The organism is Gemmiger gallinarum, from assembly GCF_014982805.1.
Classification (GTDB): Bacteria; Bacillota; Clostridia; order Oscillospirales; family Ruminococcaceae; genus Gemmiger; species Gemmiger gallinarum.
The window spans coordinates 514,709-630,051 of the sequence record NZ_JADCKC010000002.1 but is presented as its reverse complement, the minus strand read 5'-3'; the positions used below and the strand labels follow the sequence as shown (position 1 = coordinate 630,051).

The 115,343-nt window shown below is 62.0% G+C and carries 101 protein-coding genes and 2 pseudogenes (2 of these 103 running past the window's edge); 66 read left to right on the top strand and 37 right to left on the bottom strand.

Features of this window, described 5'->3' with window-relative positions; all coding sequences use genetic code 11:
* The 5 genes from INF35_RS08505 to INF35_RS08485 all read left to right on the top strand — a co-directional run.
* Window positions 1-209, top strand: the 3' end of a protein-coding gene (locus INF35_RS08505; RefSeq protein ID WP_193501482.1) for a hypothetical protein. Its footprint begins 223 nt before the window's first position; 209 of the gene's 432 nt are visible here — the last part of the coding sequence; the start codon falls outside the window, past its left edge; the stop codon is at window positions 207-209.
* Window positions 210-418: 209 nt separating this feature from the next.
* A complete protein-coding gene (locus tag INF35_RS08500; RefSeq protein ID WP_193501480.1) occupies window positions 419-2,044 on the top strand; it encodes an MFS transporter in 1,626 nt (541 codons plus the stop codon).
* A 296-nt stretch (window positions 2,045-2,340) separates the two neighbouring features.
* Window positions 2,341-2,796, top strand: a complete 456-nt coding sequence (locus tag INF35_RS08495) for a MarR family winged helix-turn-helix transcriptional regulator (RefSeq protein ID WP_193501478.1) — start codon at window positions 2,341-2,343, stop codon at window positions 2,794-2,796.
* A 101-nt stretch (window positions 2,797-2,897) separates the two neighbouring features.
* Window positions 2,898-4,649, top strand: coding sequence for an ABC transporter ATP-binding protein (locus INF35_RS08490; protein WP_193501475.1), 1,752 nt, complete (start codon window positions 2,898-2,900; stop codon window positions 4,647-4,649).
* Window positions 4,639-6,549, top strand: a complete 1,911-nt coding sequence (locus INF35_RS08485; protein WP_193501473.1) for an ABC transporter ATP-binding protein — start codon at window positions 4,639-4,641, stop codon at window positions 6,547-6,549. Before INF35_RS08490 ends, INF35_RS08485 begins: the two co-directional genes overlap by 11 nt.
* Window positions 6,550-6,635: 86 nt before the next feature.
* On the opposite strand, the gene INF35_RS08480 is transcribed toward INF35_RS08485, so the two are convergent.
* From INF35_RS08480 to INF35_RS08455, 6 genes are all read right to left on the bottom strand, one after another.
* Window positions 6,636-7,925 carry an ATP-binding protein gene (locus tag INF35_RS08480; RefSeq protein WP_193501471.1) on the bottom strand — a complete coding sequence of 430 codons (1,290 nt, stop codon included), beginning with the start codon at window positions 7,923-7,925 and terminating at the stop codon, window positions 6,636-6,638.
* Complete coding sequence (locus tag INF35_RS08475; RefSeq protein WP_235983165.1) at window positions 7,922-8,626, bottom strand: LytR/AlgR family response regulator transcription factor; 705 nt, start codon at window positions 8,624-8,626, stop codon at window positions 7,922-7,924. Before INF35_RS08475 ends, INF35_RS08480 begins: the two co-directional genes overlap by 4 nt.
* Before the next feature lie 195 nt (window positions 8,627-8,821).
* The gene (locus tag INF35_RS08470; protein WP_193501469.1) at window positions 8,822-11,398 is read right to left on the bottom strand and encodes an ABC transporter permease; all 2,577 of its coding nucleotides are present in this window, start codon (window positions 11,396-11,398) and stop codon (window positions 8,822-8,824) included.
* A complete protein-coding gene (locus tag INF35_RS08465; RefSeq protein ID WP_193501467.1) occupies window positions 11,395-12,084 on the bottom strand; it encodes an ABC transporter ATP-binding protein in 690 nt (229 codons plus the stop codon). The genes INF35_RS08470 and INF35_RS08465 overlap by 4 nt, the downstream gene beginning before the upstream one ends.
* Before the next feature lie 219 nt (window positions 12,085-12,303).
* Complete coding sequence (locus INF35_RS08460; RefSeq protein ID WP_193501465.1) at window positions 12,304-13,302, bottom strand: sensor histidine kinase; 999 nt, start codon at window positions 13,300-13,302, stop codon at window positions 12,304-12,306.
* A 3-nt stretch (window positions 13,303-13,305) separates the two neighbouring features.
* Window positions 13,306-13,974, bottom strand: coding sequence for a response regulator transcription factor (locus tag INF35_RS08455; protein WP_193501463.1), 669 nt, complete (start codon window positions 13,972-13,974; stop codon window positions 13,306-13,308).
* A gap of 248 nt (window positions 13,975-14,222) precedes the next feature.
* Here INF35_RS08455 and INF35_RS08450 point away from each other — a divergent pair, with 248 nt between their 5' ends.
* Window positions 14,223-14,630: a methylglyoxal synthase gene (locus tag INF35_RS08450; protein ID WP_193501461.1), complete on the top strand. Its 408-nt coding sequence runs from the start codon at window positions 14,223-14,225 to the stop codon at window positions 14,628-14,630.
* 98 nt (window positions 14,631-14,728) lie between these two features.
* Here the strand turns inward: INF35_RS08450 and INF35_RS08445 are convergent, their stop codons facing one another.
* Window positions 14,729-15,280, bottom strand: a complete 552-nt coding sequence (locus tag INF35_RS08445; RefSeq protein ID WP_193501459.1) for a DJ-1 family glyoxalase III — start codon at window positions 15,278-15,280, stop codon at window positions 14,729-14,731.
* 213 nt (window positions 15,281-15,493) lie between these two features.
* Here INF35_RS08445 and INF35_RS08440 point away from each other — a divergent pair, with 213 nt between their 5' ends.
* On the top strand, window positions 15,494-16,552 hold the full coding sequence (locus INF35_RS08440; RefSeq protein WP_193501457.1) for a PTS transporter subunit IIC: 1,059 nt from the start codon (window positions 15,494-15,496) through the stop codon (window positions 16,550-16,552).
* A 100-nt stretch (window positions 16,553-16,652) separates the two neighbouring features.
* On the opposite strand, the gene INF35_RS08435 is transcribed toward INF35_RS08440, so the two are convergent.
* The 10 genes and pseudogenes from INF35_RS08435 to INF35_RS08390 all read right to left on the bottom strand — a co-directional run bounded on the left by INF35_RS08435 (window position 16,653) and on the right by INF35_RS08390 (window position 28,855).
* The gene (locus INF35_RS08435; RefSeq protein WP_193501455.1) at window positions 16,653-18,143 is read right to left on the bottom strand and encodes a HAMP domain-containing sensor histidine kinase; all 1,491 of its coding nucleotides are present in this window, start codon (window positions 18,141-18,143) and stop codon (window positions 16,653-16,655) included.
* Entirely contained in the window at window positions 18,144-18,836 is a 693-nt protein-coding gene (locus INF35_RS08430; protein ID WP_193501453.1) for a response regulator transcription factor, read from the bottom strand. It abuts the gene before it with no gap.
* Window positions 18,837-19,348: 512 nt separating this feature from the next.
* Window positions 19,349-19,780 carry a hypothetical protein gene (locus tag INF35_RS08425; protein ID WP_193501451.1) on the bottom strand — a complete coding sequence of 144 codons (432 nt, stop codon included), beginning with the start codon at window positions 19,778-19,780 and terminating at the stop codon, window positions 19,349-19,351.
* Window positions 19,781-19,793: 13 nt separating this feature from the next.
* Window positions 19,794-20,996: a recombinase family protein gene (locus tag INF35_RS08420; protein WP_193501449.1), complete on the bottom strand. Its 1,203-nt coding sequence runs from the start codon at window positions 20,994-20,996 to the stop codon at window positions 19,794-19,796.
* 215 nt (window positions 20,997-21,211) lie between these two features.
* Window positions 21,212-22,942 carry a DEAD/DEAH box helicase gene (locus INF35_RS08415; RefSeq protein WP_193501447.1) on the bottom strand — a complete coding sequence of 577 codons (1,731 nt, stop codon included), beginning with the start codon at window positions 22,940-22,942 and terminating at the stop codon, window positions 21,212-21,214.
* Window positions 22,943-22,947: 5 nt separating this feature from the next.
* Window positions 22,948-24,606, bottom strand: a complete 1,659-nt coding sequence (locus INF35_RS08410; protein WP_193501445.1) for a glycoside hydrolase family 13 protein — start codon at window positions 24,604-24,606, stop codon at window positions 22,948-22,950.
* A 12-nt stretch (window positions 24,607-24,618) separates the two neighbouring features.
* A complete protein-coding gene (locus tag INF35_RS08405) occupies window positions 24,619-26,577 on the bottom strand; it encodes a glycoside hydrolase family 31 protein (protein ID WP_193501443.1) in 1,959 nt (652 codons plus the stop codon).
* Window positions 26,578-26,661: 84 nt separating this feature from the next.
* On the bottom strand, window positions 26,662-27,408 hold the full coding sequence (locus INF35_RS08400) for a carbohydrate ABC transporter permease (protein ID WP_235983164.1): 747 nt from the start codon (window positions 27,406-27,408) through the stop codon (window positions 26,662-26,664).
* Window positions 27,365-28,109 (bottom strand): annotated as a pseudogene (locus tag INF35_RS14055) (nucleotidyl transferase AbiEii/AbiGii toxin family protein). The gene INF35_RS08400 and the pseudogene INF35_RS14055 overlap by 44 nt, the downstream one beginning before the upstream one ends.
* A 152-nt stretch (window positions 28,110-28,261) precedes the next feature.
* Window positions 28,262-28,855, bottom strand: coding sequence for a type IV toxin-antitoxin system AbiEi family antitoxin domain-containing protein (locus INF35_RS08390; RefSeq protein ID WP_148318940.1), 594 nt, complete (start codon window positions 28,853-28,855; stop codon window positions 28,262-28,264).
* Between the two features lie 572 nt (window positions 28,856-29,427).
* Between INF35_RS08390 and INF35_RS08385 the strand changes: the two are divergent.
* The 6 genes and pseudogenes from INF35_RS08385 to INF35_RS08360 form a co-directional block, all read left to right on the top strand.
* A pseudogene (locus INF35_RS08385) lies at window positions 29,428-29,601 on the top strand (plasmid mobilization protein); the annotation flags it as partial.
* On the top strand, window positions 29,582-29,686 hold the full coding sequence (locus tag INF35_RS08380; RefSeq protein ID WP_193501439.1) for an excisionase: 105 nt from the start codon (window positions 29,582-29,584) through the stop codon (window positions 29,684-29,686). The pseudogene INF35_RS08385 and the gene INF35_RS08380, both read left to right, overlap by 20 nt.
* 110 nt (window positions 29,687-29,796) lie before the next feature.
* Window positions 29,797-30,978, top strand: coding sequence for a tyrosine-type recombinase/integrase (locus INF35_RS08375; protein WP_193501437.1), 1,182 nt, complete (start codon window positions 29,797-29,799; stop codon window positions 30,976-30,978).
* Window positions 30,979-31,091: 113 nt separating this feature from the next.
* Window positions 31,092-32,222, top strand: coding sequence for a redox-regulated ATPase YchF (gene ychF / locus INF35_RS08370; RefSeq protein WP_193501435.1), 1,131 nt, complete (start codon window positions 31,092-31,094; stop codon window positions 32,220-32,222).
* Window positions 32,223-32,235: 13 nt separating this feature from the next.
* On the top strand, window positions 32,236-32,919 hold the full coding sequence (locus tag INF35_RS08365; RefSeq protein WP_193501433.1) for a 5'-methylthioadenosine/adenosylhomocysteine nucleosidase: 684 nt from the start codon (window positions 32,236-32,238) through the stop codon (window positions 32,917-32,919).
* Between the two features lie 64 nt (window positions 32,920-32,983).
* A complete protein-coding gene (locus INF35_RS08360) occupies window positions 32,984-33,907 on the top strand; it encodes an AEC family transporter (RefSeq protein WP_235983163.1) in 924 nt (307 codons plus the stop codon).
* A gap of 114 nt (window positions 33,908-34,021) precedes the next feature.
* On the opposite strand, the gene INF35_RS08355 is transcribed toward INF35_RS08360, so the two are convergent.
* The 4 genes from INF35_RS08355 to INF35_RS08340 all read right to left on the bottom strand — a co-directional run bounded on the left by INF35_RS08355 (window position 34,022) and on the right by INF35_RS08340 (window position 38,631).
* Complete coding sequence (locus tag INF35_RS08355; RefSeq protein ID WP_193501431.1) at window positions 34,022-34,459, bottom strand: exosome complex component; 438 nt, start codon at window positions 34,457-34,459, stop codon at window positions 34,022-34,024.
* A gap of 95 nt (window positions 34,460-34,554) precedes the next feature.
* Window positions 34,555-35,340, bottom strand: a complete 786-nt coding sequence (locus tag INF35_RS08350) for a GGDEF domain-containing protein (protein ID WP_193501429.1) — start codon at window positions 35,338-35,340, stop codon at window positions 34,555-34,557.
* A gap of 218 nt (window positions 35,341-35,558) precedes the next feature.
* Window positions 35,559-37,241, bottom strand: coding sequence for a 4-alpha-glucanotransferase (gene malQ / locus INF35_RS08345; RefSeq protein WP_193501427.1), 1,683 nt, complete (start codon window positions 37,239-37,241; stop codon window positions 35,559-35,561).
* Window positions 37,242-37,317: 76 nt separating this feature from the next.
* Window positions 37,318-38,631, bottom strand: a complete 1,314-nt coding sequence (locus tag INF35_RS08340) for a hypothetical protein (protein WP_193501425.1) — start codon at window positions 38,629-38,631, stop codon at window positions 37,318-37,320.
* A 196-nt stretch (window positions 38,632-38,827) separates the two neighbouring features.
* Between INF35_RS08340 and INF35_RS08335 the strand changes: the two genes are divergently transcribed.
* From INF35_RS08335 to INF35_RS08320, 4 genes are read left to right on the top strand one after another with little or no spacing between them, the layout of a single operon-like run.
* Complete coding sequence (locus INF35_RS08335; RefSeq protein ID WP_193501423.1) at window positions 38,828-39,994, top strand: alanyl-tRNA editing protein; 1,167 nt, start codon at window positions 38,828-38,830, stop codon at window positions 39,992-39,994.
* 17 nt (window positions 39,995-40,011) lie between these two features.
* On the top strand, window positions 40,012-42,792 hold the full coding sequence (locus tag INF35_RS08330) for a class I SAM-dependent DNA methyltransferase (protein WP_193501421.1): 2,781 nt from the start codon (window positions 40,012-40,014) through the stop codon (window positions 42,790-42,792).
* A 52-nt stretch (window positions 42,793-42,844) separates the two neighbouring features.
* Window positions 42,845-43,621, top strand: coding sequence for a tRNA (guanosine(46)-N7)-methyltransferase TrmB (gene trmB / locus INF35_RS08325; protein ID WP_193501419.1), 777 nt, complete (start codon window positions 42,845-42,847; stop codon window positions 43,619-43,621).
* Window positions 43,618-44,502, top strand: a complete 885-nt coding sequence (locus INF35_RS08320; RefSeq protein WP_193501417.1) for a putative ABC transporter permease — start codon at window positions 43,618-43,620, stop codon at window positions 44,500-44,502. Before trmB ends, INF35_RS08320 begins: the two co-directional genes overlap by 4 nt.
* A gap of 143 nt (window positions 44,503-44,645) precedes the next feature.
* Here INF35_RS08320 and INF35_RS08315 read toward each other — a convergent pair whose 3' ends face one another.
* Window positions 44,646-45,989, bottom strand: a complete 1,344-nt coding sequence (locus INF35_RS08315; RefSeq protein ID WP_193501415.1) for a coiled-coil domain-containing protein — start codon at window positions 45,987-45,989, stop codon at window positions 44,646-44,648.
* A 575-nt stretch (window positions 45,990-46,564) separates the two neighbouring features.
* Window positions 46,565-47,056, bottom strand: a complete 492-nt coding sequence (locus tag INF35_RS08310; protein WP_193501413.1) for a hypothetical protein — start codon at window positions 47,054-47,056, stop codon at window positions 46,565-46,567.
* Between the two features lie 555 nt (window positions 47,057-47,611).
* Between INF35_RS08310 and INF35_RS08305 the strand changes: the two genes are divergently transcribed.
* From INF35_RS08305 to INF35_RS08150, 32 genes are all read left to right on the top strand, one after another.
* Entirely contained in the window at window positions 47,612-48,076 is a 465-nt protein-coding gene (locus tag INF35_RS08305) for a hypothetical protein (protein ID WP_193501411.1), read from the top strand.
* Between the two features lie 67 nt (window positions 48,077-48,143).
* The gene (locus INF35_RS08300; protein ID WP_193501409.1) at window positions 48,144-48,701 is read left to right on the top strand and encodes a hypothetical protein; all 558 of its coding nucleotides are present in this window, start codon (window positions 48,144-48,146) and stop codon (window positions 48,699-48,701) included.
* A 137-nt stretch (window positions 48,702-48,838) separates the two neighbouring features.
* Entirely contained in the window at window positions 48,839-53,791 is a 4,953-nt protein-coding gene (gene essC, locus INF35_RS08295) for a type VII secretion protein EssC (RefSeq protein WP_193501407.1), read from the top strand.
* 4 nt (window positions 53,792-53,795) lie between these two features.
* The gene (locus INF35_RS08290; protein WP_193501405.1) at window positions 53,796-54,506 is read left to right on the top strand and encodes a LytR/AlgR family response regulator transcription factor; all 711 of its coding nucleotides are present in this window, start codon (window positions 53,796-53,798) and stop codon (window positions 54,504-54,506) included.
* Window positions 54,499-55,194, top strand: coding sequence for a hypothetical protein (locus INF35_RS08285; RefSeq protein ID WP_193501403.1), 696 nt, complete (start codon window positions 54,499-54,501; stop codon window positions 55,192-55,194). The genes INF35_RS08290 and INF35_RS08285 overlap by 8 nt, the downstream gene beginning before the upstream one ends.
* On the top strand, window positions 55,191-55,439 hold the full coding sequence (locus INF35_RS08280) for an EsaB/YukD family protein (RefSeq protein WP_193501401.1): 249 nt from the start codon (window positions 55,191-55,193) through the stop codon (window positions 55,437-55,439). The genes INF35_RS08285 and INF35_RS08280 overlap by 4 nt, the downstream gene beginning before the upstream one ends.
* A 137-nt stretch (window positions 55,440-55,576) precedes the next feature.
* Entirely contained in the window at window positions 55,577-56,044 is a 468-nt protein-coding gene (locus tag INF35_RS08275) for a hypothetical protein (RefSeq protein WP_193501399.1), read from the top strand.
* Window positions 56,045-56,060: 16 nt separating this feature from the next.
* Window positions 56,061-56,366, top strand: coding sequence for a WXG100 family type VII secretion target (locus INF35_RS08270; protein WP_193501396.1), 306 nt, complete (start codon window positions 56,061-56,063; stop codon window positions 56,364-56,366).
* Window positions 56,367-56,379: 13 nt separating this feature from the next.
* Window positions 56,380-56,697: a WXG100 family type VII secretion target gene (locus tag INF35_RS08265; protein WP_193501394.1), complete on the top strand. Its 318-nt coding sequence runs from the start codon at window positions 56,380-56,382 to the stop codon at window positions 56,695-56,697.
* An 11-nt stretch (window positions 56,698-56,708) separates the two neighbouring features.
* Window positions 56,709-57,050 (top strand): WXG100 family type VII secretion target, encoded by a 342-nt coding sequence (locus INF35_RS08260; RefSeq protein ID WP_193501392.1) that lies wholly within the window; start codon window positions 56,709-56,711, stop codon window positions 57,048-57,050.
* 98 nt (window positions 57,051-57,148) lie between these two features.
* Window positions 57,149-57,439, top strand: a complete 291-nt coding sequence (locus INF35_RS08255; protein ID WP_193501390.1) for a WXG100 family type VII secretion target — start codon at window positions 57,149-57,151, stop codon at window positions 57,437-57,439.
* Between the two features lie 58 nt (window positions 57,440-57,497).
* A complete protein-coding gene (locus INF35_RS08250) occupies window positions 57,498-57,818 on the top strand; it encodes a WXG100 family type VII secretion target (protein WP_193501388.1) in 321 nt (106 codons plus the stop codon).
* Window positions 57,819-57,930: 112 nt separating this feature from the next.
* Window positions 57,931-59,463 (top strand): FHA domain-containing protein, encoded by a 1,533-nt coding sequence (locus tag INF35_RS08245; protein ID WP_193501386.1) that lies wholly within the window; start codon window positions 57,931-57,933, stop codon window positions 59,461-59,463.
* Window positions 59,460-60,161, top strand: coding sequence for a PP2C family protein-serine/threonine phosphatase (locus tag INF35_RS08240; protein WP_193501384.1), 702 nt, complete (start codon window positions 59,460-59,462; stop codon window positions 60,159-60,161). The genes INF35_RS08245 and INF35_RS08240 overlap by 4 nt, the downstream gene beginning before the upstream one ends.
* A 52-nt stretch (window positions 60,162-60,213) precedes the next feature.
* On the top strand, window positions 60,214-61,428 hold the full coding sequence (locus INF35_RS08235; RefSeq protein ID WP_193501382.1) for a hypothetical protein: 1,215 nt from the start codon (window positions 60,214-60,216) through the stop codon (window positions 61,426-61,428).
* 63 nt (window positions 61,429-61,491) lie between these two features.
* Window positions 61,492-61,797 carry a DUF4176 domain-containing protein gene (locus tag INF35_RS08230; protein ID WP_193501380.1) on the top strand — a complete coding sequence of 102 codons (306 nt, stop codon included), beginning with the start codon at window positions 61,492-61,494 and terminating at the stop codon, window positions 61,795-61,797.
* 39 nt (window positions 61,798-61,836) lie between these two features.
* Entirely contained in the window at window positions 61,837-64,014 is a 2,178-nt protein-coding gene (locus INF35_RS08225) for a protein kinase domain-containing protein (RefSeq protein WP_193501378.1), read from the top strand.
* A 13-nt stretch (window positions 64,015-64,027) separates the two neighbouring features.
* On the top strand, window positions 64,028-64,180 hold the full coding sequence (locus INF35_RS08220) for a hypothetical protein (protein ID WP_193501375.1): 153 nt from the start codon (window positions 64,028-64,030) through the stop codon (window positions 64,178-64,180).
* A gap of 43 nt (window positions 64,181-64,223) precedes the next feature.
* Window positions 64,224-66,104, top strand: coding sequence for a WG repeat-containing protein (locus INF35_RS08215; protein WP_193501373.1), 1,881 nt, complete (start codon window positions 64,224-64,226; stop codon window positions 66,102-66,104).
* Window positions 66,105-66,171: 67 nt separating this feature from the next.
* Entirely contained in the window at window positions 66,172-67,722 is a 1,551-nt protein-coding gene (locus tag INF35_RS08210) for a WG repeat-containing protein (RefSeq protein WP_193501371.1), read from the top strand.
* A gap of 113 nt (window positions 67,723-67,835) precedes the next feature.
* On the top strand, window positions 67,836-69,710 hold the full coding sequence (locus INF35_RS08205) for a WG repeat-containing protein (RefSeq protein WP_193501369.1): 1,875 nt from the start codon (window positions 67,836-67,838) through the stop codon (window positions 69,708-69,710).
* A 42-nt stretch (window positions 69,711-69,752) separates the two neighbouring features.
* The gene (locus INF35_RS08200) at window positions 69,753-70,895 is read left to right on the top strand and encodes an O-acetyl-ADP-ribose deacetylase (RefSeq protein ID WP_193501367.1); all 1,143 of its coding nucleotides are present in this window, start codon (window positions 69,753-69,755) and stop codon (window positions 70,893-70,895) included.
* A 126-nt stretch (window positions 70,896-71,021) separates the two neighbouring features.
* Window positions 71,022-71,711 carry a vWA domain-containing protein gene (locus INF35_RS08195; protein WP_193501365.1) on the top strand — a complete coding sequence of 230 codons (690 nt, stop codon included), beginning with the start codon at window positions 71,022-71,024 and terminating at the stop codon, window positions 71,709-71,711.
* Window positions 71,712-71,898: 187 nt separating this feature from the next.
* Window positions 71,899-72,612, top strand: a complete 714-nt coding sequence (locus tag INF35_RS08190) for a LytR/AlgR family response regulator transcription factor (RefSeq protein ID WP_193501364.1) — start codon at window positions 71,899-71,901, stop codon at window positions 72,610-72,612.
* A 5-nt stretch (window positions 72,613-72,617) separates the two neighbouring features.
* Window positions 72,618-73,931 carry an ATP-binding protein gene (locus INF35_RS08185; RefSeq protein WP_193501363.1) on the top strand — a complete coding sequence of 438 codons (1,314 nt, stop codon included), beginning with the start codon at window positions 72,618-72,620 and terminating at the stop codon, window positions 73,929-73,931.
* 150 nt (window positions 73,932-74,081) lie between these two features.
* Window positions 74,082-74,231, top strand: coding sequence for a hypothetical protein (locus INF35_RS08180; protein ID WP_193501362.1), 150 nt, complete (start codon window positions 74,082-74,084; stop codon window positions 74,229-74,231).
* A gap of 64 nt (window positions 74,232-74,295) precedes the next feature.
* Entirely contained in the window at window positions 74,296-74,910 is a 615-nt protein-coding gene (locus tag INF35_RS08175; protein WP_193501361.1) for a hypothetical protein, read from the top strand.
* Window positions 74,911-74,955: 45 nt separating this feature from the next.
* Window positions 74,956-77,997, top strand: a complete 3,042-nt coding sequence (locus tag INF35_RS08170) for a glycoside hydrolase family 3 C-terminal domain-containing protein (protein WP_193501360.1) — start codon at window positions 74,956-74,958, stop codon at window positions 77,995-77,997.
* Window positions 77,998-78,239: 242 nt separating this feature from the next.
* The gene (locus tag INF35_RS08165) at window positions 78,240-79,625 is read left to right on the top strand and encodes an alanine/glycine:cation symporter family protein (protein ID WP_193501359.1); all 1,386 of its coding nucleotides are present in this window, start codon (window positions 78,240-78,242) and stop codon (window positions 79,623-79,625) included.
* 144 nt (window positions 79,626-79,769) lie between these two features.
* A complete protein-coding gene (locus INF35_RS08160; protein WP_193501357.1) occupies window positions 79,770-80,522 on the top strand; it encodes a LytR/AlgR family response regulator transcription factor in 753 nt (250 codons plus the stop codon).
* Window positions 80,519-81,841 carry a GHKL domain-containing protein gene (locus INF35_RS14050; RefSeq protein WP_193501356.1) on the top strand — a complete coding sequence of 441 codons (1,323 nt, stop codon included), beginning with the start codon at window positions 80,519-80,521 and terminating at the stop codon, window positions 81,839-81,841. Before INF35_RS08160 ends, INF35_RS14050 begins: the two co-directional genes overlap by 4 nt.
* Complete coding sequence (locus INF35_RS08150; protein ID WP_193501355.1) at window positions 81,828-82,190, top strand: hypothetical protein; 363 nt, start codon at window positions 81,828-81,830, stop codon at window positions 82,188-82,190. Before INF35_RS14050 ends, INF35_RS08150 begins: the two co-directional genes overlap by 14 nt.
* Window positions 82,191-82,397: 207 nt before the next feature.
* Here INF35_RS08150 and INF35_RS08145 read toward each other — a convergent pair whose 3' ends face one another.
* The gene (locus INF35_RS08145; protein WP_193501354.1) at window positions 82,398-85,307 is read right to left on the bottom strand and encodes a glycoside hydrolase family 3 C-terminal domain-containing protein; all 2,910 of its coding nucleotides are present in this window, start codon (window positions 85,305-85,307) and stop codon (window positions 82,398-82,400) included.
* A 189-nt stretch (window positions 85,308-85,496) separates the two neighbouring features.
* The gene (locus INF35_RS08140; protein ID WP_193501353.1) at window positions 85,497-86,201 is read right to left on the bottom strand and encodes a LytR/AlgR family response regulator transcription factor; all 705 of its coding nucleotides are present in this window, start codon (window positions 86,199-86,201) and stop codon (window positions 85,497-85,499) included.
* A 264-nt stretch (window positions 86,202-86,465) separates the two neighbouring features.
* Here INF35_RS08140 and INF35_RS08135 point away from each other — a divergent pair, with 264 nt between their 5' ends.
* The 4 genes from INF35_RS08135 to INF35_RS08120 all read left to right on the top strand — a co-directional run bounded on the left by INF35_RS08135 (window position 86,466) and on the right by INF35_RS08120 (window position 88,900).
* Window positions 86,466-87,326: a DUF3737 family protein gene (locus INF35_RS08135; RefSeq protein WP_193501352.1), complete on the top strand. Its 861-nt coding sequence runs from the start codon at window positions 86,466-86,468 to the stop codon at window positions 87,324-87,326.
* 17 nt (window positions 87,327-87,343) lie between these two features.
* Window positions 87,344-87,895, top strand: a complete 552-nt coding sequence (locus INF35_RS08130) for a cyclophilin-like fold protein (RefSeq protein ID WP_193501350.1) — start codon at window positions 87,344-87,346, stop codon at window positions 87,893-87,895.
* Between the two features lie 101 nt (window positions 87,896-87,996).
* Complete coding sequence (locus INF35_RS08125) at window positions 87,997-88,407, top strand: hypothetical protein (RefSeq protein ID WP_193501348.1); 411 nt, start codon at window positions 87,997-87,999, stop codon at window positions 88,405-88,407.
* Window positions 88,408-88,423: 16 nt separating this feature from the next.
* Complete coding sequence (locus INF35_RS08120; protein ID WP_193501346.1) at window positions 88,424-88,900, top strand: hypothetical protein; 477 nt, start codon at window positions 88,424-88,426, stop codon at window positions 88,898-88,900.
* A gap of 225 nt (window positions 88,901-89,125) precedes the next feature.
* Here INF35_RS08120 and INF35_RS08115 read toward each other — a convergent pair whose 3' ends face one another.
* The 8 genes from INF35_RS08115 to INF35_RS08080 all read right to left on the bottom strand — a co-directional run bounded on the left by INF35_RS08115 (window position 89,126) and on the right by INF35_RS08080 (window position 96,200).
* Window positions 89,126-89,719 carry a cytidylate kinase-like family protein gene (locus tag INF35_RS08115; protein WP_193501344.1) on the bottom strand — a complete coding sequence of 198 codons (594 nt, stop codon included), beginning with the start codon at window positions 89,717-89,719 and terminating at the stop codon, window positions 89,126-89,128.
* 12 nt (window positions 89,720-89,731) lie between these two features.
* On the bottom strand, window positions 89,732-90,511 hold the full coding sequence (locus INF35_RS08110) for an amino acid ABC transporter permease (RefSeq protein WP_193501342.1): 780 nt from the start codon (window positions 90,509-90,511) through the stop codon (window positions 89,732-89,734).
* Window positions 90,512-91,237: an amino acid ABC transporter permease gene (locus INF35_RS08105; RefSeq protein ID WP_193501340.1), complete on the bottom strand. Its 726-nt coding sequence runs from the start codon at window positions 91,235-91,237 to the stop codon at window positions 90,512-90,514.
* Between the two features lie 100 nt (window positions 91,238-91,337).
* Window positions 91,338-92,246 (bottom strand): transporter substrate-binding domain-containing protein, encoded by a 909-nt coding sequence (locus tag INF35_RS08100; RefSeq protein ID WP_193501338.1) that lies wholly within the window; start codon window positions 92,244-92,246, stop codon window positions 91,338-91,340.
* Between the two features lie 68 nt (window positions 92,247-92,314).
* Window positions 92,315-93,037, bottom strand: coding sequence for an amino acid ABC transporter ATP-binding protein (locus INF35_RS08095; protein WP_193501336.1), 723 nt, complete (start codon window positions 93,035-93,037; stop codon window positions 92,315-92,317).
* A 386-nt stretch (window positions 93,038-93,423) separates the two neighbouring features.
* A complete protein-coding gene (locus INF35_RS08090; RefSeq protein ID WP_193501334.1) occupies window positions 93,424-94,374 on the bottom strand; it encodes a carbohydrate kinase family protein in 951 nt (316 codons plus the stop codon).
* Window positions 94,375-94,392: 18 nt separating this feature from the next.
* Window positions 94,393-95,184, bottom strand: a complete 792-nt coding sequence (locus INF35_RS08085) for a hypothetical protein (RefSeq protein ID WP_193501331.1) — start codon at window positions 95,182-95,184, stop codon at window positions 94,393-94,395.
* Window positions 95,185-95,204: 20 nt separating this feature from the next.
* Window positions 95,205-96,200, bottom strand: coding sequence for a LacI family DNA-binding transcriptional regulator (locus INF35_RS08080; RefSeq protein ID WP_235983162.1), 996 nt, complete (start codon window positions 96,198-96,200; stop codon window positions 95,205-95,207).
* A 282-nt stretch (window positions 96,201-96,482) separates the two neighbouring features.
* On the opposite strand from INF35_RS08080, the gene INF35_RS08075 reads away from it, so the two are divergent.
* The 9 genes from INF35_RS08075 (at window position 96,483) to INF35_RS08035 (ending at window position 108,504) form a co-directional block, all read left to right on the top strand.
* A complete protein-coding gene (locus tag INF35_RS08075; RefSeq protein WP_193501329.1) occupies window positions 96,483-97,490 on the top strand; it encodes an ABC transporter permease in 1,008 nt (335 codons plus the stop codon).
* A gap of 14 nt (window positions 97,491-97,504) precedes the next feature.
* Entirely contained in the window at window positions 97,505-98,524 is a 1,020-nt protein-coding gene (locus INF35_RS08070; RefSeq protein ID WP_193501327.1) for a carbohydrate ABC transporter permease, read from the top strand.
* The gene (locus INF35_RS08065) at window positions 98,431-98,901 is read left to right on the top strand and encodes a type 2 periplasmic-binding domain-containing protein (protein WP_193501325.1); all 471 of its coding nucleotides are present in this window, start codon (window positions 98,431-98,433) and stop codon (window positions 98,899-98,901) included. The genes INF35_RS08070 and INF35_RS08065 overlap by 94 nt, the downstream gene beginning before the upstream one ends.
* Before the next feature lie 45 nt (window positions 98,902-98,946).
* Complete coding sequence (locus INF35_RS08060; RefSeq protein WP_193501323.1) at window positions 98,947-100,419, top strand: glycoside hydrolase family 32 protein; 1,473 nt, start codon at window positions 98,947-98,949, stop codon at window positions 100,417-100,419.
* A 324-nt stretch (window positions 100,420-100,743) separates the two neighbouring features.
* A complete protein-coding gene (locus INF35_RS08055) occupies window positions 100,744-101,703 on the top strand; it encodes a LacI family DNA-binding transcriptional regulator (protein ID WP_193501321.1) in 960 nt (319 codons plus the stop codon).
* A gap of 160 nt (window positions 101,704-101,863) precedes the next feature.
* Window positions 101,864-103,759 carry a PTS beta-glucoside transporter subunit IIBCA gene (locus INF35_RS08050; protein ID WP_193501319.1) on the top strand — a complete coding sequence of 632 codons (1,896 nt, stop codon included), beginning with the start codon at window positions 101,864-101,866 and terminating at the stop codon, window positions 103,757-103,759.
* A gap of 86 nt (window positions 103,760-103,845) precedes the next feature.
* The gene (locus tag INF35_RS08045; RefSeq protein WP_193501317.1) at window positions 103,846-104,679 is read left to right on the top strand and encodes an MBL fold metallo-hydrolase; all 834 of its coding nucleotides are present in this window, start codon (window positions 103,846-103,848) and stop codon (window positions 104,677-104,679) included.
* Window positions 104,680-104,776: 97 nt separating this feature from the next.
* Entirely contained in the window at window positions 104,777-106,102 is a 1,326-nt protein-coding gene (locus INF35_RS08040) for a glycoside hydrolase family 32 protein (RefSeq protein WP_193501315.1), read from the top strand.
* A 32-nt stretch (window positions 106,103-106,134) separates the two neighbouring features.
* Window positions 106,135-108,504, top strand: coding sequence for an alpha-amylase family glycosyl hydrolase (locus INF35_RS08035; RefSeq protein WP_235983161.1), 2,370 nt, complete (start codon window positions 106,135-106,137; stop codon window positions 108,502-108,504).
* 102 nt (window positions 108,505-108,606) lie between these two features.
* On the opposite strand, the gene INF35_RS08030 is transcribed toward INF35_RS08035, so the two are convergent.
* The gene (locus INF35_RS08030) at window positions 108,607-108,921 is read right to left on the bottom strand and encodes a TIGR04076 family protein (protein ID WP_193501313.1); all 315 of its coding nucleotides are present in this window, start codon (window positions 108,919-108,921) and stop codon (window positions 108,607-108,609) included.
* Window positions 108,922-108,937: 16 nt separating this feature from the next.
* The gene (locus INF35_RS08025) at window positions 108,938-109,348 is read right to left on the bottom strand and encodes a peptide deformylase (protein WP_193501311.1); all 411 of its coding nucleotides are present in this window, start codon (window positions 109,346-109,348) and stop codon (window positions 108,938-108,940) included.
* Between the two features lie 211 nt (window positions 109,349-109,559).
* Here INF35_RS08025 and INF35_RS08020 point away from each other — a divergent pair, with 211 nt between their 5' ends.
* The 4 genes from INF35_RS08020 to INF35_RS08005 all read left to right on the top strand — a co-directional run bounded on the left by INF35_RS08020 (window position 109,560) and on the right by INF35_RS08005 (window position 113,774).
* The gene (locus INF35_RS08020) at window positions 109,560-110,219 is read left to right on the top strand and encodes a response regulator transcription factor (protein ID WP_193501309.1); all 660 of its coding nucleotides are present in this window, start codon (window positions 109,560-109,562) and stop codon (window positions 110,217-110,219) included.
* Window positions 110,216-111,613, top strand: coding sequence for a sensor histidine kinase (locus INF35_RS14045; protein WP_193501307.1), 1,398 nt, complete (start codon window positions 110,216-110,218; stop codon window positions 111,611-111,613). The genes INF35_RS08020 and INF35_RS14045 overlap by 4 nt, the downstream gene beginning before the upstream one ends.
* Window positions 111,610-112,359: a hypothetical protein gene (locus INF35_RS08010; protein WP_193501305.1), complete on the top strand. Its 750-nt coding sequence runs from the start codon at window positions 111,610-111,612 to the stop codon at window positions 112,357-112,359. Before INF35_RS14045 ends, INF35_RS08010 begins: the two co-directional genes overlap by 4 nt.
* 65 nt (window positions 112,360-112,424) lie before the next feature.
* A complete protein-coding gene (locus tag INF35_RS08005; RefSeq protein WP_193501303.1) occupies window positions 112,425-113,774 on the top strand; it encodes a TolB-like translocation protein in 1,350 nt (449 codons plus the stop codon).
* A gap of 62 nt (window positions 113,775-113,836) precedes the next feature.
* Here the strand turns inward: INF35_RS08005 and INF35_RS08000 are convergent, their stop codons facing one another.
* The gene (locus INF35_RS08000) at window positions 113,837-114,661 is read right to left on the bottom strand and encodes a MurR/RpiR family transcriptional regulator (RefSeq protein WP_193501301.1); all 825 of its coding nucleotides are present in this window, start codon (window positions 114,659-114,661) and stop codon (window positions 113,837-113,839) included.
* A 33-nt stretch (window positions 114,662-114,694) separates the two neighbouring features.
* Window positions 114,695-115,343, bottom strand: the 3' portion of a protein-coding gene (locus tag INF35_RS07995) for a PHP-associated domain-containing protein (RefSeq protein WP_193501299.1). The gene runs 176 nt beyond the window's last position; only the last 649 of its 825 coding nucleotides appear in the window; its start codon lies off the right edge, out of view; it ends in the stop codon at window positions 114,695-114,697.

Here is a 115,343-nt window from a genome sequence, read left to right as displayed (position 1 = left end):
TGGCCGCCATTGCACTGTTCAGCTATGTGTACGGCCAGTGCTTGCTGCAGCGTATCATGCTGATTGCCGGTTTGTTCTCTTACAACGCCGGCAATACCGTGGGCTGGAACATCTTCTATGTTGTTGTCGGCTGTACGGTCTGCCTGGTGGCGGCCTGCGTGCTGCTGATTGTCAGCAGTTTCTGCAACAACGTCAAGGCGCAGCAGTAAATCTTGCGCCGCTTGCTAAACTGTGCAAGCCAGCACGCTGTACGAACTTCCCTTAGGGTGTAACGTCGCACGGGACCCGCGGCATGGGACCTACCACATACCGGAAAACCAGGGCTGTTGCACCATACTTCGTACCAGAGTCGGGCCGCCCTGCCCCAAACGGAGGCGGGACGGCCCGACTTATGATATAACGGTAAAGGAGAATGCATATGAGTGAAACCAAAGCCGGGTCTTCCGGACACCGCAGCAGCGTCAACCGAGCAAAACTGTATCAGTTGGCCCTGTTCCCCATGAATAACGGAGCAACGAACGTCTATTTTGTTCTGATCCTTTCGTACGTGGCGCAGTTTGGCTCCAGCATTCTTCAGCTGGGTATGTTTGCGTCCATCATGGTCACGGTCATGCGTGTGGCGGATGCCATCACCGACCCCATCATTGGCGCCATGATGGACCGCACCAGCACCAGGATCGGCAAGTTCCGTCCCTTCATGATCATCGGCAGTGTGATCATGGCAATCAGCGTCATCGCACTGTACGTGCTGCTGCCCTTCATTCCCGCCACCATGATGCCCATGCGGTACATCGGGTTTGTGGTTGTCTACTTTGTCTGGGTCATCGGCTATACCTTCCAGACCTCCGTTACCCGCGCAGGCCAGACGGTCCTGACCAATGACCCCAACCAGCGCCCCATGTTCACCATCTTCAATACCATCGGCTCCATGCTGGGCATGGGCGTCATGCAGCTGCTGATCCCCACGCTGAAGAACATGTACAACGTCTACGACGAGGCCGGCACCCTGATCACTTCCGGCTATGCCCGTCCTGAGCTGTACCGGGTCATTGCTCCGGTAGGCATCGTGGTGTCCGTGTTCCTGACCATCCTGGCCATTATCGGCATCGCTGAGAAGGACCGTCCTGAGTTCTACGGCATTGGCGGCGGCTCTCAGCAGCAGGTCAAGGTCTCTGAGTATGTTGAGATCATCAAGAGCAACAAGCCCATGCAGCGCCTGATGGTTGCCGGCGCCGGCTGCAAGCTGGCCCTGGCCATCGCAACCAACACCACCGTTCTGCTGGCTCTGTACGGCATCGTCATGGGCAACTACGACAGCCTGTACCTGCCCATGATGATCCTGGGCTACGTCTTTGCCGTTCCCTTCTTCCTGCTGTCTGTGCGCACCTCCCAGAAGCTGGGCCAGAAAGCTTCCCTGACCCGCTACGTCTCTGTGGCCTTTGTCTGCTACATCGGCGTGCTTGCTCTGCTGATCATGACCGACCACACCGCGGGCAGCGCCCTGACCCTGTCCTTCCCGTATAACGGCGGCGGCGCCATCAACCTGTACACCATCCTGTTCGTCCTCTGCTTCGGCATCGGTTACGGCGCATACTACGCCACCGCCGACATGCCCATCCCCATGGTCGCGGACTGCTCCGACTACGAGACCTATCGTTCCGGCAAGTACATCCCCGGTATCATGGGTACCCTGTTCAGCCTGGTTGACAAGCTGGTGTCTTCTCTGGCACAGACTCTGGTCGCCATGATCTTCCTGATCTGCGCCGGCCTGAGCGAACTGCCCGACGACGCTACGCCTTACTCTGGCGGCCTGAAGGTGGCTGTCATCATCATGTTCTGCATCATCCCGCTGCTGGCCTGGGCCGCTACTCTGTGGGCCATGAAGGGCTATGAGCTGACTGGTGCCCGCATGAAGGAGATCCAGGCAGTCAACGCCTGCCGCAAGGATGCCATCGCCGACGGCATGAGCCTGAACGAGGCAATGAACAAGTGGACCACGGTGGATCAGCTGCCTGCTGAGTACCGTGAGACCGCTCAAAAGTAATCCTCCGGTTTCCGCAAACTCCCAAGAGAATACGGGACCCGTCCGGCTGTAAGCCGGGGCCGGGGCACAAGAGCACTGCGCTTTTGTGCCCCGGCTTTTTTTGTTGCTGAAGTAAAGACAAAAAAAGAAGGATTGCCGCAAAAGGACCGAACGCTTGGGCGAGAGTGGAGCTTTCCATAAAATTGTCACAACTTTGGGGAGAAATGCTCTTGACAAAGGTGGTGGAATGCGGTATTATATCGTTCGCTTCCGAACAAATATTTTTGCTTTCTGTGTGAAAGGGTGTGAGGGCTCCCGTGGAAAAAGACTGCGGCGCCTGGATCAATCTGCTGTCCCATAAGGTCCGAAAACGTCTTGATGCGACCTTTCAGGACCTGGGGATCACCGGTGTACAGAGCCGGGTGATCTATTATATATTGGTACACAGCAAGGAGGGACCGGTGTTTCAGCGGGACATCGAGACGGTGTTCGGCTTCAGCCGTTCCACAGTCACGGGACTGCTGCAGACAATGGAAAAAAACGGGATTATCCTGCGGGAAAGCGTGGAGAGCGACGCCCGCCTCAAGCGGATCGTTCCCACCGAGAAGGCGGTCTGTCTGGACGCCCAGGTGGCGGCCTGCCTGCGGGAGACCGACCGCCTGCTGACCCGGGGACTCTCCAGCGGGCAGCTGCAGCTGTTTAAGGAGGTGGCGGCCCAAATGTCGAAAAACCTCGACGAATGGGGCGAAACCGATCCCTGCACACAGCTCTGACCGCAGAAAAAATGTTCGCGGCGGAACAAAAAGCGGCACGCGCTGACTGACCAAACGGCCGGCGCGTTCAGCGTAAAGAGGAAAAAGGAGGAATGTCACAGATGATAAAAACTTTGGCTCGCAGCATTCGCGAGTACAAAAAAGCAGCCATCCTGACGCCTCTGCTGGTAACGGTGGAGGTCATCATGGAATGTGCGATCCCCTTCGTGATCGCCAACCTGGTCAACGAGATGCAGGCCGGCTGCTCCATGGGCGTCATTGCCCAGTACGGCGTGGCCCTGATTATCATGGCAGTGGTCTCGCTGATCTTTGGCGGTGCGGCAGGCGCCACCTGCGCCCGGGCTTCCGCCGGCTTCGCGCGCAACCTGCGCAAGGATATGTTCTACCATATCCAGGATTATTCCTTTGAGAACATCGACAAGTTCTCGGTGTCCAGCCTGGTCACCCGTCTGACCACCGACATCACCAACGTCCAGATGGCGTTCATGATGATCATTCGTGTGGCCATCCGCTGCCCCCTCATGCTGATCTTCTCCTTCATCATGGGCTTTGTCATGGGCGGACGCCTGGCGGTCATCTTCCTGATCACCATCCCCCTGCTGAGCGTGGGCCTCTTCCTGGTCATCCGGGCGGCCACCCCGCTGTTCCGCAGCGTCTTCCGCAAGTACGATGCCCTCAACGACTCGGTGCAGGAAAACGTCCAGGCCATGCGCGTGGTCAAGTCCTACGTCCGTGAGGACTACGAAAAGAAGAAGTTCGGCCGCGCTGCCGAGGATGTCCAGAAGGACTTTACCAAGGCCGAGCGCATTATGGCCATCAACTCCCCCATGATGCAGTTCTGCGTCTATGCGGGCATGGTCTTTGTCATGAGCTACGGCTCCTACGCCGTCATCACCAGCAAGGGCATGGACCTGAACGTGGGCCAGATGTCCTCCATGCTGACCTACAGCTTCCAGATCCTCATGAGCCTGATGATGCTGTCCATGGTCTTTGTCATGATCACCATGGCCCAGGAGTCTGCCGAGCGTATCGTCGAGGTGCTGTCTGAAAAGAGCACCCTCCACAGCCCCGAGCAGAACGCCCTCACCGAGGTGGCCGACGGCTCCATCGACTTCGACAACGTCAGCTTCAAGTATTCCAAGAAGGCTGACCGCTTTGCTCTGTCCGACATCAACCTGCACATCAAGTCGGGCGAGGTCATCGGCATTCTGGGCGGCACCGGCTCCTCCAAGACCACGCTGATCCAGCTGATCCCCCGCCTGTACGACGTGACCGAAGGCTCCGTCAAGGTGGGCGGCATCGACGTGCGCAAGTACGACCTGGAGACGCTGCGCAATCAGGTGGCTGTGGTGCTGCAGAAGAACGTGCTGTTCTCCGGTACCATCAAGGACAATCTGCGCTGGGGCAACCCCAACGCCACCGACGCTGAGATGGAGGAGGCCTGCCGTCTGTCCCAGGCCGACGAGTTCATCCAGCAGTTCCCCGACAAGTACGACACCTGGATCGAGCAGGGCGGCACCAACGTGTCCGGCGGCCAGAAACAGCGTCTGTGCATTGCCCGTGCTCTGCTGAAGAAGCCCAAGATCCTGATTCTGGACGACTCCACCAGCGCCGTGGATACCCGTACCGATGCACTGATCCGCAAGGGCTTCCGTGAATTTATCCCCGAGACCACCAAGATCATCATTGCTCAGCGTGTGGCCAGCGTGCAGGATGCCGACCGCATCATCGTCATGGCCGGCGGCCGCATTGCCGACATCGGCACCCACGACGAGCTGATGAAGACCAGCAAGGTCTATCGTGAAACCTATGAGACCCAGAACAGAGCGGGAGGTGACAAGGATGGCGAATAACACCACCGGACGCGGCAAGCGCGCCCCCAAGGGCGTCATGGGCCGCCTGATCCGTACCCTGTTTTCCTTCTATCCGGTATTGATGCCGGTCACCCTGGCCTGCATCCTCATCAACGCCATCGTCAGCTCGATGCCGTCGGTGTTCATGCAGAATGTCATCGCCGTTGTGGAAGATACCTACCAGGCCGGCGACTGGGCTGCGGCTTCCGGCCGCATCCTGACCCTGCTGACCATCCTGATCACCATGTATGTGATCAGCCTGATCGCGGGCATCTTCTACACCCAGTTCATGGCCATCATCACCCAGGGCACCCTGGCCAAACTTCGTGAAAAGATGTTTGACCACATGCAGGACCTGCCCATCCGCTACTTCGATACCCACAACCACGGCGATATCATGAGTTTCTACACCAATGATATCGATACCCTGCGCCAGCTCATCAGCCAGAGCCTGCCCCAGCTGACCATCTCCTGCGTCACGCTCATCAGCGTCTTCTGCATCATGATGTATTACAGCATCTGGCTGGCCCTGGTGGTGACCTGCGGCGTCATCATCATGTTCTTCACCGCCCGGTACGTCAGCGGCCATTCCTCCCGCTACTTCCTGCAGCAGCAGGTGACCATCGCCAAGACCGAGGGCTTCATGGAGGAAATGATGAACGGCCAAAAGGTGGTCAAGGTCTTCTGCCACGAGGAAGGCGCCAAGCACGACTTCGACAAGGTCAACGACGAACTGTTTGAAAACAGCGAGAAGGCCAACCGCTACGCCAACATCCTCATGCCCCTGCTGGCCAACCTGGGCAACGTCATGTACGTTGTGGTGGCCCTGGTGGGCGGCACCCTGCTGCTGTACGGCGCTCCCAACGTGAGCATCTCCGGCATGGCCCTGAGCATCAGCATCGTGGTGCCCTTCCTGAACATGACCAAGCAGTTTGCCGGCGCCATCGGCCAGGTCTCCAACCAGGTCAACATGGTGGTCATGGGCCTGGCAGGCGCCCACCGCATCTTCGAGCTCCTGGATGAGGAGGTCGAGACCGACGACGGCTACGTCACCCTGGTCAACGCCCGGGAAAAAGAGGACGGCACGCTGGAGGAATACCCCGAGCGCACCAACGTCTGGGCATGGAAACATCCCCATCATGACGGTACCGTCACCTACACCCGCCTGCAGGGCGATGTCCGCTTCTACGATGTGGACTTTGCCTACGTGCCGGGCAAGACGGTGCTGTACAACGTCTCGCTGTACGCCAAGCCGGGCCAGAAGGTAGCCTTTGTGGGCTCTACCGGCGCTGGCAAGACCACCATCACCAACCTGATCAACCGCTTCTACGACATTGCCGACGGCAAGATCCGCTACGACGGCATCAACATCAACAAGATCAAGAAGGCCGACCTGCGCCATTCCCTGGGCATCGTGCTGCAGGACACCAACCTGTTCACCGGCACCGTCATGGAGAACATCCGCTACGGCAACCTGGATGCCCATGACGAGGAATGCATCGCCGCAGCCCAGCTGGCCGGCGCCGACGACTTTATCCGCCGTCTGCCGGAAGGCTACAACACCATGCTCACCGGCAACGGCGCCAACCTGAGCCAGGGCCAGCGTCAGCTGCTGGCCATCGCCCGGGCGGCCGTGGCCGACCCGCCGGTCATGATCATGGACGAGGCGACCTCCTCCATCGACACCCACACCGAGGCCATTGTGCAGCGGGGTATGGATGCACTGATGACCGGGCGTACCACCTTTGTCATCGCCCACCGTCTGTCCACCGTGCAGAACGCCGACGCCATCATGGTGCTGGACCATGGCCGCATCATCGAGCGCGGCACCCACGAAGACCTCATCAAGCTCAAGGGCACCTACTATCAGCTGTACACCGGTGCGCTGGAACTGGATTGATCCCCTGGGCAAAACCGAATCACACAGCAAAAGGGCTGTCACCCCGCAGGGTGACAGCCCTTTTTGTTGTACAGGCAGGATTCGGTTCAGGCGGTGCGCATGGGCAGCAGGATCCGCAGATGGAAGCAGCCGTCCTCCACCTTGACGGTGAGGAAGCCGTTGTATTTTTCCACCGCGTGGCGGATGCTCTTGAGGCCGAAGCCATGGCAGCCGTCGGCGGAAGCCTTGGTGGAGAGGGGCAGCCCGTCGGCGCCGAAGCTCAGCTCTCCCGACAGGGGATTGCTGATCTGGATAGCGATGAGCTTGTTCTCGGCGTAGACCAGCACGTCGATGATGCGCTTTTCGGGGTCCTGAAAGGTCTGGACATGCTCAATGGCGTTGTCCATGGCGTTGGCAAAGATGGTGTACAGGTCCACCGGGTCAATGAAATCCAGCAGGCTGCCGTCGGCGATGCAGTGGGACTGGATCTGGTTGGCCTCGCAGTAGAGGCTTTTCTCGGTCAGGACGGTGTCCAGGACCTCGTTGCCGGTCTTGGCGATGGCGTCGTAGATGCGGACGGATTTTTCCAGCTCTTTCAGGTAGATGACCTTTTCATCCCCCACCATGGCCCGCATGGCGCGGATCTGATGCTTGAGCGCATGGCACTTGCGGTTGATGAGCAGGATGTTCTTGCGGGCGACGGAATACTGGGCCTTCTGCTGCATCCACAGCTGGTTGAGGGTATCCAGCTCCTGCCGGATGTAGCTCTTTTTGAACAGCTCATGCTGGAGATAGAGCAGGGTGGCGCAGTAGAACTCGATCAAAAGCGGGAACAGCCAGAGGGCCGGCTGCTCCTCTCCGTACCAGAAGGAGAAGGAAAACTGCACCAGCAGCAGGATGAGCAGCAGCAGAACCAGGGACAGGCTGAGTTGGCGGGGTCCGATCTGGTAGGTGCCCTTGACAGGCATCCAGCGGGCCAGGGTAAGGGCGGTGGTCGTGTACAGCACCGCCACCGCTGCGGCCCCGCAGATGGCCCCGGCAGAAGGGAACTGCTCCAGCCCCCGGGCCAGGGACAGCCCCAGGGAACAGCTGAGATGGTACAGTACCATGGTCCACACCGCGCAGTAGACCACGGCACGGCGGGAAATATCGGCACACAGGGCAAAAAAGGCGGTGACCAGTAAAAAGCTGACAAGAAAGGACAGCCACAGCCCGCTGCCCGAGACAGTGGGCAGAAGCCCCACCGCCAGATGCAGCAAAAGTCCGCCTGCAATGCCCAGAGTCAGGCGCAGGCGGAAGTTTTGGCGTCGGCGCAGCGGCCACAGAAAGATGAGGGCGGCAAACCACAGCCCGGCTTCCCGCCAGAAAACCCATGCCCAGGAGAAAAACTGCGTCATCGGTCGCCCCCCACATAATTGGTGAGAGCGGTGAGGAAGGCGGTGCGGTTGCGGCGGCTGATCTCCAGCTCCTGCCCCGCCACAATGACGGTGTCCCGGCGGACCTCGGTGACATGGCGCAGGTTGACCAGATACCAGTGGTTGCAGCGGACAAAGTGATAGCGTTCCAGCTGCTGCTCCGCCTGCTGCATGGTGCCCCGCAGCACAAACTCCCCTTCCTCGGTGTGGTAGTGGAGCATGCGGTTCTGCACCTCCACATAATAGATCTCCCGGGTGGAGATGCGCTTGACGGCGTCGGGCAGGTTGAGCAGCACCTGACCGCTCTCCCGTTTCTGGGCCCGGTGAATGGCCCGTTCAAACCGCACGCTGAAGGTGTAGTAGTTGATGGGCTTGAGCACAAAATCCAGTGCCCCCACCTCGTAGCCGCGGATGGCATACTGGGCCATGTTGGTCACAAATACCAGCACCACGTCGGCGTCGGCGGCGCGCAGCTTGTGGGCGGCCTCCATGCCGTTCATGCCGGGCATCTCGATGTCCAGCAGAATGATGTCAAAGCGGGAGGCGTCCCGTTCCACGATCTGACTGCCGTCGGAAAAGCTTTCCACCTCAAAGGGCAGACCGTGCTCCTCCCCGTAACGGTGGATGAATTCTTCCATCTGGCTGCGATACTCCAGATCGTCCTCTACAATGGCAACGTGCAAAAGGGGGCACTCTCCTTCCCGACAAGTTACCCCTATTATACCAAACTTTCCCCCAAGAATAAATAGCCCTGTTCCCTCCCAAACGGCGAGAAAACTGTGAAAAACCGCACTCCCTCCCGCCCGGGAGGAAAGTGCGGTTTTCCGTCAAAAACGATCGCCGGTCCGCCCCATTGACAAAAGGACGGAAAAAGGGATTCAGTCCTCCCGCTGCAGGTCGGCGGCGGGGGCGGTGCGTCCTGCCCGGGCCAGGGCGGGCCAGGCGGAAAGCAGGCAGAGGATCAGCATGGCAGCCCCCGCCAGCACCGCGACCCCCCAGGGCAGAGAGAAGGGGAACACGTACAGGTTGGTCAGCTTGCGCCAGACAAACCAGAGCAGCACCCCGCTCACCGGCAGGCCCCAGCACAGGGCTTTCAGGCCGTAGATGCCGCTTTCCCAGAAGATCATGCGGCGCAGGCTTTGGGGCGTCATGCCCACCGACCGCAGCACGGCGGATTCCCGGCGGCGGAGGGCCATGCCGCTGGACACTGTGTTGGCGATGTTGGCAGCGCACACCAGAGCGATGAGGGCGGTGAAGCCGTACAGCGCCACCCGCACCAGGGTCATGGCGGAGGAGAGGCTGGCCAGCTCGGCGGTCAGGTCGGTGGCAGAATAATAATTGGTACCGAAGGAGAGGGCTCCCAGCTCGTCCATGAGGGCATCCCGGTCCTGTGCCTGGTAGGAAAAGGTGAAGTTTCGGCGGCAGTAGCCCCCCGTCTCGGCGGTAAAGCGGGCAAAGACTGCGTCCGCAGCGCTGCGGCCCGTCACAAAGGTGATGGTGGTGGCCGAGGGGATGGTGCGCACCAGTTCCTCGGGCACGTCGTCCCCGTCCAGTACCGACTGGATGTTCAGGGTGACGGGCAGGGTGTTGAAGTCCCAGTCGATGGTGTCCCCGGGCTGGAAACTGGTCTGCCCCCGCACGTCGGTGTAGCCGCCCTCCGACCCGGTGTAGAGATACCGGTTGACCAGCAGGCAGTCCAGCGTCTGCCCGTCGGAGACGGCATCCGCCCCGGTCAGGGCGGCGTACTCCTCGTCGGAGAGGACGATGAGGTACGGCGACATGGCCAGAGTGCCGTCGGCGCCCACGGTGGGGGCCAGACCAAAGGCGGCGTTGGCGGCATCGGCCTGGGCGCTCAGTTCCTGCTGCTGCTCGCTGAAGTGGTCGGCAGGCAGGTTGGCGGCGCCCCACTGCACCGTCTCCCGCACCCGGACGGCCTGGGCGTTCTCGGGGTCGTTCAGGGTGGCAAAGCCGGGGGCGGCGGTGATATCGGCGGTCAGGTCATAACTGTCCAGCCGGGCGGTGATGTTGTAGTCGCTGTCCCGGTGGCCCATGGCGTAGGCGGTCTCCAGATACTGGGCAAAGCCGGAAGCGGTGACCATCAGCACCACGCTCATGGTCAGGGACAGGAGGGTCGCCCGGTAACGGTGGATGCTGCGCCGGGCGTTTTTCCGGGCCAGAACGTACTCGGGGCCAAAGACCCGGCCGAAAAGCCGCCCGCCCCGCAGCGCCCGGCGGGATAGCTTGACCTCCCCGGCGCCCCGGATGGCGTCGATGGGGCCGGTCTTGCCCGCGTGGAGGGCGGGGACCCAGGCGGAGATGAGCAGCACCCCCGCGGCAGTGGCGGCGCTCAAAATCAGCCACACCGGCCGCACCGACAGGGTGAGGGAAAAGTCGTCGATGATCAGCTCCGACACCTGCCGGATGAGGGGCGCGGTGAGGGCAAAGGTAAGGGCCAGCCCGGCGCAGGCGGCGGCCAGCCCCAGGGGGATGCCGATGACCCCGGCGGCCAGGGCTTCGTACAAAATGCAGGCGGAGCGCTGTTCCGGGGTGGCCCCGGCGCTGGCCAGCATGCCCAGGGTGCGGCGGCGCTCCGCCAGGCTGATGGAAAAGGCGTTGTAGATCATGAGCACGGCGGCCGCCGCAATGAGCAGCAGCAAAAACATCCGCAGCGCGCCCACAAGGGTGAGCAGGTTGTCCCCGCCCCCGGGGGACTGCACCCCCGACCAGGCCAGCAGGGAGGAGTTGAGCCAGCCGTTGAAGCCGGTGCCGGCGACGGAAAGCTGCTCGTCCAGGTCCAGGATGGCCTGCAAGGTTCCGGTGTCGGCGGACACCGCCTTGCCCCAGTAGTAGGTGCTGCCCGTCCCGGCGGGGGCGGTGATGGCGGTGAAGATCAGGTCGCCGGGGTCATCCTGGGGAAAGACAAAGTGGTTGTCCATGTGGAAGCGCTCCAGCACCGCCGTGACGGTATAGCTGCGGCTTTCCCCGTCGGCCCCGGGCAGGGTGAGAGTGTCCCCGGGGGCAAGATTCTGTTTCCGGGCAAAGTCGGCATAGACGGCAGCCTCGCTGTCGGCGGCGGGGAGGGTGCCCTCCGACACTGCCGCCCCCAGCAGTTCCCAGGCGTCGCCGCCCACCCCGATGACATCCACCCTGCCGTAGTCGGTGGAGACGGGCCCGGTCAGGTCGCAGGCATAGCCCAGCTCCAAGAACAGGCCGGAAGCTTGCAGTTCGTCCGGCACGGTGGTCTGGGTGCCGCTGTCCGCCGCGCAGGAGGCCATCCAGTCGTAGTCGCCCACCTGGGCCACCACGGTGCGGCGCATGGAGGCCATCACCGAGTCGATGCCCAGCAGCACCGCCGCCACCAGCGCCGTGGACAGCAGTACCCCCAGAACAGTGACGACAAACCGGCTTTTGTGGCGGCGGATCTCGGCCAAAGTCAGCTTTTGCAGGATGCTCACGGCCGGATCACCTCGTCTTTCACGATGCGGCCGTCCTCAATGCGGATGAGGCGCTGGGCCTGCAGGGCAATGTCGGGGTCGTGGGTGATGAGGATGAGGGTCTGGGCGTATTTCTTGTGGAAGGTTTTCAAAAGCTCCACAATGGCGGCGCTGTTTTTGGTGTCCAGGTTGCCGGTGGGCTCGTCGGCCAGCACCAGGGCGGGGCGGGTGAGCAGCGCCCGCCCGATGGACACCCGCTGCTGCTGCCCGCCGGAAAGCTCCCCGGGCAGGGCGTTCAGCCGGTCGGAGAGGCCCAGCTCCTCGGCCATGGCCTGGACCTGTCCCTTGCCTGCCTTGCGGTGGTCGAGAAGCAGGGGCAGCGTCAGGTTTTCCCGCACGGTGAGCACGGGGATGAGGTTGTAAAACTGATAGATGAGTCCGATCTGACGGCGGCGAAAGACGGCGAGCCGGCTCTCGTTCAGGGTGGAGAGTTCCACCCCGTCCACCTGCACCGAGCCGGAGGTGGGCTTGTCCACGCCGCCCAGAATGTGCAGCAGGGTGGACTTGCCGCTGCCCGACGGCCCCACGATGGAGACAAACTCCCCCCGGTTGACGGTGAGGGAGACATGGTCGAGGGCAATGACCTGATTGCCGCTGCTGCCGTACACCTTGCACAGGTCCCGGACCTGAAGGATGGGATTGTCCATTTGGCAGGATACCTCCTTGGAATGGCTGCCCGCCCGAAGCCGCCGCCCCCAGAGGCCCGCCTCCCGGGTGATGGGGGAGGCAGGCCCTTGCGGCGGCTGCGGGTCAGGCAGCGGTTCTGGTTTACAGGTCCAGTGTAACAGGGCGGAGTGACGCCCCGGTGACCGTTTCGGTGACAGTTTTGTCACTTTCCCCGGGGAAAGGCCGGGGCAGGGGAAAACTCACACCACGGCGTTTGGCAGCGTCAGGGTAAAGCGGGCGCCGGGGCCGTGGTTTTCGGCGGTAATGCGCCCGCCCTGTTCCGTCACGATGGCCTGGGCCAGGGCAAGGCCGATGCCCGCGCTCTCGGGCCCGGCGGACTTGCCCCGGTAAAACCGCTCAAAGAGATGGGGCAGGTCGTCGGGGGCGATGCCGCCCCCCGTGTCCTCCACCGTGATGCGGCAGGCGAGAGGGTCGCGCTCGGCCCGCACCCTCAGCACGCCGCCCTTGGGCATCTGTTCCACGCAGTTTTTCAGGATATTTTGGAGGGCCTGCACCGTCCAGGCCTCGTCCCCCACCCAGCGGGCATCGGCGGGGCAGGTCACGTCGCACCGCACCCCCTGCAGCTCCATGGCGATGCCCAGGGGTTCCAGCGCCTTGCGGATGAGGTCGGACAGTTCCACCGGGGCCTTCTGCAGCGTCACCGCTCCGGCGTCGAGGCGGGACATTTTTAGAAGCGCCCCCACCAGCCAGCGGATGCGCTCCAGCTGCCGGGTGAGCCGGTCGAGAAAGTCCTTGCGCCGGTCACCGGGCAGGGTGGGATCGGCCAGAAGGTCGGTCATGACGAGAGCGCTGGTCAACGGCGTCTTGAGCTGGTGGGAAATGTCCCCCAGGGCGTCGGCCAGAAAGCCCTTGTCCCTTGCCAGCTGGTCGGCCTGCTCCTGCAGTGTTATGGTGATCTTGTACAGGTCGTTTTTGAGGACGCTCAGCTCCCCCTCGGTGTTGTCCCGGATGTCCAGCGCCCGCCCGCCGCCGTACACCCCCGAGAGATAGGCGCTCAGAGCGGCGATCTGCCGGTAGCGCCAGCGGGTAAAGACCCCGTATCCGGCGCAGAGCACCGCCCACAGCAGCAGGGCCAGCACCCCCGCGGCAGGGGAGAGGACAAAGCCGACGATCACCCCCAAGACTCCCACCCCCAGGCAGAAGGCGGCAAAAAGCAGGATTTCCCGGTTGCGCAGCATGGCTCACACCTCCAGACGATAGCCCAGCCCCCGCACCGTGGCGATGAGGGGCGGGCAGCCGGGGACTTCCAGCTTGTCCCGCAGCCGCTTGATGTAGACGGTGAGGGTGTTGTCGTTGACAAAGCTGCCTCCCTCGTCAAAGATGCCCTCCAGCAGTTGGCTCCGGGTCAGGGTCTGGCCGGGATGGGCCAGAAATGCCAGCAGCAGACGGTATTCCAGAGCGGAGAGAGCCACCGGGTCGCCGTTTCGGGTGACCTCGGCCTTTTTCAGGTCAATGCGGATGCCACCGGGCAGGGTGGACACGGCGGTGCCGCCTTTCCGGCGGAGCACCGCCCGGATGCGGCTTTGCAGCTCCCGGATGCGGAAGGGCTTGAAGACGTAGTCGTCGGCCCCCATGTCCAGCCCCATGACGGTGCTCAGCTCGTCGTCGTGGGCGGTGAGGAAGATGACGGCGGCATCCCCGGCGCGGCGGGCGGCCCGGCAGACATCGAAGCCGCTGCCGTCGGGCAGGCCCAGGTCGATGAGCAGCAAGGTGAAGCTGTGCTGTTTCAGGGCCTCCAGCGCGTCGGCCACGGTGGCGGCCAGGGTGAGGGCATAGCCCTCCTGTTCCAGGGCGTAGCGCAGGCCGCTGGCAATGGTGTCGTCGTCCTCCACCAGCAGGATCTCGGTCATGACGGTGCCTCCTTTTGTAGTCCGGGAGAAAGAAATGCTTCTGTTTTCAGCATACACAAAAAACGGCCGATTGCAAGGGGAGGACCAACGGCAAGGCGGTATATCGCATAATTTTTGTGGAAAGGCAGGGTAAAATTCTTCCGGATACAGCCCGGCGGCTTGCAATTTGTGCCAAGATGTTTTATCATATTTCTATCGTGTTGTAAGAATCACAGCCCGCAGGGCGGGCGGAAAGCAGGAGTTACCCAATGAGGATCGCGCTGATCGCACATGATTCCCGAAAGGAGCTGATGGCCCAGTTCTGCACGGCCTATATCCGCATCCTTTCGCAGAATGAGCTGGTGGCCACCGGCGTCACGGGCAAGATCGTCCACGACGCCTGCGGACTGAATGTGCGCTGCCTCTATCCCGGCGGCCGGGGCGGCGCCGAGCAGATCGCCTCCATGATCGCCTGCGGCGAGGTGGACATGCTGCTCTTCTTCCGCGACCCGGTAAGCGCCAAGCCCGGGGAGCCCAACGATGTCTCTCTCCTGCGCCTGTGCGACATGCACACCATCCCGGTGGCCACCAACATCGCCACCGCCGAGGTGCTCATCCACGGGCTGGAGCGCGGCGACCTGGCCTGGATCGAGCTTCAGCGGGGCCGCAAGGGCTGATCTGCCAACGGAATCTATAAAAAATATCCCCCGTTTTTGTGCTGTGTGCCAAAAACGGGGGATTTGTGTTTGCAAGAGGTTACGGGGTGGTCAGGGCATCAGTAGGGGTAGACGATGGCATGGCGCACCCGGTCGGAGGCCTCCTTGCCTGCCAGCTGTTCCGCCAGCTTGAGGGCAAAGGGGATGGCGGCGCCCAGGGCGCGGCCGGTGGTGATGTTGCCGTCCACCGTGACCTCGTCGCCGGTGTGGACGGCGCCGGTCAGGCCGTCATCCATGCCGGGGTAGACGGTGGCCTTGCGGCCTTCCAGCAGGCCGAAGCCGCCCAGTACCGTGGGGGCGGCGCAGATGGCAGCCACCCGCTTGCCGGCCGCGTTGCAGGCGTCGCAGACCCGGCGGACATCGGGGTCGGCGGCCAGATTGTTCACGCCGGGAATGCCGCCGGGCAGCACGCAGGCGTCGTAGTCGGCGGGGTCGATCTCAGCGGCCAGGGCGTCGGTGTTGATGCTGACCTTGTGGGAAGTGACCACCGTCTTGTCGCCGCCCACTGCGGCCACGGTGACCTCCACCCCTGCGCGGCGCAGGATGTCGACTACCAGCAGGGCCTCGCACTCCTCCGAGCCGGGCGCCAGAAAGACAACAGCTTTGGACATATGAAAAACCTCCTTGTCAGTGAGAAAGTGTACGGATGGACCGTGCGGCAAAACCGCAGCTTTATTGTAGCGCATCCCGCAGGGTTTGGCAATGCGGCTTGCATGCCGGGACCGGGAATGTTACAATTTAAGGCATTGAAGCGCGCAAAAAGGGGAAAACGGCGTCTTTCCGCACAGGGCGGGGACACCCCGGCCGCGCAGGAGGGGGATATCATGCAGAACTTCCGGGAATTTCTGCGCCGCAAGGACGTGATTTTGTCGGCGCACCGGTACGGCATCGACGCCATGGGCGCCATGGCCCAGGGCCTGTTTGCCAGCCTGCTCATCGGCACCATCATCAAGACGCTGGGCCAGCAGACCGGCGTGGAGTTTCTCGTCTCGGCGGGGGATTACGCCGCCGCGGTGGCGGGCCCTGCCATGGCGGCGTCCATCGGCTGGGCGCTGCACTGCCCGCCCCTGGTGCTGTTCAGCCTGATCGCGGTGGGCGGCGCCGCCAACACCCTGGGCGGAGCGGGCGGTCCTCTGGCCGTCTACTTTGTGGCCATCGTTGCCGCCGAGTGCGGCAAGCTGGTGAGCAGGGAGACCAAAATCGACATCCTCGTCACCCCCGCCGTGACGGTGCTGGTGGGCGTGGGCCTGTCGGTGCTGTGGGCTCCGGCCATCGGCGGGGCGGCCAGCGCAGTGGGCAGCGTCATCATGTGGGCCACCGAACTGCAGCCCCTGCTCATGGGCATTGTGGTGTCGGTTCTGGTGGGCATTGCCCTGACTCTGCCCATCTCCTCGGCAGCCATCTGCGCGGCCCTGGGCCTGACCGGGCTGGCCGGCGGCGCTGCGGTGGCGGGCTGCTGCGCCCAGATGATCGGCTTTGCCGTCATGAGCTACAAGGAAAACGGCGTGGGCGGCCTGGTCAGCCAGGGCCTGGGCACCAGCATGCTGCAAATGCCCAACATCCTTAAAAACCCCCGGGTCTGGATCCCTCCCACGCTGGCTTCGGCAGTGACGGGACCCGTGGCCACCTGCCTGTTCCGCCTTGAGATGAACGGCCCGGCGGTATCCTCCGGCATGGGCACCTGCGGCCTGGTGGGGCAGATCGGCGTCTACACCGGCTGGGCCGACGCCGTGGCCGCAGGCAGCAAGGCCGCCATCACCGGCTGGGACTGGGCCGGGCTGGTGCTCATCTGCTTTGTGCTGCCCGCCCTGCTCACCCCGCTCTTTGCCCTGCCCCTGCGCCGGTGGGGCTGGATCCGGGAGGGCGACCTCAAGCTGAGCTGAGGCCCCGCTCCCCTTTACAGCATACCCCGCAAAACCACAGAGAAAACGCCCGCCCGGCGCTGCATGGCCCGGGCGGGCGTTCTTTTGCTGTATGATGGTGTCAGTGTTTCTGGGAGGGGGCGGAAGGCTCGGCGACCTGCTTGACGGGGGCTTTGCTCTCGTCGGCAGGCAGGCTGAAGGTGAACCGGCACCACTTGCCTTCCTCGCTCTCCACCCGGATCTTGCCGCCGGACAGATTGATGAGCACCTTGCAGATGTGCAGTCCCAGTCCCGAGCCCCGGGCGTTGAGGCCGCGGGAGCGGTCCTCCTTATAGAAGCGGTCGAACACATAGGGCAGGGCGTCGGCGGAGATGCCCGCGCCGGTGTTCTCGATGGACAGCTCCACCATGCCCCCCGAGACGGTTACCCCGAAACGGATGACGCCCCCCGGCGGGGTGAACTTGATGGCGTTGTCCACAATGTTGTAGACCACCTGATGCACCAGGTCGGGGTCGGCGTAGACCATGGTGCGGGAAGGCGCCAGACCCTGAATGTCAATTTTGGCGTCCTCGATGCGCTGCTCGTCGGACAGGACCACGTCGGTGACGGTCTCCCACAGGTCGTAGCTGCGGGCGTGGACCTGATATTCCCCGGCCTCCAGCCGGGTGATGTCCAGCATGTTCTGGACCAGGCGCGCCAGACGCCCCGTCTCCTGGGAGACGATCTCCAGATATTTGGGGCGCTCTTCCTCGGGGATGGTGCCGTCCAGCATGCCGTCGATAAAGCCCTTGATGGTGGTCATGGGGGTGCGCAGCTCGTGGGCGATGTTGCCCATGAACTGCCCCCGGGAATTGTCGATGGTCTGCAGGCGGGCGGCCATGTTGTTGAAAGTCACCGCAAAATCCGCCAGCTCGCTGCAGCCGGTGACGGGAGCCCGGGCGGTGAAGTCACCGCTGCCCAGCTTGCGGGCGGCCTCGCTGATGGCCTCGATGGGTCCCGTGAACCGCCGGGCAAAGACAATGGACAGTACGCTGGCCACCAGCAGGGCCAGGGCCGCCGACAGCAGGAACATGTTGACCATGTCCCCCACATACCCGCCCAGGGCGCCCATGTCGTTGGCGGCAAAGATGTAACCCGCCGACCCGTTGGTGCTGATGGCCCGGCCCAGCACATAGTATTTGCGGCTGAACACCCCGTCCATGTCCCCGGTGACAAAAACTTCGCCCTCGGTGCGGATCTTGTCCAGCAGTTTGGCGGGCACCGGTGTGCCGGTGAGCACGTCGCCGCCGGTATGGATGAGAACGTTGCCCTCCTCGTCGGTGACGAAGAGCAGCGTCTTGGCGGCGGTGTTGAAGAGCTCCAGGCCCTTCTCCGCCCGGTCCCGCAGCGTCTCGTCCAGGATGGGTTCGGTGATGGTGCTGCCGTCCTCGGCCAGCACCTCGCTCATGGCGGCGGCGCCGTCCAGAATTCCGGTGAGGGCGCTGCGCCGCTCCCCGGAAAAGTATGCCACCGACAGGGCCGTCTGGCACAGGCAGACCACCCCAAGCCCCAGCAGCAGCACCGCCGCTACGCTGGAGAAAAACTCCCGGCTGATGGTTCTGGTGCTGCGCATTTATTCTTTCACCTCAAATTTGTAGCCCACGCCCCACACCGTCTTGAGCTGCCACTGGTCGGAGGCGTTTTCCAGTTTTTCCCGCAGACGCTTGACATGTACGTCGATGGTGCGGCTGTCGCCGTAATACTCAAAGCCCCAGACCTCGTCCAGCAGCTGGTCCCGGGTGTAGACCCGGTTGGGATGGCTGGCCAGGCAGGCCAGCAGCTCCAGCTCCTTGGGGGGAGCCTCCACCACCTTGCCCTTGACCTTAAGCTCATAGCGGTTCATGTCCAGATGCAGGTTGTCGAAATCGTAGACGCCCTTGTTCTCCTCGTCGTCGCTGACGGCGCAGCGGCGCAGCACCGCCTTGATGCGGGCGGTGACCTCCTTGGCGTCAAAGGGTTTTACAATGTAGTCGTCGGCGCCCAGCTCCAGGCCCAGCACCTTGTCGTAGGTCTCGCCCTTGGCGGTCAGCATGATGATGGGGGTCTTGTTGTTGGCGCGGATCTTGCGGCAGACCTCCCAGCCGTCCATGCCGGGCATCATCACGTCCAGCAGCACCATGTCCGGCTTGAGCTTTTCAAATTCGGCCAGGGCGGCGTTGCCGTCGTAGGCCAGGGTTACGGCATAGCCCTCCTTGACAAGGTAAAGCCGCAGAAGTTCACAGATATTTTTATCGTCGTCCACGACGAGGATCTTCTCGTTCGCCATTTTGCATCCTCCTCTATCCGATGGCAGATTCCACAAGCTACCCCCATTATACGGGGTAAATGTGGAAAAATAAAGAATAAACCGTTGCTTTTTTCTTGCGCGGCAAACAGGCGTCGGGTATAATGGTATACGGCGGCCTATGCCGCTGCGACAATAACAGGACTGCGGCGCCGCCCGGAAAAACTGTCCGGCCCGGCGTCAAGCATCGGATACAAAAGGAGAATGTCAGCATGAAATTAGGTATCGGCGTTCACACGCCGGATTCCATATCTCCATACTACTCCACAAACGCCGCTGAAGCCTGATATAGCGCGGTTTTACGCAAAACCAACCAAATTATAACTTCATATTTCTCTATGCAGTCCCACGCGGAAATGGCGTAAAAATGGCGTAGAGGAATCGGCTGTTTTGCAGATGAAAAGAGCACTACTACTTTTAGAAAACACAAGATGAGCACGGCCTATACAAATGGGTCGTGCCCATCTTTTTCATACGGTCAAATGGTTCCGTGCTTACTTGTCATCGCTATTGGCGGGATTCTGACGAAAATCTTCCTGAACGCCTTCGTTCAGATCAAAGCACATGGTTTTCGCGTCAGCAACCCAGAAACCGCGAACGCGGTACCTCTTGCCCGGAACCCAATCCTCGCCCGTGGCAGCACGGAGCGGTTCCAGCAAATTCTTGCTGGAAATCGTCACAACGCCCTTCTGTTCGCCCCGCGGCTTGGAGAACTTAAAGCCCTTCGTCTCGTTGCTCTTGCACATACGGATTGCAAACACCTTCGCCTTGGCATCCAGCAGGCACAGCACATAGGCGGGATAACCCAGATCCTCCAGCACCTTCTTGCTGAAGGTGACACCGCTCTGGTTGAGGTACATATCCGGGTAAGCGTTGATGTTGGAGTCAATCGTTTCAAAATTCAGAGAAGAAAAATCAAAGTTCATTGGTAAAATCCTTTCATTTCGTATTATCTTGTGTGTCATCGACAATTTTCATAAATTCCTGTCGTTCAGCAGGAGACCACCGGGAATCTAGAATCAAATACCCTTTGAACAGGCCATCTTTGACGCGGTGAGCGACAAATCGATTGCTCAGGAAACGCAGTTTCGCCTTATGGGGTGAAGTGTGCCGCTCAGACAGCAGCTTTTGCACTTTCAGCCAGTCCTCTTTTTTGATAATTGCTGTATGGTGATTTTCCTTGAAGTACATATTCAGGTCTGTATTTTTCACAGACTTGTGGGTGCGGAAATCCTTGGTATAGGTTTTCTGCATCAAGGCATCACCACAGTATTTTTCGTTTCGGAGGATGCTGCGGACGGTACCGGCAGACCAGCTATCATTGCCCATAGGGGATTTGATACCTTGTTCTGTCAGTGCAGCCGCAATCTCTGACGGAGTTGCCCCTTCCAAACAGCTCTCGTAAATGTACTCAACAATCCGTGCCTCGGTCGGCTCAATCACCAGACGGCCAAAGTGGTCGCGGTAGAATCCCAGAGTATTCTGTACAGAGAATTTGTAAATCCCCTCAGCCATTCGCCAGCGAATCCCCGCTTTGATGGCCTCGCTTTTCTGCTGGGACTCCATTTCTGCCAGCGCGGACAGAAGAACGATTAACAGATTGTTCTTTCCGTCGCCTGTGTAGGTGATGTGCTCCGTCTCAAATTCCACCGAGACAGGGGGATTCAGCGCCGATAGAATATTCAGATTGTCCAGTATATCCACAATATTCCGGCCAAAGCGGCTGATGCTCTTGGTAAGGATCAGATCAATTTTCCCGTCCACTGCATCGGCAATCATTTTTTGAAAACCAAGGCGCTTTTTGACGGTTGTGGCACTGATACCTTCGTCCTGATAGATTTCTACCAGCTCCCAGTCGGGGTTGCTTTCAATCCGCTGAGTAAAATGGCGGACCTGCATATCGAAACTGCCAACCTGTTCTTCTTCCTGTGTGCTGACGCGGCAGTACGCCGCAACACGCAGTTTGGGGCGCTCTTGCTGTACCTCCTGCATCTTTTTGGGAGGAATTACGATAACGCCGTTGCTGCGCTGATTTTCAGCAATTTCGTCCTGCATGAGCTTCCGCCGCTGTTCCCTGCGCTCGGCACGGCTGCTAAACTGACGGGCCGATTCTATCTTCTTGGGGTCAAGCGGCTTCGCCATATCCTGCCTCCATCGAATTTACAGATTTTTTCCCGTGCTGCATGGGTATGCCACCTCCTTTGCACGAATTTGTCTTTTCACCTGTATCGCCTCCCTGTGCATTTATTTATGACAAGCCCTGCGGGACAAGCCCCTACAGGGTAGTCACCATAAGAAAAAGGCAGCAGATTTCTCTGCTGCCCCATCAGAAAATATGAGATGCGGTTATCCACTTGTTATAGGGCTTCAACTGTCTCCACAAACTGCCCCATGCTCACTGCTCCGTGTGGCAGATTTTCCTCGTCCCGGAACACCATGTAATAGCGATACCGGTTCCCCGCCGCATTCCGCCAAGCCGCACCCAGCTCAATCTTCTCGCGGCTGTCGTCGTTTTTTAGGTGTTCGCCCTTGGTTTCTGCAAGGATGATCTTACCACTCTTGGTCATAATCATAATGTCTGGGTAGTGGTTGAAGTAGCCGTTGATGGCAAAGCCATGCCGGGCAATATTCCGGTGCCACCACAGTACATTGGGAATGGCTGTCAGACGCTTCACCAAGTCCTGTTCCAGCGCGTTCATGTCCTCCTCGGCCTCATAGAGCGATTTCCCGTAAATCGCCGTACTGCTTGTGGGGTGGATTGCCGACGGCAGACGATAGTGAGGTTCGCACACGATTTTGCCCCGGTCAAGCCATGTGAAGAAAGTCTCCTTGTAGTGCTGCTCCAACAGGCTCTCAATTTTGACGCGGATTTTTGCTGCAAAGCCAAGTGGGGCTTTTTCCATCGCGGCAAGCTGCTCCCGATCCATCCCATCCACAATGAGATTGACATAGGCGCGCAATTCGCCGCCATCCACCATGTTCAGCTTGTCCAACTGGTGAATCATCATGTCCTTGCACTGGCGCACCCGGCTCTCCGGCGGTAAGCTGCTGAAATACTCCTTGAAATACCGCTGGTCGGCAGCTTCCATCTGGTAAGCCCTCGGCACGCTGCGTCCGGTCTCCACATCGACTTTAACGATCTCATCGTCCGCTGCGGCAAAATCAATGTCGTATGCCTTGCCTTTCAGGGTGAAGCCGTCTGCAAGCATTTCCTTGCTCAACAGCACCTTATCCCCATCGGTAAACAGGGACTGCGGGATCACTTGGAAAAATTGTGGGATCAGCAGGCCGTCCACGCTTTCCTGATATTGAGGGATGATGTGGAATGTGTTCACCTTGTCGCGTACCTCCCACGGCAGAGCGGCTGCAAACGGGTCGTTGTCCGCGCCCTGCACCGCCTGATTGTATGCGTCGCCCGCCTGCTGGGCCTCAGCAAGCATACTGTCCGCTTTCGGGGCGGATTCCGGCGAATTTTCGCTCTCTCTGCGCCGTTGCAGCTCTGCCCCGATGGATTTCCCGTCCAGCCCAGCAAAATCCTCCTGTGGGGCTTCTGGCTCAATAATCGGAAGCTGTTCCGGCACAGGAGCGGGTTTAACCGGTTCTACCGGCTCGGCAAGGCGGTAATCCCTGTCGCTGAAACCGGCGCTGTTCAGTCCTCGGATGATCTGCTGCACTGCATCGTTGAAATCGTTGGAGGAAGTCAGCACATAGGACATATTCAGGGCCTTTGCCCTGTGCTCGGCGGTGTAGGGCAGGCGCAGAATGCGCCCTAAAATCTGCTCCACATCCACCTGACTGGTTTTGTTGGCAAGGGAAGCCAGAATATAGGCGAACGGGCAGTCCCAGCCTTCTTTCAGGGCGTTTACCGTGATGATGTACCGAACCGGGCAATCTGAGGACAGCAAGTCTACATTTTTCAGCTCGTTCACATCGGCGGTACGTATGGCAATGTGTTCGGCGGGAATCCCGGTGTTCACCAGCTCCGTCCGCAGTTTTTCAAAAGTGGTCGCGTCCTCCTTGCCCTTCGGCTGGGCCTGAAACAGGGCAATGGGGCGGATGTACTTTCCGCCATTCTGATAGGGTATCACCTGGTTTACTTCTGGAGCACAAAGGCCTCGAAGGGGCGCATGGTCACGGCGCCGTCGGGGGCGCTGCCGGGGTAATTGTCGATCAGGCACCGGACCCCGGCAAAGTCGGCGGGAATGGCAAAGGCCGCTTCCTGATCCGAGAAATTGCAGGCAATCAGGTAGTCCTCGCCGGTCTCGGCCAGGGTGCGCCGGTAGGCGAAAAGCTGGGGATCCGCCTCCGCTAGCAGCTGGAAGGAGCCGTACACCAGCCCCAGATGGGCTTTGCGCAGGGCGATCATCTTCTTGTAGTAGTTGAGCACCGAGTCCGGGTCTTTGACCTCGGCGGCGGCGTTGATGGCGGTGTAGTTGGGGTTCACCTGGATCCAGGGGGTACCGGCGGTGAAGCCGGCGTTGGGAGAGTCGTCCCACTGCACCGGGGTGCGGGCGTTGTCCCGGCTGCGCAGGGCCAGGCACGCCATCATTTCGTCTGCAGAAATCAAGCCTGCGCCGGTCAGCTCCTTGAAGGCGTTGAGACTTTCGATATCCCGGTACTGGCTGAGATCTTTGAAATAGGCGTTGGTCATCCCCAGTTCATCGCCCTCATAGATGTAGGGAGTACCCTGCAGGCTCAGCAGGCAGGTAGCCAGCATCTTGGCGGAGAGGGGCGAGTCATCGCCCCAGCGGGATGCAGCCCGGGGCTGATCGTGATTGCCCCAGAACAGGCTGTTCCAGGCTTTGCCGTCCAGGCCAGTCTGCCAGTGACTGAGAATTTTCTTGAGCTGCATAAAGTCGTAGCGCTTGGTGGTCCACTTGCCCAGGGGCCCGTCCCCAATGCCGACGTGCTCAAACTGGAAGACCATGTTCAGCTCCTTGCCGTCCAGCCCCGCATACTGGGGGGCGTTTTCCACCGTGGCGCCGGGGGTCTCGCCCACCGTCATGATGTCGTATTTCGAGAGAACCCGCCGGTTCATCTCCTGCAAAAATTCATGGATGCGGGGCCCATTGACATAGTAGGGACCGCCATTGCCATACAGTCCGTGTTTCTCGCCATCCGGAAAGCGCTGGTCCTTGGAAATCTGACTGATGACGTCCATCCGGAACCCGTCGATGCCCTTGTCAAACCACCAGGTCATCATGTTGAACACTTCGTCCCGGACTTTGGGGTTCTCCCAGTTCAGGTCGGGCTGCTTGGGGGAGAACAGGTGCAAGTAATACATATCGGTCTGGGGGTCGTATTTCCAGGCCGAGCCGCCGAAGCAAGCGCCCCAGTTGTTGGGCTCGTGGCCGTCTTTGCCCGGCTTCCAGATATAGTAGTCTCGGTAGGGGTTATCCACCGACTTGCGGCTCTCGATGAACCAGGGGTGCTCGTCCGAGGTGTGGTTCACCACCAAATCCATCACAATCCGGATGCCCCGCTGATGGGCCTCGGCCAGCAGGGTGTCGAAGTCCTCCATGGTGCCAAACCGGGGGTTGATGGCCCGGTAGTTGGAGATGTCGTAGCCGTTGTCATCCATGGGGGAGTCCATGATGGGGCACAGCCACAGCACATTGACCCCCAGGTCCTTCAGATAGTCCAGCCGGGAGCGGATGCCGTTCAGGTCCCCGATGCCGTCCCCGTCCGAGTCCTGGAAGCTGCTGGGGTAGATTTGGTATACGATGCTTTCTTTCCACCATTTGCGGTCCAAGGCAATGCCTCCTTATTCTGCGGGGATGGTGACCCCGTCGTCGTCGTAGCGGTCATAGCTGGCCCCGGGCCAGCCGATCATCCGGATGGTGGCGGGGTCGATTTCGGCCACCGTCTGGGCGGCGTCCGCCACCGGGATGCAGGCGCCCTTGCGGATGAAGAGGGGCACCTCGTTGAGGGCCACCTTCACAAAGTGGGTGCCGGCGGGCAGCACTTCCTGTGTGATACTGCCCTCGGGGCCGAACTTGACAAACAGCATCTCCTCGGGCAGATAGACCATCCGTCCGGTGGCGTTCTGGGTGTAGACCGGGGCGATCATCACCTGGTCGCCCAGCATCAGCTGGTCCTCGGTCTGGACGGCGATTTCGTCCTCGGGGTAGACAAAGGCCAGGGGCCTGAACATCATATCGTTGTGGAGGGCTGCCTTCATGTATTCGCTGTAGAGATAGGGGATCAGCCGGTAGCGGGTATCGATGACGCTGCGGAAATCCTCGGGGCCTTCAAACTGGTAGAACTCCTGCCGGCGGGTGTCGCTGCCCGAGTGGTTCCGCATCAGCGGGGTAAACACCCCCAGCGCCAGCCACCGCAGCAGCAGATCCCGGCTGGTGTCGGCGTTGAAGCCGCCCAGGTCGGCTCCCACATACAGGAAACCGCACATATTGAGGGAGGGCAGCATCTTGAGGTTCAGCAGCAGGTGGCTCCACCAGGAGTGGTTGTCGCCGGTCCAGATGCCGCCGTACCGGTGCATCCCGATGCAGGAAGACCGGGAGAACAGCAGAAACCGTTTGCCCGGGGCAATGCTGGCCAGCCCCTCCGAGGCGGCCCGGGTCATGTTGTAGCCGTAGAGGTTGTGGACCTGGTCGTGGCGGACCATTTTGCCGTCCACCTTGTGATAAAAGCAGGCGTAGTCTTCCGGCGCATTGGACAGATTGAGCCAGCCGATGGCCTGGCCAAACTGATCGATGGTGCCGTCTTCATGGGGAACCGGCGGATGATCCAGCCGCTCGGCCAGCCCCTCCCGGGAGTAGAAGATGGCGGGCTCGTTCATGTCGTTCCAGAAGCCCTCGATGCCGCAGTCGGTCAGAGCCTTGTACTGGCTGCCGAACCAGGCCCGGGCCTCGGGGTTCAGCACGTCGGGGAAGTGGCTCCACCCCGGCCAGACGGTTCCCTCAAAATCGGTTCCGTCGGCCCGCTTGCAGAAGTAGCCCTTTTCCTTGCCCTCGTCGCAGACCGAATAGCCTGCTTCCTCCTTGACGCCGGCGTCGATGATGGGCACCAGCCGGACGCCCTGCTCTTTCATCTTGGATACAAAGCCGGAAAAATCGGGGAAATCCTCCGGGTTCACCGTGAAGTCCTTGAAGTGGTCCATGTAGTCGATGTCCATGTACACCATGTCCAGGGGAATGTGGGCCTGGCGGTGTTTGGCAACCACCTCTTCAAAGTCGGCTCGGGTCTTGTAGCCGTAGCGGCTCTGGCCGAAGCCGAAGGCGAACTTGGGCGGGATGTAGCTGCGGCCGATGATGGCCCGGAACTGCTTGGCCACATCGCAGGCGCTGTCGCCGGTGATGACGTAAAGGGCCAGGTCGGCCCGCTCACAGGTGACTTCCAGCCAATCCCTGCGGGTGAAGCCGATGTCAAACCGAATCCGGGCGGGATAGTCGAAGAACAGCCCCAGATTCTGCTGGCCCGAGATCACGATGAAGTTGTGGGCGGCGTACATTCGCTGCTTGTTTTCGGTGTGGAGGCCGTCGTCCACATTGTCGCTGACGTAGACAAAGCCCCGCTTGTTGATGCCGCGGTTGGCTTCGCCCAGGCCGTAGACCCGGTCGCCCTCCGCCAGGGGGCAGGCAAAGCAGAAGCCGGTCTCGCTGGTTTTGACCGTTCCCACAGGGGGGTCGCCCTGGCTTGCAGGGATTGGTGCGACCACCGATTCGGTGTCAAAGGGGACACCATAGAGATACTTTTGAATCATACCGTTCTCCCAAATAAAAGTGACTGAGTGGTTGTTTTGTCAGACAGAGCGCCCCGTCTCCAGAGCGCTCTGAAAGAATATAAATTAGCCCTTAACCGAGCCCACCACAATGCCGGAAACGAAGTACCGCTGCAGCAGGGGATAGATCAGCAGCAGCGGGATAACTGCAACAACGATCTTGGCTGCATTGAGGTTGGTGTTGCCCAGGGCGGCAGAATCCACCACGGCAGACAGATTGCCCTGCTTGATCAGATCTTCCACGTTGATCTGCAGACTCTGGATATAGGTCATCAGAGGATAATAGGTGGCTTTGGACATGTAGATCAGACCGCTGTAGAAGTCGTTCCAGCTGCCCACAATGCTGAACAGGGATACGGTGGCCAGAACCGGCTTGGAAATGGGGATGAAGATCTTGGTCAGAACCTGGAGCGGGTTGGCGCCGTCAATGAAGGCGGCTTCCTCAAGCTCTTTGGGAACGGCAGCAAAGAAGTTCATCACCAGGATGACATTGAAGATGGGCACGGCTCCCGGCAAAACCAGGGCCCAGACGGTATTGAGCAGGCCGTAGGATTTGACAACCAGGAAGGTGGGGATCATGCCGCCGTTGAAAAGCATGGCAAAAATCATCAGGTTTGCATAGATGTTGCGGCCCCGGAACTGTGCGTTGGTTTTGGAGAGGGGATAAGCCATCAGTACGATCAGCACAAAGTTGATGATCAGGGCCAGCACAACCCGCTCCACCGAGATCAGGAAGGAGTGCCAGAACTGGGAGTCCTCCAGGATCTTCTCATAGGCTGCGGTGCTGAATCCCACCGGGATCAGCCCTACCATGTTGCCTTCCACTGCTGCAGAGGAGGAGAAGGAGATGGCAACAATGTTCAGCAGCGGCAGCAGACAGACTATACTCAATGTGGGCGGCATAGGCAAACTGCTTGCGGTACTTTTCCCACATGGCTTTGAGTTCCCGGCTGGTTTCAATGTTGCGCAGAATGGCGGGCACATCCGCAATCTGCCGGGCGGTGCCGCGATGGGCTGCGGTGGCGTTCAACGCTTCGGTAAACACAGCCTTATCAAATTTCTGTGTGGTTGCCAGTATGTACGCATCGTAAAAATCTCTGGGGCGGGTGTTGAACACGCCGCGCCGAAGGATGGTCTCCACCTTTTCCGCCATAACGGTTTCGATGTTGTATGCCCACAGTTCGTAGGACTTCTCATCATCGAAAATTTCAGAAAACAGGTACTGCACCGCATGGGGCGTGATAGCATCCCCGGTGGGAGACATCGATGCTCAGCGGGGTAATCAGCGTATCAAAATGGGCGTTCAGCATCACACGGTAGCCGCCGTAGATGTCATCCTCCCGGATGGGAGAAATTTTACCAACCTCAAAGGTCACGCCGTCATCAAAGGGCACGGCGGCCACCTGTTCCAATGCGCTGCGGATGGTCTCCGGGGTCAGGGGCAGGTTTTTCAGCGTGGTGTCCAAATCCATCGTCGCCCGGTTGTCCAGCCCTACGATGGCCGCTACCAGCATTCCGCCCTTCAGCACAAACTTGTCTTTATATGTGGAGGCCGCAAGGCGGACAAGAAGCCGCTCGAACATATAGTTCTGCAAAATGACCTGCGCCGGAATATTTTTTTGCTTGGCGATGTTGCGGATTTTCGCTTTCAGGCTCATGGCATTGCTCACAGTAGCACCTCCAAATATTGGCGCAGTACGCCCGATACCCGCATCTGACGGGCGTACTCATCCAGCCGGTTCAAGTCCTTCTTCGGGCTGGCGGCGTACTGTTTCAGCGCCGATAAAAATGTCTCTGTCCCGATCTTGTTGCGGCTGCGGATCACATCACAGATGGTGCGCTCCAAATCGTAGCAGGGAACAGGATTCCCGGCGGGGGTTTGCAGCATTGTTTTGCCCAGCTCGAACAGCTCCGGTTTGATGTAGTACACCTTGCACTCCGCTTTGATGGCCGCAGACGGGATGCAGCCGGAGGGCGCGGTTACGGTGTGCTCAAAGGGTGTCCGGTCGGAAATCCCGTGAAGGAACAGCGCCGTCTCATGGGAAAAAATAATCTTTCCAGACCGGCGGCTAATGGACAGCAACTCGTCCTGCATATCTTCCGGGAGCACATACTGCCCCTTGACTATACGGTGAATCTTTTCCGCCTTGCACAGCTTGTAGAGCATCGCTTTGGAAATGCCGCGCTGCGCCGCTGTTTTCGTTTCGATGATACCGCCGTTTTTATTTGCAATCGCAGCAAGTTCTGTCATATAGTCCATCCGCTCACCTCGCAGCAACAATCTGATAATAGTATATCTAAAATCACGATGATAGTCAACATCTGCATTGACAACATGAAGATAAAATCAGAGCTGATATTATGATGCAAGTCAATTTTTCTTGCGAATTAGCAGGGGTTTGGGTGCTCCCAACAAGAACCAATGAGCAGACTGGCCGACAGGCCGGAACGCTCATTTCGCCGCTGTGTACGGACAGCGGCTGTGCTTGCTGTTCTCTGAAATCTCATATCCGCAGAACATGATGCTTCCGCTTTTTCCAAAGCCGGGAGCATTTTATTTTCACTTTTTCAGGCAGACCCCTGTTTTTCTCGGAGAAAATGTCCGTTGTAAATTGAGAGGGATTGCTTTATGGCGTGAAAAATTTTATTCCCGCCTTACCCGCTAATCTGCGAATAAAATGTCCGTTGTAAAGTGAGAGAGAAATTTTTTCTGAGCAGGTACCAAGTTTTTGTTCGAAACTGTCCGTTGAAATATGAGAGGGAATATTTTTTCGGGTGTCCCCCCAATCCGTAAAAATATGTCCGTTGTAGTTTGAAGGAGGCGAATATCCAATGGCTGAACGAACAAGGCCGATCCGCATCGAGTTCTGTGTCACCGAGCAGGAGCGGCGGCTCATCCAAAGCAAGATGGCGCAGCTCGGTACCAAAAACATGGGCGCATATCTTCGCAAGATGGCGATTGACGGTTACATCATCAAAGTGGACTATGCTGCGTTCTCCAAACTGCCCGTTCGTGCTTTTTGTGGGCAGCAAAAAATTGGTGAAGCGCAAGGAGTTTGAACAGTACATCAGTCAGGCTCTCGTGATCTGACATTGCATTTGAAAAATTCGCGGAGAAGCCTTGAGGAAAAGAGCACCATGCGCTATACTATATAGTGTAGTAGTGTGCTCTTTTCTTCTCTGCGGGAAAGGAGCTCGTCCATGGGAAAGAATCTCAAGGGAAAAGACTGCGGTAAGGGTATCTACCAAAGAAAGGACGGATTGTATAGCGCACGATTTGTTGATAGAGCCGGGAAGCGGCATGAGAAGTATTTTCAGACGCTGCCCGAGGCGCGAAACTGGATTGAGGACGCAAAGTACGCCGATAAGCACGATGATGTATTTGTGGCTACCGATACGACGGTTGATGAGTGGTTCAATTTCTGGATTGAAAATATTGTCGGGGATCTGGCTCCCAACACGCTCAGAAATTACCGGGAACGCTACGTCCGCAATATTCAGCCGGTAATGGGGAAAATGCTGATCGCCAATGTAAAACCGATGCACTGCAAAAAGGTGTTCATCCAGATGGATGCGGATTACGCAGGTTCCACCATTCGTCAGGCATACATTACGATGGGGACAATGTTTAAGGCGGCGAAGATGAACGACCTGATTGCAAAGCACCCCATGGATGGCGTTCGGTTTTCAAAGCCCGTTCGCGCTGTGGATGATATTCACTATCTGACGCGGGAGGAACAGCGCCTCTTTCTCGAAACCGCACGGCGCTCCCACAATTACAACCGGTATGCGCTCATCCTCGAAACGGGATTGCGCACCGGGGAAATGATTGGCTTAACATGGGATGCCATCGACTTTGAGCGCCGGACGCTTACGGTAAACAAGACCTTGGAGTTTCATCACGCGCAGAAAGTTTGGCGTGCCGGTCCTCCCAAAACTCAGCAGAGCTATCGCACCATTCCTCTGACGGATAAGGCGTATGACATTCTGAAAGAGGTGTGGGATAGCCGGAGCGGCAGGAAAGAATCCCCGCTGCTGTCGCAAACGCTGGAATATATGGACAGGCGCACCGGCGTTACTTCCCGGCTTGTGATGCGTGATCTGGTCTTTATCAACTGGCGCACAGGGAAACCGGCAAAAAACAGTTCCTATGATACCCACCTCTATAAGCTTTGCGATGAAGCGGGGATCAACCGTTTTTGTATGCACGCGCTGCGCCACACCTATGCAACCCGTGCGATTGAAAGCGGAATGCAGCCGAAAGTGCTGCAAAAGCTGCTGGGACACGCCAGCATCAAAACCACAATGGATCGGTATGTCCATGTGACCGATGAAACACTGGATCAGGCGGTCAAGCAATTTCAGCGCAGTAGCGTATGTTGATATAACTTCATACAAGTCGATGCGCAAATGGCGTAAAAATGGCGTAGCCACCAAAACGCCAAAGCGCGAAAACCCTTGTAAATACAGCATTTTTTAAGGAGATGTAGAGATATATGAAATTAGGAATTGTCGGCCTGCCCAACGTGGGCAAGTCCACCCTGTTCAATGCGATCACCAGCACCAAGAATGCCCAGGCGGCCAACTATCCCTTCTGCACCATCGAGCCCAACTCCGGCATTGTGGCGGTGCCCGATCCCCGGCTGGACAAGCTGGCCGAGGTCTGGCAGACCGACAAAAAGACCCCTGCCATTGTGGAGTTTGTGGACATTGCGGGCCTGGTCAAGGGCGCGTCCCAGGGTGCCGGTCTGGGCAACAAGTTTCTGGGTCACATCCGGGAATGCGACGCCCTGGTCCATGTGGTGCGCTGCTTTGACGACGACAACATCGTCCACGTGGTGGAGGATGTGAACAAGCCCGAGAGCGTGGACCCCATCCGGGACATCGAGGCCATCGACCTGGAGCTGATCCTCTCCGACCTGGAAGTGGTTTCCAACCGTCAGGGCCGTCAGGCCAAGGCGGCCAAGACGGGCAACAAGGCGGCTGCTGCCGAGGCTGCCTGGCTGGCCGAGCTGGCCGCCCATCTGGAGGCAGGCAAGCCCGCCCGCACCTTTGAGCGGGACGAGGCCGACGAGGCCCAGGCCCACACCTGGAAGGAGATGGGTCTGCTCTCCGCCAAGCCGGTGATCTACGCCTGCAACGTGGGCGAGGACGACCTGCTGGGCGGCATCGGGGAAAACCCCTACTATCCGCTGGTGGCGGCCCGGGCAAAAGAGGAGGGGGCCCAGGCCCTGCCCATCTGCGCCAAGACCGAGGAGGACATCGCCGAGGCATCCCCCGAGGAGAAGCTGGCCTTCCTGCACGAGATGGGCATTGAATCCACCGGCCTGGACAACCTCATCAAGGCAAGCTACGAGCTGTTGGGCCTCATCAGCTTTTTGACCGACGGCAAGAAGGAATGCCGCGCCTGGACCATCAAGCGGGGCACCAAGGCGCCCCAGGCTGCGGGCAAGATCCACTCCGACTTTGAGCGGGGCTTCATCCGCGCCCAGGTCATCGCCTACGACACCTTGGCCGACTGCAACTTCGACTATGCGGCGGTGAAGGCCAAGGGCCTGCAGCGCACCGAGGGCAAGGAGTACGTGGTCAACGACGGCGACATCATCGAGTTCCTGTTCAACGTCTAAGGAGGAAAACCAAATGACATACGGCATCATGGGCGCCATGCCCGACGAGGTGGACCAGCTCTGTGCCCGGCTCACCGGCGTGACCAAAGAGAGCTACGCCGGGGTGGAATACCATCAGGGCAGGCTGGGGGACAAGGAAGTGGTGGTCTGCTGCGCCGGCATGGGCAAGGCCAACGCTGCCTCCACGGTGCAGGTGCTCATCACCCGGTACGGGGTGGAGCGGCTGATCTTCTCGGGCATTGCGGGCAACATGACCAGCCGCATCGGTATCGGGGATGTGGTCGTGGGGCAGACTGTATTTTATCACGACGCCGAGCTGGACATGCTGGCCCAGAGCGCGCCGTTTCTGAAGGAATACACCGGGGACCCCACCCTGGTCAAAGCAGCGCTGGACGCCTGTTCTGCCTGCGGAGTCAGGGCCATTGCCGGGCGCATTGCCACCGGCGACCGCTTTGTGGGAGACGCCGCCACCAAGAAAGCCATTGAGGAAGCCTGCCATCCCGACTGCGTGGAGATGGAGGGCGCCGCGGTGAGCCAGGTGGCAGGCCGCAACGGCGTGCCCTGCGTCATTCTGCGTGCCATGAGCGACAATGCCGACGAATCCGGCTACGACGTGCTGGTGGTGAAAAAGTTCAGCATCACCGAGTATGTAAAGACCGCCACCGACATTGTGACCCGCATGCTGGAAACCCTGTAAGCCTTCCTGCCATCCGTCCGGGCCGTCGGCCCGGACCCACACAAGAAGGGAGAGACCCCCCCCATTGGATCTGGCTCTCATCACTGCCAGACAGGTATTGATCCTGTTTCTCATGATACTGGCCGGTTTTGTCTGCGGCAGGACCGGCGCCATCAAGCCCGAGGGAAAAAAGACCCTGTCGAAACTGCTGCTGTACCTCGTTTTGCCGGCCATGATCCTGGATTCCTATCTGATCCAGTTCGACGCCGCCACCTTTGAAAACCTGCTCCTGGCCTTCGGCCTCAGCGCCGCCCTCATGCTGGGGGGCGGGGTGGTGGCAGTGCTGGCCACCCTGAAAAGCAAAAGCCCCGACCGCACCATGGTGCGGTTCGCCTGCATCTTTTCCAACGCCGGATACATGGGCATTCCCCTCATCCGGGCGCTGTACGGCGAGACGGGGGTGCTGTTTGCCAGCGCCTTTCTCACCGTATTCAACATTCTGGTCTGGACCATCGGCTATGTCATGATCAGCGGCCAGATGGAACCCAAAGCGGTTTTGCGCAGCATTGTGACCTGCCCCAGCATCATCGCCGTGGCGGCGGGGCTCATCATCTATCTGGGCCGGGTTCCGGTGCCCGGCGTGCTGGTGGAGACGGTGGGCCTGGTGGGGGACATGAACACCCCCATCTCCATGATCATTACCGGCCTGACCATGGCCGACCGGGACCTGCGGGCCCTGCTGAAAAACCGGGACCTGCCCCTGGTCATGGGGCTGCGGCTGGTGGTCATCCCCCTCGTCTGCCTGGCCGTGCTGCGGCTTTTGGGCGTGCGGGGCATTGTGGCCGATATCGTCCTGCTGCTGGAAGCCTGCCCCACCGCCGCCATCACCACGGTGTTTGCGGTGCGCTTTTCCAAAAGCGAGGACCTGGCCGCCGGCTCGGTGGTCTTTACCACCCTGGCCAGCATGATCTGGCTGCCCGTCTACGCCCTGCTGGTGTCGGCAGTGTGACAAAACCCAAAAAGTTTTCCACAGCATTGTGCAAAATAACCCCGCCCCCGGAAGGTGCATCGCCTTCCGGGGGCGGGGTTTTCTTATGGCGTGCGGCTGCTGCCCGGCTTCGGCTTACAGAAAGCCCCGCCAGGTCTGCTCGGCCTGTTCCTGGAACTGGCACAGCTCCTGCATGAGCTTGTGGGCGCCGGGGGAGGCCTCCGGATAGTCGGTCTCCGCCCGCTTGCAGTCCATGACGCCCTGGCCGCTGCCCTCGGCCAGCATGGTGGCCAGATTGCGGGTGGACTTGTCCATCATGGTGCGGGTGCGGATACCCATGCTTACCCCCATGCGGGCGGCGGCGCTCTGACCCTTGGCCTCCACCCCGATGGCATCCAGCGCCGTGTGGGCCGCCTGATTGATGCGGCGGTACTCCCGCTTCTGGCGCAGCATCTCGTCCTTGAGCTGCTGGTCCCGGGTCAGGGTCATGAGCTCATCCAGGGTATTCTTGCCCATCTCGGTGTTCTGGACGATCTCCTGAAGCATGGATTCGTTGTCATGTTGATTCGCCATACAAAAATAACCCCCTGTGTACGCAGATCTCGGGCGGCTCATCCGGGCCGCCGGTGATAGTATGCGCAGACAGGGGGAGGGATATTCGGTTGTGGTCAGGCGTTGGCCAGGCGCTGCTCTGCCAGGGCGAGCAGCATATCCCAGCTGCCGGTCTCGGCCCAGTCGGCACAGGCCACCGCCACATTGAATTCGGAGCGGCGGGACAGCGAAATGTTGAACACCCGGCGGTTGCCGTCCATAGCCTCCCGCACGTTGGAGGCCAGCTTGGCGCCGGGATATTCTCCGGCCAGCAGAAAGACCCCGTCCTCCAGCCGGACCAGGATGACCTTTTCGGGGTCGGCGCCGGCGGCCCGCTGCAGAATGCCCGCCGCCGTGTTCAGGCAGCAGTCGGCGGCATCGCGGCCGAACTCATTGCAGATGCGGGCGTACTCCTTGACGCGGACCAGCGCGATGCCGATGGCGGCGCCCGCATGGCGGGGCAGCCAGGACTCGGCCAGATAGCGGCGGTTGTAGGCGCCGGTGACATAGTCCCGGCTAAGCTCCTCATGATACTGGCTGAGCAGACGGCGCAGGGCGTTGGCCTCCCGTCCCTCGGCAAGCTGGGGGTCGGGCAGATGGCAGTTCATCACGATCAGACAAGGCTGTCCGTCCACCTTTACCGCGCGGTAGAGCGTGATGGAATCCTCACCCTCCGCTGCGGGCAGCCAGCCGTGGCCGGAGCTGTCCAGCACCGGGATTCGACAGCTGCCGCTGCCCGGGGTCAGCGTGGCGGGGTCCAGCAGGCAGCCGGTGGCCGGGTCCGCCAGACAGACCGTCGGGAACATCTGCTGCAGGGCGTCCAACAAGGACACAATCTCACTGCGGGTATATTCCTGTTTCATGCGATTCCCCTTCCCTTGCACGGCGGCGGCAAAAAGCCCCTCTGCCGGGGCCGCGCATTCTTTTCATGGGGACAAAAAGCCCCCTATGTATAAAATATCGGTTCTCTCCCATATTTTATCATAGAGGGCCAAGATTTCCTATCTTTGCGTTGCACAAAGAAATTTCAGAAACGGCGGGGAATATTGGGCATCCCGCCCATGAAAATTCTGCCGCAGCGTCATTTTTTGACGCTGTGTGCGGATTTTTCCACGACTGTACGGACAGTTGTTTCCTTTATGGAGGCAACTGCATCTGCTTCCGATTTTTTCTCATCGTTCCGGGCCGGTGTTTCTGCCTTGTCCTTGGCAGTATTGACGGGGGCGGCAGGGGCCTTGGCGGGCTTGAGGGGATCGGCCCGGAAATACCGCGCCGACAGGGTGCGGATCTGGGCGGCCAGGGCGGTGGTAAAGACGCCGTCGGCGGCGCGCCACTGCCAGTTGCCGCTGGCAAGGCCGGGGGTGTTGATGCGGGCATCAGGACCCAGTCCCAGCCAGTCGGTCATGGGGATGACGGTGAGCCGGGCGGGACTGGCCAGCACGCCACGCAGAATGCCCAGCCGGATGCCCTCTCCCTCGGTAAGGGCCAGGTAGCCGGTGAGCTGTTCCCGCTGTTCCGGAGTGAGGTCCTCCTCCCACCAGCCCATGAGGGTGTTGTTGTCATGGGTGCCGGGGTAGCAGACGCAGTTGACGGGATGGTTGTGGGGCAGATATTCGTTGTCGGTGCCGTCCAGGGCAAACTGCAAAACCTTCATACCGGGGAAGCCGCTGTCGGCCAGCAGCTTGCGCACCGAGGGAAACAGCTCGCCCAGGTCCTCGGCCACGATGGGCAGCTCGCCCAAAGCAGCGTGAAGCATGCGGAAGAGGTCCATGCCGGGGCCCTGCTCCCACTTGCCGTTCCGGGCGGTCTTTTCCCCGGCGGGAATGGCCCAGTAGGTATCAAAGCCCCGGAAATGGTCGATGCGCAGAATGTCGTAGATGGACAGGGCGTGGCGCACCCGGTTGATCCACCAGGCATAGTTGGTCTTTTTGTGGTAGGCCCAGTCGTAGAGGGGATTGCCCCACAGCTGGCCGTCGGCGGCGAAGTAGTCGGGCGGGCAGCCGGCCACCCGCAGGGGATGGCCGTCGGCGTCCATCTCAAAGAGTTTGCCGCCCGCCCAGGCATCGGCGGAGTCGGCGGCTACATAGATGGGCACATCCCCCATGATGCGCACGCCGTGGGCGTTGGCGTAGGCTTTGAGGGCCTGCCACTGCTTGTCGAACTCATACTGCACAAAGGTCCAGAAGCCGGTCTCGGCGGCATGCTCCCGGCGGAATTCGGCCAGGGCCTTTTCGTCGTGCAGGCGCAGGGGACGGGGCCACTGCTGCCAGTCGGCCATCTTCTGTTCCTGCTTGATGGCCATGTACAGGCAGTAGTCGGGCAGCCAGCCGTCGCACCGGAAGGTGAAGCGGTACCAGTCGTCGGGGTAGGGGGTCTCGCAGCCGGGGACGGGGCGCTGCTTCAGGAAGGCGGCGTAGGCCTTGCGCAGGACGGTGAGGCGCTTTTCATACAAAATGCCGTAGTCCACCTTTTCCGGGGCTTTGCCCCAGTTGGTGAAGGCATAGTCAGCGCGGGAGAGGAGCCCCTCCGCCGCCAGCAGGTCCAGGTCGATGAAGTAGGGGTTGCCCGCAAAGGCGGAGCAGCTCTGGTAGGGGCTGTCGCCGTAGCCGGTGGGGCCCACGGGCAGAATCTGCCACACACTCTGGCCCGCCCGGGCAAGAAAGTCCACAAACCGCCGTGCCGGGGTCCCCAGGGAACCGATGCCGTAGCCTCCGGGCAGGCTGGACAGCGGCATCAGGATGCCGCTTGCGCGTTTCGTCTGCATAGTTCAGATCGTCTCCTTTACCAAAATGATACCGCAAAAACCGCATCCACGCGGGAAAGACAGAATAACAGAACGTTCAGGGCACACCCAGCCCGGCCAGGACCGCCTGCACAAAGGCGGTGCGGGTGGCGGTGGAACGGCCGGAAGCCGCCACCACGTTGGCCCCCGCCTTGGCCAGGTCGGCGCACTGGGTGGAGGTCAGCACCACCTCGGGCAGGATGCCGGTGCTGACCAGCTGGACCTGCAGGGCGCCCAGGGGGGTGGAGTCGGAGGCAGTGTTCCAGGGGGTGACCAGATAGAGCTCGTCGGTGAGGCGGGTGTTGCCGTCACCGCTGCCGTACAGCCACAGAATGGCGGAGGCCGCCTCCTCCAGATTGGCGCTGCCGTTGTCGGGCACGGCCAGATACCCGGCGCAGGCCAGGGTGGGATAGTTCATCAGGCCGGAGAGATTGTATTCCTCGTTGGAGAGGTCGCTGTCCTCCAGCTGGCACTTCACCGGCAGGGGCACCAGAGACTGGGCGGCGTCGGAGCCCGTCACCGACACAATGTCGGACAAAAGCCCCCGGTACAGCAGGGCCGTGCCCGCCCCCAGGGCACCTGCAGCGTCCTGCATGGTCCGGGCGCTGTCCCCGGCGGTGTGGTCCGCCTCCAGCGCAATGGCGCTGTACAGGCCGTTGAGGGGCCCGGTGAGGGTCTGATCAGTATATTCGCTGCCGGCGGCCAGCAGAACATTGGTGAACAGCGCTCCGCCCAGATAGGCGGATTCATCCCCGCCGCTCATGGCAAAAACGCCCTCCAGACCGGCGGCAGCCTCGGGCTTTTCGGCGGGCAGGGTGTAGGCCTTGCCGTTGAGGGTCAGGCCGGTCTCGGCAGGGGAGTCGATCCAGGCGGTGAGCTTGTCGGCAAAATTGCTCCACTCGGTCCAGGAGGCATTCTGCAGGTCGGTGACGCAGTCCTCCCCCAGCAGGGCGGTGAGCATATTGCTGTCCGCCCAGTAGGCGTAGAGAGTGCGGCCCATGGGCAGGGCGGTGACTCCCTCCTGACCCTCGGCGGGCAGACCCGCCCGGCTTGCCGCCGCGGACAGCATGGAGTCGGCGGTCAGGTCGGTCCAGCCCTCGGCGCTGTCCGGCGGGGCGGACAGCAAAGCCAGGTCGGCGGAGGCCAGACCCTCCTCCCCGGACACAAACTCCACCGTGACGCTCCGGCTCCCGGCGTAGGCGCTCAGGGCGGTGCGCCCGGCGCTGCCTTCGGGCAGGTCGCAGTAGACGGTGAGACTGTGAGATTCGGCGGCGGGAGCGGCGGGCAGCGTCGTCCCCTGGGAGGAAGTATCCTGTGCGGAACAGCCGGCCAGACAGGCGGCGGCCAGCAGTGTGGCAAGTAAGCGTTTCATGGAAAAGGTTCTCCTTTTTGTGGCGGGAAAAAAGACGGTGCCGCGCCGGAAGCCTCCGGCGGCAGGCCGTACAGAAAACACTGATTTTATTATAGCGGATGACGGCGCTTTTTTCCACTGCCGTTTTTATGCAGCTTTCCCGGCAACCCGGTTTATGCTATAATGTCTCCATATTGCGAAAAAAGGAGCTGAGCCCATGACCCCCACCCGCCGCCTGTATGAAGAAACGCCGACACAGCGCACATTTGATGCTGTGGTTGTGGACTGCCGGCCCGACCCTTCCGCCGACGGCTACCGGGAGACCGCTCTGGATGCCACCGCCTTCTACCCCGAGGGCGGCGGTCAGCCCTGTGACCTGGGCATGCTGGGGGACCGGCCGGTGCTGGCGGTGCGCATCGACAGCGAGGGCGTCGTCTGGCACCGGACGGCGGAGGCCCTCACCCCCGGGCAGATCGTCCACGGGGAGATCGACTGGGCCCGGCGCTTTGACCACATGCAGCAGCACACGGGGGAGCATATCCTCAGCGGCATCCTCCATAGCCTGTACGGGGCGGAGAATGTGGGCTTTCACATCGGCAGCCCGGCGGTGCGGGTGGATGTGAGCCTGCCCCTGACCGCCGACCAGCTGGCAAAAGCCGAGGAACTGGCCAACGATACCGTGCAGGCGGACAAACCGGTGCGCTGCTGGGTGCCGCCCCGGACGGAGCTGGCCGGCCTGCCCTACCGCAGCAAAAAGGAGCTGGAGGGGGACGTGCGGCTGGTGGATGCGGGCGGCGCCGACCTGTGTGCCTGCTGCGGCACCCATGTGGCCACCACCGGACAGGTGGGGCTCATCAAGATTCTCAGCGCCCAGAACTACAAGGGCGGGGTGCGGCTGGCGGTGGCCTGCGGCAAGCGGGCCTATCAGGCGGTGTGCGCCCTCTGGAAGGACAGCCAGACGGCCGGGGCGCTGCTCAGCGTCCCGGCGGGGGAGAGCACCCGGGCGGTGCGCCACCTGCTGGATGCCCAGAGCACCGACCGCCAGCGCCTGGCCGCTTTGCAGAACGCCCTGGCCGATCAGACGGCAGCCGCCGCCCCGGCAAGCCAACCCTATGTGGGCTTTTTTGAGGGCCCCGACCCCGACGGCCTGCGCCGCATCTGCCTGAGCGTGGCCCAAAAGACCGGGGCCCGGTGTGCCGTCTTTGCCCCCGGCGGCCAGGGGCTGGCCTACGCCCTCTCCGACCCGGAGGACGCCCGCACCCTCTGCCGCAGGCTGAACGCCCGGTTCGGCGGCCGGGGCGGCGGCAAGGCAGGCTTCTGCCAGGGCAGCCTGCCCGCCGACGCCGACCGCAAAGCGGTGGAGGCATTTCTGCTTGAGGAATGAGAAAGGAGGCGCCGGGTATGACGGCTGCCGAGCAAAAACAGGCCGCGGAAAAATTTGCCGCCGCATGGCAGGGCCGCGGGGATGAAAAACAGGAGACCCAGTCCTTCTGGCTGTCCCTTTTGCGGGAAGTATACGGGGTGCAGGCCCCGGCGGACTATATCCGGTTTGAGCTGCCGGTCAAGATCGACCACACCAGCTTTATCGACGGGTATATCCCCGCCACCCGGGTGCTCATCGAGCAGAAGGGGGCGGACATCGACCTGAAAAAAGGATACCGCCAGTCGGACGGGTCCATGCTGACGCCCTTCCAGCAGGCGCGGCGGTATGCGGGGTATCTGCCCCATGACCAGAACCCCCGCTGGATCGTGATGTGCAATTTTCAGGAGTTCCGCATCCATGACATGAACCGCCCCAACGACGAGCCGGAGGTCCTCCGGCTGTCCGAGCTGGGGGAGCAGTATCACCGGATGCAGTTTCTGGTGGACACCGGCAGCGAGCAGATCAAGCGGGAGATGGAGGTCTCCATCCAGGCGGGCAACCTGGTGGGGCTTTTGTACGACGAAATTTTGAAGCAGTACAAGGACCCCACCGACCCCCACAGCCTGAAAAGCCTGAACATGCTGTGTGTGCGGCTGGTGTTCTGCCTGTATGCGGAGGATGCGGGGATCTTCGGCCGGCGGGGGATGTTTCACGACTACCTGAAAGGGGTGGCGGACATCGACCCCAAGGGGGTGCGCCGGGCGCTGATCGACCTGTTCCGCACGCTGGACACCAAAGAGGCCGACCGCGACCCCTATATGGACGAGACGCTGGCGGCCTTCCCCTATGTAAACGGCGGCCTGTTTGCGGATGAAAACATTGAAATTCCCCAGTTTACCCCCCACATCATCGACCTGATGCTGCGCAAGGCCAGCGAGGATTTTGACTGGTCGGAGATCAGCCCCACCATTTTCGGGGCGGTGTTTGAGAGCACCCTGAACCCCGAGACCCGCCGCAGCGGGGGCATGCACTATACCAGCATCGAGAACATCCACAAGGTGATCGACCCGCTGTTTCTGGACGACCTGCGCAGAGAGCTGGACGGCATCCGGGCGGTGGGGGTGGAGCGCACCCGGCGGACGCAGCTGCAAAATTTCCAGAAAAAGCTGGCGGGGCTGACCTTTTTGGACCCGGCGTGCGGGTCTGGCAACTTTTTGACCGAGACCTATCTGAGTTTGCGCCGTCTGGAGAACGAGGTCATCGGGATGCTGCACCACGACCAGATGATGCTGGGCGATGAGCACCACAGCCCGGTGCAGGTATCCATCAGCCAGTTTTACGGCATCGAGATCAACGACTTTGCGGTGACGGTGGCCAAGACGGCGCTGTGGATCGCCGAGAGCCAGATGCTGGAGGAGACCAAAAAGATCATTTACACAAACATTGACTTTTTGCCCCTGAAAACCAACGCCAGCATTGTGGAGGCCAACGCCCTGACCCTGGACTGGGAGACGGTGGTGCCCAAGGCAAAGCTGAATTATATCATGGGCAACCCGCCGTTTGTGGGGGCGCGTATGATGGTGCCCGCCCAAAAGGACGACCTGCGGCTGGTGTTTGGCTCGCTGTGGAAAAATCTGGGCAATCTGGATTATGTGGCCGGGTGGTACAAAAAGGCCGCCGACTATATTACGGGAACCGCTGTGCGCACGGCGCTGGTTTCCACCAATTCCGTCTCTCAGGGAGAAGCGGTTGCCAATCTGTGGAAGCCGCTGTTTGCCGATGGTGTTCATATTGATTTTGCACACCGGACTTTCCGTTGGGACAGTGAGGCAAAAATCAAGGCCCATGTGCACTGTGTCATCATCGGATTCAGCAAAGCCCCCGGCGACAAACCCAAAGTGATTTACTCCAACGGGGAACCCCATATTGCCCACAATATCAACGGCTACCTGCTGGATGCCGAAAATGTCTCTGTGGAAAGCCGCAGCAAACCGCTGTGTGCCGTGCCGGAGATTGGAATGGGCAATCAGCCTATAGACAATGGCAATTATCTGTTTGAAAAAGAGGAAATGGAAGCCTTCCTCAAAAAGGAACCGGCAGCGGCAGAATATTTTCATCCCTGGTATGGTGCGTATGAATTTATCAACCGAAAACCCCGCTATTGTCTGTGGCTGGGAGATTGCACCCCGGCCCAGCTGCGTAGTATGCCGGAATGTTTGAAGCGGGTGCAGGCGGTACGAGAATATCGTTTGAGCAGCAAGCGCCAGTCTACCCTTAAACTGGCAGATAAACCGGCCAGATTTCAAACAGAAAATATGCCTAAAGGCACATATATTATTTTGCCGAAAGTTTCCTCTGAAAAGCGTCGTTACATTCCTATGGGCTTTATGTCCCCGGAATCATTTAGTAGCGATCTGGTTTTCATTATTCCAAATAGTAGACTTTACCATTTTGGCGTTCTAACCTCTAATGTTCATATGTCTTGGATGCGTACTGTTTGCGGGCGTTTGAAGAGCGACTACCGCTATTCCAAAGATGTCGTCTACAACAACTTCATCTGGCCCGACCCCACCCCGGAGCAGAAGGCCCGCATCGAGCAGACCGCCCAGGGCATTCTGGATGCCCGGGCCCTCTACCCGGACAGCAGCCTGGCCGACCTCTATGACGAGGCCACCATGCCCCCGGAGCTGCGCCGCGCCCATCAGCAGAACGACCGCGCCGTCATGGCGGCCTACGGCTTCAGCGTCAAAATCAGCGAGTCCGACTGCGTCGCCGCCCTGATGAAGCTCTACCAGCAAAAGACCGGGCAAAAAGCCTGACCCCCCGCCGGGCATCCCCGGCAGATACACACAAAAAAGGAGAACCCGCCCCATGCGAATGCGTTTCAAACCCTATGCCAGGCCGGAACTGCTGGCCTGTGATTTCCACGTCCATGAGCCTCTGAAAAACGCCGGCCACTGGCACGAGCTCTACCCCCGCCCCGACCAGCCCCTGCATCTGGAGCTGGGCTGCGGCAAGGGCGGCTTTATGGCTCAGCTGGCCCCCCGGGACCGCAGCATCAACTATCTGGGCATCGACATCACCGACAAGGTGCTGATCCTGGCCAAGCGCAAGATCGAGGCTGCCTACGCCGAAAAGGGCATCCCCGCCGACAACGTGCGCATTGCCTCTCTGGACATCGAGCGCATGCGGCTGGTCTTTGCCCCGGAGGATACGGTGCAGCGTATCTACATCAACTTCTGCAACCCCTGGAGCAAGAACGCCGGCAGCAACAAGCACCGCCTGACCCATCCCCGCCAGCTTTTGCAGTACCGCATGCTCATGCCCGAGGGCGCGGAAATCTACTTCAAGACCGACGACGACGATCTCTTCCGCGACAGCCTGGGCTATTTCCCGGCGGCGGGCTTTGAGATCACCTGGCAGACCTTCGACCTGCACAAAGACGAGCCCGACTGGAACATCCGCACCGAGCACGAGGGCATGTTCAGCGAGCAGGGCATCCCCATCAAGGCGCTCATCGCCCGCAAGCTGCCCGACTCCGCCGTCACCTGGCAGGAGCCCAAGGCCCTGGCCCGTGCCGCAGAGGAAGCAGAGGAAGCCGAAGGGGCCGGCGCCGCACAGGGTGAGGAGGCCGACGACTGCGTATGACCGCCACAGTCTGGGAGTACATCCTGATCTTTTTCATCTACGCTTTCATGGGCTGGACCACCGAGGTCATCTTTGCGGCCCTGCGTTCCCACACCCTGGTCAACCGGGGCTTCCTCAACGGCCCCATCTGCCCGGTGTACGGCTTCGGCATGGTGGCCATGCTGGTGCTGCTGGGACCCTGGGCCCGCAGCATGGGCGCGGTGTTCCTGGTGGGCGTTATTGTGCCCAGTCTGGTGGAACTCATCGCCGGGGCGCTGCTGTACAAACTGTTCCACGCCCGCTGGTGGGATTATTCCGAAAAGCCCTTCAACATCGGGGGCTTTATCTGCCTGCAGTTTTCCCTGGCGTGGGGGGCGGCGGCCATCGTCATGGTCATGGTGGTGCACCCGCCCATTGCCCGTCTGGTGGCCGCCATCCCGGAGACTGCCCTGCGCATCACCGACCTGGTGCTGCTGGCTGTTTTTGCCGCCGATGTGGGCGTCTCGGCGGCGGAAGCCATCGGCCTGGAACGGGGCCTGCGTCAGATGGAGGAGCTGCGGGCCGCCCTGCGCCGGGGCAGCGACCTGCTCACCGAGCTGGTGGGCGGGCAGGCCCTTACCGCCGACGAACTGTGGGACGAGGGCAAACTGCAGCTGGCCCTGGCCCGCATGGAAGGCCGGGAAAATGCCGCCGAGGCCCTGGCCCAGTTCAAGACCCGCCGCAGCGAGATCATGACCCGCTACCGGGAACTCACCGCCCGGCTGGACCGGCAGCGGTTCTTCGGCGCCGGACGCCTACTCCGTGCCTTCCCCACCCTGAAAAGCCCCGAGCACAGCGAGACGCTGGAACGCCTGCGCCGCCATCTCCACGGCTTCGGCCGGGGCGGCTGGGGCCGCCGCTGAGGTTTGGCCTTTCCGGCAGAGACCGTGCCCGGCAAATCCCCGTCAAATCGTTGAGAATCCGCCGATACAAAAAACAGGACCCCACAGCCGCCGTGCGTTTGCGGCTGTGGGGTCCTGTGCTGTTTTGGTGTGGTGTGAAGCGGTCAGGCCTTGCCCTGGCTGCGGCGGCGCAAGGCGCGCAGCGCCCGCAGGGCCTGCAGACGGCGGCGGGATACCGGCCGGGAGGTGTCTGCCGCGGGGGATTCCTCCTCATCCTCTTCGGGGAGCAGGTCGTCGTCCTCCTCCTCGTCATCGTCGGTGAGCACCGGCATGACGGGACGGCGGGGGCCCCGGCTGGGGGGCTGCTCGTCCAGCACCGGCTCCTGCTCCTGACGCAGAATGGGCTGGGAGAAGATGGCGCCCGGTACCTCGTGGGCGGGGGCGTCCTCCTCCTCGTCGTCCTCCACCAGGGTGAAGCCGGGACGGGTGCGCTCGGTCTCCGGCTCGGGCAGGGGTTCGCCCGCGGGCTCGGCATGGCGGGGCTCGGTGAGCTGGGGTTCCGGTTCGGGCGGTTCCTCCGCCGCCAGCTCTGCCGCCGCCTTGGCAATGGCCTTCTCGGAAAAGTCCAGCTGTACCTCGGGGGCTTCCACCGGGTGCAGGTCCAGCTCCTCGGCGGGAGGCTCGGTGTCGGCTGCCGCGCCGGGGGCGGTGTCCACCGCCTCCTGTCCGGCTCTGGTCAGCACGTCGGCCATATGCTTGAGATAGTCCAGCAGCTCGGTGCGGCGCTGGTCCATCTGGGCGATCTCCGCCTTGAGGTTGTTGAGCCGCAGCTGATGGATGTTCTGGATCTCGTTGGCCTCGCTGGCCGCCGCGTCGATGAGCTCCTGGGCCTGGACCCTGGCCTGGTCCCGGGCGGTGCGGGCAATGGCTGCCGCGTCGCTTTCCGCCTGCTGGGCGGTTTCCCGGGCCTCCTCCCGGGCCTGGCGGAGGATCTCATCCGCCTTGGCCTGGGTGTCGCTCATCAGCTTCTGGCGGCTGGCCTCCAGCGACTGTTTGGCCTCGTCCAGCTCCCGGCCCTTGACCTTGAGGGCCGCCTGGGCCTGGTCCGCCTGCTCCTGCAGACGGCGGTTCTCCCGGGTGAGATCGGCGTTTTTCAGGGTAAGTACGGCGTTCTGATCGGAGAGAGAACGGTTTTTCTCCCGCAGGGTGGAGACCTGGCCGCTCAGCTCCTGACGCTGGCGGGAATAGTTGTCGCTGCTGCCCGCCAGAGAAACGTTCTGGTCGGTGAGCATGCGGTTGCGGGCCGTCAGGGCCTGGCAGTGCTTTTCCAGCCCGGCGTTTTCCTGGGCCAGCTGCTGGGCGCGCTCCTCCGCCCGGGTCAGACGCTTTTCATATTCGCTGCTCAGCGCAAGCAGGGCCTGGCGGACATCATCCGGTTCCAGCCCGCCGAAGCGCGCCTTGCGGATGCCGCACTGGTCGATAAATGCCGCAATGTCGATGTTTGCCACTGTTTCGCCGTCCTGTTCCGGCGCACTGTGCGCCTGTTTTGTATAAGTACTATAATTATACCAAGACACAGGCCGCAAATCAATACGAATCCCCGGGGATCGGGGCGCACAGGCGGGCAAAGGGGCGAAATCCGGCAACAAAAATGCCGCGGTGCGGGGTGCACCACGGCGGCAAAAGGCAGGGGAAATGGGAATCGGGTTCCGGTACAGTCCGCGGTCAGGGCGGCGCAAGGGCCCCGGCAGGGGCATCGGTGGGCGGCCGTCCGCCCTCCGCAGGGCGGACCGGTCTGCTTTTTTGGGGGAAAAGCAGAGCGGGAGAAGTGATGGTTGCTTGCTTGGGGGGAGTGAAGCGTCGGATCAAAATCAAGAAGGTACGGGGGTATCTATGTCGCCATCGGCAGGCCGCCGTCTGCGGCGGGCGGGATGGTCAAAGATCCGCATGCCGCCGGACTTGGCCCCGGGCGGACGGACGCCCGCCCGGCGGCGGCACTGTCTGGGCAGGGAGTGGATTGGGCTGACTCACAAAATCGGCAAAACGACTGCGGATGAATGGGATGAAACCGGGCGGCAGTCCCTCAGATGCGCAGGTGGGGCAGGACGGCGCCGGGACAGAGCAGAATGGTCACGGCGGTAACAGCGGCGGGGCCGTCCCCGGGACAGGACGGCGCAGAAGTTCCCGGCGGCGGGGTGGCATCGGGCCGTTCATCCCGCACGGGACGGGGCAGACGGATGGTGCGGCCTCCGACGGCCCGGGTGCCGGCGGGCAGCAGGGGAATGTCGGTCCAGAGTTCGGTGTCCCCGCAGGCAAGAAGCGCTGCGCCGGGGGCGGCCAGCAGCAACAGCGAGGCTGCCAAAGCCCGGCGTGCGGCCTGACGCATGCGGCGGCGCAGGACATCCAGCGCCCGGCCGGCGTTATCCAGCAGGGCGGAGGACTGGGCGGCAGAGTGGGCGGGCTTTGCGGCCCGCACAATGCGGACGGCAGCGGTGCGGGCCCGGCCGGCCAGCAGGCAGCAGGCGGCCATGGCCGCGGAGACAAAGGCAAACGCAGGATGCGTGATGTGCTTCATGACTGGATTCCTCCCTTGGTTCAGCGTGTGGAACGAAATGAAGGTCCGGCACAAAGGGAGAGGCGGGCGCTGCTCCGGCGCAAAACGCGGCAGAGGGCCGCGCCCGGACCGGCAGGGAAAAGGCGGGCTGTCCGGCAGAAAACCGCAATGGGCGGCGGGCCCGGCGCATCACAGGCGGCGCGGGCAGCGTTATGTAAACGGGCCGGACAGAAGTCCTTTCCCGGCCGGGAAGCCGGGCAAAAGCAGCGTACACGGAGGGGCCCTGGGCCTCTCCCCGGGTGCTGAGACGAGTATAGCCTGTCCCGGGTGCGAAGGTTGAAAAAGGATGTCGGCGGCGGCCAAGAACTTCTCGCCAAAAAACGTGCAAAGAGGGCGGAAAAACCGGCGGCAAAGAACGGATGCGTCACCTTTGCCGCGGATACTGCCGGAACGCCCGCCGCGAAACGGAAAAAAGTTTTGCACACAGTCCGCGGCAGATGGAAAATTCAGGAAAGATCTTGAGCGCCGGGCTGCCTGCCCCGGCGCAGAAACCGGGCGGTGGATGCCATACAAACCATGGAGCGCGGCACGTTTTCCCCCGCCGCCGGTGGGAGCGGACAAAACAGGAAGGAACATTCTGCGCGGTTCCATAAGAAAACAAAGCCGCAAAATTCTAACTGCAAGGCGGCATCTGCGGCGTTATCGGGCTTTGCATTCCAAAAAGGAGTGCTGGGGTGGCACAGCCACGAAAGCCCCAGTGGGGCTTTCGACCGGCCAAACCGGTCTGCGCTCTGCGCAGATGCCGCCCGTCGTTTTTGGGCGGCAAGGTTAGAGGCCCTCTGCCTTGCATCTGCCGCCATGCAGCGATTTTGCGATGCTTCACAGTTCTTGCAGAACCTTTGTTTTCTTATGTCGCTCGCGCTTTGCCTTTCTCCTTTTCATGGCGTTTTGACTGAAAAAGTGCCCGGACTTTTGGTCAAAACCGGTCAAAACATAATCCATTTAGTTGAAAGGCCGAAGGGAATTCGCTATAATCAATAACAAGTTCCTGTTATCCGGCGGCCCTGCAACAGAGGCGCCGCCTGAAAATACGAGGAGGGGAATGTCCATGGATCTGCGGACCATCCTGCCGTGGGTGTGTGCGGCCGCCGTGGTGCTGGCCGGCCTTGTGGTGCTGGCGGTGATTTTGCGCCGGCGCAGCAGACAGCGCAAACTTCTGGCCGAGCAGCTCAGCCGCAAACTGCGGGAGGAAGCCCTGGACCGGGCGCTGGCCAACCGGCGCGGCCCGGCGGCGGGGCACAGCTCTCCCGACCCGGTGCAGGTGCAGTACAAAATGACTGCCGACCGCAGAGGCGGCGGACCCCTGCTGCGCCTGACCGAGCAGAACCAGACTGTGACCCGGGTGTATCTGCTGGACCGGGCGCAGCGGCTGTTTCTGGGGGTGCAGGACGGCCGCACCGTGGTGCGCAAGGATTACGACGCCCGCGACGGCATTTTGTGCGAGCTGTACGCCCGGCAGGACGGACAGTTTGCCCGGGCGCTGAGCGGCGGCGTGCAGCTGCTGCGGGGCAAGTCCGCATCGCCGCTGGCGGCGGGGGGCACCCCCCTCAAAACGGGGGACCGGATCGTTTTGCCGGGAACGCAGTTTCTGGTGGAGCTGCTGTGAACGAGCGGGATAAGGCGCGAGTGACATAAAAAACAAAGGCTGTGCAGGGACTGTGCCCGGCCGCGCGGCCCATGCCGCCTGGCAGACGGAATTTTCGGATTGGTTTTTTATGGAACCGTGCAGAAGGAGGAGTCGGGATGAGTGTAGTGCTTTCGGTCTGCGGGGAGAACGCCTACAAGGAGTTCGTGCTGCCTGCGGCCTCAAACATCCGCACCACGCTGGTGATCCGGCGGGATGTGTTCGGTCTGGAGGAAAACCTGGAGCTGTTTGCCGAGAATGAGGACGGCACCTGGTATCTCTCCGACGACAACGACCCCCGTCTGGAGGACCCCCGCCAGCGTCCCCGCCGGGTGCTGGCCAACGGCGACTACTATCTCTACCAGGTCAGCGGACGGACGGTACTGTTTGTGATGGTGTCGGTATCCGACCAGCGGTTCAGCAGCTACCGCCGCTACCGCCTGCCGTCGGAGGGCGTACAGATCGGCACCGGGCCGGAGTGCGCTCTGCAGTATTCCTTTGTCACCGGCAATGCCGAGTACATCTCCCGCTGCCATGCCCGCATCACCCTGACCGACGGCGGCATGGTGCTCACCGATACCAGCCACAACGGCGTCTTTGTCAACAGTGCCCGGGTGCGGGAACCGGTGCGGCTGAAATTCGGGGACCGCATCGACATCTGGGGGCTGAATCTGGTGGCCCTGGACAGCGTGCTGGCCGTCCGTGCCAACCCCGCCCTGCGCATCGACCAGAGCCGTCTGGTGCCCGGGGACCTGCCCGCCCGGCCGCTGCAGCAGCCGGAACAGACCGAGCGCTACCATCGCTCCCCCCGGCGCATTGCCAAGCTGGCTGCCGGCGCTGTGGCCATCGAGCCCCCTCCCGCCCCCGAGCAGGAAAAAAACGCCCCCCTCATCATGACCATCGGCCCGGCGCTGACCATGACCCTGCCCATGCTGGCGGGCAGCAGCCTGGCGGTGTTCGGGGCCTCCACCGGCGGCGCCTACATGTATACCGGCATTGTGACGGCGGTGCTGTCCGGCGTCATCGGCGCGGTGTGGGCGGCGACCAACCTGCTCTACGGCCGCAAGAGCCGCCGGGAACACGAGGCCCAGCGCTTCAACGCCTACAGCGAGTACCTCATCCGCCGGGCGGCCGATATCCGCCGGGATTATGAGGAAAACACCCGCCTTCTGCTGGAGACCTACCCTTCCGCCCGGCAGTGCATCGCCAACGGCTGCCAGGGCAAACACCTGTGGGAGCGCAACGCCGCCCACGAGGACTTTCTCCGTTTTCGCCTGGGTCTGGGGGACCTGCCCTTTCAGGAGACCATCCAGGTCCCGGCGGAAAAATTCGAGCTCTATCCCGACACCCTGCGGGACAAGCCCCGCCTGATCCGGGACAACTTCCAGACGCTGCATCAGGTGCCGGTCTGCGTGGATCTGGAACAGGAGCGGCTCATCGGCCTGGTGGGCGGTCCCGACCTGGCCGGAGCCCGGGGCGTGCTGTACAATCTGCTGGCTCAGATCGCGGTGCAGAACTGCTATACCGATGTCAAGCTGGCCTTTCTCTATCAGGAAAACCAGGGCGACGACACCGAAAAGTGGGCCTGCTGCCGCTGGCTGCCCCACGTCTGGTCGGAGGGGCGCAAAAGCCGCTATGTGGCCGCCAATGCCGCCGAGGCCAGCGATGTGCTCTATGAGCTGGCCGCCGTGCTGCGTACCCGCAGCGAGCAGGCAGGCAAGGCCGGGGACAAGGTCCGGTTCCGGCCGTGGTATGTGGTGGTCATTGAGGACCCCGCCGTGCTGGAGAACGAGCCCATTGCCAAATATCTGCTGGACCCGGCCCGAAATCTGGGCGTGACCGCCGTTTTCCTGGCAGACCGGGTGGAGGACCTGCCCAACGCCTGCGACTGCATCCTCCGCAACGACGCGGAATATTCCGGCATCTACCACGCCCGGGAGGCGGACATGGAGTCCGGCCGCCTGCAGCTGGAGACCTGCGACGCCCGCAGCCTGGAGACTCTGGCCCGGGCTCTCTGCCGGGTGGAGGTCAGCGAGATGGAGGTGGGGGGCGAGATCCCCAACTCGGTGACCTTCCTGGACATGTACGGCGTGGCCCGGCCGGAGGAGCTCAACGCCCCCGAACGCTGGAAGCGCAACCGCACCTACGAGAATATGCGGGCCCTCATCGGCCAGAAAGCCGGGGGCCAGCCCTGCTATCTGGATGTCCACGAAAAGTACCACGGTCCCCACGGCCTGGTGGCGGGCACCACCGGTTCGGGCAAGTCGGAGACGCTGCAGACCTACCTCCTCTCCCTCTGCCTCAACTTCAGCCCCTACGACGTGGGGCTGTTCCTCATCGACTACAAGGGCGGCGGCATGGCCAATCTCTTTGACGGCATGCCCCACATGCTGGGGGCTATCTCCAACCTGTCCGGCCGTCAGATCCAGCGTGCCATGGTCTCCATCAAGAGCGAGAACCTCCGCCGTCAGCGCATCTTCAACGAGAACGGCGTCAACAACATCAACCTTTACACCACCCTCTACAAAAACGGTGAGGCCACCCAGCCGGTGCCCCACCTCTTCATCGTCATTGACGAGTTCGCCGAGCTCAAGCGGGAGCAGCCCGAGTTCATGCGGGAGCTCATCAGCGTGGCCCAGGTGGGCCGCAGCCTGGGCGTGCACCTCATCCTTGCCACCCAGAAGCCCAGCGGCACGGTGGACGACAACATCTGGAGCAACGCCAAGTTCCGCCTCTGCCTGCGGGTGCAGGACAAGCAGGACAGTATGGACATGCTCCACCGTCCCGACGCCGCCTACCTGACCCAGGCCGGACGGGGATTCCTCCAGGTGGGCAGCGACGAGGTCTTTGAACAGTTCCAGTCGGGCTGGAGCGGCGCCGCCTACGACGAGGCCTCCGCCGGCGCCAAGCAGGTGCTGGCCAGGATGCTGACCAACCCCGGCAAGACCGCCCTCACCGGCAGCTACCTCAAGCGCCGCCGCAAGGAGGAATCCCAGGCGGCCTGGCTGGGCACTCTGTCCGAGCTGGCCTCCCAGGTGCGGGCCGCCTGCCCCGGGGAGGACCGGGAGGCGGAGGACACCCGCCTGGACCTGCTGTACGGCAAACTGGCCGACCGGGGCATCGACTTCCCCCGCTCCGACAGCAGCGACCGTGCCCTCAAGGCCCTGCTTTCCCTGAGCGCCGAGGCGGATGACGCCTCCATCCGGGCGGAGGCCCGGGGCAGCTGGATGGCCCGCACGGCAGCCGCCCGGGGCCTCAAGCTGCCGGAAAAGAAGGAGACCACCCAGCTGGACGCCATGGTGGAATACCTGGCCCGCACTGCCCGGGAGCAGGGCTACCGTCCTCTGCCCAAGCTGTGGCAGGAGCCGCTGCCCGAGCAGCTTTTGCTGGAACAGCTGGCCGGCTGGAAGCAGCAGACCTTCATCGGCGGGCGCTGGCCTGCCCATGGCCGCAAGTGGGAGCTGGCAGCCATGATCGGCCTGGCCGACGACCCCGGCAACCAGAAACAGCTGCCGGTGGGCATCAACTTTACCCGGGGCGGCCATTATGCCCTGCTGGGCGCCGCCTCCACCGGCAAGAGCACCTTTGTGCAGACGCTGCTCTACTCTCTGGTGGAGCGGTTCTCGCCGGAATACCTCAATATCTATGTGCTGGATTTCAGCAGCCGCATGACCCAGCCCTTTGCGGGGGCGCCCCAGGTGGGCGGCATCCTGTTCGAGGATGATGTCTCCCGGGTGGGCAAGCTGTTCTACCTCATGCGCACCCTGCTGGCCGAGCGCAAGGCCCTCTTCCGGGGCGGCGACTACGAACAGTACGTCACCACCAACGGGGCGGCCTGCCCGGCGGTGGTGCTGGTCATCGACAACGTGGCCAACTTCCGGGAAAAGACCCAGGAGGCCTTTGACGACGAGCTCATCCGTCTGGCACGGCAAGGGGCCAGTTACGGCATCTATCTCTTCCTCACGGCAGGCGGTTTCTCCATCAGCGAGATCCCCGGCCGTCTGGGAGATCAGCTGCGGTCCAGCCTCTGCCTGGAACTGTCCGACATCTACCAGTACGGCGACGCCCTGCGCCTGCCCCAGCCCAAGGTCCTGCCCGAGCAGGATGTCCACGGCCGCGGCCTAACGGTGGTGGATGGCGCTGTGCTGGAATACCAGACCGCCCTTGCCCTGCCTGCCGCCGACGCCTATGCCCGCGCCGAGAAGATCGAGGCCCGGTGCAAGGCCATGGCGGAAACATGGCAGGGCAGCCCCGCCCGGCCCATCCCCTTCATCCCCGAAAAGCCCCAGTGGCAGGACCTCATGGACCGGCCCGAGACGGCAGCCCTGCTGGCCGACGACCGGCACCTGCCCATCGGCTACGACTATGAGACGGCGGGCATCTACAGCGTGGACCTGCGCTTTACCTACTGCTACACCGTGGCGGGCCGCGGCCGCAGCGGCAAGACCAACCTGCTCAAGCTGTTCCTGCGTATGGCCAATGCCAGAGGCATGCGGCTGACCGTCATCGAGACCGAAGGCGCCGCCCTGCAAGGGGAGGCCGCCGCTCTGGGGGCGGAGTACTGCCGCACTTTGGAGGAGATCGTTGCCTTTGTGCGGGACTTGGGCCCCACCTTCCGGGACCGCCATGTCATCCAGCGGGAGCTGCGGGCCTGCGGCACCGAGGAGGACGATATCTATACCCGCATGACCCGGGAAAAGCCCTGGCTTGTGGTGGTGGCCGACCTGGCCGCCTTTGTGGAGCGGGTCACCCGGCAGGATGCCAGGGATCTGCGCCTGGACGGCTCTCTGCTCAACCTCATCGGCAAGGGATTCCTGCACAACATCTACTTTGTGGGAGCCCTGGACCAGAACGACCGGAGCCGGGTGGCGGGCACCCCGTTGTTCGAGGAGTTCGTCAAGGACGGCAACGGCATTCATCTGGGGGGCAGTGTTTCCTCCCAGCAGCTGTTTGACTTCAGCGGAATGCCCTTTGCCCTGCAGGGCAAACCGGAAAAGCCCGGCGTCGGCCTGGTGCCGCCCCGGGACGGCGAGCCCTATCGCCGGGTGATCCTGCCCCAGGTAAAGGGGTGAGTGTGTGCAGCGACTGATTTTGTACACCCCCCTGGCCGACGAGAGCCGCCGCCTGCAGCAGGCGGTGCGCAGCCGTATGGCAGCCGCGGGGGATGAGGAACTGCAATATCTCTCCTTTGCCGATGCGGAGGCCGCCGCCCGGGAGATCCAGACAAACGGCGCCACTCTCATCGGCTGGGACGTGAGCACCGAGGCCGCCCGCCGCGCCCTGCTGCCCGCCCGGGCCGTCTGCCGCAGCGCCTTTCTGCTGGCCATCGCCGAGCGGGATACCTCGCCCCTGCTCTTTCTCACCCCGGGCATCGGGCCGGATTCCCTGGTGCTGCGCCCGGTGGAGAAGGGGGAGGCGGAGCGAGCCGCCGCCGAGATGGCCGCCGAGCTCTTCCGCCAGGCGGCGGACGATCGCCGCAGCTTTGTCATCCACAGCCGGGAGGGAAACCGCACCGTGCTGTACAGTTCCATCTATTATTTTGAAGCCCGGGGCCGCAAGATCTATCTGCGGCTGGAAAACCAGGAGATCGGCTTTGCCGGGACGCTGGAACAGCTGGAGACCCGGCTGCCCCCGAACTTTCGCCGCACCCACCGCAGCTTTGTGGTCAATACGGACAAGATCGACCGGGTGCTGCTGACCGAAAATACCGTTGTGCTGTGGAACGGCCTGAGCGTGCCGCTCTCCCGCAGCTACAAAAAGGAGATCAAGGAGCTGCCCTATGGCTGAGACCGAACATGCCTGGCTGCTGGACGGCCGCCAGCTGCTGTTTCTGCTTTCTTTGGCGGACAGCCGCCCGGTGCTGACCTTTCCCCTGCCCGACCCGGACAGCGTCTCTCCCGACGAGTGGAAGCAGGTGGTCATGGACCTGCACCGGGGCGGGGTGCTGGCCTTTGGGGAAAACGGGGTGGAAATGACCCCCGACCCCGCCGCCCTCATTGCCGGGATGAAGGATGCCCCGTCTGTCTGGATCGCCCTCAGCCGGGACGGGGAGACCCATGTGCAGGCGCTCTATACAGGGGCGGCCGGGTCGGTGCTGCTGCAGGCGGGGGAGAGGGGATACCGTCTCAGCCGGTGGGAGGAATCCCCTGAAACCTGGCTGGACACCCGCCTGGGCCTGCCCGCCCGGATTCGGCAGGACGCCCCCGCCCGGCCTCCGGAGGAGCTGGCCCCCGACCTGCCCTCCGTCCGCCCCGCCCCCGACGACCCCGCCGCCCGGTGGGGCGCCTGGGCGCCTGCCCGGACGGTGCTGGATGCCTGGCGGGAAGGCGAGCATACGGCCCGGCTGGTTTTCTGGCGGGGCGCGGCGGCAAACGCGGTGCTCTGCCAGACCCCGGCGGGGGACGAGCTGCTGCCCGACAGCCGGATCACCCGGCAGCTGCTGTGGAAACGCCTTGCAGGAGGAGAACAGGTATGATTCTTGTGGAAGTATCGGTGCCCGCCCTGGGGCATTCCTATGATTTTGAACTGGAGGAGACCGCCCGGGTGGAGCTGCTCATCCGGGAGATGGTGGAGACCATCTGCCAGAAGGAACGGCTGCAGGCCTTTGAGGAAGGCCAGCCCTTCTCCCTCTACAGCCCCGAGGGCCGCGCCCGCCTGGACCCCCAGGGAACCCTGGCCCGGAACGGCGTCCGGGCGGGACAGCAGCTCCTGCTGCTGTAAGAGCAGAGGCAAAAATGGTCGTTCATCCCGGTTCGGATGCATTTCATCCCGGTTGGACGGCAATTTGCCCTGTGGTATGCTAGACTGTAGTCACAGTCAAGGAAACGATCCAGACGAAAGGCAAGGTGAATCGCAACATGCCGGAGTTTTCCGCAAAAGCTGACTGCATGGCGGAGCTGGCCGATGTGCTCTGGACACAGCAGGACCGGCTGGAAGAGGCATCCGGTGAGGCGATGGACATCTGCGGCAGGCTGGCGGGCCTCAGCCGCATGGAGGAGGTCATCCGCAGGCTGAAGCGGGACAGCGCCGCCCTGCAGCGGCAGTCCGACTCCCTGGCCGCCATGACCCGGACGCTGGATACCGCCGCAGAGCTTTACCGCAGCACCGAGCAGACCATCCGACAGCGGCAGATCCTCGGCAGCCTGACTGCCGTCCGGCTTTTGCCGGGACCGGGCATTTCGGTGCCCCGCACCGAGCCCAGACCTCCCTGGACGGAGATCCTCTGGTGGGTCCCCCCGCTGGAGGGAGTGCCCGCGCCGCAGATCAGTGCTGCGGTCCGGCAGATGCTTCCCGCCGATGTGATGCGTCTGTTCCGCAAGGGATAAGAAAGGAGCCGCAAGGATGGCAATCACCAATCTCAAGGTCAACACCAGCCGCATGGACGGGGATGTCCAGCAGTTGACCACCCGCCTGAAACAGGCCCGGGAACACGCGGCCAGGATCAAAACCGCCATGGATACCCTGAACTCCATGTGGGAGGGCGCCGCCCGCAATGCCGAAAAACAGCGCTTTGAGGCGGAGTACGACAACATCTGCCGCCTGTGCGACCTGGTGGGGCAGATGATCGACGAGCTGAGCAACGCCCGCAAGGAATATGAGACCTGCGAAAACCAGGTCATGGACGCAGTCAACGGGCTGAGCGTGTAAGGGAGGAATGACAATGCCGTCCATCACACTGAAAGTCACGCCCCAGCAGCTCAAGCAGACGGCCGACGAGGTCACGGGGCTGGTCCAGTCGCTGCAGACCGATTTCGACAGCCTGCAGACAACGGTCAGCCGCACCGCCTACTACTGGGAGGGGCAGGCCGCAGACGGATACCGCAAAAGCTTTGCTTCCCAAAAGGACGACACCGACCAGATGCTGGAACGCCTGCGGGAGTTTCCGCCCATGCTGCTGCAGATGGCGGGCATTTACGAGGACACCGAGAAGGCCAACCAGGCCCTGGCCGCGGCCCTGCCCATCGACTACATTGACTGAGGAGGGTGCAGATGAAAAGCAGCGCCGAGATCCGGTTTGATTTCCAGAATGCCCGCCTCCAGGCAGACCGGCTGGAAGCCCTGGCCGACAAGATCGACAGCCAGGTCACCGACAAGATGGAGGATACCGCCCAGCAGCTTCACGCCGCATGGACCGGCGACAGCGCCAACCGCTTTATTGCCAAGCACGACGATCTGCGGCAGCAGGTCCGGCAGAGCTCCCGGGAGCTGCGCAGCATTGCCGATGAGATCCGCCGCATTGCCAGGCGGGTCTACGACGCCGAGATGGAAGCGCTGCGCATTATAGCCCAGCGCAGTTCCGGCGGAGGGGGCGGCGGAGGCGGCGGACGCTGACTCCCGCCCGGACAGGATGCAGAGGCCGCCTGAAAAACGGACTTTACAGAGTGTATAAATAAAGAAAATATTTGCATTTGTACAGGAGGAAACAGACTATGGCAAGCACGATTTTGGTCAACAGCAACCAGCTCCGTTCCAAGGCGGAACAGCTGGAGCAGTACAACAGCCAGCTCAAGAGCGCCCTCAACGCCCTGAACACCAGCGAGCAGACACTGGCCGGCATGTGGGAGGGCGACGCGCAGAAAGCCTTCCGCACCGCTTTCCAGAAGGACTACGCTCAGTTCGAGGCGTTCTACAAGGGCATCAGCGATTACATCACCACCCTGCGCACCCTGGCCCAGAACTACGACAAGGCCGAGGACGCCAACGTTCAGCTGGCCAAGTAAGACGGCTCTCTCCCCAAAAACACAGACATTCCGGAACTAGAGAAAGGAAGATTTGAATATGATCACCGGTACTTTGAAGGTCACCCCGGACAAACTCAAGACCACGGCATCCGATTTCAAGAGCCAGAGCACCAAGATCCGCACCCTGACCCAGAACATGATCTCGCTGGTCAACGGCATGAGCAGCATCTGGCAGGGCGAGGCCCAGCAGCAGTACGTCAACAAGTTCAAGTCCCTGGACGGCGACATGGCCCAGATGGTGCTGCTCATCAACGAGCATGTGGACGACCTCAACGCCATGGCCGACAACTACGCCAAGACCGAGACCACCAACACCTCCGCCGCCCAGGCGCTGCCGGTGGATTACATCGAGGGCTGAGCCCCCGCAACGACAACCGAATCGGAAAATACGAACGCTTTCACACGGCATGGAGCACGTTTTCACACAGTCTGTGCCGTGTGAAGCGCGTTGCTGTTTGAGGATGAAAGCTATGCAAGGATGGACAAAACGCCTGCTGAGCGGTCTGACGGTACTGGCCGTCTGCCTTTTGGCGGTCATGCCGGTGCACGCGCAGGGCGAGGGCTCTGCCTGGGCCGCCGTACAGGACCAGCAGGCACAGGTATATCTGCAGGGAGCCTCCCCGGACGGGGAATTCACCTGCCAGATCGGCAGCACGCCGGTCACTCCGTCGGCCGTCACCGGGATCTCGGACCTGGACACGCCCCTGCAGACGGTGATCGTGGTGGACAATTCGGTGTCCATCCCGTCGGCCCAGCGGCCGCTGGTCAATGAGATCCTGAGCAATGTGGCGGGCAACCGCATGGAGGGAGAAGCGTTCTCGGTGGCCACCATCTCCCAGACGGTGACCTGGCTGTGCGAGGGCCAGACCGACTACCTTACCGTCAAGCAGCTGCTGGACGGCATCACCTACAACGATCAGGAGACCCGCCTCACCGACTGCCTGTACGAGATCCTCACCCACCTGCAGCAGCAGTATCCCGGCCAGCTGTGCCGGGTGGTGCTGGTGACCGACGGGGTGGACAATCAGGAGATCGGCTACACCGCCGATGAGCTGGATGCCCTCATCCGGCAGACCGGCTATCCCGTCTATGCGGTGGGCTGCTCCAACAGCGGCGCCAACGGCAACGCCGAACTGCAGCGGCTGTTTGCCCTGACCCGGCTGACCGGGGGCGAGGCCTTCTATCTGGCGGATACGCAGGACGCCACCGCCATCGCCTCGGGCATTGCAGCCTGGAACACCGGCGTGCGGCTGACCATCGACCTGCCCGCGGAACTCTGCGACGGCTCCCAGCGCCAGATGCAGGTGGTGGCGGGGCAGACCACCTATGTCCTCTCCCTGACCATGCCGTTTGCCTCGGTGACGGCGCCCGCCTCTGAGGCGGAGAGCGAGCCTTCGGCCCCGGCGGAGGAGCCTGCCTCCACCGCCGACCCGCAGCCGGAGGCGGAACCCGCCCCGGAACCGGTCTCCCGGGGACCGGCGGTGGAGGTCTGGATGATCGCGGCGGCGGGCGGCGGCGTGCTGGTGCTGGTCGTCCTCATCCTTGTCATCGGGATGGCGGTGCGGCGCAGCCGGGGTATGCAGGATGCCGGCGGGCAGAACACCACCCCCCAGGATATCGCCCCCACCGAGATCCCCCCCGAGGACGACGACGGCCGTCCGGGGCCGGATCAGCCCTGGCAGGGGGACGGCCGCACCGTCCGGCTACGGCTGACCGATGTGAACAACGGGGCCCGGCAGTATGTGTCCCAGCTGCAGCCGGGATACTTCCTGGCCATCGGCCGGGACCCTGCCCAGTGCCAGGTGATCATCGACTTTGAGCCGTCGGTGTCCCGGCATCAGTGCGACATCTATCTGCAGGACGGGGAGATCCGTCTGCGCAACGCAAGCCAGGCCAACGTCACCCGGGTCAACGGACAGCGGATCGACGGGGAGTGCGTGGTCAGCAGCGGCAGCACCATCAAGATGGGCCGCCTTGTCATGAGACTGGAGTATACCCAATGATTCAGCATGTCTGCCTGTGCGAGCGGGGCTGCCGCCGCACCATCAATCAGGACCGGGCGGGGGGATGGACCGACGGCGACACCGGGCTGTTCTTTGTGGCCGACGGTATCGGCGGTCACTTTGCCGGGGAAAAGGCCAGCGGCATTCTTGCGGAGGAGCTGGCCGCCTGGTGGGGCAGCGGCAGACACATGCCTTCCGCCCAGGCGGCGGAACAGCTGCAGCAGCTCATCGACCGCGGGGATGCCCGCATCCGGCAGCAGACCCCGCCCGGCCAGCGCTGCGGCAGCACCCTGGTGATCCTGTGGATCACCGGCGGGACGTATGCCCTGCTGTCGGTGGGGGACAGCCGCTGCTATCAGACCCGGCGCAGGATGTTCGGCGCCGAGACCATGCAGCTGACCACCGACGACGTGCTGCCCGACACCGCGGGCCCCGACCGGGGCAAGCTGAGCCGGGCGGTGGGGGCAGGCAGATGCCTGGTCAGCGTCCGATGCGGCGAGCTGACCTCCGGAACGCTGTTTACCCTGTGTTCCGACGGCATTTACAAATATTGCGACAGTGCCGGACTGCACAACAGTCTGGCAAAGGCGCGGCGCACCGCACTGCTGCGGCAGGCCGCCGGGGAAATCGAAAGCCGGGTGCTGGCCAGACAGGCCCCCGACAACTATTCGCTGGTGCTGGTCCGGCCCGTCCTGTGACGGGGCCCGGCAGGCGGGCGGACAATGGACAATGTGACGAAGGAGGCTCCCCATGAGCGAGTTTGGTGTGACATTCAAAGGGCTGCAGGCCGCCCTGGACAGCGACCGGGTCATGGCGGACCGCCTGGCCGCCGCCGCGGATGAAGTCAAAACCATCCGCGGTCAGCTGACCTTCGAGATCCGGCAGCGCAGCAGCATCGACAGCCGGCTGAACGCAGTTTCCGGCATGCTGGGCGATCAGGGCGCCGCCATGGGCCGGATGGTGGACACCGGCAGCGCGGTCAGCCTTCTCTACCGCCGGACCGAGAGCGGTCTTTTGGGCATCGAGCCCGGAGAGATGGTCTGGACCCAGGCCCGGCAGCAGCCTTCCGCCCCCGCGGAGCCGGGGACCCTGCCCGGCGACGGCGAGGACAGCGAAAGCCTGCTGGAATTCTTCGACTTCCTCAAGGTGATAGGCAAGTGGCTGGATTCGGCGGAAATGGGAGAGGGCTTCGGCGCCCTGGGCGATCTGGGGGAATACCTCCGCTCCCTGTATGAATTCTTCACCGGCGACATGAAGGGCTTCGGAGGTCTGGCGGACTGGGTGGACCTGACAGGCAACAGCGTGGGACTGTGGACCGGCCTCTATCAGTTCCTGGACGAGATGGGCGCCGAGGGCGGTCTGTTCAACGATGCCTGGCGCACCGGCGTCAAGGGAGCAGGCCTTATCGGCAGCGCCATCGGCACCATCGGCGCCTACATCGAGATGTTCAACATCGACGGCCAGACCACCTTCGGCGATATGATCGACAAGGCCGTGGACGTGGGCAAAAGCACCGCCGACCTCATCAAGTCGGGGCTGCTCCTCTTTGCCGACAAGGGCGCGGGCCTGCCCGCACACGTCTATACCTCCATCGCCAAGGCGGGCATCAGCTCGGTGGGCCAGCTCTTCGAGAGCATCCGGGAATACTCCGCCGACGGCGTCTGGGATCTGGGCGATACCGGCGAGACCCTCATCGACTTCTCCACCGAGGGCCTTTACAGCCTGTGCAACTCGGTGAGCTTCGGCGGCCTGGACCTGCTGCTGGACGCCATCACCGGCAACGGGGGCAAGGACGTGGACTACGGCGATCTCTTTGCCCAGGGGGTCAAGGACTTTGGCCAGGATGCCGCCGATTGGATCGTGGAGACCAGCGGCGAGGTGTCCGAGGCCATCGACGACGCCAAGGACTGGATCGGCGATACCATCAACAACTTCTGTAACGGCTGGAAAGCCTGCTTTTCCTGATATTCCCGGCGGCGGGCCTGCGCCCGGCAGCCGGCGGAACTTACATGACGGGAGGATTTTCTCATGAAAGAGCTTTTGCCCATCGGCAGTGTGGTCACCCTTCAGGGGACCGCCAAAAAGGTCATGATCATCGGCATCCTGCAGATGCAGCAGGAGTCCGGCAAGCTGTACGATTACCTCGGCGTGCCCTACCCCGAGGGATATATCTCCCCCAAAAAGAACCTGGTGTTCAACCACGAGCTCATCAACGACGTGGTCTTTACCGGCTACGACAACCCCGAGCGCCAGGGTTTTCTCAAGCTCATGTCGGTGGCCTATGACAAGGCCATGGCTGGCCAGCAGGGCGGCGAAACGCCCCGGCAGCAATAATCACGGCCCTGCGGCCAGGAGAAAGGAAGAGAAGCATCCGTGACGGACGAAATCCAGAAACAGCTGGGTCCCGAATACTTTGACATCCGTCCGCTGGGCGAGGGCGGTATGGGCACCCTGTTCCGCGCCTATCGCTGCGGCCTGGGGGTGGATGTGGTCATCAAGCGGATCAAGCCCAAATATCTGGGCAGGGTGGACCAGCGGGCCGAGGCGGATATCCTCAAACGCATCAAGCACCGCTATCTGCCCCGCATCTACGACGTGATCCAGGGCAGCGACGGCTACATATACACGGTCATGGACCTGATCCCCGGGCAGAACATGTCCCAGTTTGTGCGCGACAACGGTCCCGCCGACCAGAAACTGGCCCACCGCTGGGCCTGCCAGCTGTGCGAGGTGGTGGCCTATCTCCATGAACAGACCCCGCCCATCATCCACTGCGACATCAAGCCCAGCAACCTCATGATCACCCCAAAAGGGGATCTCTGCCTCATTGATTTCAATACCTCGCTCATCGTTGACGGCGATGCACTGGCCAGGGCGGCCACACCGGGTTTTGCGGCCCCGGAACAGTATACCCGCCCCCAGAACAGACCGGCGGCTCCGCAGCCCTCCCGCCAGGGGGAACTGCCTCCCACCGAAGTTCTGCAGACCCAGTGGACGCCTCAGCCTGCGCAGCCTGCCTCCCATACAGGGGGACAGGCTTTTCGTGCTTCCCGGCGGTCGTCCGAGGCGGCGGTCACCACCCGTGCCGGCGGCTACGGAACCATCTCCAAAGCCACCGATGTCTACGGCATCGGCGCTACTTTGTACTATCTGGTCACCGGCCATGTGCCAGAGATCGCCCTGGACCCCCTGACGCCGCTGGGACGGTATTCCCCCCGGATCAGCGCCACCTTTGCGGGCATTATCCAGCGCGCCATGCAGAAAACCCAGGAACAGCGCTTTCCCGACGCCGACCATATGCTCCAGGCCCTGCGGGATGTGGACCTGCTGGACAGCCGCTACCGCAGCTATCATATGGCCCGCAACATTGCCCGGGTGGTGTTCGGGCTGCTGTTCTGCGCCAGCCTGGCCAGCACCGCGGCAGGGGTCATCCAGCTGCGGCAGGGGCGGCAGAATACCTATCTGACCCTCGTCTCCCAGAGCGAGACGCTGGCGAATCAGGGCAGCTACGACGAGGCGGAAGCCCTGCTGGAACAGGCCATCGACATGTCCCCCGACCGGGCGGACGCCTACCTGCAGCTGGCGGTGCAGAGATACCGTCAGGCGGAATACCGCCAGGCGCTGGACCTTCTGGACAACGCCGCGGCGGTGGGCAACCTGAATCCCGACGACCTGCCGGAAGATCAGGCGGGTGACTATCATTACATCCGCGCCAACTGCCTGTATGAGCTGGGAGAGTATGCCCAGGCAGCGGAGGACTATCAGACGGCGCTGGGATATCGTCAGGACAACAATGCCTACTACCGGGGGCTGGCCCTGGCACAGGCCCGCAGCGGCGACCTGGACGGCGCACAGCAGACGCTGGATACCCTGCAGCAGCGGGGAGCCGCCTCGGTGGACTGCGCGGTGGTGAGCGCCGAGATCAACACGGTAAAGGGCAATTACGACGAGGCCCTGACCCAGTACCGGGACGTGCTGCAGCAAACGGAGGATATCCAGACACTGAGCCGGGTGTATCTTTCCGCTGCGCAGATCTGCGAGCAGCAGGGGGATCTGGACGGATGCCTTACCCTGCTGCGGGAGGCGACCGAGCGTCTGGGCAGTGCGGGCACCCTTCACGGGGAGATGCTGGCCCAGGTGTGCAGCGAAAAGGCTCAGGCCGACCCCGACAACAGCACGGCCTACTATCAGGAGGCAGAGGCCTGCCTGCAGGCCATCCTGGACCGGGGCCAGGGCAGCATCCAGACTTCCCTGAATCTGGCGGTGGTGCAGCAGACCCTGGGAGAGTACGAGGCGGCAGAGCAGACGCTCCTGCCCCTGAGCGAGGAGTATCCCGCCGACTACCGTCCCTATATGCGGCTGGCTTTTCTGTACGCCGACTGGCAGGGAGAGTTCTCCATCGACGAGAGGGATTACACGGAGGTCCGGCGCTATGCGGCGCTGGCGGAGGAGTATTATAAACAGGCGGAGGCCAACGGCGCCAGCGATATGGAGATGACGCGGCTGGACAGCCTGCTGGACCAGCTGCAGGTCAGCGGCTGGCTGGACTGAGGGAGGCAGGAAAATGGAAGTGCTGACGGCAAACAGCGGCATGCTGTTTCTGGTGGTGGGGATCGCCGGACTGGTGGTCACAACGGTGGTCGGCCTGATCGTGGGGCATGTTCTCAAACGCAGGGAACAGCAGATCCGCGAGCGCATCTGGCAGGAATACCGCTGAACCGGCGGATGGCAGACACAGAAATCTGGCAGGGAGGAATACCATGAATCAACAACCCAGTGAAGCCCTGAAACGGGAACGGATGCTGCTGGCTATTATGACGGCAGTGCTGGTGCTTGCGGCGGTCATCGGGGCGGCGGTGTTTTTCGGCGGGCGGTATGTGCGGGTGCAGCAGGAGCTGGACCTGGGCCGGAAATATCTGGATGAACTGGACTACGAGCAGGCAGTCATCCACTTTACCAGCGCCATCGACATTGACGACCGGAATGTGCCCGCCTACCTGGGCCGCGGCGAGGCCAATCTGGGCCTGGAGGAATACGAGCAGGCCGAGGCGGACTACACCATGGTCATCGAGACCCTGCAGGCGGAGAGCGTGGAGGCCTATGTGGGCCGTGCCCAGGCCTACAGCGGCCAGGGCAAAACCGAGGAGGCGGAGGAAGACCTCCGGCACGCCCAGGACCTGGGTCTGACCGAGGAGGAGGCCGAGACCATCCGGGAGGAGGTCCTTCCGGCGGCGCCCCTCACCGCCGACCAGGTGACCTGGGTGGTGGAGCCCACTTATGACTACCAGCGGGTGCTACCGCTGCGGGGCAGCAGCTTCAGCGATGTGGAGGGCCCCTACAGCGACGGCACTCAGGTCATCAACGGATACTTTTATGAGATGAGCTTCCCCGGCTACTCCAACCTGCCCCAGTATTACGAGGTACAGCTGGCGGACGGCAGCTGGCGGCTGTATTATATGCCCGACCATATAGACAGCGGAGACATCCCCATGGAGGCGCCGGATGAAAACTTCGGCACCTACCCCCGGTATGACGCTACCGGCATTGTGAACTATGTATCGGAATACCATGAGGATCTGTATCCCTATCCCTGGCATCTGTTTGCTATGCTGGAGCGCGGCGGCGGCAGCACGGCCGTGTACTATGATACCTATACCCGGCAGGGCATTCTGGAAGGCGGCTTCTACAGCATCAGCCTGCAGCCGGTGGCCCAGGCGGGACTGCACAAGCCCTATCCGGCAGGAACCGTCAGCACTGAGGGGACCGGCGTCGACGCCAATCAGACCATTAACTGGTTCTATGATTCCCTGCCGGCAGGCTTTGACATGGATTCCTATTATGATGCCATCGATTCCCAAAAACAGGAATATCCCAAATGTTACATGGGAACCGACGGTCAGCCCATCACCGATTTCCTCTATGACGGCGCCGAGGACTTTTCCGAGGGCCTGGCTGCCTGCAGCATTGACGGCAAGTGGGGTTACATCGACGAGAACGGCGATCCGGTGACCGAGTTTGTCTATGACGGCGTATGGGACAAGAGCGAATGGAACCCTGAAACCTATCAGTATGAGCCCCGGGATACCGGCTACCCCTGCACCTCCGACACCATGGTGGTGTGGAAGGACGGCCAGGTAGGGCTTCTTTACTGGGACGGCAGCGTCCTCATCGACTTCGGCCAGTTTGAGGACATGGCCCCGGCCTTCAACAACGAGCTGTGGGCCAAGCAGGACGGTCTGTGGGGGCTTATCGACCTGGCGGATGCCAAGCAGAAGAGGAACCTGGACTCCGAGCTCAGCGTTCCGGAAGAAACAAAAGTGGCCGACCCGGAGTGGGATGTCTCTTATGAGATGGGCCTCATCGGCCCCACCAGCGACATCCAGCCCGACTATCCCACGACCTACGGGGAGGCGGGAAAACTCTTCAATGGCACCAGCCGCTATCTGATGACGGGCAGCAGCATGCCGCTGTATGAGGGCCCCAATACCGCCTATAGGGTGAAGGAAGTGATCCCGGCGGATGAGAATGTCACCATACTGGGCAGTATGCGGGACAATCAGGATTGGGTCTATGTGTCCTGGTGGAATGACGGAACGTCAACCGGCGGATGGCTGGAGCGCAGCGGCCTTGTGGACTGGTAAGGCGGCAGCCTTCCGGCAAAAAAAGGAGCAGAATTGCGGATGAACTCTGCTCCACAGGAGGAATACCATGAATCAACAACCCAGTGAGGCCCTGAAACGGGAACGGATGCTGCTGGCCGTTATGGTGGCGGTGCTGGTGCTTGCGGCGGTCATCGGGGCGGCGGTGTTTTTCGGCGGGCGGTATGTGCGGGTGCAGCAGGAGCTGGACCTGGGCCGGAAATATCTGGATGAACTGGACTATGAGCAGGCAGTCATCCACTTTACCAGCGCCATCGACATTGACGACCGGAATGTGCCCGCCTACCTGGGCCGCGGCGAGGCCAACCTGGGCCTGGAAGAGTATGAGCTGGCCGAGGCCGACTACACCATGGTCATCGAGACCTTGGAGACCGAGACTGTGGAGGCCTATGTGGGCCGTGCCCAGGCCTACAGCGGCCAGGGCAAAACCGAGGAGGCGGAGGAAGACCTCCGGCATGCCCAGGACCTGGGCCTGCCCGAGACGGACTTCGAAATCTTCTGGGACGAGATCATCCCGCCTGAGCCCCTCACCGCCGACCAGCTGACCTGGGTGGTGGAGCCCACTTATGACTACAAGCAGGTGGTGCCGCTGCGGGGCAGAAGCTTCAGCAATGTGGCGGGCCCCTACAGTGACGGCACAGTGCCGGTAGCCGGAAGTTTCTATGAGATGAGCTTCCCAGGCTATTCCAACCTGCCTCAGTATTACAATGTACAGCTGATGGACGGCAGCTGGCGGCTGTACTATATGCCCGACCATGCAGACAGTGGGAACATTCCTTGGAGCGGAGAAAGTGAGATATTCGATGCGGATGGAATCCTTAACTTTGATTATTCGGAGGATTTTCGCGCAGAAGAGTATCCATATCCTTGGCATTTATTTACTTCGACGCAGGGCGGCAGAGGTACAGGAAGGGTATACTATGATACATTTACACAACAGGGAATTCTGGAAGGCGACTTTTACAGCGTCAGCCTGCAGTCGATAGCTCAGGCGGGACTGCACAAGCCCTACCCGGCGGGGTCCATTTGTACCGAAAATTGCGGGCTGGATGCCAATGAGAATGTCCAGAAGTGGTGGGGAGAGGACTTTGACTTTGATCACTATGAAGAGGTAATGGATTCCCAGAGGCAGGACTATCCCAAATGCTACATCGGCACCGACGGTCAACCCATCACCGATTTCCTCTATGACGGCGCCGAGGACTTTTCCGAAGATCTGGCCGCCTGCAGCATTGACGGCAAGTGGGGCTACATCGACGAGAATGGTACCCCGGTGACCGAGTTTGTCTATGACGGCATGTGGCCGAAAAATGAGATGGATACGGTGACCCGCCAAAGCCGGACGCTTTACACCGGCTACCCCTGCACCTCCGACACCATGGTGGTGTGGAAGAACGGCCAGGTGGGGCTTCTCTACCGGGATGGCAGCGTGCTCATCGACTTCGGCCAGTTTGAGGACATGGCCCCGGCCTACAACAATGAACTGTGGGTCAAGCAGGACGGCCTGTGGGGCATTATTGATCTGGCAGATGCCAAGCAGCAGAGAGATCTGGACCCTGAGCTCAGCACCGCAGCGCAAACGGCGTCGGAAAATCCGTGAGCAAGGCCTCGGGCGGCTGGGTGGAAAAGAGTGCCGTCATGCCCTGAGGCGGGCACATCGCCGTCCCGGATGCGGCGGCCTGAACAAAATCCGGAAGATACAGGAGGCAGTCAATGGATCGGCGATACAATTCGGGCTACAATTCAGGCTACAATTCAGGCTATGACCCGGGCTACAATTCCGGTCAAAACACCGGGTTGATTCTGCTGCTGTGCGGCATTGGGGGCGTTTTGCTCATCGGCGTTATCGTGCTGGTCGTGGTGCTCAGCGGGGGCGGGTCCCATCTGCAGAAAGAGCTGGACCTGGGCGCGCGCTATCTGGAGGATATGGACTACGAGCAGGCGGTCATCCACTTCAACAACGCCATCGACATCGATGACCGCAACGATGAGGCCTATCTGGGCCGGGGCGATGCCTATCTGGGTCTGGGCGAGTATCCCCAGGCCGAGGAGGACTATACCACCGTCCTCCAGCTGGACGAGGGCAATCTGGATGCCTATGTGGGCCTGGCCTACTCTCAGTCGGGACAGGGCGACAAGGATGAGGCTCACAAAACGGTGGACGATGCCGTGGAGGAGGGTCTGCCGGAAAACAAGGCCGATGAGATCCACGACAACATTGACAACGACATCATTCCCCCTCCCGGCCGGCTGGAGGATGACGATCCCGACCGGGAAGAAGATGGGGAAGAGCAGGACCGGGAGGAGAACGGGGACGGACAGGAGACCGGCCAGACCGGCAGCGAGGATTCGGACGCCCCGCCCCGCTCCCCCGACCGCATCCTGACGGCGGACGATCTGAGCTGGATCATGGAGCCGACCTACGACTATGAGCAGGTCATCCCTCTGCGCAGCACCAGCTTTACCACCAGCGCCGACGGCGCCGACGGCACAAAGACCATCAACGGCAAGTTCTACGAGGCCAGCTTCTCCAGCTACTCCAGCCTGCCGGAATATTACGGCGTCCAGCTGTCCGACGGCAGCTGGCAGGTCTACTACATGCCCGACCACACCGACAGCTCCCAGGCTCTGGTGGACCTGCCCTCCACCCAGAACAGTTCCGAGGGAGAGGACACGGTGGCCGGGCTGGTGGACATGATGACCGAACTCTTCCATGAGGGCGGCGGCACCGGGGAGGCCCTGCCTCCGCCATGGAATATGCTCAACTATCTGGAAAGCAGCGTCAGCGAAGTCAAGGTCTATTACGACCTTTACACCGAACAGGGCCTGCTCAAGAGCGGCCTGGAAAACATGGATTTTATGCCGGTGGCCCAGGCGGACCTGCACAAACCCTACCCGGCGGGCCTTCTCAGCACCGAAAACACCGGCGTGGACGCCACCCAGCCCTTCCATGTCTCCTTCAGCGGCGGGGACGAAGGCTCTTACGATGTGGTGGTGGACTATGTGCTCTTCAATGCGGTGCTGTCCACCCAGACCTGGGATTATCCCCAGGGCTACGTCGGCACCGACGGCCAGCCCATCACCGACTTCATCTACGACCGGGCCGAGAACTTCTCGGAGGGCATTGCCGCCTGCTACCGGGACGGCGGCTGGGGTTACATCGACGAGACCGGCGCGGAGATCACCGACTTTGTGTACGGCGGCGTCTGGGCGGACAGCGAGTACAACTTCGATGTCTGGGACGAGGACGTGTGGTATGCGGCCTATCCCTGTACCTGTGACACCATGGTGGTATGGCAGGACGGGGAAGTGGGGCTTCTCTACCGGGACGGCAGCGTGCTCATCGACTTCGGCCAGTTTGAGGATATGGCTCCCGCCTGGAACGACGAGCTGTGGGTCAGACAGGACGGCCTGTGGGGACTGATTGACCTGGCGGACGCCAAGGTTCAGGCAGGGGTGGCGGATGCCGCCCACAGGACGGAGGACGAGACCGACGGCCGGGAGCAGGACGCCTCCAACTGGCTGCCTGCCCGCCCCGGCGATGCTCAAATCAACAAGGAAGTCCGTCCCGGCGGCCGCTGGCGCTGAGGACCCCGGCAAGGCAATGTGACCAAAACAGGAGGCGAAAAAATGCCTTTTTCCATTGTGCGCAACGACATCACCAAAATGCAGGTGGACGCCATTGTCAACGCTGCCAACGAGGGACTGCTGGGCGGCGGAGGAGTGGACGGCGCCATTCACCGGGCGGCGGGGCCGGAGCTTCTGGCCGAATGCCGCACGCTGAACGGCTGCCCCACCGGCCAGGCAAAGATCACCCGGGGCTACCGTCTGCCCTGCCGTTATGTCATCCATGCGGTGGGGCCGGTGTGGTGGGGCGGAAACCACCATGAACGGGAACTGCTGGCCTCCGCCTACCGCAATTCCCTGGAGCTGGCGGCCCGGTACCGGTGCGAGTCGGTGGCCTTTCCCCTCATTTCGGCGGGGGCCTACGGCTATCCCCGGGAGGAAGCTTTGCAGGTGGCCACCGAAACCATCCGGGATTTTCTGCGGGACCATGACATGGAGGTCACGCTGGTCATCTTTGACCGGGAGAGCTACCGCATCGGCGGGCAGCGCTACACCGACATCGCCGCCTACATTGACGACCGCTATGCCGACAGCCACACCGAACCCCGGGAGGAACAGCGCCGCCGGGCCTTCCTGAACGGGATGCCGCCCGCCGCGGCACCGGAGGCGTGGGAGTTCTCCGCGCCGGAGGCTCCGCCCCCGGCAGCGCCCTGCGCGCCCGCGCCTGCCCCCAAGACCTTTGGCCGTCCGGCGCAGTCTTGGCCGCAGGCACCGGGCTTTTCCGCCCCTGCAGCGCCCTGCTCCCCCGCGCCGAAGAAAAAGAAAACCTTCTGGAACCGGGGCCTGCAGGATGCCGTGGCCATGCTGGACGAGAGCTTCTCCCAGATGCTGCTGCGCAAGATCGACGAGAGCGGCATGACCGACGCCCAGTGCTACAAAAAGGCCAACATCGACCGCAAGCTGTTTTCCAAGATCCGGTCGGATGTCCATTACAAACCCTCCAAGGCCACGGCCATGGCCTTTGCGGTGGCGCTGGAACTGCCGTTGGAGGAGGCCCGGGAGCTTTTGCAGAAGGCGGGGTATGCCTTCTCCCACGCCAGCAAATTCGACATCATTGTGGAATATTTTATCGCCCACGGGGACTACGACATCTTTGCCATCAACGAGGCGCTGTTCGCCTTTGACCAGTGCCTGCTGGGCGGCTGAATCCCCCAATAACCACAAAAATACAATGTCGCCTGACGGGCGACCATGAACAGAGAAAATCCCTCTATACTGTGCTTGTAAACAAAAAACGCAGAACATACAGGCACAGAACAGGGGGATTTTCTCATGAAAAAGAATCACGACAACAACCTGACCGAACTGGTTTTCATCCTGGATTGCAGCGGCTCCATGAGCGGGCTGGAGGCCGACACCATCGGCGGTTTCAACTCCATGATCCAGCGCCAGAAACAGGAACCCGGCCGGGCGCTGGTTTCCACGGTGCTGTTTGACAACCGGAGCCGGGTCCTCCATGACAGGGTGCCTTTGGACCGCATTCGGCCCATGACCAACCGGGAATACCGTGTGGGCGGCTGCACCGCTCTGCTGGACGCGGTGGGCGGCGCCATCCACCACATCGGCAGCATCCACAAATATGCCCGCCCGGAGGACGTGCCCGCCCACACCATGTTCATCATCACCACCGACGGCATGGAGAACGCCAGCCGCCTTTACCGCCTGGACGAGGTGAAAAAGATGATCCGGCGGGAGCAGGAGAAGTACGGCTGGGAATTCCTCTTCCTGGGGGCCAACATCGACGCGGTGCAGGCCGCCGGAAATCTGGGCATCGACGCTTCCCGGGCCGTCAACTACTGCTGCGACGCGGCGGGCACCCGCCTCAACTACCAGGCAGTGGGCCAGGCGGTGAGCGATGTGCGGGCCAGCCGCCCCCTGAGCGCCGACTGGAAGGCGCCCATCGAACAGGATTTCCAGCGCCGGGGCAAGACAGGGAAGGGGCTGGGGTTCTTCCGCCGTTGACAGAGCAAACGCCGGTATACTATGATAAATACAATATCACTGTAAAATACGGGCAGGGCTGACCGGATCACCCACAGCCGAAAGGCAGCCCCGGAGCGATTGCGGCGCTCCGGGGCGCTTCGGCATAGAAAGGGAGCCCCCGGCCCGGATGTAAGGACCGGCGGCGCCGGAACAGGGAGGACAGACCATGTACAAGATCGGCCTTTTGGAGGACGAGCAGGAGCAGGCGGAGCGTCTGCTGGGGTTTCTGGACCGGTACCGGGAGGCACACCCCGACTTTGCCTGCACGGTGCAGCGCTACGACCGGGCCATGGACCTGCTGGACCACTATGACCGGGACTGCGACCTGCTGTTTCTGGACATCCGTCTGCCTGATATGACCGGTATGGAGGCCGCCCACCGCATCCGGGAGGTGGACCGCCGGGTCATGATCATCTTTGTGACCAGCCTGACCCAGTATGCCATTGAGGGATATTCGGTGCAGGCCTTCGACTATATCGTCAAGCCCGTCAGCTACGAGCCCTTTGCAGCCAAGCTGGAGCGGGCCGTGCGGGTACTGGGCTACCGTCAGACCGGCGTGGTGCTGGACATCAAGACCAGGGAGGGCGGACTGCGCCTGACCTCCGACATGATCCATTATCTGGAAGTGTTTGATCACGACCTGCTCATCCATACCGACGACGGGGTCATCAAGCAGTGGGGCAGTCTGTCCAAATATGAAAAACAGCTGGCGGGAGCTCACTTTGCCCGGTGCAATTCCTGCTATCTGGTCAACCTCAAGTATGTGCGGGGCGTCTACGGCGATGAGGTGGTGGTGGGGGACGACCGTCTGGCCGTGAGCAAATCCCGCCGCAAGGAATTTTTGCAGGCGCTGGCCCAGTACAAAGGCGGAGGAAGGTGAAGCAAATGCCGGACTGGTATGCAAATATACGTCTGCTGCTGCTCTTTCTGCAGGCGGCGGTGGGTATGCAGGTGTTTGCCTATCCCCTGCGCCGGCGGCCCCGCTTCTGGCTGCGGGCGCTGGTTAGCATGGCGGCGGCTTTCATCCTCACCGAACTGTGCAGTGCCTTCCTCTATCTGCGGGACGCCACCATGCTGGGCATGCTGGGGCGGACCCTGAGCATGATGGGGATATATCTGCTGCTCATCGCCTGCACCTGGTTCTGCTATGCCGAATCTTTCTGGACGGCGCTGTTCGTGGCTTCCTCGGGCTACATTTCCCAGGATATCGCCGGCAGTTTCAAAACGTTGGTCAAGCTCATCCCGCCTGTGGGACGGCTGGCCGAGCATCCGGCAGGCATCCTGGCGGTGGACCTGCTCTGCTACGGCGGGACCTTTGCGGTGCTGTTCTTTGCCTTCCGCCCCTTCACCCGCCGCCGAAACGAAAACTTTGACAACAAACTCAAGGCGGTCTTTTCCTTTGGGGTCATGCTACTGTGCATCGGCATGGCCCGCATCACTCAGGACAACCCCGGCCGCAACGGCGGCGCCATCCTGGCCGAGAGCCTCTACTCCATGCTCACCGGCGTCTTTATCCTCATTCTGCAGTTCGGCGTCATGGAGCGGGCCCGGCTGACTCACAATGTGGACGAGATGCGCCGTATCCTGAAAACCCAGCGGGCCCAGTACGAGGCCGGCAAGAGCAGCATGGAGCTGGTCAACGAAAAATACCATGACCTCAAGGCGCTGCTGCGCAGCTTTCACGGTCAGATCCCCGCGGGGCAGATGGAAAAGCTGGAACAGGGCGTCCAGCAGTACGATGTCTACATCCACACTGGCAACGCGGCCCTGGATGTGCTGCTTACCGAGCGCCGGGCCCTGTGCCAGGGCCGGGGCATCGAGCTGACCAGCCTGGTCCATGGCCCTGACCTGGATTTTGTGGAGGAGCTGGACCTGTACACCCTTTTCGGCAACGCCCTGGACAACGCGGTGGAGGCGGTGAGCAAGCTGCCTGACGGCCGGAAAAAGTTCATCTCCCTCACCGCATCCCGGGAGGGCAACATGGTCAGCGTCCATATGGAAAACCCCTTTGAGGGGGAGATCACCTTTGAGGAGGGGCTGCCCCGCAGCGAGCGGGACCCCCGCTACCACGGCTTCGGCATGCGCAGTATGGAGCGCATCGTACAGAAATACGGCGGCACCCTCTCAGCCTCCCGCAAGGACGGCGTCTTTTCCCTGGACCTGCTCCTCTTCGCTCCCGAAGTACCGGAAAAGAAATAATCCACAGCGAAATGGTCAATGTGCACAAATGCAAATGTAAAATTTGTGCAAAATAGCAAAGCAGCCCTCCCGGGCATCTTCCGGGAGGGCTGCTTTTTGCTTTCCCGGCAAAAAAGAAACGAAAATGCGAGGGAAAAAGGCGGCTGACGGGTGGAGACTGTAAGACAAAAAGGCCGCACCCAGGGAGAAGAAGGGAATAAAATCCTCCCTGTTTGGGGCCGCTTTCGAGGGAAAAATCCAAAAGACGATGTAAAAACAGGGGGTTACGCGGTATCCGTTGAACAAAACTGTGCAATTTGACAAGATAGAGTCACAGAAGTTCCGCGGAAGGCGCGGAACCGGAAAAAGAAGGAGGACAAACATTATGATTCGTACCAACATTGCAAAGACCGTGGCCGCAGGTGCTCTGGCGGCTGTTATGGCTGTCTCCATGACCGGCTGCAGCTCCGGCAGCGCCGAGATCAGCGCCACCTACATGCTGAGCAATGCCAGCTACCTGGATGCCATTGCATGGTACTCCAACGACGACATCATGCTGGTGACCAACTCCGACAACACCTACGACCTCTACTACAAGAACGACATCTTCGGCACCACCGACCCCGGCGTCAAGGGCAACAAGACCATCATCTACAGCGGCACCTACACCTCTGAGGCTTCTGCCGACGGCGACGCCAACCATGTGGATGTGACCCTGTCCGCTCCCACCCGCATCTACTTTGAGCAGCACGGCAAGGCTTACGGCCGCAACGGCTACGCTTCCAACATGATGCTGGATACCGCCAACTGGACCGACGCCATGACCACCCTGGCCTTCCCCGCCGGCAGCGAGGACGGTTCCGCCGACTTCCTGGCCAAGTACGGCAAGGAGATCACCATGACCGTTGAGGACCCCTCCAAGGCTCCCGACGACACCACCCTGTCCTACCGCATCGTTGAGATGTCTGTGGAGACCCTGGACATCACCGGCAACGAATAATCCTGCCCCGGTCCGTCTGACTGAACAATCAAGAGAGGAATCTTTATGAAACAGAAAAACGCCAAGGCAAAAGGTTCCCTGCTGTGGAAGATTTTGAGCGTGGTGTTTGTGGTGCTGTTCGCCGTGACCATGATCGGCGGCCCCATCGCCAACAACTATGCCTCCATCATCAACATGGTCCTGGGAACCGAGTCCACCAAGACCATCGGCGATCCCGGCCAGACCTACTTTGAGGCCGACTTCACCTCCAGCGAGGACCAGGCTGCCAACGCTGCTCAGGTCTGCGAGAGCGTGGTGGTCAACGGCGCCACCCTGCTGCTCAACAACAACAGCGCCCTGCCTCTGGCAGAGGGCGCCAAGGTCACCCTGTTCGGCACCACCAGCGCCGACTTCGTCTACGGCGGCACCGGCTCCGGCGGCATGGATACCTCCAACGCCACCAAGCTCAAGGATGCGCTGGAAGCCGACGGCTTCTCGGTCAACCCCACCATGTGGGACTTCTACACCACCGGTGCGGGCTCCAGCTACGGCCTGGTCACCGCTTCCGGCTCGCTGAACAACTACATCTTCAACAACGCCGAGTTCCTCGTCAATGAGGTTCCCCAGAGCGCCTACACCGACACCGAGTGGAACTCGGTCTCCCGGTACGGCGATGCCGCCATCGTGGTCTTCGGCCGTATCTGCGGCGAGGGCTCCGACCTACCCTGGTACAACTCCGGCGACGGCGACGGCAACATCCTCTCCCTCACCACCGAGGAGCGGGATCTGCTGGCCAAGCTGGCAGAGCTCAAGGCTGCCGGCCAGATCCAGAAGATCGTCGTCCTGCTCAACGCCACCAACCCCATCGAGCTGGATTTCCTCAACCCCGCCATCTGCGGCACCGACTACAGCATCGACGCCTGCCTGTGGGTGGGCGAGGTCGGCCAGACCGGCATCAATGCCATCGGCGACCTGCTCAAGGGCACCGTCAATCCCAGCGGCAAGCTGGTGGATACCTACTGCTACGACAACCTGACCTCCCCCGCCATCCAGAACGCCCATGCCACCTCCTACACCAATGCAGCTGAGGCCGGCCTGGCATTCGCAGGCAGCAACAACGAGTACTACGTTGCCTATCAGGAAGGCATCTACGTGGGCTACCGCTACTACGAGACCCGTTACGAGGACTACGTTCTGGGCAACGCCAACGTGGGCGACTATGACTACGCCTCCACCGTGGCCTATCCCTTCGGCTACGGCCTGTCCTACACCACCTTCTCCTACGGTCCTCTGACCATGCAGGACAACGGCGACAGCTTCACCTTCAACGTGGATGTCACCAACACCGGCGCTGTGGACGGCGCCGAGACGGTGCAGATCTACATGCAGTCCCCCTACACCGACTATGACCGTGCCAACGGCGTGGAGAAGGCTTCCGTCGAGCTGGTGGGCTACACCAAGGTCAGCGTCCCCGCCGGCCAGACCGCTGCCGCTACCGTCACCGTGGACAAGAGCGAGATGCGTGCCTACGACGCCAACGGCGCCAAGACCTACATCGTGGATGCAGGCAACTACTACTTCGCCGCGGGCAACGGCTCCCATGAGGCGCTGAACAACATCCTGGCCGCCAAGGCTGCCCTGGGCGACACCGCCAACGGCACCGTGGATACCGCCCGCATGACCGCCGAGGGCAATGCTGCCCTGGCCGTCCAGTACAACCAGGCTTCCCTGGACACCACCACCTACGCCACCGCCGAGACCGGTGCAGCCATCACCAACCAGCTGGACCACGGCGACCTGAACAAGGTGGACGACGATACCTCCAACGACATCGTCTACGTCAGCCGCAGCGACTGGGCCGGCACCATGCCTCAGGCTCAGATCACCGCCACCTCCTACAGTGCCGCCGTCCAGATCCCGGCCAACGATCAGCTGGTCGCCGCTCTCAAGGCCACGGTGGAAAACATCCCCGAGGATGCCGCCCTCTCCTCCGAAATGCCCGCCATGGGCGCGGAGGGTACCCTGAATCTGGCTCAGTTCGTGGGCGTGCCCATGGACGGCAGCGTTGATGTGGACGGCACCCAGTACACCTGGAGCAACCTGCTGGATCAGGTCACTTTTGCCGAGATGAGCAAGCTCATCGGCCAGGCCTACCACTGCACCGCTCCCGTGGCCAGCGTCAACAAGCCGGTCACCAAGGATGAGAACGGCCCCCAGGGCATCACTGCGACCCTGACCGGCGGTTCCTCCTCCACCAGCTACACCTCCGCCGACCTGCTGGCGGCCACCTTCGATCCCTCCATCGCCGAGGCGGTGGGCCGCAGCATGGGCAATGACTGCCTGCTGGCCAACGGCAAGGCGTACTCCGGCATCTACGGCCCCGGCGTCAACATTCACCGCACTCCCTACTCCGGCCGGAACTTCGAGTACTACTCCGAAGATCCCTTCATCTCCGGCAAGACCTGCGCGGCCGAGGTCAGCGGCATCCAGTCCAAGGGCGTCTACGTCTACATGAAGCACTTCGCCCTCAACGACCAGGAGACCGCCCGTGACGGCATCTGCGTCTGGACCAACGAGCAGGCCGCCCGTGAGATCTACCTCCAGGCCTTCGAGTATCCCGTAGAGGACGCCAACGCCTACTGCGTCATGACCTCCTTCAACCGCATCGGCTGCGTCTGGGCAGGCGGCGACTACAACCTGCTGACCAACATCCTCCGCGGCGAGTGGGGCATGGAAGGCTTTGCCGTCACCGACTTCTCCAACTCCAACAACTACATGGATGTGGTGCAGGGCGTTCTGGCCGGCGGCGATGCCTGGGACTGCAACGACGCCACCAAGTGGACCGACAAGCTCCGTCAGTATCAGGATGACGCCACTGTCGTCAGCGCCATGCGTCAGGCGACCGCCCGCATCCTGTACACCGTGGCCAACTCCAACGCCATGAACGGTGTCAGCCCCAACATGCAGGTCATCGAGGTCACCACCTGGTGGCAGATCGCCTTCATCGTCTGCGACGTGGTCTTTGGCCTGCTGGCAGTGCTGTCCATCGTCATGGCTGTCCGCAGCGGCAAGAAAGCAAAGGCCAAGGCTGATCCTGAAAACGCCTGATTCGCCATCCTCCGAAGAAGTCTTCTCTTCTTCTTGCTTCTTCTTTTTTCTTACACAACCCCAAAGCGGGACCGGAAACTTCCGGCCCCGCTTTGGGGTTTTTACGGCAGGTTGTGCCCGTGCGTTCCGTGCATGCCGGTCTGGCCGGACGGGCAGGGGGATTTTACAAATGCCTGCCGGGATGGTACACTGATGAGCGGAAAAAACCGGCGGCAGAGCTGGCGTAGGGAAAGGAAACGGTTATGGTATTGTTTCAGGCGCTTTACAATCTTCTGTGGGGGGATCTGGTCACCATCCCGCTGCCCGGCGGCAGCAGCCTGGGACTTTCGCTGCTGGTGCTCATCCTTGTGCCGGCGGGGCTTTACTTTACGGTGCGGACCAGATTTTTGCCTTTCCGCCTCTTCCCCGAGATGTTCCGCGTCACCATGGAGAAAAACACCTCCTCCCGGGAGGGAATCTCGGGGCTTCAGGCCCTTATTGTCTCCACCGCCTGCCGGGTGGGCATGGGCAATCTGGTGGGGGTGGTGGCAGCCATCTCGGCGGGCGGCGCGGGGGCCGTGTTCTGGATGTGGCTCATGGCGCTGATCGGCTCCTCCACCGCCTTTGTGGAGGCCACCCTCGCCCAGATCTATAAGGAGAAAGATCCCCTCTACGGCGGCTGGCGCGGGGGACCTGCCTACTATCTTCACCATCTTTTTGTGCCAAAGGGCAGCCGGCGCAGACGCTCGGTGCTGGCGGCACTGTTTGCCCTCTCCGGGCTCGTCTGCTGGTGCGGCATCAGTCAGGTTATCGGCAACACCATCTCCGCCTCCTTTGAAAACGCCTTCCACCTGCCGCCCCTCTGGTCCACCGTGGTGCTGGTAGCCATTGCGGCGGTGGTCGTGCTGCGCAAAAACGCCACCGTCCGGGTGCTGGATGTCGTCGTCCCGGTCATGGCGGCCTGCTACTTCTTCATCACCCTTTTCATCATCGTCAAAAACGCCGGACAGCTCCCGGCCGTTTTCGGACGCATCTTCTCCGAGGCATTCGGCCTGCGGCAGGTGGCGGGCGGCGGGCTCGGCGCCGTCATCACCAACGGGGCCAAGCGGGGCCTCTTCTCCAATGAGGCCGGGTCCGGGTCGGCCCCCTGCGCGGCCGCGGCCGCCCACATCAGCCACCCCGCCAAGGCGGGACTGGTCCAGGCACTGGGCGTATTTATCGACACCATCGTCATCTGCAGCTGCTCGGCCATGATCATGCTGCTGACCCCCAGCACCCTCACCGACGGCCTGGAGGGCATGGATCTGCTTCAGACAGCCATGCAGTACCATCTGGGAGAGTTCGGCGCGGTGTTTATCGCGGTGATTCTGTGGCTGTTCAGTTTTTCCACCTTTCTGGGGGTGCTGTTCTACGCCCGGTCCAATGTGGCCTATCTGTTCGGGGACAACTGGCTGTCTCAGACGCTGTACAAGGTGGTGGCGCTGGCCATGCTGTTTGTGGGCGGACTGGCGGCGTATCAGTTTGTCTGGGACCTGGGAGATGTGGGCATCGGTCTGATGACCGTGTTCAACATGATCGCTCTGGTCCCCCTGGCTCCCAAGGCCCTGGCGGCACTGAAGGACTACGAAAAAAATGTTCCGCCTAAATAGGCCGGGAGGGGAAAAGCCCCCGGAAGACCCGGCCGGAGCGTTCGATGGCGTTCTTTCTTTTCGGAAGGCGCCGTGATATAATAAAATAATTCGATATTTTTTGCGGTATGATAAATGGAGACTCGGTTGTTGGGGGGAAAGGATATGAGCGACGCCGGAAGGCTGACGGTGGCTGTCTGTGACGACGAACCTGAACTGCTGGCCGGCACCTGCCGTCTTTTGGGGGAGGTGCTGGCCGACACCGACCACCGGATCTGCCCCTTTGCCGATCCCCGGACTCTGCTGAAGCAGCCGGAGCCCTTTGATATAGCGGTGCTGGACATTCAGCTGCCCCGGCAGAGCGGTATCGAGCTGGCCCGGCAGCTGCTGCGGCGCAGCCCGGGATGCCAGATCATCTTTCTCACCGCCTATATGGCATACTGTCAGGATGTCTACGACGTGGAGCACATTGCCTTCGTCCTCAAGGAGGAGATGGCGACCCGTCTGCCCCCTGCCGTTCAGCGGGCCTGCCGCCGTCTGGAGCACCGGGATGCGGCCGCAGTGTCGGGGCAGATGCTGATCCTGGGCGCCCCCGGCCACGCCATTCAGATCCCTGCCGACGATATCCTTTATCTGGAGCGGCAGGTTCGGGTGACCTGGGTCCATACCCTGGGGGGAAGCTTTTCCACCCCGGACAAGCTGGAGGATCTGGTGGTCAGGCTGGACCCGGTATTCTTCTGTCAGACCCACAAGAGCTTTGCCATCCACTGGACCTTTGCGGGAAAGTATGAAAAAAATACCATCCGCATGCGCAACGGGGTGGACATTCCCGTCAGCCGCAGATACGCGGCAGCGGTGCGCCGGAGCTTTGTGGCTTATGCGGCGCGGCAGTCCGCACTGGAGGTGAAGGCCCCGTGACGGAGCGTGTCTTCTGGCTGGGCCTGCTCCTGGTGCCCTGTTCTCTGCTGGGATTCTACCAGTACTGGTTCATGCTGCATCCCAAAAAGGACCGGCGCCTCCAGCTGCTGTTCTGGATCTTCGGCGGGGTGTCCCTCGCCGCCAAGGCCTTCGCCGACGCCGCCTGGAAGCTGGCGGGGCTGGGGACGGATGCCAGCGGCTACATCACCATCACCATCAATGTTCTGCTGCCCTTCATCCTTCTGGCCTGCTTTGCGGACAACTGGCGGCGCAAGCTGTTTGTGGTCATTCTGGGCATCTGTCTGCAAAGCGGCGTGCTGGCGCCCTTCTATGTCTGGTTCATCAATATTGCCCAGGAAAACGGCGGCAACCCCGGAGTGCTGGGCTATCTCATCATGTACATCGGGTCGGTAATTGCCACGGCAGCGTCGGTGATCCTGGCCCGGGGACTGGTCCGCCTGGCGGAGATGCTGCCCGACTGGGCCTATACCTCCCTGGCGGTGATCTCCCCCTGGGCCAACATTGCCATGAATCTGGAACAGTGGGCGCTGGTCCGGGCGGCCGACAAGGCCACCGACATCTACGGGGAGGCCTTCGGGCGGCTCATTGTGGAGATGGCGGTGCTGCTGACGGTCTTCTGGATCGTTTACCGTGGCATCACCCGGCGGATGGTGGCGGCCACCGCCTCCCGGGAGGAGATGCACCGCAGCGAACTGGAAGCCGAGGAGCATGATCTGGAAACCCTGCGCCGTCTGCGGCAGCAGCACCGCCGCTGCCTGGAAGAGGTGGACGCCCTGCTGAAGGAGGGCAGCACCGACGCCGCCCTGGAGCGGGTGCGGGAGATGACCCGGAGCAGTATCCGGGCGGTGCGGCGCTATGCCGACAACCCGGTGGCCGACGTGGCCCTGGCCGATGCGGCCTACCGCTGCGACAAGGCGGGGGTGGAGCTGGAGATCCGGGGCAGTCTGGCCCGGGAGTGCACCCTGCCGCCGGTGGACCTGGCCAGCCTGTTCTACAATCTGTTCAGCAATGCGGTCACGGCAGCCGCCCAGGCGCCCCGCCCGGCCCGGGTGGAGATCGAGTTTGCCCAGGCGGCGGGCTGCCTCTGCGTGACGGTGCGCAACCCGGTGCCCGCCCATCCGGCGGGGCCCCGGGGCAAGGACCACGGCTTCGGCCGCAAGATTTTACAGGACATCACCCGGCGGTATCAGGGCAGCTATACCCTGACGGTGGCGGACGGAATTGCCGAGGCCACTGCCCTGGTTTCTCTGCCTGAGACACGCAGCCTCCAGAAAGGGAAAACCCATGCCTTTGTTTGATCAAATGTACATTGCCAGGAACACCGCGGCTTTTTTTGCTGTTCTGTTCCTGGTGCTGGGCGTCAGCATGGTGGCCTACCAGCTGCAGCGCTGGAAGACCCGGCGGGAGATGGAGACCATCACCCGGCGGGAGCAGGAGCTCTACCTGCGGATAAAAAAGGAAATGCGGGCGCTGGAAGATCTTCGCCTGGCCCAGCACGACGCCAAGAATGAGCTTTTGGTGTTGCAGGGCTTTCTGGAACGGGGAGAACCCGATGCCGCCCGCCGGTATCTGGATGCCCTGCTGGCCCGACAGCAGGAACTGGAAAGGCAGGAACCGCCATCCGGCCCTGCCGACTCCATGAAATAAACAGACAGAATCCCCCGGATGCGGATGCATCCGGGGGATTCTGCTTTTATGAGGTTCCCTTCCAAAGGAAAACCCGAAAAGGGCGGCGGAAGGCGTCGGGCCGGGCTGCGGGGATGCTTGCCCGGGCTTTTGCCTTGCGGTCAAAGGTCCGGAACCCGGCCCGAAGCCCTCCGCCAATTCCCTGTCGGTGCCGGGGATTGGTTCCCTTTACAGGGACTTGGCCGAATGATACCGGTCGGGATGACGCTTTTCATCCCGGACCCGCAGCACGCTGAGCACGATGACCGCGGCGAACAGCAGGCCGGTGACCACGATGGCCACGGCGCAGCCCATCTCCCAGGGGGCCAGGGAGTAGGTGATGGTGGAGCCGGGGGCCATGCCGTTCATGGCGTTGGAGTTGGCCACCATGTAGCACATCTCGTGGGTGGCTTTCTGCAGGTACTTGACGGTGGTGGCACTGGGGTTGTTCTGGTCCACAAAATCCTTGCGGTTGGACTGGAGGCAGGCGGTGCCGCCGTTGCGAATCATCTGGTCGGGGTACATGAAGTCGTGGAGGGCGTAGTCGGTGAGGGCGGTGCCGTCAAAGCCCCACTCGTCCCGCAGGACGGTCTGGAGCAGGGCGTGGTTGCCGCCCGACCAGGTGTTGCCCACGCAGCAGAAGGCGGTCATGACGCCGGTGGCGCAGCGGAAATCCTCCGCCACCTGCTCGTTGCCTTCGCTGTCCAGATACTTAAGGTCGACGGTGGCCTCCTTGATGGCGATCTCAAAGGCCTTGAGGTAGATCTCACGCACCGTCTGCTCATTGGCCCAGGTCATGAGCATCCATTCGGGGTTCTGGTAGCGGTCCAGGCTGTCGTCCATGTGCATGCCGCAGCACCAGGAGCGGCAGAAGGCTTCCTGCTCATTCATGGCAAAGTGCTTGATGTAGGTAAAGACGCCGTACTGGGCCGCACCGGCGATCTCCCGGGCGGCCAGCTTGCCTGCCAGGAAGGGGTCCTCCGAGAAGTACTCGAAGTTGCGTCCGCCGAACGCCGTGCGGTGGGTGTTCAGGCCGGGGGCATACCAGCCGGACATGCCGTTGACCGAACCCTCGGCGCCCACGTTCTGGCCGATCTCCTCCAGCAGGTCCTCGTTCCAGGTGCAGGCCAGCAGTGCCTCACAGGGGAAGGCCGTCATGTAATAGGTGTCGATCTTCTCGTTTTCCTCGCCCAGGGCCTGGTGACGGAAGGCCTGGGGGCCGTCGTTGTCCAGTGTGGTGGGCTTGCCGTACTGGGTGAAGGCCTCGGTCTGGAAGCCTGCCTTGCCCAGCAGCAGGGCCATCTCCTCCGGCTTCCACTGCTGGATGTAGGTCTCCCACAACGGATCGTCAAAGCTCAGGCCCCGCAGGTCGATGAGCTGGAGGCCGGCGTTTTTGCCGGTGACCGGCATCTCCACATCCTCGTCGTGGAGGGCGGTGGCTTCCTTGGTGCTGTAGTTGTTGTCGTTCAGAATGTCCTTGAGCTCCTGGGGCATGACGGTGTCCTCCGCCTGAGGGGCGGTGGGCCAGGAGGCTGCAAACCCGGCGGCACGGTTCATGGTGGCGTCGCCGTTGGCGACCTTCAGGTTGTTGCCGGTCATTTCCCGGGTGAAGGCATTGGTGGCGGTGGTCTCGTCGCTGGCACGCTTGCCGTCGTGCTCGTCGTTGTAAATCTTGGTCTCGCTGATGGCGTTGGCCGCTGCAAAGGTGACGGCGTTGGCGCCGGCGGTCAGACTGGCGGAGTCTGCCGGGGTGGCGTAGGCCCAGGAATGGGAACCGTAGACGGTGCCGTTTACGGTGCCCAGGTAGAAGGTGCAGTCGCCGGCATCCAGCACATAGCACTGGTTGACGGTATCGTCGTAGGAGGCCAGATCCTCGGCCTCCACCCGGATGGTCATGGTCTGGTCGGCGCCGGGCTGCAGGATGTCGGTCTTGTCAAAGCCGCAGAGGACGACCTTGGACTTCTCGATGCCGCCGGGGGTGTAGGGAGTCTCCACATAGAGCTCCACCACATCCTTGCCTGCCACGCTGCCGGTGTTAGTGACCTTGACCTCAAAGGTAAAGACACCGTCGGAGTAAGTGGCCTTGGTCAGCTCCTGGGTGAAGGTGGTGTAGGACAGGCCGTAGCCGAAGGGATAGATGACGCCGTTCTCCCGGTTGTAGTAGGGGTCGGTGACGCCTGCAGGCAGCTGGGCGGAGGTGAAGAAGCCGTCGGCGGCTGCCGTCTCATAGAAGCGGTAGCCCACGTAGATGCCCTCCTCGTAGCCCACGAACAGAATGGGGCGCTGGGAGGTGCTGCCGTCGGCATCGGTGTAGTCGATCATGGTGTCGTACTGGTTGGGGAAGGCAGCGTCGGCGTCATAGTAGACCTTGCTGCTGAAGTTCTCCATAGCGGGGCTGGCCAGCAGGTCGGCGGCGTAGGTGTCCGCCAGACGGCCGGAGGGGTTCACCGTGCCGTTGAGCACGTCGCCGATGGCGTAGAAGCCCTGCTTGCCGGGGCCGCCCACAAAGAGGATGGCATCCACCCTGTCGTCGTCCTGGAGCTCGCCCAGCTCCATGGTGTTGTTGGCGTTGATGATGACGATGACCTTGCCGTTTTCGCCCCGCAGCTCCTTGGCCTTGGCCAGGACGGCCTCCTCCTCGTCGGTGAGTTCCAGATAGTGCTTGTCGGGGTTGACGCCGTAGGTGTTGACGCTACCGCCCTCCTTGGTCATGACGGTGGGGCAGTCGTGGTACTCGCCGCCGCCCCGGCCGATCCAGACAATCTGGACGTTGTTGGCTGCGGCGTCGGACTGGTCACAGGCTTCGGCCACCAGCTGGCCGTTGAGCTCGGGCACGTCCCAGGCCGCCTGGTAGGCCTTGCTCACCGAGGGCCGGGCGGGGGAAGTGTTGGTGTCCTCGTCGGTGTAGTAGCCGTTGGCCTTGGTGACCATCCACTCGGTGTAGTGCTCATTGGACCAGTTGAGGTAGTAGGTTTCCAGCGCCTCGTTGATCTGGATGCCCGCGGCGGCCAGAGCCTCCTTGGGGGAGACCAGTCCGTCGGAACCCACGGCGCCGGAGCCGGAACCGCCGGTGCTGGGATAGTAGAAGGACCAGCCCAATTGTAAGCCACGGTATAGTCCCGCAGCGGGAAGAACACTGCCACTGCCAGCCCGGCGGCCAAAGCCAGGAGCAGCCGGGGCACAAAGAGAGAACGCCGGCGGAGCTTCAGGCAGAAAATGCCCTCCGCCGCCGCCAGCTCAAAGAAAAAGAGGATCTTGTACCAGTAGAGCTGAGTTTCCTGCAGCATATCACTTGCCCCCGAAGTATTCCGACATCTGCTGTAAAAAAGCCTTGCGCCGGGTGCGGCTGATGAGCAGGCGGTCGTCCCCCACCAGCAGGTCGCTGCCCTCCAGGGAGCGGACGTAGCGCAGGTTGACCAGATAGCAGTTGTTGCAGCGGGCAAAGTTCTGCCCGGCCAGCTGTTCCTCCAGCTTTTTCAGGCTGCCGGTGGAGTCAAAGATGCCGTCCTCGGTGTGGAAGATGGTGTGATGGTTGAGCATTTCGATATAATGCACCCGGGCGGAGTCCAGATAGTAGGTGCCGTCCTTGCTGTGCAATACCAGCCGGACGCCGGTCTCGGCCTGAAGGCGGTTTTTGGCCTTGGTCAGGGCGGCTGCAAGCCGGTAATAGCTCACCGGCTTGAGGATGAAATCCATGGCGTCCACCTCGTACCCCTCGATGGCAAACTGGGCCATGTTGGTGATGAAGATGAGGACGATGCGCTGATTCTGTTCCCGCAGGCGGCGGGCCAGGGCCATGCCGTCGATGCCGGGCATCTGGATGTCCATGAGCACCAGGTCGAACCCCGCCGGGTCCCGGGCCAGAAAATCCTCCGCCGTGCCGAACTGCTCCACCGTGAAGGCGGCGCCGTTTTCGGCCTCATAGCGGCGGATGAGGGCCTCCATCTGACTGCGCTGTTCCTGTTCGTCGTCCACCAGAGCCATGTGCAGCATACCGCATCCGCCTCCTTTTCCCCGATGGGGAGAATCTCTTGCCTGATTGTACTTTATTGTAGCAGAATCCCCCAACGGGGGCAATGCCGGGGGACAAAGAAGCCACGGGAAACCATACCTGAAAGCTATACCGCAGTATAAAATATAGGTATTTGCCTATGCCCGGAGGAAGGAGTATAGTAACAATAAAGAATGTCCCGCCGCCATGCTGCGGCCGGTGCGGCGGGAAACCGGAACCACTGAAAAAACAGGAGGCTGTTTGGGATGAAATACATCGAACATCAGACCTTTGACGCGGAGCGCGCCCTGTACGGCAGCCGTGACCTGACGGTGCGCCGCTGCCGCTTCGACGGCCCCGCCGACGGGGAGAGTGCCTTCAAGGAGTGCACCAACATCGGGGCGGAGGACAGCTTTTTCAATCTGCGCTACCCCTTCTGGCACGACCACGGGCTGACCATCCGGAACTGTGAGCTCACCCAGCTCTGCCGGGCGGCTTTGTGGTATTCCGACCACATCACCATCGAGGATACCAGGCTCCACGGCATCAAGGCGCTGCGGGAGTGCGCCGACGCCACCCTGCGGGGCTGCGATATCCTCTCTCCCGAGTTCGGCTGGTCGGTGCGGGGCATCACCATGGAGGATTGCACCGCTGAGAGCGAATACTTTATGATGCGCTCCACCGGTCTGCGCTTCACCAACGTGCGGATGAAGGGCAAGTATTCTTTCCAGTACATCGAGGACGCCGTCTTCGACCACTGCACCTTCGACACCAAGGACGCCTTCTGGCATGCCAAGAACGTGACGGTGAAAAACAGCGTGGTCAAGGGGGAGTACCTGGCCTGGTACTGCGAGAACGTTACCTTCGACCACTGCCGCATCGAGGGAACCCAGCCCCTGTGCTACTGCAAAGGCCTCAAGCTCATCGACTGCGAGATGGTGGGCACCGACCTGGCCTTTGAGCGCAGCGACGTGCAGGCCACCGTTATTACCCCAGTACTCAGCATCAAAAATCCCCTGGCAGGCAGCAGCATCACGGTGCCCGCCGTGGGGGAGGTTATCCGGGACATGGATGGCGCCGACGGCAGGGTCGTCCTATCTCCGTCCCCCTGCAAGGGCTGCGCATGAACGGGGAGGGACTGCCCATGAGACAGGGGAAAGGCTGGATCATTGCTGCCTGCCTGCTGGCAGGCCTGCTCACCGGCTGCGGAGCGTGGGAAACCACCCCGTCCGCCGCAGCTCCCGCGCCGGAGAGTTCCCCGGCGGCGGGGACACACACCGACTCTGCCCCCGCAGCTTCCGCCACTCCTGAAACTCCATCGGAATCCACAGAGGAGGAATCCCCCATGAAACTCACCGTTACCGTCAACGATGCCCCCTTCACCGCTACCCTGGCGGACACCGAAGCCGCCCGGACGCTGGCGGACATGGTGGAGGAACAGCCCGTCACCCTCACCCTCTCTGACTACGCCGGGTTTGAAAAGGTGGGTCCCCTGGGCTTTGACCTGCCCGCCTCCGACCGGCAGACCACCACCACGGCGGGGGATATGGTCCTCTACCAGGGGGACCAGCTGGTCCTCTTCTACGGCTCCAACGCCTGGAGCTACACCCGGCTGGGACGCATCGACGATCTGTCCGGCTGGGCCGACGCCCTGGGCAGCGGGGATGTCACCGTCACCCTGTCCCCGGCGGAATAAGCCCAACCAAAAAGAAAACAAGCGCCCGCCGTGCCGTTCCCCGGCAACGGGACGCAAAACGCCTCCGCCGGAAGCCTGTCCGCTTCCGGCGGGGGCATTTTTTGCTGCCTGACATCCTTGCGGGGCGGGCGGCAGGGGTCTCCCGCCCGGAACAGCAACTGCCTGCGGAAAGCGAAAAAGCCCGTCTGCCGCAAAAAATGCTGGACCGTCTGGCTGTCAAGACCGAGGGCTTTGTGGGCGCCGAGATCGAGCAGGCAGTGGTGGCCGCCCTGTACGAGGCCTTCTTCCACCAGCGGCCGCTGCTGGAGGAGGACCTGAACTATGCCATTGACAGCACCGTTCCCCTGTCGGTGACCCAGGCCGAATCCATCCGGGCGCTGCGCCAGTGGGCCAACGTCCGTGCCGTGGCCGCCACCGCCCGGGAGGACCTGGAAAACTACGAAAAGAGCGACCCCGAAGAGCCGGAGACCGACATCCGCAAGAGCCGGGGCGGCCGGTCGCTGGATTTCTGAGCAGGAGGGAAAAATTATGTCTCTTGTATTGTCCATGACCAGTGCAGCCATCTGCCTGGGCATCTCGGCGCTGGGCGGAATGGTCGCCGCCAAACAGGCGCTGGACGCCCGCTGCGGAACCGACGCCACCGAGCTGGACCCGGTGCAGACCCGCTTCAACGACCGCACCCTGCTCATCAAGACGCTGGAGGAGCACGGCTTTACCGTTCAACAGGAGGAGGACGGCATCCTGACGGTGCACACCAGCGCAGGCAGCCTGCGCTACTACCAGCCCCAGGAGGGGGAGGCCTTCTGGGTGCAGCCCTTTGACCTCAAGAGCCAGGAGGAACTGGACGCCCACGAGGCGGAACTGACCGAAGAGTATATGGTCAATGTCCAGAAAAGCACCTACCTGCTGCTGAAACAGCGTCTGAAGGAGCGCCAGGACATGGAGCTGGAATCCGAGGCGGTGCTGGAGGACCAGTCCATCCTGCTGACCATCAACGTTTCCTGAGCCGGATATTTTTCCAAAACGCAAGGCCCCCGACGGGAATCTCCCCGCCGGGGGCTTTTTGCGCGCACAGCCCTGAAAATAACACATTGAATAAATGCGTTATTATATAACAAATTGTATTTCTCGGGCGGCGGGATGGGGAAAAAGCGATACGGACAGCAAAAAGGCAGGCCCTCGGGAAGATGAATTCCCGCAGGGCCTGCCGGAGCAGAAAGGAGAGGATGGTCAGAGAGCGAAGCGCTGGCGGACGATGCCCTCCAGCACGGCGGCGGTGCCGTCGATGCCGAACTTGGCTGAGTTGAGCATGATGTGACAGTTGGCGGTCACATCGCCGCCGCCGTAGACCCGGTGATACCCGGTCCGGGCTTTGTCGACCCTGGCCATGGTGCGGCGGGCGGTGTCCTCGTCCATCTCCAGCTTTTCCACACAGTTTTTCAGCCGCTCGGCCCTGGTGGCGAAGATGTGCACGCTGAAGACATTGGGGTGATCCTTCAGGATCTCATCGGCGCAGCGGCCCACAATGATGCAGCTCTGCTTGGCGGCCAGATCCCGGATGATGTTTTTCTGGACCTCAAAGATCTCGTCCTGCATGCTCTTGACCCCCATGCCCAGGGGATAGATGCGGCGGTAAAAGAGGTTGTGGGCGGCCTCCTCGTTGTTGGCGATCTCGGAGACGGGCAGGCCCATGCGCCGGGCTGCCTGCTCCACGATGTCGCGGTCGTAGAATTCACACCCCAGACGCCCGGCCAGATTCTGGGCGATGCTGCGCCCCATGCTGGCAAAATCACGGGACAGGTTGATGACATACTGCTTTGCCATGGAAGAGCCCCCTTACTGTGCTGTCTGAGCCGTCGGTTCCGGGCGGGCGGACCGCCGCGGACGGGGGTGCTGCAGCGAGCGCACCACACAGGACAGCGCAAAGTTGATGACGAAATAGATGATGAAGGCGATGCCGAACAGCACAAAGACGTCGCTGACCAGCTGGGTGCCTGCACCGTTGTACATGTTGGAGGTGGCCAGGATCTGACGCACCCGGGACATCAGCTCAATGACGGCCACATTGGCCAGATAGCTGGAGTCCTTGATGGTGCTGATGACCTGGCTGAGCAGGGTGGGCACCACGGCGCGGTAGGCCTGGGGCAGCACGATATAGCGCAGGATCTGCACCGTGCTGAAGCCCTGGGAATGTCCGGCCTCAAACTGCCCCGCGGCCACCGAGTTGAGGCCGCCGCGGATGATCTCGGCCATGATGGAGGACTCGAACAGCACCAGAGCCACAAAGGCCCGGAAGAGGATGCGGACTTCCACGCTGGTGAGGCTGAGCATCCGGTGGGTGAAGAAGCCGGGCACCGGGCAGAACACCAGGCAGATGAAGATCCAGAACAAAAGCGGCGTGTTGCGGAAGAGCTCAATGTAGGCGGTGGCGATCCACTTGAAGATGCGGGTGGGGCCGGAGCAGTAGTTGCGCATGAGGGCCAGCACCGAGCCGATGAGAAGGCTGACCACCACGGCGCACACCGAAATGACCAGCGAGAAGGCCACGCCCCGCAGGATGTAAACGGCGACGCCCGCCTTGGTCAGGATAGAAAAACTTGCCTGCCAGTCGATCATTCAGGACACCTCCGTTTCCAGCTGTTTGACAATGGCTGCCCCGCGCTTGTCCCGGCGCTTGAGGTTGTTTTCCCAGGTGGAAGCCAGGGTGGACAGGGGGAAGCAGACCACAAAGAAGAGAGCGCCGCACACCAGATAGGCGGGGGCATAGGCACCGCCGGTGGTGGCACCGGTGACAAAGCTGTAGGTCAGCGAGATCAGGTCGGCGCCGCCCACAATGTAGAGGCAGCTGGTGTTCTTGAACAGGTTGACTGCCTGGTTGACCATGGGCGGCAGAATGATCTTGAGGCTCTGGGGGAAGATGATGTAGTACATCGTCTCCACGTAGCCGAAGCCCTGGCTGACCGCCGCCTCAAACTGGCCCTTGGGCACTGCCTGGATGCCGGCACGCACCACCTCGGCCATGTAGGCGCCGGTGTAGATGCCCAGGCTGATGATGCCGGTGAGGATGATGCTGACCTTGATGCCGGAAAATGCCAGCACGTAATACAAAAAGCACATCTGCAGCACGATGGGGGTGTTTTGGAAAAATTCCACGTACACCCGGGCCACCGCCATCAGGGGCTTTTTGCCGCTGGTGGCCATCAGGCCGAAAAGAATGCCCAGTGCCAGTGCCAGCAGCAGACCGAAGATGGCCGTCTCCAGCGTGTTGCCGAATCCTGTGAGAAAGGTGCCGCGGTAGGTCCAGACCTTGCCCCAGGCCTCGGGCGAAAGCAGCTCTGCCATAGTTTGTGTCTCCCTCCTGCGAAAAAAGGGCGGGCCCGGGGATCAGCCCCAGCCCGCCCCGTTTTATGCTTGGAATCCCCCGGTCAGGACCGGGATGCGATCAGCCGAGGTTGAACTCGCTGATGTAGCCGTCGATGGTGCCGTCGGACAGGCAGGCCTCCACAAAGTCGTTGCAGTAGGTGGAGAAGTCGCTGCCCTTCTTGGTGGCGATGCCGTACTCCTGAGGAGCAAACTGATCGTCGATGTAGCTGCGGCCCTCGGTCTTGTAGACAGCTAGGATGGACTTATCCACGCAGAAGGCGTCCACAGTGCCGGCGCTCAGAGCCGTGGAGATGGCCGGATAGTCGTCGAACTGCTGGAAGGTGACGCCCTCGGTCCAGGTGGCGGGGTCGAAGGTATCGGCAGAGAAGCCGGTACCCTCAATGACGCCGCCCTCGATCATGGCCTCCACCAGAGAACGGGCGGAGGTGGAACCGGAGGAAACACCCACGACCTTGCCCTGCAGGTCGGCCAGAGAGGTGATGCCGTCGGCATCCTCTACCAGCACGGTGACGTAGTCGGTGTAGTAAGGCGTGGTGAAGTCCCAGCTTTCCTTGCGCTCATCGGTGATGGTGAAGGTGGCCAGCACGCAGTCGATGTCGCCGGAATCCAGCAGCTCGGTGCGGGTGGCGGCGGTGACGGTGGTGAACTCCACGTCAACGCCCAGCTGCTCGGCCAGCTTCTTGGCCAGCTCGATCTCCATGCCGGAGTATTCGCCGGTGGCGGGGTCCTGATAGCCGAAGCCCACAACGGCGTTCTTGACGCCGACGCGCAGGACGCCACGGTCGACGATGGCCTGGGTATCGGCACCCAGAGCTTCGCCGGCGGCCTCACCGGTGGCGGCTGTGGAGGAGTCTCCGCCGGCCGCTGCGCTGGAAGAAGAGGACGAGTCGGCGCCGCCGCAGGCAGTCAGGCTCAGCAGCATGGCGCCCGCCAGGACGGACGAAAGAATCGCATTGCGCTTTTTCATGTTGATTTCCTCCTAATATATGAAATTTCCCTCTATATCCAGATGCCGCAAAGCATCGGGTATCAGAATCAGTGCAGGATCTTGCCCAGGAACTGCCGGACACGCTCGTGGTCCGGATGGGTGAAGAAGTGTTCCGGGGTGCCCTCCTCCAGAATCTGGCCGTCGGCCATAAAGACCACCCGGTCGGCCACCTGGCGGGCAAAGCCCATCTCGTGGGTGACCACCACCATGGTGATGTTTTCCTTGGCCAGGCGGATCATGACATCCAGCACCTCCTGGATGGTCTCGGGGTCGAGGGCGGAGGTGGGCTCGTCAAAGAGGATGATCTTGCTCTGGGCGCACAGGGCCCGGGCAATGGCGATGCGCTGCTGCTGGCCGCCGGACAGCATGGTGGGATAGGCATGGGCCTTGTCGGTGAGGCCGACCACGTCCAGATAGTGATAGGCCAGGTCCTCGGCCTCCTTGCGGGACTTGTGATGCAGCTTGATGGGGGCCAGGGTCAGGTTTTTCAAAACCGTCATGTGGGGGTAGAGGTTGAACTGCTGGAACACCATGGACATGTTGTCCCGGACGATCTGGCGCTTGTTCTTGTGGGTCAGCTCCACGCCGTTGATGTAGACGTGGCCGCTGGTGGGCTCCTCCAGAAAGTTCATGCAGCGGACGGTGGTGGACTTGCCTGAGCCGGACGGCCCGATGATGACAAGCTTTTCTCCTTCGGCCACCTCCAGCGAGACATCCTTGAGGACGTGCAGGTCCCCGAAGTACTTGTTGACCTTTTCCAGCTTGATCATGCCGTGCTCCCTCCCGGTGGTAAAAAAGAAAGACGCTCCACACCCCGCAGGGGATGTGAAACGTCTTTGTTTCATCAGTTATTGTCTGGCAGTTTAGCACGGCAGAGTGCATTTGTCAACTGTTTCCAGAGGAATTCGGCCGCTTTCTACAAAGCTGCGCCGGTCCGTCTGAGAGAAAATCGTTGATATGCTGAAGAATTTGGCACGGTGCGAAAAAAAGGCCCGCCCATATTCCTGCTGTGCGCCCGCCGCAGCCCCCGGCCCTGCCGGCCCCACCCCTGGGGCAGAGCCATCCCATCCTGTAGGAAAACACAGAAACACCCCGGACGGGCGGCGGCAGACTGCCGCCCCATCCGGGGCGTTTTGTGCTTTGTGTGGGGGAACGGTCACAGGATGGCCCGGACCTGATCCTCGGGCACCACGCTGGTGATGCCGCCGTGGGTCTGGGTGGAGAGGGAGGCGGCGCAGCAGGCAAAGCGGGTGACCGCCCGCAGCTCCTCCACGGTCAGGGTCTCGGGAGCCTTGTTCAGGCGCAGGAACTGGCTCATGGCGCTGCCGCCGAAGATATCCCCGGCGCCGGTGGTATCGATGACATGGATGCCGGTGGGGGAGGGAACCTCGCAGCAGCCATTGGCGTTGGCCACGTGGCAGCCCTTGGGGCCCAGGGTGGCGTAGACCAGGCGGACGCCGTACTCCTTCAGCAGCTTCTGGGCGCCCTCCTCGGGGGAGATGCCCCACAAAAACTCGATCTCCTCATCGCTGATCTTGACGATGTCGGACTGGTGCAGGCCCCACTCGATCTGCTCCCTGGCGGCCTCGTCATTGGGCCACAGGGGCTTGCGCAGGTTAGGGTCAAAGCTGATGAGCTTGCCGTGCTCCTTGGCATAGGCCACGGCGGCCCGGGTGGCGGAGCGGGCGGGCTCCCCGGTAAGGCTCAGGGTGCCGAAGTGGAAGACCTTGCAGTCGTCCAGCAGGGAGAGGTCCAACTCCTCGGGGCGCAGGCAGGTGTCGGCGCCGGGCTTGCGGGCAAAGCTGAATTCCCGGTTGCCGGTGGCGTCCAGAGTGACGAAGGCCAGGGTGGTGAACACCGACGGGTCCTTCACAATGCCTTTGGTGGAAATGCCCAGGGTGTCCAGGGTGTTTACCAGCAGATTGCCGAAAGCATCCTCGCCCACCTTGCCCAGCAGGGCGGTGGAGCAGCCGTACTTGGTCAGGGCAGCCAGGAAGTTGCCCGGCGCACCGCCCGGTTGGGCCTTGAGGGTGGGGTAGCCGCTCTCGTCGGTGGAAACGGGAGCAAAGTCGATGAGGAGTTCACCCAGTGCAACAACATCTTTCATAGTATATTACCTCCAATCTCAGCAGTCGCGGCGGGGTACCTGGTCGGGAAAGGCTGCGGCAAGGCTTGCCTCAATGCCGAAGGCCGCGTCCAGACGGTCATACAGCAAGAACAGCGCCACAAACAGGTCGAACCACACGGCGACGAGGGGCAGAAGAATCAGCGTCCAGGGGGCAAACAGCACCATGAGCAGCCACCACACCAGCTGGAGCAGGCAAACGCTCAGGGTGGCCCAGAAATTCTTGATGGTGAAAAGCAGTGCGTTGAGCAGCCGGACGATGCCCCGCTGGTCAAAGAGCACCAGCTGGGGCCAGTACAGCGTGGACAGAACAAAAAAGATCAGACAGCTGAACAGATAGATCAGGATGGTCAGGGCGGAGGGCACCGCTGTGCTCCAGGCAAAAAAGAGCATGCCTGCAAAGGCGGCAGACCCTACAAACAGGCCGGTGAGGGCGCCGGGCAGCAGGGAAGCCCGCCAGTTCTGGGCAAAGGCGCGGCGAAAGTTGGCCGACCAGCTGCCGGGGGCATCCCGCAGGGCGCGGAGAATATTGTCGTACAGACAGGCGAGGAAAGGCCCGGCGATGGCTCCACCTGCCAGGCTGACGGGCAGCAGGACCAGAATGCTGCTGCTCAGAATGGCATAGGCGATGCCGGCGGCCAGGGGAAGGCAGCCGGCCAGCGTCACCAGGCCGGTGAGGAGGAAGCGCTTCCAGTTGCGGCCCAGCACATCCTGGTAGCGGTCGATGCCGATGAGGCGGCCGCGGGCATCCCGGCGGGGCTCGCCGGTGTCATAGGGACGAAACAGATTCATGGCGGAAGGCTCCTTTTGACTCAGAGAGAATCCCGGGTGGTGCCCCCCGCCTGGTAGCGCACGGGCAGGCAGATGAGGGGCGGCAGGCCGGTAAAATCGTTGGACAGCACCATATTGACGGCGGTCTCGGCCAGGTCGGGCACCGGCTGCACGATGGTGGAGCAGATGTAGTCCTGGTCGCCGAACATGCGGATGCCGTCAAAGCCGATGACCTGGACATCCTCCGGCACCCGCAGGCCCAGATTGCGCAGGATCTTGATGGCATCCCATGCCATCAGGTCGGTGCCGCAGAACAGTCCGTCCAGCGGGGTGTCGGTATCAAACAGATTGTGACGGAGAAACACCTCAAAGGCGGACAGGGGGGCGCCGTCGGTGAGGTTGCACACCTCAAAGGGAAGCCCGGCCTCCATGCAGCCGCTGACAAAGCCGTCCTTTCGCTTGCTGGGTTCATTGGTCAGGGAGGAACCTGACCGGAGACAGGCCACCCGATGACAGCCAAGCTCGGCCAGCTTTTTGGCCGCCAGCTGCCCGCCGCCAAAGTTGTCCGACGCGATGCAGGGCACCGATACACTGAAAAAGCGGTCGATGGTCACAAAAGGAATACCCTCCGGGATCTCCAGCTTGGGATTGTATGTCAGGGCAATGATGCCGTCCACCCGGTTGTGCACCACCATGCTCACATACTCCTGCTCCCGGTCCCGGTCATACTCGGTAAAGCAGAGCATCATTTTGTAGCCGCGCTTTTCCAGCGCCATATTGATGTAGTGCGTCAGCAGGGCGAAAAAGGGGGCGATGGTGTTGGGAATGATGAAGGCAATGGTGCTGGTGCGGTTGCTCTTCAGCGCCTTGGCACTGGGATTGACCCGGTAGTTCAGCTTTTTGACGGCAGCCTCCACCCTGAGACGATAGCTTTCGCCCACAGGCTGGCCGTTGATGACCTTGGACACGGTGCCCAGCGCGACCCCGGCTTCCCGGGCTACGTCGCTCATGGTGGCTGTTTGTCTCTCTCCTTTCATGAAATTTCACCTCGTCAGTCTTTTCTTTTCGGTAATATTATACTCCGCTCTATAATAAATGTAAAGCTGTTTCATGAAAAAATAACGGGGATTTCACCGATTTCACCGAAACAAACTGCACAATTTTCAGGCAAATGCCTTGTGCATGCCGCCAAAACCCCTCGGCAACGCGGGATTTTTTGATTTTTGCCATTGACTTTTTTTGGTTGTGAGGGTGGTATTTTGATTTCACAAGATACGTGAAACGATTCATGAACCGTCCGTCACGAAGGAGGAATCATCATGAGCAAAACGCAAGCCGTGCCGCGGGCAGAGCGGACCGGACGCCCCAAGGGGCCGCAGTGGCTGAAACGGGGCAAGACATCCGGAAAAAACGCCGGCGACATTGCGGTCCGGCGCAAGCCGCTTAAACAACGGCTGATCGAAAACTGGCAGCTCTATCTGCTGCTGCTGATCCCGGTGGTCATTACCATCGTCTACAAGTACGGCCCCATGTACGGCATCCAGATCGCCTTCCGGGACTTCAAGGCAAGCCGAGGCATCACCGGAAGCCAGTGGGTGGGCCTCCAGTGGTTCGAGGAGTTCTTCACCTCCCCCAACTGCTGGCGCATGATCAAAAACACTGTGCTGCTCAGCCTCTACAGCCTGCTGTGGAGCTTCCCGGTCCCCATCATCCTGGCCCTGGCCCTCAACCAGCTGCGCTTCCACAAGCTCAAGAGAGTGGTCCAGACCGTCCTGTACGCCCCTCACTTCATCTCCACCATGATCATCTGCGGCATGCTCCGCATCTTCCTCAGCCCGTCGGGCGGCCTGATCAACCTGCTGCTGGGCACCAGCATCGACTTCCTCAACCAGAGCTCCATGTTCCGCTCCATCTACGTCATCAGCGGCATCTGGCAGGAGGCCGGCTGGGGCACCATCATCTACCTGGCCACCCTGTCCAGCGTGGACACCTCCCTGTATGAGGCCGCCAAGGTGGACGGCGCCTCGGTGTTCCAGCGCATCCTGCACATCGACCTGCCCGCCCTGGTCCCCATGGCGGTGCTCCAGCTCATCCTGAGCGCCTCCAACCTTATGAACATCGGCTTTGAAAAGGTCTTCCTGCTCCAGACCGACCTGAACAAGGCCACCAGCGATATCATCGCGGTCTATGTGTACGAACAGGGCATTCAGCACGCCGAGTACAGTTACTCCACCGCCATAGGCCTGTTCAACACCGCCGTCAACATCATTCTGCTCATCATCGTCAGCCGCATTGCCAAAAAGGCCAGCGACGTACAGTTTGTGTAAAGGAGGTCACTGACATGTCCGCAAAAACCAAGTCTGTCGGCAAAAAGCCGGGCGGCCTGTCCGACCGCGCCAGCGATGCCATTCTGGTGGTATTGTGCGTTGCCATCCTGCTGGTGGTGGCCTACCCTCTCTACTACATCCTGGTGGCGTCCCTCTCCGATCCCTATGATGTCTACGCCGGCAAGACCTTCCTGGCGCCCAGCCAGTTCACCCTGGACGGCTACGCCGCCGTCTTTTCCGACGACAGCATCCTGCTGGGCTACTGGAACAGCATCAAGTACACCGTGGCAGGCACCATCTTCTCGGTGGTCATGATCTACATCACCGCCTACCCCCTGTCCAACCCCGATCTGCCGGGCCGCAAGTTCTTCAACATCTTCTTTGTCATCACCATGTACTTCGGCGGCGGGCTGATCCCCACCTATTTGGTCGTGCGCGACACCGGGCTTATCAACACGATCTGGGCGATGTTTCTGCCCGGCGGCGTCGCGGTGTCCAACATGATCATCGCGCGCAACTACTTTGAGACGAGCATCCCCAAGGAACTGAAAGAAGCCGCCGAGATCGACGGCGCCTCCAAGCTGCGCATCTTCTGGGATATCATCATCCCCCTGTCCCGCCCGATCATGGCGGTTATGGTGGTGTTCAGCATGGTGGCCTACTGGAACGACTGGTTCACCGCATTGATCTACATGACCGGCGAGGGCCGCGCACCTCTGCCCCTGGTGCTGCGCAACATCCTGATTGCCAGCGAGACCTCCGCCAGCCAGGCCAGCATGATCTCCGGCGGCTATGCCGAACTGAACAAGCTCACCGAAATGATCAAGTTCGCCTCCATCATCGTGGCGGCGGCCCCCATGCTCATCATCTATCCCTTCGTCCAGAAGTTGCAGTACGGCCCCATCAGCGTCTACTTCACCGAGCAGGACGAGAACGGCCTGTGGCAGAGCATCACCGACGAGGAAGCCCAGGAAAATTCGGCAAGAGCGCCGGCGAAGTCAAGGGCGAGTACGAGGTCTACGGCCCCAAACTGATCCTGTCCGACTACTACGCCACCACCTTTGAGATGGAGCCCCGCGCCGTCGAGCGTCTGACCGACCTTTACGACTACTGGATGCAGTATGTGGACGACACCACCTGCTATCCCATCGACTGCGTCTACACCCAGGAGGAGCTGGACACCATCGACAAGTGGCGCGTGGACTTTGAGAACTACGTCTCCGAGCAGGAGGCCACCTGGCTGCGTGACGGCGGCATCACCGACGACACCTGGAACGCCTACAAGGAAAACCTGAACAGCTACGGCATGCAGGATCTGCTGGATACCTACCAGGCCGCCTACGACCGCTATGTGGAGACTGCCGGCGCCGTGGACACCACCGTGCCCGCCACCGCCGAGACCGCAAACTGATCTTTCATCAAAACCACACTACCGGAAAGAGAGGAACTATCTCTTATGCCGTACAACAGATCGGAAAAACTGGAGCAGGCCCGCGCCTATGAAGCCCGGGAAGAAAAGGCCATCGCGGCCGCTGACCGCCCCCGCATCCACCTGACCCCCCGGGTGGGCTGGATGAATGACCCCAACGGATTCTGCTGCTATCGGGATGCCTACCACCTGTTTTATCAGTACTACCCCTACGAGACCAAGTGGGGCCCCATGCACTGGGGCCATGCGGTGAGCCGCGACCTGCTGCACTGGGAGTATCTGCCCTGCGCCATGGCGCCCGATACCCCCGCCGACGGCAAAGGATGTTTTTCGGGCAGTGCCATTGAGCTGCCGGACGGACGGCTGGAGCTTTTGTACACCGGCGTCAGCGGTACCGACAAGGAGCCGGTCCAGGCTCAGTGCGTGGCCATCGGCGACGGCACCGACTTTGAAAAACTGGCCGAAAACCCGGTCCTGCCTCCTGACCGGCAGCCGGAAGGCTTCTGCGCCGCCGACTTCCGCGACCCCAAGATCTGGCGGGAAAACGGCCGCTACTACTGCGTGGCGGCGGGCCGACACAAGGACAACGGCGGCAGCATCGAGCTGTTTGAGAGCGAAGACGCCCGGCATTGGACGTTTGTCACCGTGTTGGATGCCAGCCGGGACAAGTACGGCCTGATCTGGGAGTGCCCCGACTTCTTCTCTCTGGACGGCAAGCAGGTCCTGCTGGTCAGCCCCCAGTCCATCGGTCCCGCCGACGACCCCGAGATCCGCCCCGGTTATGCAGCGCTGGCCCTGATGGGAAGCTACGACCCCCAGAACCATCGCTTCACCCGGGAAAGCGTCCGGCTGCTGGATGCCGGTATGGAGTTCTATGCTCCCCAGACCACCCTCACCCCCGACGGCCGCCGCGTTATGGTGGCCTGGATGCAGAGCTGGGAAACCTGCAATGACGCACTGCGCAATCATCGCTGGTTCGGCCGCATGACCCTGCCCAGAGAGCTCTCGGTGAAAAACGGGCGGCTGTATCAGCAGCCGGTGCGGGAGATTGAGGGACTGTGGCGGGAGGAGAGTCGTCTGACCCAAACTGCCGACGGCGACCTGCCTCTGCCCGCGTTCCATGGCCGGTATCAGGACCTGACCCTGGTGCTGGACACCGAGCGCAGCCCTGACTGCAAGTCCCTGACCCTGAGCTTTGCCCAGGGCGGAAAGTATGCAACCCGGGTGCGCTGGGAGGCCGACCGCCGGGAGCTGGTCTTTGACCGCAGCCGCTGCGGCACCCGGAGGGACATTCCCCACATCCGGCGCATCCCGGCGGAGCCGGTGGACGGCCGACTGACCCTGCGGCTGATCCTGGACGGCGACTGCACCGAACTGTTCGTCAACGGCGGCGAGCGGGTGATCTCGGCGCTGATCGATACCCCCGCGGAGGCGGACGGCGTCTCGCTGCACAGCGACGGCCCCGCCTGTGTGGAACTGGTCCGGCACACGCTGGCCTGATATCACTGTACAACTGGAAGGAAACTGAAAACTCCCCGCCCCGGAAGGATACGACCGGAGCGGGGAGCTTTTTTGCTTTTGGCTGGAAAGGCGGGAAAGACGCCGGGCCCGGAAGGGCGCCGGACGATGAATTTTGCACATGCACATGCATGTTGTGCAAAAATAGCGGTAAAAAGCAGGAATTCTGAAATGATGCACAAAAAACAGGCAAATAGTTTGGCGGTTCATCGAATTGAAATGTGAACATTTTTTTACTATATTATAAATGTTCTCGAAAATACGAGAATACGAATTCACACTGCTGGTACAACATGTATGATAACAATGTCTGAAATCGCAAGGCTGACCAATGTCTCCCAGCCGACGGTATCCCGGGTGCTCAACGGCAACACCAAGGTGGCCCCTGAGATCCGGGAACGGGTGCTGGCCTGCGCCCGGGCCCATGACTATCAGTTCAATGCTCTGGCCAAGGGGCTGCAGGGCAGCAAGACCCGCCTGCTGGGCGTGCTGGTGACCGACATCTCCAACGGATTTTTTGCCGACCTTGCCAAACAAATTGAGGTGGCCGCACGGGAAAACGGCTACAGCATCATTCTTTTCAACAGTGACTACAACCCTAAAAACGAGCAGGAATATCTGGACGTGGTCCGCCGTTACCGGGTGGACGGAGTGCTGGCGGTCCCCATCCGGGAGACCAGCCCCCAATGGCGGGATTACGTAAAAAAACTGGACGTTCCCGTGGTGACCATCACCCGGCGGGCCCATGGACTGGATTCCTTCTATGTGGACCACGCCCAGGCGGGGGCCATGGTGGCGGATCACCTCATTGACCGGGGCTACCGGCGCTTCCTCTTCATCGGCAAGGACTACGACGGCAAGTATGTGGGCTTCCGTCGGCAGCTGACAGACCGGGGATTCGGGGACGCTGCCACCAACCGGGTGCTGCGCTCCCACGACCAGCTTGGCCAGGAGCTGCGGGACTGGTTTTTCAGCGATACCGCCCGCGCCGCCATCTTTGCAGGCAACGATATCTACGCCCTGCAGGTGCTGGACATCCTGCGGGAGCTGGGCATCTCGGTGCCCCGGCAGGCGGGGGTCATAGGCTTTGACGATACCTTCATGGGGCGGTTCCTCAATCCCCGGCTCAGCAGCGTCAGCCAGCCCACCGCTTCCATGGCCCGGGAGGCCGTGGAATGGCTTTTGGACCGCATTGAACACCCCGGCCCCCGGGAGGCACAGAACCGGCCTTTCCCCGCGGAACTGGTCATCCGGGAAAGTACATGATATTTGGACAACGATAAAAAGTTGTCCTTTTTTCAGGACAGTTAAGAATACGTATTCTCGGCGAATGCCCCTCCCGCGGACCCCGTTGTCCGCACGGCAGATGTTGTATCTCTTCTCCCCTGGCGGGAGTGGAAATAGAAAAAGAAAGGATTGCAGTGTTATGGATTACAAAAAGGTAGCCCAGGAAATCTACGAAAAAGTCGGGCGGAAAGAGAACCTTGTCTCTGCCGCCCACTGCGCCACCCGGCTCCGGCTGGTCCTGGTGGACAACGCCAAGTGCGACGCCAAGGCCGTGGAGGACATCGAGGGCGTCAAGGGCGTGTTCAGCGCTTCCGGCCAGCTCCAGATCATTCTGGGCACCGGGGTTGTCAACGAGGTGTATAATGAGTTTATCGCCATCTCCGGCCTGAGCGCCGCCACCAAGGACGAGGTCAAGGCGGCAGCCGCCGCCCGCCAGAATCCCTTCAAGCGGGCCATCAAGACGCTGGGCGATATCTTTGTCCCCATCATTCCCGCCATTGTGGCCAGCGGCTTCCTTATGGGCATCATGGAAGCGCTGAACTTCATGGTCAACAACGGCTTCCTCAACATCGACACCTCCGGCTCCATCTATGTGTTTGCCAACCTGTTCTCCAACACGGCATACACCTTCCTGCCCATCCTCATCGCCTACAGCGCCGCCAAGGCCTTCGGCGGCAACCCCTATCTGGGCGCCGTCATCGGCATGATGATGATCCACCCCAACCTGCAGAACGCCTGGACCGTGGCCACCGAGGGCGTCCATCAGACCCAGAGCGTCTGGTTCGGTCTCTACTCGGTGGACCTGGTAGGCTATCAGGGCCACGTCATTCCCGTCATCATCGCGGTATGGGTCATGTGCTTTTTGGAAAAACGCCTGCACAAGATCGTTCCCGCCATGTTTGACCTCTTCGTCACCCCGCTGGTCAGCGTCTTTGTCACCGGCTACCTGACCTTCTCCATCATCGGACCCATCTTCGTCACCATTGAGAACAGCATCATCGGCGGCATCCAGACCCTGCTCACCCTGCCCCTGGGCATCGGCAGCCTCATCATGGGCGGCCTTTACTCCACCACCGTCGTGGCCGGCATCCATCACATGTACACCGTCATCGACATGGGCCAGCTCTCCATGTACGGCGTGACCTACTGGCTGCCTCTGGCCTCCGCCGCCAACATGGCCCAGGGCGCCGCTACCCTGGCCGTCGCCCTCAAGACAAAGAACGGCAAGACCAAGTCCGTGGCTCTGCCTTCCGCCTTCTCCTGCTTCATGGGCATCACCGAGCCCGCCATCTTCGGCGTGAACCTCCGCCACTTCAAACCCTTCGTCTGCGGCGCCATCGGCGGTGCGGCGGGCGCCATGTATGCCTCCCTCGTCGGCCTGGGCGCCAGCGGCACCGGCGTTACCGGCATCTTCGGCCTGCTGCTCTGCCTCCAGCATCCCCTGGAGTACATCATCATGGCTGCCATCTCCATCGGTGTCGCCTTTGCCCTGACCTGGCTGTTCGGCTACAAGGATGCGGAACCGGAAAAAAAGACCGCTGAGTCTGCTCCCCAGGCGGAAGTCCCCGAAAAAGCTTCTGTCCAGTGCCAGCTCGGCACCGTCTATGCGCCGGTTTCCGGCAATGTGGTCCCCTCCGAGCAGATCCCCGACGAGACCTTTGCCGCCGGCATTCTGGGCCGGGGCGTGGGCATCGAGCCTTCCGAGGGCGTTGTGGTGGCTCCCTTTGACGGCGAGATCTCCTCTGTCACCGACACCCATCACGCGGTGGGCGTCACCTCTCCCGACGGCATGGAGCTGCTGATCCACGTGGGCGTGGATACGGTGGACATGAAGGGCGACGGCTTCCAGTGCTTTGTGAAGGCCGGTCAGAAGGTGAAGATCGGTGAGAAGCTCATCGCCTTTGACCGGGAAAAGATCGCCGCTGCCGGACATCCCGACATGGTGGCGGTGCTGCTGACCAATGCCGACGACTACAAGGATCTGAAGATCGAGACCGGCAGCCGCAAGGCGCTGGACAAGATCCTGCAGGTCTGACCCGCTGCTGTTGCACCGCGCCGGGCGCTGCGTCCCTCCCTGAGGACGGGGCGGCCGGGCGGCGCTGATACAAGGAGGCAAACACCTTGAAGATTCGCTATTTGGGCACGGCCGCCGCCGAAGGCTGGCCTGCGCTGTTCTGCTCCTGCCCCATCTGCACCAAAGCCCGGGCGGAGGGCGGCAAAAATCTGCGCACCCGCACCCAGGCCATTGTGGACGGGGAGCTGCTGCTGGATTTTCCTCCCGACACCTACTGCCATGCCCTCAAGTACGGGCTGGAGCTGGCCAGGATCCAGACGCTGCTGGTGACCCACAGCCATATGGATCACTGGTTCCCCACCGATTTGATCCACCGCCACGAGCACTTCGGCCACGGAGTGACCGGCGTGCTGGATGTCTACGGCAACCAGGCGGTGAAGGACGCCTTTGACGCCCACATTCTGGTGGACCGGTTCAAGCCCCATCCCATCGGGGATGTGGTGCACTTCCACGTCACCCACGGGGGTGACCGCATCCAGTCCCACGGCTGGGAGATCATCGCCGTCCCCGCCGACCACGACAAGCGGGAGGAGTGCCTGGTCTACATCTGCAAAAAGGACGGCAAGACCTTCTTCTACGGCCACGACACCGGCCTCAACCTGAGCGAGGAAGCCTGGAAGCTCATTGCCGCCGAGCACTACGACCTGGTCAGCCTGGACGCCACCATGGGCACCAAGCGCATCGACGGCTACCACATGGGCCTGGCCGACGACGAGATCATGTTCGCCAAACTGGCCGAGCTGGGCTGCACCGATGACCACACCGTCAAGGTCATCAACCATTTCAGCCACAACGGCGAGATGACCCACGATCAGCTGGAAGCCTGGGGTGCCCAGCGCGGCATCCATGTGGCCTACGACGGCATGGAAATCGAATTCTGACACTTGAAAACGGCTTTCGCCCCGCGGTTTTTTCCACGGGGCGAAAGGCCTGTCCCGGCATCTGCGGACACCGGAACGGTTTGGAGGGATCTGCCCCATGAAGGACTATCTGCATCTGAGAGCCCCCGGCAACTGGATCAACGACCCCAACGGATTCATCTTTTACCGGGGACAGTATCACCTGTTTTATCAGCATTTTCCCTATGCGCCGTGCTGGGGGACCATGCACTGGGGCCATGCCGTGAGCAGCGATCTTGTACATTGGGAGCATAAAGGGGTTGCTCTCTTTCCCAGTAAGTATTATGATCGTAATGGAGTGTTCTCGGGAAGCGCCGTGGAACAGGACGGACGGCTGTTTCTCTACTATACTGCCATCCGTTATCAGGAGCAGGACCCCGAGAATATCCACCATGCCCGGGAGGATCGCTTTACCGCCAGCCAGGCCATGCTTGTCTCGGAGGATGGCGTCCATTTCGACAACTGGAACGCCAAGCGGCAGATCATCCCCACCCTCACCGATCCCCGGGAGGGAGACCCCAAAAATACCCGTGACCCCAAGGTGTGGCGGCAGGGGGATGCCTGGTACATGGTGCTGGGCAGTACCCGGGAGGGCACCGGCCGCCTGCTGGTCTGGCGCAGCGACGATGGTCTGAACTGGCGCTGCGGCGGCCAGTGCACCGACCCGGCCTTCGGCACCACGTTGGAATGCCCCGACCTCATGCCTCTGGACGACGGCATGCTGCTGTTCGGCTGTCCCATGGGGGTGACGGCGGACGGGCTGAAATACCCCGACCAGGCCATGTTTGCCCGCGCCGACTTTGACCCCGGCACCTGCCGGGTCACCCTGCGGGAAAAGATGCAAGTTCTGGACTGGGGGCTGGACCTCTACGCTCCCCAGAGCACCCTGGACCGGGAAGGCCGCCGGGTGTGGCTGGGCTGGATGCGCATGCCCCGGCCGGTCACCGACCCCACCGGCAGCCGCGCCGACTGGTGCGGCATGATGTCGCTGCCCCGGCTGGTGGAACTGCGGGACGGGAAGGTCTGCTTCCCGGTGCATCCCGCCGTGACCGCCTGCTTTGACCGCCCCGCAAAGGACCTGTCGCCGCTGAGAGAGCACCGGCCGGTCCGGCTGCAGGGGACCATAGGGGAGGGGGAGGTCTGGAATGTGGGCGGATACCGCATCCGGATGCGGGACGGCCGCATCGAGACCGACCGGAGTGAAGTCTTTGCCGGTCTGCAGGGCTGCCGCCTGACGGCGCAGACCCCGCGGCTGGAGGAGGAAGGCTGCGCTCTGGACATATATGCAGAGGAAAACCTCATCGAAATTTTTGTCAACGAAGGCCGGTATGTTCTCAGCCAGATTGTGTACGGGCTGGGACAGACGCTGGAAGGAAACTTTGCCGCCCTGTCTACCGTCGAATGAGAGCAGGAGCGGAAAAACAAGGAGGAACCACCATGCAAAGCCGAAAGAAGAAAAAGCCTGCCAAAGCCGCCAAGGCCGCTGCCAATGCGGTGAAGCCGGCTGCCGCCCCCGCGGCGGCCAAACAGGCGGAAGCCGCCCCCAAGGCGGAGCCTGCCCCGGTGAAGGAAGCCCCCAAGGCCGAGCCGGTCAAGGCGGAAGCCAAGTCGGCCTCTGCCCCCAAGGCAGAGCCCGCCCCGGTGAAAGAAACCCCCAAGGCCGAGCCGGTCAAGGCGGAAGCCAAGGCCGCCCCTGCCCCCAAGGCAGAGCCCGCCCCGGTGAAAGAGGCCCCCAAGGCTGAACCGGTGAAAGCGGAGGTCAAGACGGCTCCCGGCCAGCTGAAGGCCGCACCGGTGAAGGAAAAGCTCAAGGCTGCCCCGGCACCGGAAAAGCTCAAGGCTGCCCCTGTCAAGGAGAAGCTGAAAGCCGCCCCCGTGCCGGAAAAGCTCAAGGCGGCCCCTGCCCCGGTGAAGGAGGCCCCCAAGGCGGAGGTCAAGGCCGACAAGGCCCCGGCCGAGAGCGACGATGCCGCCTTTGAGCGCCGTCTGGCCCGGCACTATGACGAGCTGAAATGGCTGTACTGCGAGCTCTATCACGGCGACATGCAGGCTTTTGATTACTGCGTGGACATGCTGCGCCGGGCCTGGGCCGACCGCAAGCCCGCTCTGCGCGCCCAGGATGCCGCCCGGGAGGCCAATCCCGACTGGTACCGCCGCAGCGATCTGCTGGGTATGATGATGTACACCAACGCCTTTGCGGGCAACCTCAAGGGCGTGGAGGAAAAGCTGCCCTACATTCAGGAATGCGGCGTCAACTACCTGCATCTCATGCCCCTGCTTCAGAGCCCCAAGGGCCGCAGCGACGGCGGCTATGCGGTGGCGGACTTCCGCACGGTGGAGCCGGAACTGGGCACCATGGACGACCTGGAGCATCTGGCCGACGCCTGCCGGGAAAAGGGCATGAGCCTCTGCCTGGACTTTGTCATGAACCACACCAGCGAGGACCACGAGTGGGCGAAAAAGGCCCGGGCCGGAGAGCCCGGCTACCGGGAGCGGTACTTCTTCTACGACAACTGGGACATTCCCAACGAGTTTGAAAAGACGGTGCCCCAGGTCTTCCCCACCACGGCGCCGGGCAGCTTCACCTGGCTGGATGACTGCCAGCAGGTGGTCATGACCAACTTCTACCCCTATCAGTGGGACCTGAACTACGCCAACCCCGTGGTTTTCAACGACATGACCGAAAACCTGCTCTACCTCACCAACAGGGGCATTGACGTGATCCGGCTGGATGCGGTGCCCTACATCTGGAAGGAACTGGGCACCTCCTGCCGCAACCTGCCCCAGGTGCATACCCTGGTGCGCATGATGCGCATGGTCTGTGAGATCGTCTGCCCCAGCGTGCTGCTGCTGGGCGAGGTGGTCATGGAGCCCGCCAAGGTGGTGCCTTACTTCGGCACCCCCGAAAAGCCCGAATGCCACATGCTCTACAATGTCACCACCATGGCCACTACCTGGAACTCTCTGGCCACGGCGGATGTCTCGCTGCTGCGCCACCAGATGGACACCGTCTGTGCCCTGCCCCGGGACTTCCTCTTCCTCAACTATCTGCGCTGCCACGATGATATCGGCTGGGGCCTGGATTACCCCTGGCTGGGCGCCCGCTTCGGCACCAACGAGGTGGCACACAAAAAGTACCTCAACGACTGGTTCACCGGCAAATGGCCGGGAAGCGACAGCCGGGGCGAGCTGTACAACGACGATCCCCGTCTGGGCGATGCCCGGCTGTGCGGCACCACGGCCTCCCTGTGCGGCGTGGAAGCGGCCGACTATGAGAAGGACCCCTTCAAGATGGAGCGGGCCATCTCCTGTGACCTCATGCTCCATGCCTGGATGCTGACCCAGAGCGGCATTCCCGTGCTGTACAGCGGCGACGAGATCGGCCAGCTCAACGACTACACCTACCACGACGACCCCGAGAAGGCCGACGACAGCCGCTACATCCACCGCGGCAACTTCCAGTGGGATCTGGCCGAGCTGCGCCACGACACCACCACCCGCCAGGGCAAACAGTTTGAGGGCCTGCGCCGTCTGGAGACCATCCGCGCCGAGGAAAAAGCCTTTGACGCCCAGGCCGATGTCTGGACCTTCGACACCGGCAGCAGCCATGTGCTGGGTGTGGGCCGCTGGTACCAGGGCCGCAAGCTCATGGCCTTCTTCAACTTCAGCCCCGAGTTTGTCCATGTCTCCTCCTGGGAGAAGGGCCCCTACGACGAGCTGATGTACGGCGGTCACCGGGACGACCTGAACGACGTGGAACTCTATCCCTATGGCTTTGCCTGGTTCCTGCACACCGAGGAAAATTGATCCCTCTTTTACGGAAGAAAACCGATAACGCAAAAAGGCGTACCCCGATTTTGGGGTACGCCTTTTTGGATAAAGCTCATGGAGGCCGGTGTCTTTCGGTATTCAGCGGGCGTCTTCCTCCAGCGCCTCCACAAGAAAGGTCACCGGGCGAAAGCCGTCGTTGCAGGAAAGCATGGCGGAACGGGGATTCTTCATCCATCCGTCATAGAAGTTCTCCCCGCCGTGGCTCAAAGCCAGCACAAAAGGGGAGAGGGTGTCCCAGGCGCTCTGGCAGAAGCCTTCCGGTTTCTGCCAGCCCTCGGCGATGAACACCTGCCCCACCTCCATGTCGCAGGGATGGGGGATGGGGTTTTCATATTGGGCGATCAGGTCGTCGTAGCGGGCTGTGCGCAGCACCGTGATGCGGCATTTTTTCATGGAAGCGTTCTCCCCCTCAGATCAGGATGCCGTTGCAGTGGTCGATCTCGTGCTGGATGATCTGGGCCGTCCACCCCGTCCAGGTGCGGAACCGCTCCCGGAACTGCTCGTCCTGATACCGCACCTTGATGCTCTGCCAGCGTTTGGTCCGGCGGGTGCCGGTGAGGGAGAGGCAGCCCTCCTCCGCCTCATAGGGACCGGATCTTTTTACGATCCGGGGGTTGAAAAGCACCCGATATTCGCCCGCATCCTCAAAGGCGATGATGCATTTGGAAACGCCGATCATGTTGGCGGCCATGCCCACACAGCCGTCTGCGTGGGCGGTAAGGGTGTCCAGAAGGTCGGCGGCTACAGACAGATCTTCCGGCCCGGCGGGCTGGGATTTCCGCGCCAGAAACAGCACGTCCCTGCAGATGTCCCGGATCATGAAAAAGACTCCTTCCCGGATGGAAATTCTGATACCCATTATGGCATGGATGAGACGATTTTTCAAACGGAAAACATACAGGAAAGAATAACCCGGTTCAGCCCGGAGGACCGGCTTTTTGCTCCCGTGAAGGGCAGGCGCACGGCCCGAAACACTTTGGAAACACCTGTCCGGTATGCTGAAAAGATAAAGAACAGAAGGGGAAAAACGCATGTATCCGGTACTCATCGTGGAGGACGAGGCGGCCATTGCCGATCTCATTGAAGATACGCTGGCCCGGCTGGACTATCCCTGCGTCAAGGCCTTTGACGGGGAGGAGGCGGCCACCTGCATCGAAGAGCAGACCTTTGACCTGATCCTGCTGGACGTCATGCTGCCCGGCATCGACGGCTTTGCCCTCATGGACTACATCCGCCCCACCGGCACGCCGGTGATCTTTCTCACGGCCAGGTCCTCGGTGGAGGACCTGGTGCGGGGGCTCAAGGCCGGGGCCTACGACTACATCCTCAAGCCCTTTGCCCCGGAGGAACTGCTGGCCCGGGTGGACGGCCTCATGCGGCACATGGGCAAGCGCAGCCGCAGCCTCACAGTGTGGGGAGTGGAGATCCACCCCGACCTGCGCACCGCCAGCCGGGACGGGAAGCCCATCGGCCTGACGCCCCGGGAGTTCGACCTGCTCATGATGCTGGTGACCAACCGGGGGATGGTCCTCTACCGGGACACCCTGTTTGAGCGGGTGTGGGGGCTGGACAGCGAGGCATCCACCCGCACCCTGGACATCCACATTTCCCGGCTGCGGAAAAAGCTGGGATGGGAGCATCAGCTGCGGTCGGTGCCCAAGGTGGGCTATCTGTTGGAGGCAGAACGGTGAAATTTGCAGCAAAACTCACGGTGGTCATCTCCACCTTTCTGTGTGCGGCCCTGTCTCTGGGCGGCAGCTGGACGGTCCAGCAGAATTTTGCCCGGGTGCGGCAGGACCTGCTGCGGCAGAGAAGCCGCCGTCAGCTCTACGACCGCTATGCCCTGGAGACCGCCTTTGCCGGACAGACGGAGGAAAGCCTCTCCATTCTGGCGGCGCGCTACGAGGCGGAGCAGCGGGCCCTGACCACCGAGGGCGCCCCCATGTTCTCCCTGTTTGGGGAGAATGGCACGGTGCTCTACTCCGACCTGCCCCACAGCATCTCCTATGCCGACCAGCAGCAGGCTCTGGCGGCGGGGGAGACCGAGGCAACCTTCCTGCAGGGAGAGGGACAGTATTTTCTGCTGCTGTCCACCCCGCTGCGGGGGCTGGACCGGCCGCTCTGGATGGTCAGCGCCTATGACGTCACCCCCCAGTTCCGGGAGCGGGACCGGCAGCTGGGCCAGCAGCTGCTGCTTCAGCTGGCGGCCATGGCCCTCACCGGGGCGGCGGCCGCCCTGGCCTCCCGGCGGATGACCCGCCCTCTGCGGCAGCTGGAGGAGGCAAGCACCGCCCTGTCGGAGGGAAAATCCGGCGCCTGGGTGGACATTGCCTCCCGGGATGAGCTGGAACAGCTGGGGGATACCTTCAACCGGATGGCCGGGGCGCTGGAAGACCAGATGGACCTGCTGCGCCAGGAGACCGACCGGCAAAAGCGCTTTGTGGCGGCCTTCACCCATGAGCTGAAAACCCCCATGACCGCCATTCTGGGATATTCCGGCATGCTGCGCACCGCCGAGCTGCCCCCCGAGCGCCGCCTTCGGGCGGTCAACTACATCTATCACGAATCCACCCGGCTGGAAGCCCTCTGCCGGGAACTGCTCCTTTTGCTGGGGCTGGAAAAGGGGGAGCTGCAGATGGAACCGGTGCCGGTCTTTTCGGTGTACGGGGAGGTCCGCCGCAGCCTGCCGGAATGGCCCCTCCGCCTGGAATGGCAGGGGGAGCAGCAGGCGGTGGTGCAGGCCGACCGGGTATTGCTGGCAACGCTGGTGCGCAATCTGGTGCTCAACGCGGCGGCGGCCGAACCTAAGGACAACACCGTCACCGTTCGCTGTGACCGCTGTGACGAAGGCATCCGCCTCTGTGTGGAGGACCGCGGCAAAGGTATCCCGGCGGAGGAACTCCCCCACATCACCGAGCCCTTTTACCGGGTGGACAAGAGCCGCGCCCGGGAAAAGGGCGGCAACGGCCTGGGGCTGAGCATCTGCGCCATGATCGCCCGGCTCCACGGCAGTCCGCTGGAACTGGACAGCCGGGAAGGGGAGGGCACCCGGGTATGGGTGACCCTGAAGGAGGCAAAACCATGAAATTTGCCAGAAAACTGCCCGGCCCGGCGGCGGCAGCCCTGCTGGCCCTGGGGTATCTGCTGATGCTTCTGCTGCCGGCGGGGGCGGCACGGCTGGGAGATGCAAAACTGCTGTCCGGCACCGTTCCCCGGCCTGTCATGGAGGGCCAGCTTTCCGCCCGGGCCCAGGAGATCCCCCTGGTCTATGCCCTCTACCGCAGCCGGGTGCTTTCCGGCGGGGAGGACTTTTCTCAGGCCGGGGAGGCCGCCACGCCGGAGCAGGCCCGCAGCCTGTCCGGGACGCTGGGAGAGCTGGAGGATGCCGGTGTCCTGCCCGGCTTTTGCCGGGAGGCGGCGGGGAGCATTTTTGACCTGCCCGGCGCCCTGGCCTACACCGGCCGGGAAAAGGGCTTTGTGCAGAAGAGCTATCAGGGGTATGACGCTTCGGGCAATGCCAGGAGCGTTCTGGTGCAGCAGCAGGAGGAGACAGGACTGGTGACGGTGTGCATCCTCTCGGCGCCCCTCCCTGCCCCTGACGACGGGGAGAAAACCGACCCGGAGCGGATTCTCAAGCAGTACCGGGCCTATCTGGGGCTGGACGGCCTCACCGACTGGCAGAAGGCCGGGCGGGGAGAAAACAGCGCGGTCTGCTGGTCGGCGGAGGGGCAGATCTACCTCTACTGTACGGTAGAGGAGGAACGGTTTGCCCTGGGGGCGGTCTCTCTGCCGCCGGAAGAGCTGGAGGCCATTGCGGCAGGGCTCGCCTGACGGCGGCCGGAAATGGTTCGGAAACAACGGCATCGTATCCTGTGGGGGAAAGGAAGGGATATCCTATGAAAAAAACAGCAGCCCTCATTCTGGCACTGACCCTGACCGCCGCTCTGGCCGGATGCGGCGCCCCGGCCTCCGCAAGCCTGCCGGAGCCCGCCGGAAATACGGAAGTCAGGGCCGACCCCCACGACCTGTACCTTCTGCAGACGGGCAGTGAGGCGGGACGCTACGGCACCGTCTACCGCAACGACCACACCATCCTCTGCTACATCGACTACGCCTCGGCCAGCGACACCGCCCTCTGCGCCCAGCCCTCCTGCAACCACGACAGCGACAGCTGCACCGCCTATATCCCCGGGGGTGAGGTGGTCTCCGCCCTCTATGCCCTGGACGGCGGCAAGATGGCCTTCATCGTCTCCCCGGGGCAGGAGTCGGACAGAGGGAGCATCCTCTATCTGGCGGACAGTGCCGGGGGAGAACGCCGGGAATTGTTCCGGGCAGAGACGGGGGAGGACTTCTGGGAGCTGACCTGCGCCGACGACGAGTATCTCTATTTCCCCATACAGATCATGGAGGGGGACAATACCGTCACCCGGCTGTGCCGCGTGCCTTTGTCCGGCGGGGAGGCAGAACCTCTCTTTGACTGGGACGATGCCCATGTCGTCGGGGTCGATGGCCGGGACCTGGTCTGCCAGTCCACCCGGTATGAGGAAAGCGGCGAGCAGCCGGTCCTGCCGGACAATGCCTCCCGGGAGGAACTCAATCGGCTGAGCCACGAGTATCTGTCCTCCTGCAAGGGCAGCAGCCGGGTCTTTCTGCACAATATGGACGACGGGACCGAGACCGGGCTGGACAGCTGGGACGTCACCATGGACAACGACGACCGGGTGCTGCTCTGGCAGGACGGCAGGCTGTACTGGTGCGAGACCGGCTGGAACCGGCTGCCCCAGGCCTTCCACTGGACGGCGGCGGACGGGCAGACCGGGGAGGTGGAACTCTCCTGGCCGGAGGAGCTGCGGCAGGAGGTGGAAAACGACCCCAACGAGACGGCGGGGGTGAGCCGTCTGGAGACGGTGGTGGAAAACCACGCCCTGCTGCAGATCACGGGGAAGGAAAATCAGCTCCACCGGTATGGGGTGGACCTGTCCGACGGCTCGGTGACCGAGATCCCCCTGCGGTATGAGAGCAACGGCAAGGAACAGCCGGTGGCCATTCTGGGACGCAGCGGGGACAGCCTGCTGGTGGAGATGGAGGTGCAGATGAAGGAGGTCACCTACATCCAGCAGGACGGCACCCCCACCACCAACGGTGCAGCGGTGGGCCGGTATGCTCTGATCGCCTTCAACGATTTTCTGGCGGGCAAACCCGCCTACCGGGAGATCAACACCCAGTACATTGAAACCATCTGGTAAAAAAGGGGCGCCCCTCTCACGGAAATGCCGGTGAGAAGGGCGCCCCTGACTATATTGCTGATTTATCTGCCGAACTGCTGCTTCATCCGGTGCAGCTCCTGCAGGCGGGCGGCGCCGTCGGCGCCCAGCCGCTGGGAGGCAGCTACCACCAGAGTGTCTACCAGGGCGGCGGCCGCGGTCATGGAGTGGTACTCCTTCTCGGCGCCGCGGTAGACATACAGGTTCAGGTCGGCCCGTTCCCCGGCGGGGGGATGCAGCCGCCCGGTAAAGCATAGGGTGCGGTATCGGACGGTTTCGGCCCGGCGCAGGATCATCCGCCCTTCCGCCGAGACCTTGGAAAAGCCGAAAAAGATCACCAGGTCCTGTTCCCCCGCCTGGACCAGGCCTTCCAGCAGTTCGGTGCCGCTGCCGGGCAGCAGCTCCACCGGCAGACCCAGACGCCGCAGCCGGAAAAACAACAGCTGTCCCATGGCCGCCGAGGCGCTTTTGGCCTGAATGAAGATCCGTCGGGCGGAGAGCAGCGCTTCCAGCGCCTCCTCAAAGGCGGCGGGGTCCAGGGCCTCCATGGTCTTTTGCAGGCAGGCCTGCTGCTGCATCAGGTAGCGGCGGGGGTCAAATTCTCCTTCCGCCAGCACGGTGCGGGCCAGTTTGCCCGCGGGGCCTTCCAGATGGTTCTGGGCCAGCACCAGATTTTTCAGCTGCTTGAAATCCTGACAGCCCAGGTGCCGGGCAAACCGGGAAATGGTGGCCTCCGACACACCCAGAGCTGCCGACAGCTGGCCGATGGTCATGAAGAGAAATTCCTCCCGGTGGCTCTCGATAAATTCCAGCAGGCGGCGCTCGGCGGGGGTCAGGTTTTCGGAACTTTGTGGAAATTGCAGCGGCATAGATACACTCCCAGGGACGAGATTTTCTCCCTATTATACCACAGCAGCGGCGGCAACGGCAGTCCAGGCAGGCTCCCTGCCCAGCAGCACCGACACATAGTCGCCGCCCAGGGCGTGGATCTCCTTGAGCGCCCGCTTCAAAAGGGCTGCGGTGGCCACCTGGCGGGAGGCATCCTCCGCGATGCAGATCTCGTACCCGCCCGCGTTGACCGCCCCGCGCAGGGCCTCCACCGTGTTGAAGGTCTGGGCAAAGCGGGTGCGCACGCAGCCGTACTGCACGGCCTGATGGGTGTCGCTGCCGCTGACCACCGGCAGCCCCAGGGCCTTGCCCAGCCCGGTGGTCAGGCGGCGGGTGCGCTCCCGGTCCTCAGCCAGGTCCTTGCCGTTCATGTCCAGAAAATCCAGCCGGAGGAGCTGGTCGGCGGGCAGCTCGGGGATGTGTCCGCCCGCCCGGAAAGGATGGGCGCCGCCCACAAAAACAGGGTACTGGTCAAACAGGTCCATCAGCTCCGCAAAGGGGAGAAAGCTGTCCTTTGCCTTGTAAGGCTCCAGACGGCGGTTCAGCTCCAGGATGGCCTCCATGGGGCCAACCGACAGGATATGCCCGCCCTCGGCGATGTCAGTCTCCATGCCGGGAAAGATGCGCAGCCCGTCAAAGACCAGGGTGTCGCCCTCCCGGTCG

What these genes read in the sequence shown, in the direction of transcription:
- INF35_RS08500 (WP_193501480.1), top strand. Translation starts at nt 419, where the DNA reads ATGAGTGAAACCAAAGCCGGGTCTTCCGGACACCGCAGCAGCGTCAAC.
- INF35_RS08490 (WP_193501475.1), top strand. Translation starts at nt 2,898, where the DNA reads ATGATAAAAACTTTGGCTCGCAGCATTCGCGAGTACAAAAAAGCAGCC.
- INF35_RS08485 (WP_193501473.1), top strand. Translation starts at nt 4,639, where the DNA reads ATGGCGAATAACACCACCGGACGCGGCAAGCGCGCCCCCAAGGGCGTC.
- INF35_RS08480 (WP_193501471.1), bottom strand. Translation starts at nt 7,925, where the DNA reads ATGACGCAGTTTTTCTCCTGGGCATGGGTTTTCTGGCGGGAAGCCGGG.
- INF35_RS08465 (WP_193501467.1), bottom strand. Translation starts at nt 12,084, where the DNA reads ATGGACAATCCCATCCTTCAGGTCCGGGACCTGTGCAAGGTGTACGGC.
- INF35_RS08460 (WP_193501465.1), bottom strand. Translation starts at nt 13,302, where the DNA reads ATGCTGCGCAACCGGGAAATCCTGCTTTTTGCCGCCTTCTGCCTGGGG.
- INF35_RS08455 (WP_193501463.1), bottom strand. Translation starts at nt 13,974, where the DNA reads ATGACCGAGATCCTGCTGGTGGAGGACGACGACACCATTGCCAGCGGC.
- INF35_RS08450 (WP_193501461.1), top strand. Translation starts at nt 14,223, where the DNA reads ATGAGGATCGCGCTGATCGCACATGATTCCCGAAAGGAGCTGATGGCC.
- INF35_RS08445 (WP_193501459.1), bottom strand. Translation starts at nt 15,280, where the DNA reads ATGTCCAAAGCTGTTGTCTTTCTGGCGCCCGGCTCGGAGGAGTGCGAG.
- INF35_RS08440 (WP_193501457.1), top strand. Translation starts at nt 15,494, where the DNA reads ATGCAGAACTTCCGGGAATTTCTGCGCCGCAAGGACGTGATTTTGTCG.
- INF35_RS08435 (WP_193501455.1), bottom strand. Translation starts at nt 18,143, where the DNA reads ATGCGCAGCACCAGAACCATCAGCCGGGAGTTTTTCTCCAGCGTAGCG.
- INF35_RS08430 (WP_193501453.1), bottom strand. Translation starts at nt 18,836, where the DNA reads ATGGCGAACGAGAAGATCCTCGTCGTGGACGACGATAAAAATATCTGT.
- INF35_RS08425 (WP_193501451.1), bottom strand. Translation starts at nt 19,780, where the DNA reads ATGAACTTTGATTTTTCTTCTCTGAATTTTGAAACGATTGACTCCAAC.
- INF35_RS08420 (WP_193501449.1), bottom strand. Translation starts at nt 20,996, where the DNA reads ATGGCGAAGCCGCTTGACCCCAAGAAGATAGAATCGGCCCGTCAGTTT.
- INF35_RS08405 (WP_193501443.1), bottom strand. Translation starts at nt 26,577, where the DNA reads ATGATTCAAAAGTATCTCTATGGTGTCCCCTTTGACACCGAATCGGTG.
- INF35_RS08400 (WP_235983164.1), bottom strand. Translation starts at nt 27,408, where the DNA reads ATGGTAGGGCTGATCCCGGTGGGATTCAGCACCGCAGCCTATGAGAAG.
- INF35_RS08390 (WP_148318940.1), bottom strand. Translation starts at nt 28,855, where the DNA reads ATGGACTATATGACAGAACTTGCTGCGATTGCAAATAAAAACGGCGGT.
- INF35_RS08380 (WP_193501439.1), top strand. Translation starts at nt 29,582, where the DNA reads ATGCTGCGTTCTCCAAACTGCCCGTTCGTGCTTTTTGTGGGCAGCAAA.
- INF35_RS08375 (WP_193501437.1), top strand. Translation starts at nt 29,797, where the DNA reads ATGGGAAAGAATCTCAAGGGAAAAGACTGCGGTAAGGGTATCTACCAA.
- ychF (WP_193501435.1), top strand. Translation starts at nt 31,092, where the DNA reads ATGAAATTAGGAATTGTCGGCCTGCCCAACGTGGGCAAGTCCACCCTG.
- INF35_RS08365 (WP_193501433.1), top strand. Translation starts at nt 32,236, where the DNA reads ATGACATACGGCATCATGGGCGCCATGCCCGACGAGGTGGACCAGCTC.
- INF35_RS08355 (WP_193501431.1), bottom strand. Translation starts at nt 34,459, where the DNA reads ATGGCGAATCAACATGACAACGAATCCATGCTTCAGGAGATCGTCCAG.
- INF35_RS08350 (WP_193501429.1), bottom strand. Translation starts at nt 35,340, where the DNA reads ATGAAACAGGAATATACCCGCAGTGAGATTGTGTCCTTGTTGGACGCC.
- malQ (WP_193501427.1), bottom strand. Translation starts at nt 37,241, where the DNA reads ATGCAGACGAAACGCGCAAGCGGCATCCTGATGCCGCTGTCCAGCCTG.
- INF35_RS08340 (WP_193501425.1), bottom strand. Translation starts at nt 38,631, where the DNA reads ATGAAACGCTTACTTGCCACACTGCTGGCCGCCGCCTGTCTGGCCGGC.
- INF35_RS08335 (WP_193501423.1), top strand. Translation starts at nt 38,828, where the DNA reads ATGACCCCCACCCGCCGCCTGTATGAAGAAACGCCGACACAGCGCACA.
- INF35_RS08330 (WP_193501421.1), top strand. Translation starts at nt 40,012, where the DNA reads ATGACGGCTGCCGAGCAAAAACAGGCCGCGGAAAAATTTGCCGCCGCA.
- trmB (WP_193501419.1), top strand. Translation starts at nt 42,845, where the DNA reads ATGCGAATGCGTTTCAAACCCTATGCCAGGCCGGAACTGCTGGCCTGT.
- INF35_RS08320 (WP_193501417.1), top strand. Translation starts at nt 43,618, where the DNA reads ATGACCGCCACAGTCTGGGAGTACATCCTGATCTTTTTCATCTACGCT.
- INF35_RS08310 (WP_193501413.1), bottom strand. Translation starts at nt 47,056, where the DNA reads ATGAAGCACATCACGCATCCTGCGTTTGCCTTTGTCTCCGCGGCCATG.
- INF35_RS08305 (WP_193501411.1), top strand. Translation starts at nt 47,612, where the DNA reads ATGGAGCGCGGCACGTTTTCCCCCGCCGCCGGTGGGAGCGGACAAAAC.
- INF35_RS08300 (WP_193501409.1), top strand. Translation starts at nt 48,144, where the DNA reads ATGGATCTGCGGACCATCCTGCCGTGGGTGTGTGCGGCCGCCGTGGTG.
- essC (WP_193501407.1), top strand. Translation starts at nt 48,839, where the DNA reads ATGAGTGTAGTGCTTTCGGTCTGCGGGGAGAACGCCTACAAGGAGTTC.
- INF35_RS08285 (WP_193501403.1), top strand. Translation starts at nt 54,499, where the DNA reads ATGGCTGAGACCGAACATGCCTGGCTGCTGGACGGCCGCCAGCTGCTG.
- INF35_RS08280 (WP_193501401.1), top strand. Translation starts at nt 55,191, where the DNA reads ATGATTCTTGTGGAAGTATCGGTGCCCGCCCTGGGGCATTCCTATGAT.
- INF35_RS08275 (WP_193501399.1), top strand. Translation starts at nt 55,577, where the DNA reads ATGCCGGAGTTTTCCGCAAAAGCTGACTGCATGGCGGAGCTGGCCGAT.
- INF35_RS08270 (WP_193501396.1), top strand. Translation starts at nt 56,061, where the DNA reads ATGGCAATCACCAATCTCAAGGTCAACACCAGCCGCATGGACGGGGAT.
- INF35_RS08265 (WP_193501394.1), top strand. Translation starts at nt 56,380, where the DNA reads ATGCCGTCCATCACACTGAAAGTCACGCCCCAGCAGCTCAAGCAGACG.
- INF35_RS08260 (WP_193501392.1), top strand. Translation starts at nt 56,709, where the DNA reads ATGAAAAGCAGCGCCGAGATCCGGTTTGATTTCCAGAATGCCCGCCTC.
- INF35_RS08255 (WP_193501390.1), top strand. Translation starts at nt 57,149, where the DNA reads ATGGCAAGCACGATTTTGGTCAACAGCAACCAGCTCCGTTCCAAGGCG.
- INF35_RS08250 (WP_193501388.1), top strand. Translation starts at nt 57,498, where the DNA reads ATGATCACCGGTACTTTGAAGGTCACCCCGGACAAACTCAAGACCACG.
- INF35_RS08245 (WP_193501386.1), top strand. Translation starts at nt 57,931, where the DNA reads ATGCAAGGATGGACAAAACGCCTGCTGAGCGGTCTGACGGTACTGGCC.
- INF35_RS08240 (WP_193501384.1), top strand. Translation starts at nt 59,460, where the DNA reads ATGATTCAGCATGTCTGCCTGTGCGAGCGGGGCTGCCGCCGCACCATC.
- INF35_RS08235 (WP_193501382.1), top strand. Translation starts at nt 60,214, where the DNA reads ATGAGCGAGTTTGGTGTGACATTCAAAGGGCTGCAGGCCGCCCTGGAC.
- INF35_RS08230 (WP_193501380.1), top strand. Translation starts at nt 61,492, where the DNA reads ATGAAAGAGCTTTTGCCCATCGGCAGTGTGGTCACCCTTCAGGGGACC.
- INF35_RS08220 (WP_193501375.1), top strand. Translation starts at nt 64,028, where the DNA reads ATGGAAGTGCTGACGGCAAACAGCGGCATGCTGTTTCTGGTGGTGGGG.
- INF35_RS08215 (WP_193501373.1), top strand. Translation starts at nt 64,224, where the DNA reads ATGAATCAACAACCCAGTGAAGCCCTGAAACGGGAACGGATGCTGCTG.
- INF35_RS08210 (WP_193501371.1), top strand. Translation starts at nt 66,172, where the DNA reads ATGAATCAACAACCCAGTGAGGCCCTGAAACGGGAACGGATGCTGCTG.
- INF35_RS08205 (WP_193501369.1), top strand. Translation starts at nt 67,836, where the DNA reads ATGGATCGGCGATACAATTCGGGCTACAATTCAGGCTACAATTCAGGC.
- INF35_RS08200 (WP_193501367.1), top strand. Translation starts at nt 69,753, where the DNA reads ATGCCTTTTTCCATTGTGCGCAACGACATCACCAAAATGCAGGTGGAC.
- INF35_RS08195 (WP_193501365.1), top strand. Translation starts at nt 71,022, where the DNA reads ATGAAAAAGAATCACGACAACAACCTGACCGAACTGGTTTTCATCCTG.
- INF35_RS08190 (WP_193501364.1), top strand. Translation starts at nt 71,899, where the DNA reads ATGTACAAGATCGGCCTTTTGGAGGACGAGCAGGAGCAGGCGGAGCGT.
- INF35_RS08185 (WP_193501363.1), top strand. Translation starts at nt 72,618, where the DNA reads ATGCCGGACTGGTATGCAAATATACGTCTGCTGCTGCTCTTTCTGCAG.
- INF35_RS08175 (WP_193501361.1), top strand. Translation starts at nt 74,296, where the DNA reads ATGATTCGTACCAACATTGCAAAGACCGTGGCCGCAGGTGCTCTGGCG.
- INF35_RS08170 (WP_193501360.1), top strand. Translation starts at nt 74,956, where the DNA reads ATGAAACAGAAAAACGCCAAGGCAAAAGGTTCCCTGCTGTGGAAGATT.
- INF35_RS08165 (WP_193501359.1), top strand. Translation starts at nt 78,240, where the DNA reads ATGGTATTGTTTCAGGCGCTTTACAATCTTCTGTGGGGGGATCTGGTC.
- INF35_RS08160 (WP_193501357.1), top strand. Translation starts at nt 79,770, where the DNA reads ATGAGCGACGCCGGAAGGCTGACGGTGGCTGTCTGTGACGACGAACCT.
- INF35_RS08150 (WP_193501355.1), top strand. Translation starts at nt 81,828, where the DNA reads ATGCCTTTGTTTGATCAAATGTACATTGCCAGGAACACCGCGGCTTTT.
- INF35_RS08140 (WP_193501353.1), bottom strand. Translation starts at nt 86,201, where the DNA reads ATGCTGCACATGGCTCTGGTGGACGACGAACAGGAACAGCGCAGTCAG.
- INF35_RS08135 (WP_193501352.1), top strand. Translation starts at nt 86,466, where the DNA reads ATGAAATACATCGAACATCAGACCTTTGACGCGGAGCGCGCCCTGTAC.
- INF35_RS08130 (WP_193501350.1), top strand. Translation starts at nt 87,344, where the DNA reads ATGAGACAGGGGAAAGGCTGGATCATTGCTGCCTGCCTGCTGGCAGGC.
- INF35_RS08120 (WP_193501346.1), top strand. Translation starts at nt 88,424, where the DNA reads ATGTCTCTTGTATTGTCCATGACCAGTGCAGCCATCTGCCTGGGCATC.
- INF35_RS08115 (WP_193501344.1), bottom strand. Translation starts at nt 89,719, where the DNA reads ATGGCAAAGCAGTATGTCATCAACCTGTCCCGTGATTTTGCCAGCATG.
- INF35_RS08110 (WP_193501342.1), bottom strand. Translation starts at nt 90,511, where the DNA reads ATGATCGACTGGCAGGCAAGTTTTTCTATCCTGACCAAGGCGGGCGTC.
- INF35_RS08105 (WP_193501340.1), bottom strand. Translation starts at nt 91,237, where the DNA reads ATGGCAGAGCTGCTTTCGCCCGAGGCCTGGGGCAAGGTCTGGACCTAC.
- INF35_RS08100 (WP_193501338.1), bottom strand. Translation starts at nt 92,246, where the DNA reads ATGAAAAAGCGCAATGCGATTCTTTCGTCCGTCCTGGCGGGCGCCATG.
- INF35_RS08095 (WP_193501336.1), bottom strand. Translation starts at nt 93,037, where the DNA reads ATGATCAAGCTGGAAAAGGTCAACAAGTACTTCGGGGACCTGCACGTC.
- INF35_RS08090 (WP_193501334.1), bottom strand. Translation starts at nt 94,374, where the DNA reads ATGAAAGATGTTGTTGCACTGGGTGAACTCCTCATCGACTTTGCTCCC.
- INF35_RS08085 (WP_193501331.1), bottom strand. Translation starts at nt 95,184, where the DNA reads ATGAATCTGTTTCGTCCCTATGACACCGGCGAGCCCCGCCGGGATGCC.
- INF35_RS08080 (WP_235983162.1), bottom strand. Translation starts at nt 96,200, where the DNA reads ATGAAAGGAGAGAGACAAACAGCCACCATGAGCGACGTAGCCCGGGAA.
- INF35_RS08075 (WP_193501329.1), top strand. Translation starts at nt 96,483, where the DNA reads ATGAGCAAAACGCAAGCCGTGCCGCGGGCAGAGCGGACCGGACGCCCC.
- INF35_RS08070 (WP_193501327.1), top strand. Translation starts at nt 97,505, where the DNA reads ATGTCCGCAAAAACCAAGTCTGTCGGCAAAAAGCCGGGCGGCCTGTCC.
- INF35_RS08060 (WP_193501323.1), top strand. Translation starts at nt 98,947, where the DNA reads ATGCCGTACAACAGATCGGAAAAACTGGAGCAGGCCCGCGCCTATGAA.
- INF35_RS08055 (WP_193501321.1), top strand. Translation starts at nt 100,744, where the DNA reads ATGTCTGAAATCGCAAGGCTGACCAATGTCTCCCAGCCGACGGTATCC.
- INF35_RS08050 (WP_193501319.1), top strand. Translation starts at nt 101,864, where the DNA reads ATGGATTACAAAAAGGTAGCCCAGGAAATCTACGAAAAAGTCGGGCGG.
- INF35_RS08040 (WP_193501315.1), top strand. Translation starts at nt 104,777, where the DNA reads ATGAAGGACTATCTGCATCTGAGAGCCCCCGGCAACTGGATCAACGAC.
- INF35_RS08035 (WP_235983161.1), top strand. Translation starts at nt 106,135, where the DNA reads ATGCAAAGCCGAAAGAAGAAAAAGCCTGCCAAAGCCGCCAAGGCCGCT.
- INF35_RS08030 (WP_193501313.1), bottom strand. Translation starts at nt 108,921, where the DNA reads ATGAAAAAATGCCGCATCACGGTGCTGCGCACAGCCCGCTACGACGAC.
- INF35_RS08025 (WP_193501311.1), bottom strand. Translation starts at nt 109,348, where the DNA reads ATGATCCGGGACATCTGCAGGGACGTGCTGTTTCTGGCGCGGAAATCC.
- INF35_RS08020 (WP_193501309.1), top strand. Translation starts at nt 109,560, where the DNA reads ATGTATCCGGTACTCATCGTGGAGGACGAGGCGGCCATTGCCGATCTC.
- INF35_RS08010 (WP_193501305.1), top strand. Translation starts at nt 111,610, where the DNA reads ATGAAATTTGCCAGAAAACTGCCCGGCCCGGCGGCGGCAGCCCTGCTG.
- INF35_RS08005 (WP_193501303.1), top strand. Translation starts at nt 112,425, where the DNA reads ATGAAAAAAACAGCAGCCCTCATTCTGGCACTGACCCTGACCGCCGCT.
- INF35_RS08000 (WP_193501301.1), bottom strand. Translation starts at nt 114,661, where the DNA reads ATGCCGCTGCAATTTCCACAAAGTTCCGAAAACCTGACCCCCGCCGAG.